Annotated in this window: 91 protein-coding genes, 2 tRNA genes and 4 pseudogenes (2 of these 97 running past the window's edge); 60 read left to right on the top strand and 37 right to left on the bottom strand. The window is 59.1% G+C overall.

From position 1 onward, the window contains the following. The 14 genes from B0B13_RS12325 to B0B13_RS12265 form a co-directional block, all read left to right on the top strand. A protein-coding gene (locus B0B13_RS12325) for a phage tail sheath family protein (protein ID WP_076796686.1) crosses the window boundary here: on the top strand, window positions 1-206 show its final stretch. It extends 1,210 nt beyond the left edge of the window; 206 of the gene's 1,416 nt are visible here — the last part of the coding sequence; its start codon lies beyond the left edge, outside the window; the stop codon is at window positions 204-206. Between the two features lie 78 nt (window positions 207-284). Beyond that, a complete protein-coding gene (locus B0B13_RS12320; protein WP_076796684.1) occupies window positions 285-1,658 on the top strand; it encodes a phage tail sheath family protein in 1,374 nt (457 codons plus the stop codon). Then, window positions 1,655-2,197 (top strand): phage tail protein, encoded by a 543-nt coding sequence (locus B0B13_RS12315; protein ID WP_083703736.1) that lies wholly within the window; start codon window positions 1,655-1,657, stop codon window positions 2,195-2,197. The genes B0B13_RS12320 and B0B13_RS12315 overlap by 4 nt, the downstream gene beginning before the upstream one ends. Next, window positions 2,194-2,406 carry a DUF5908 family protein gene (locus tag B0B13_RS19815; RefSeq protein WP_353615411.1) on the top strand — a complete coding sequence of 71 codons (213 nt, stop codon included), beginning with the start codon at window positions 2,194-2,196 and terminating at the stop codon, window positions 2,404-2,406. The genes B0B13_RS12315 and B0B13_RS19815 overlap by 4 nt, the downstream gene beginning before the upstream one ends. After that, window positions 2,403-3,164, top strand: a complete 762-nt coding sequence (locus tag B0B13_RS12310) for a CIS tube protein (protein ID WP_076796681.1) — start codon at window positions 2,403-2,405, stop codon at window positions 3,162-3,164. The genes B0B13_RS19815 and B0B13_RS12310 overlap by 4 nt, the downstream gene beginning before the upstream one ends. Continuing rightward, entirely contained in the window at window positions 3,164-4,924 is a 1,761-nt protein-coding gene (locus B0B13_RS12305) for a phage baseplate assembly protein V (RefSeq protein ID WP_076796679.1), read from the top strand. Before B0B13_RS12310 ends, B0B13_RS12305 begins: the two co-directional genes overlap by 1 nt. Before the next feature lie 20 nt (window positions 4,925-4,944). After that, window positions 4,945-5,385 (top strand): GPW/gp25 family protein, encoded by a 441-nt coding sequence (locus B0B13_RS12300; protein WP_076796677.1) that lies wholly within the window; start codon window positions 4,945-4,947, stop codon window positions 5,383-5,385. 145 nt (window positions 5,386-5,530) lie between these two features. After that, window positions 5,531-10,387: a baseplate J/gp47 family protein gene (locus B0B13_RS12295; RefSeq protein ID WP_076796676.1), complete on the top strand. Its 4,857-nt coding sequence runs from the start codon at window positions 5,531-5,533 to the stop codon at window positions 10,385-10,387. A gap of 39 nt (window positions 10,388-10,426) precedes the next feature. Further along, window positions 10,427-13,339: a baseplate wedge protein gene (locus B0B13_RS12290; RefSeq protein WP_139337413.1), complete on the top strand. Its 2,913-nt coding sequence runs from the start codon at window positions 10,427-10,429 to the stop codon at window positions 13,337-13,339. A 52-nt stretch (window positions 13,340-13,391) separates the two neighbouring features. Further along, window positions 13,392-15,077: a hypothetical protein gene (locus tag B0B13_RS12285; RefSeq protein ID WP_076796674.1), complete on the top strand. Its 1,686-nt coding sequence runs from the start codon at window positions 13,392-13,394 to the stop codon at window positions 15,075-15,077. Further along, window positions 15,074-15,943 carry a hypothetical protein gene (locus B0B13_RS12280; protein WP_076796673.1) on the top strand — a complete coding sequence of 290 codons (870 nt, stop codon included), beginning with the start codon at window positions 15,074-15,076 and terminating at the stop codon, window positions 15,941-15,943. Before B0B13_RS12285 ends, B0B13_RS12280 begins: the two co-directional genes overlap by 4 nt. Window positions 15,944-16,120: 177 nt before the next feature. Further along, window positions 16,121-17,965 (top strand): hypothetical protein, encoded by a 1,845-nt coding sequence (locus B0B13_RS18025; protein ID WP_139337412.1) that lies wholly within the window; start codon window positions 16,121-16,123, stop codon window positions 17,963-17,965. An 89-nt stretch (window positions 17,966-18,054) separates the two neighbouring features. Beyond that, the gene (locus B0B13_RS12270) at window positions 18,055-19,812 is read left to right on the top strand and encodes a methyltransferase regulatory domain-containing protein (protein WP_139337411.1); all 1,758 of its coding nucleotides are present in this window, start codon (window positions 18,055-18,057) and stop codon (window positions 19,810-19,812) included. 13 nt (window positions 19,813-19,825) lie between these two features. Beyond that, window positions 19,826-22,174, top strand: coding sequence for a contractile injection system tape measure protein (locus tag B0B13_RS12265; protein ID WP_076796661.1), 2,349 nt, complete (start codon window positions 19,826-19,828; stop codon window positions 22,172-22,174). A 57-nt stretch (window positions 22,175-22,231) separates the two neighbouring features. On the opposite strand, the gene B0B13_RS12260 is transcribed toward B0B13_RS12265, so the two are convergent. The 4 genes from B0B13_RS12260 to B0B13_RS12245 all read right to left on the bottom strand — a co-directional run bounded on the left by B0B13_RS12260 (window position 22,232) and on the right by B0B13_RS12245 (window position 26,175). Beyond that, a complete protein-coding gene (locus B0B13_RS12260) occupies window positions 22,232-22,933 on the bottom strand; it encodes a hypothetical protein (RefSeq protein ID WP_076797318.1) in 702 nt (233 codons plus the stop codon). Between the two features lie 118 nt (window positions 22,934-23,051). Further along, window positions 23,052-23,663, bottom strand: coding sequence for a hypothetical protein (locus B0B13_RS12255; RefSeq protein ID WP_286137301.1), 612 nt, complete (start codon window positions 23,661-23,663; stop codon window positions 23,052-23,054). Window positions 23,664-23,903: 240 nt separating this feature from the next. Further along, window positions 23,904-25,307: a hypothetical protein gene (locus B0B13_RS17270; protein ID WP_083703733.1), complete on the bottom strand. Its 1,404-nt coding sequence runs from the start codon at window positions 25,305-25,307 to the stop codon at window positions 23,904-23,906. 124 nt (window positions 25,308-25,431) lie between these two features. After that, window positions 25,432-26,175 (bottom strand): hypothetical protein, encoded by a 744-nt coding sequence (locus B0B13_RS12245; protein ID WP_139337410.1) that lies wholly within the window; start codon window positions 26,173-26,175, stop codon window positions 25,432-25,434. Between the two features lie 718 nt (window positions 26,176-26,893). On the opposite strand from B0B13_RS12245, the gene B0B13_RS18490 reads away from it, so the two are divergent. The 4 genes from B0B13_RS18490 to B0B13_RS12230 all read left to right on the top strand — a co-directional run bounded on the left by B0B13_RS18490 (window position 26,894) and on the right by B0B13_RS12230 (window position 31,656). Continuing rightward, a complete protein-coding gene (locus tag B0B13_RS18490) occupies window positions 26,894-27,046 on the top strand; it encodes a contractile injection system tape measure protein (protein ID WP_170872371.1) in 153 nt (50 codons plus the stop codon). Next, window positions 27,046-29,232: an ATP-binding protein gene (locus tag B0B13_RS12240; RefSeq protein ID WP_237574014.1), complete on the top strand. Its 2,187-nt coding sequence runs from the start codon at window positions 27,046-27,048 to the stop codon at window positions 29,230-29,232. Before B0B13_RS18490 ends, B0B13_RS12240 begins: the two co-directional genes overlap by 1 nt. A gap of 109 nt (window positions 29,233-29,341) precedes the next feature. After that, the gene (locus tag B0B13_RS12235; protein ID WP_237574012.1) at window positions 29,342-30,223 is read left to right on the top strand and encodes a Pvc16 family protein; all 882 of its coding nucleotides are present in this window, start codon (window positions 29,342-29,344) and stop codon (window positions 30,221-30,223) included. Between the two features lie 332 nt (window positions 30,224-30,555). After that, entirely contained in the window at window positions 30,556-31,656 is a 1,101-nt protein-coding gene (locus B0B13_RS12230) for a PI-PLC domain-containing protein (protein WP_139337409.1), read from the top strand. 236 nt (window positions 31,657-31,892) lie between these two features. On the opposite strand, the gene B0B13_RS12225 is transcribed toward B0B13_RS12230, so the two are convergent. After that, on the bottom strand, window positions 31,893-32,156 hold the full coding sequence (locus tag B0B13_RS12225; RefSeq protein ID WP_076785779.1) for a type II toxin-antitoxin system RelB/DinJ family antitoxin: 264 nt from the start codon (window positions 32,154-32,156) through the stop codon (window positions 31,893-31,895). Window positions 32,157-32,324: 168 nt separating this feature from the next. Here B0B13_RS12225 and B0B13_RS12220 point away from each other — a divergent pair, with 168 nt between their 5' ends. After that, window positions 32,325-33,251, top strand: a complete 927-nt coding sequence (locus B0B13_RS12220) for a DUF6216 family protein (protein ID WP_139337408.1) — start codon at window positions 32,325-32,327, stop codon at window positions 33,249-33,251. A 162-nt stretch (window positions 33,252-33,413) separates the two neighbouring features. Here the strand turns inward: B0B13_RS12220 and gyrB are convergent, their stop codons facing one another. The 3 genes from gyrB to dnaA all read right to left on the bottom strand — a co-directional run bounded on the left by gyrB (window position 33,414) and on the right by dnaA (window position 39,048). Beyond that, window positions 33,414-35,897: a DNA topoisomerase (ATP-hydrolyzing) subunit B gene (gene gyrB / locus B0B13_RS12215; RefSeq protein WP_076796646.1), complete on the bottom strand. Its 2,484-nt coding sequence runs from the start codon at window positions 35,895-35,897 to the stop codon at window positions 33,414-33,416. 99 nt (window positions 35,898-35,996) lie between these two features. Next, complete coding sequence (dnaN, locus tag B0B13_RS12210; RefSeq protein WP_076796644.1) at window positions 35,997-37,103, bottom strand: DNA polymerase III subunit beta; 1,107 nt, start codon at window positions 37,101-37,103, stop codon at window positions 35,997-35,999. A gap of 391 nt (window positions 37,104-37,494) precedes the next feature. Further along, window positions 37,495-39,048, bottom strand: a complete 1,554-nt coding sequence (dnaA, locus tag B0B13_RS12205) for a chromosomal replication initiator protein DnaA (protein WP_217697090.1) — start codon at window positions 39,046-39,048, stop codon at window positions 37,495-37,497. A gap of 422 nt (window positions 39,049-39,470) precedes the next feature. Here dnaA and rpmH point away from each other — a divergent pair, with 422 nt between their 5' ends. The 6 genes from rpmH (at window position 39,471) to B0B13_RS12175 (ending at window position 44,462) form a co-directional block, all read left to right on the top strand. Continuing rightward, window positions 39,471-39,605 carry a 50S ribosomal protein L34 gene (rpmH, locus tag B0B13_RS12200; protein WP_006998755.1) on the top strand — a complete coding sequence of 45 codons (135 nt, stop codon included), beginning with the start codon at window positions 39,471-39,473 and terminating at the stop codon, window positions 39,603-39,605. Between the two features lie 140 nt (window positions 39,606-39,745). After that, window positions 39,746-40,276, top strand: a complete 531-nt coding sequence (gene rnpA / locus B0B13_RS12195) for a ribonuclease P protein component (protein ID WP_076785774.1) — start codon at window positions 39,746-39,748, stop codon at window positions 40,274-40,276. 1 nt (window position 40,277) lies between these two features. After that, complete coding sequence (yidD, locus tag B0B13_RS12190; RefSeq protein WP_212667365.1) at window positions 40,278-40,508, top strand: membrane protein insertion efficiency factor YidD; 231 nt, start codon at window positions 40,278-40,280, stop codon at window positions 40,506-40,508. Between the two features lie 30 nt (window positions 40,509-40,538). Then, window positions 40,539-42,203, top strand: coding sequence for a membrane protein insertase YidC (gene yidC, locus B0B13_RS12185; RefSeq protein ID WP_076785772.1), 1,665 nt, complete (start codon window positions 40,539-40,541; stop codon window positions 42,201-42,203). Between the two features lie 150 nt (window positions 42,204-42,353). Further along, window positions 42,354-43,745, top strand: coding sequence for a tRNA uridine-5-carboxymethylaminomethyl(34) synthesis GTPase MnmE (gene mnmE, locus B0B13_RS12180; protein ID WP_076796641.1), 1,392 nt, complete (start codon window positions 42,354-42,356; stop codon window positions 43,743-43,745). A gap of 384 nt (window positions 43,746-44,129) precedes the next feature. Next, window positions 44,130-44,462, top strand: a complete 333-nt coding sequence (locus B0B13_RS12175) for a DUF4148 domain-containing protein (RefSeq protein ID WP_076796638.1) — start codon at window positions 44,130-44,132, stop codon at window positions 44,460-44,462. Window positions 44,463-44,649: 187 nt separating this feature from the next. Here B0B13_RS12175 and B0B13_RS12170 read toward each other — a convergent pair. Then, window positions 44,650-45,145 (bottom strand): annotated as a pseudogene (locus tag B0B13_RS12170) (O-methyltransferase); the annotation flags it as partial. A 118-nt stretch (window positions 45,146-45,263) separates the two neighbouring features. On the opposite strand from B0B13_RS12170, the gene B0B13_RS18485 reads away from it, so the two are divergent. From B0B13_RS18485 to B0B13_RS12150, 5 genes are all read left to right on the top strand, one after another. Continuing rightward, window positions 45,264-45,437, top strand: coding sequence for a hypothetical protein (locus tag B0B13_RS18485; RefSeq protein WP_170872433.1), 174 nt, complete (start codon window positions 45,264-45,266; stop codon window positions 45,435-45,437). 876 nt (window positions 45,438-46,313) lie between these two features. Continuing rightward, window positions 46,314-46,664, top strand: a complete 351-nt coding sequence (gene sap1, locus B0B13_RS12165) for a surface attachment protein Sap1 (RefSeq protein ID WP_076785769.1) — start codon at window positions 46,314-46,316, stop codon at window positions 46,662-46,664. A 535-nt stretch (window positions 46,665-47,199) separates the two neighbouring features. Further along, complete coding sequence (locus B0B13_RS12160) at window positions 47,200-47,880, top strand: CsgG/HfaB family protein (protein WP_076796636.1); 681 nt, start codon at window positions 47,200-47,202, stop codon at window positions 47,878-47,880. A 41-nt stretch (window positions 47,881-47,921) separates the two neighbouring features. Then, window positions 47,922-48,290 (top strand): DUF4810 domain-containing protein, encoded by a 369-nt coding sequence (locus B0B13_RS12155; RefSeq protein WP_076796634.1) that lies wholly within the window; start codon window positions 47,922-47,924, stop codon window positions 48,288-48,290. 13 nt (window positions 48,291-48,303) lie between these two features. Next, a complete protein-coding gene (locus tag B0B13_RS12150; protein ID WP_076796632.1) occupies window positions 48,304-48,987 on the top strand; it encodes a DUF799 domain-containing protein in 684 nt (227 codons plus the stop codon). 1,012 nt (window positions 48,988-49,999) lie between these two features. On the opposite strand, the gene B0B13_RS12145 is transcribed toward B0B13_RS12150, so the two are convergent. Continuing rightward, window positions 50,000-50,075 (bottom strand) — tRNA-Lys (locus B0B13_RS12145). A 567-nt stretch (window positions 50,076-50,642) separates the two neighbouring features. Beyond that, window positions 50,643-51,656, bottom strand: a complete 1,014-nt coding sequence (locus tag B0B13_RS12135; protein WP_076785765.1) for a D-2-hydroxyacid dehydrogenase family protein — start codon at window positions 51,654-51,656, stop codon at window positions 50,643-50,645. A 350-nt stretch (window positions 51,657-52,006) separates the two neighbouring features. Here B0B13_RS12135 and B0B13_RS12130 point away from each other — a divergent pair, with 350 nt between their 5' ends. Both B0B13_RS12130 and B0B13_RS12125 read left to right on the top strand, forming a co-directional pair. Beyond that, entirely contained in the window at window positions 52,007-53,863 is a 1,857-nt protein-coding gene (locus B0B13_RS12130; RefSeq protein ID WP_076796627.1) for a phosphoenolpyruvate carboxykinase (GTP), read from the top strand. A gap of 217 nt (window positions 53,864-54,080) precedes the next feature. Then, window positions 54,081-55,238 (top strand): LysR family transcriptional regulator, encoded by a 1,158-nt coding sequence (locus B0B13_RS12125; RefSeq protein ID WP_076796624.1) that lies wholly within the window; start codon window positions 54,081-54,083, stop codon window positions 55,236-55,238. Window positions 55,239-55,453: 215 nt separating this feature from the next. Here the strand turns inward: B0B13_RS12125 and B0B13_RS12120 are convergent, their stop codons facing one another. The 3 genes from B0B13_RS12120 to dprA all read right to left on the bottom strand — a co-directional run bounded on the left by B0B13_RS12120 (window position 55,454) and on the right by dprA (window position 60,620). Further along, a complete protein-coding gene (locus B0B13_RS12120; protein ID WP_076796621.1) occupies window positions 55,454-58,132 on the bottom strand; it encodes a DNA topoisomerase III in 2,679 nt (892 codons plus the stop codon). Window positions 58,133-58,349: 217 nt separating this feature from the next. Then, window positions 58,350-58,727, bottom strand: a complete 378-nt coding sequence (locus B0B13_RS12115; protein WP_076796618.1) for a thioredoxin family protein — start codon at window positions 58,725-58,727, stop codon at window positions 58,350-58,352. Between the two features lie 147 nt (window positions 58,728-58,874). Further along, on the bottom strand, window positions 58,875-60,620 hold the full coding sequence (gene dprA, locus B0B13_RS20090) for a DNA-processing protein DprA (protein WP_076796615.1): 1,746 nt from the start codon (window positions 60,618-60,620) through the stop codon (window positions 58,875-58,877). 250 nt (window positions 60,621-60,870) lie between these two features. Here dprA and def point away from each other — a divergent pair, with 250 nt between their 5' ends. From def to queD, 13 genes are all read left to right on the top strand, one after another. Continuing rightward, the gene (gene def, locus B0B13_RS12105) at window positions 60,871-61,374 is read left to right on the top strand and encodes a peptide deformylase (RefSeq protein WP_076785758.1); all 504 of its coding nucleotides are present in this window, start codon (window positions 60,871-60,873) and stop codon (window positions 61,372-61,374) included. Between the two features lie 8 nt (window positions 61,375-61,382). Continuing rightward, on the top strand, window positions 61,383-62,396 hold the full coding sequence (gene fmt, locus B0B13_RS12100; protein WP_076797316.1) for a methionyl-tRNA formyltransferase: 1,014 nt from the start codon (window positions 61,383-61,385) through the stop codon (window positions 62,394-62,396). Between the two features lie 9 nt (window positions 62,397-62,405). Continuing rightward, entirely contained in the window at window positions 62,406-63,047 is a 642-nt protein-coding gene (locus tag B0B13_RS12095) for a LysE family translocator (RefSeq protein WP_076785756.1), read from the top strand. A gap of 81 nt (window positions 63,048-63,128) precedes the next feature. Next, entirely contained in the window at window positions 63,129-63,986 is an 858-nt protein-coding gene (htpX, locus tag B0B13_RS12090; protein WP_076796613.1) for a zinc metalloprotease HtpX, read from the top strand. Beyond that, window positions 63,987-65,366 (top strand): 16S rRNA (cytosine(967)-C(5))-methyltransferase RsmB, encoded by a 1,380-nt coding sequence (rsmB, locus tag B0B13_RS12085; protein WP_076796610.1) that lies wholly within the window; start codon window positions 63,987-63,989, stop codon window positions 65,364-65,366. Next, a complete protein-coding gene (locus B0B13_RS12080) occupies window positions 65,363-65,956 on the top strand; it encodes a DUF4390 domain-containing protein (RefSeq protein ID WP_076785753.1) in 594 nt (197 codons plus the stop codon). The genes rsmB and B0B13_RS12080 overlap by 4 nt, the downstream gene beginning before the upstream one ends. A gap of 1 nt (window position 65,957) precedes the next feature. Further along, complete coding sequence (locus B0B13_RS12075) at window positions 65,958-68,390, top strand: sensor histidine kinase (protein WP_286137299.1); 2,433 nt, start codon at window positions 65,958-65,960, stop codon at window positions 68,388-68,390. Next, a complete protein-coding gene (esaR, locus tag B0B13_RS12070; protein WP_076785751.1) occupies window positions 68,391-69,077 on the top strand; it encodes a response regulator transcription factor EsaR in 687 nt (228 codons plus the stop codon). 105 nt (window positions 69,078-69,182) lie between these two features. Continuing rightward, window positions 69,183-69,258 (top strand) — tRNA-Phe (locus B0B13_RS12065). 140 nt (window positions 69,259-69,398) lie between these two features. Further along, window positions 69,399-70,667 (top strand): glycosyltransferase, encoded by a 1,269-nt coding sequence (locus B0B13_RS12060; protein ID WP_076796604.1) that lies wholly within the window; start codon window positions 69,399-69,401, stop codon window positions 70,665-70,667. Between the two features lie 116 nt (window positions 70,668-70,783). Further along, complete coding sequence (gene queC, locus B0B13_RS12055) at window positions 70,784-71,518, top strand: 7-cyano-7-deazaguanine synthase QueC (RefSeq protein ID WP_076796602.1); 735 nt, start codon at window positions 70,784-70,786, stop codon at window positions 71,516-71,518. Window positions 71,519-71,540: 22 nt separating this feature from the next. Beyond that, window positions 71,541-72,182 carry a 7-carboxy-7-deazaguanine synthase gene (gene queE / locus B0B13_RS12050; protein WP_076785889.1) on the top strand — a complete coding sequence of 214 codons (642 nt, stop codon included), beginning with the start codon at window positions 71,541-71,543 and terminating at the stop codon, window positions 72,180-72,182. Window positions 72,183-72,200: 18 nt separating this feature from the next. Beyond that, on the top strand, window positions 72,201-72,647 hold the full coding sequence (gene queD, locus B0B13_RS12045; RefSeq protein WP_076785890.1) for a 6-carboxytetrahydropterin synthase QueD: 447 nt from the start codon (window positions 72,201-72,203) through the stop codon (window positions 72,645-72,647). Between the two features lie 33 nt (window positions 72,648-72,680). Here the strand turns inward: queD and rodA are convergent, their stop codons facing one another. From rodA to B0B13_RS12020, 5 genes are read right to left on the bottom strand one after another with little or no spacing between them, the layout of a single operon-like run. Then, window positions 72,681-73,829 (bottom strand): rod shape-determining protein RodA, encoded by a 1,149-nt coding sequence (gene rodA / locus B0B13_RS12040; protein WP_076796599.1) that lies wholly within the window; start codon window positions 73,827-73,829, stop codon window positions 72,681-72,683. Between the two features lie 8 nt (window positions 73,830-73,837). Then, window positions 73,838-76,189, bottom strand: a complete 2,352-nt coding sequence (mrdA, locus tag B0B13_RS12035; protein WP_083703731.1) for a penicillin-binding protein 2 — start codon at window positions 76,187-76,189, stop codon at window positions 73,838-73,840. 17 nt (window positions 76,190-76,206) lie between these two features. After that, a complete protein-coding gene (gene mreD, locus B0B13_RS12030) occupies window positions 76,207-76,719 on the bottom strand; it encodes a rod shape-determining protein MreD (protein ID WP_076785892.1) in 513 nt (170 codons plus the stop codon). After that, the gene (mreC, locus tag B0B13_RS12025) at window positions 76,716-77,732 is read right to left on the bottom strand and encodes a rod shape-determining protein MreC (RefSeq protein ID WP_076796597.1); all 1,017 of its coding nucleotides are present in this window, start codon (window positions 77,730-77,732) and stop codon (window positions 76,716-76,718) included. The genes mreD and mreC overlap by 4 nt, the downstream gene beginning before the upstream one ends. A 35-nt stretch (window positions 77,733-77,767) precedes the next feature. Further along, window positions 77,768-78,811, bottom strand: coding sequence for a rod shape-determining protein (locus B0B13_RS12020; protein WP_076785893.1), 1,044 nt, complete (start codon window positions 78,809-78,811; stop codon window positions 77,768-77,770). A 336-nt stretch (window positions 78,812-79,147) separates the two neighbouring features. Here B0B13_RS12020 and gatC point away from each other — a divergent pair, with 336 nt between their 5' ends. The 5 genes and pseudogenes from gatC to B0B13_RS12000 all read left to right on the top strand — a co-directional run bounded on the left by gatC (window position 79,148) and on the right by B0B13_RS12000 (window position 83,433). Continuing rightward, window positions 79,148-79,447: an Asp-tRNA(Asn)/Glu-tRNA(Gln) amidotransferase subunit GatC gene (gene gatC, locus B0B13_RS12015; RefSeq protein ID WP_076785894.1), complete on the top strand. Its 300-nt coding sequence runs from the start codon at window positions 79,148-79,150 to the stop codon at window positions 79,445-79,447. Window positions 79,448-79,469: 22 nt separating this feature from the next. Continuing rightward, entirely contained in the window at window positions 79,470-80,963 is a 1,494-nt protein-coding gene (gatA, locus tag B0B13_RS12010; protein ID WP_076796594.1) for an Asp-tRNA(Asn)/Glu-tRNA(Gln) amidotransferase subunit GatA, read from the top strand. Beyond that, entirely contained in the window at window positions 80,960-82,435 is a 1,476-nt protein-coding gene (gatB, locus tag B0B13_RS12005; protein ID WP_076797315.1) for an Asp-tRNA(Asn)/Glu-tRNA(Gln) amidotransferase subunit GatB, read from the top strand. Before gatA ends, gatB begins: the two co-directional genes overlap by 4 nt. After that, window positions 82,434-82,580, top strand: a pseudogene (locus B0B13_RS19455) (polyphosphate kinase 2 family protein); the annotation flags it as partial. The gene gatB and the pseudogene B0B13_RS19455, both read left to right, overlap by 2 nt. A 64-nt stretch (window positions 82,581-82,644) precedes the next feature. Then, the gene (locus tag B0B13_RS12000; RefSeq protein WP_076785896.1) at window positions 82,645-83,433 is read left to right on the top strand and encodes an exodeoxyribonuclease III; all 789 of its coding nucleotides are present in this window, start codon (window positions 82,645-82,647) and stop codon (window positions 83,431-83,433) included. 44 nt (window positions 83,434-83,477) lie between these two features. On the opposite strand, the gene B0B13_RS11995 is transcribed toward B0B13_RS12000, so the two are convergent. From B0B13_RS11995 to argB, 7 genes and pseudogenes are all read right to left on the bottom strand, one after another. Further along, entirely contained in the window at window positions 83,478-84,359 is an 882-nt protein-coding gene (locus B0B13_RS11995) for a M48 family metallopeptidase (RefSeq protein WP_237574010.1), read from the bottom strand. Window positions 84,360-84,430: 71 nt separating this feature from the next. Further along, complete coding sequence (locus B0B13_RS11990) at window positions 84,431-85,714, bottom strand: AmpG family muropeptide MFS transporter (protein WP_076796588.1); 1,284 nt, start codon at window positions 85,712-85,714, stop codon at window positions 84,431-84,433. Window positions 85,715-85,740: 26 nt separating this feature from the next. After that, a complete protein-coding gene (gene metW / locus B0B13_RS11985) occupies window positions 85,741-86,349 on the bottom strand; it encodes a methionine biosynthesis protein MetW (RefSeq protein WP_076785899.1) in 609 nt (202 codons plus the stop codon). Continuing rightward, window positions 86,346-87,491 carry a homoserine O-succinyltransferase MetX gene (metX, locus tag B0B13_RS11980; protein ID WP_076796585.1) on the bottom strand — a complete coding sequence of 382 codons (1,146 nt, stop codon included), beginning with the start codon at window positions 87,489-87,491 and terminating at the stop codon, window positions 86,346-86,348. The genes metW and metX overlap by 4 nt, the downstream gene beginning before the upstream one ends. Before the next feature lie 244 nt (window positions 87,492-87,735). Further along, a pseudogene (locus B0B13_RS19810) lies at window positions 87,736-87,983 on the bottom strand (nucleoid occlusion factor SlmA); the annotation flags it as partial. 35 nt (window positions 87,984-88,018) lie between these two features. After that, on the bottom strand, window positions 88,019-88,819 hold the full coding sequence (locus B0B13_RS11970) for a pyrimidine 5'-nucleotidase (protein ID WP_237574008.1): 801 nt from the start codon (window positions 88,817-88,819) through the stop codon (window positions 88,019-88,021). Window positions 88,820-88,821: 2 nt separating this feature from the next. Continuing rightward, complete coding sequence (argB, locus tag B0B13_RS11965; protein WP_076785902.1) at window positions 88,822-89,721, bottom strand: acetylglutamate kinase; 900 nt, start codon at window positions 89,719-89,721, stop codon at window positions 88,822-88,824. A gap of 335 nt (window positions 89,722-90,056) precedes the next feature. Between argB and B0B13_RS11960 the strand changes: the two genes are divergently transcribed. Together B0B13_RS11960 and B0B13_RS11955 are read left to right on the top strand one after the other, a co-directional pair. After that, window positions 90,057-91,325, top strand: coding sequence for an ATP-binding protein (locus tag B0B13_RS11960; protein ID WP_076785903.1), 1,269 nt, complete (start codon window positions 90,057-90,059; stop codon window positions 91,323-91,325). Continuing rightward, window positions 91,322-91,864 (top strand): response regulator transcription factor, encoded by a 543-nt coding sequence (locus tag B0B13_RS11955; RefSeq protein WP_076785904.1) that lies wholly within the window; start codon window positions 91,322-91,324, stop codon window positions 91,862-91,864. The genes B0B13_RS11960 and B0B13_RS11955 overlap by 4 nt, the downstream gene beginning before the upstream one ends. Window positions 91,865-91,891: 27 nt before the next feature. Here the strand turns inward: B0B13_RS11955 and hslU are convergent, their stop codons facing one another. The 9 genes from hslU to B0B13_RS11910 all read right to left on the bottom strand — a co-directional run bounded on the left by hslU (window position 91,892) and on the right by B0B13_RS11910 (window position 101,192). Beyond that, window positions 91,892-93,229: an ATP-dependent protease ATPase subunit HslU gene (gene hslU, locus B0B13_RS11950; protein ID WP_076787558.1), complete on the bottom strand. Its 1,338-nt coding sequence runs from the start codon at window positions 93,227-93,229 to the stop codon at window positions 91,892-91,894. Between the two features lie 99 nt (window positions 93,230-93,328). After that, entirely contained in the window at window positions 93,329-93,865 is a 537-nt protein-coding gene (gene hslV / locus B0B13_RS11945; protein ID WP_076796583.1) for an ATP-dependent protease subunit HslV, read from the bottom strand. Window positions 93,866-94,115: 250 nt separating this feature from the next. After that, a complete protein-coding gene (gene dksA / locus B0B13_RS11940) occupies window positions 94,116-94,535 on the bottom strand; it encodes an RNA polymerase-binding protein DksA (protein ID WP_076785906.1) in 420 nt (139 codons plus the stop codon). Between the two features lie 418 nt (window positions 94,536-94,953). Continuing rightward, the gene (locus B0B13_RS11935; protein ID WP_076797314.1) at window positions 94,954-96,012 is read right to left on the bottom strand and encodes a CobW family GTP-binding protein; all 1,059 of its coding nucleotides are present in this window, start codon (window positions 96,010-96,012) and stop codon (window positions 94,954-94,956) included. Between the two features lie 200 nt (window positions 96,013-96,212). Then, complete coding sequence (locus tag B0B13_RS11930; RefSeq protein ID WP_076796580.1) at window positions 96,213-97,424, bottom strand: class I SAM-dependent rRNA methyltransferase; 1,212 nt, start codon at window positions 97,422-97,424, stop codon at window positions 96,213-96,215. A gap of 71 nt (window positions 97,425-97,495) precedes the next feature. Beyond that, window positions 97,496-98,434 (bottom strand): tyrosine recombinase XerC, encoded by a 939-nt coding sequence (gene xerC, locus B0B13_RS11925; RefSeq protein WP_076796578.1) that lies wholly within the window; start codon window positions 98,432-98,434, stop codon window positions 97,496-97,498. Window positions 98,435-98,463: 29 nt separating this feature from the next. Further along, the gene (locus B0B13_RS11920) at window positions 98,464-99,267 is read right to left on the bottom strand and encodes a DUF484 family protein (RefSeq protein WP_076797313.1); all 804 of its coding nucleotides are present in this window, start codon (window positions 99,265-99,267) and stop codon (window positions 98,464-98,466) included. A gap of 139 nt (window positions 99,268-99,406) precedes the next feature. Further along, the gene (gene dapF, locus B0B13_RS11915; protein ID WP_076796575.1) at window positions 99,407-100,285 is read right to left on the bottom strand and encodes a diaminopimelate epimerase; all 879 of its coding nucleotides are present in this window, start codon (window positions 100,283-100,285) and stop codon (window positions 99,407-99,409) included. A gap of 22 nt (window positions 100,286-100,307) precedes the next feature. Next, window positions 100,308-101,192: a lipid A biosynthesis lauroyl acyltransferase gene (locus B0B13_RS11910; protein WP_076796572.1), complete on the bottom strand. Its 885-nt coding sequence runs from the start codon at window positions 101,190-101,192 to the stop codon at window positions 100,308-100,310. Between the two features lie 253 nt (window positions 101,193-101,445). Between B0B13_RS11910 and metK the strand changes: the two genes are divergently transcribed. Then, window positions 101,446-102,633 (top strand): methionine adenosyltransferase, encoded by a 1,188-nt coding sequence (metK, locus tag B0B13_RS11905; RefSeq protein ID WP_076785911.1) that lies wholly within the window; start codon window positions 101,446-101,448, stop codon window positions 102,631-102,633. 122 nt (window positions 102,634-102,755) lie between these two features. Here metK and B0B13_RS11900 read toward each other — a convergent pair whose 3' ends face one another. Both B0B13_RS11900 and bcaP read right to left on the bottom strand, forming a co-directional pair. Beyond that, the gene (locus B0B13_RS11900; protein ID WP_076796570.1) at window positions 102,756-103,523 is read right to left on the bottom strand and encodes a BPSS1780 family membrane protein; all 768 of its coding nucleotides are present in this window, start codon (window positions 103,521-103,523) and stop codon (window positions 102,756-102,758) included. 150 nt (window positions 103,524-103,673) lie between these two features. After that, complete coding sequence (bcaP, locus tag B0B13_RS11895; RefSeq protein WP_076785913.1) at window positions 103,674-105,080, bottom strand: branched-chain amino acid transporter BcaP; 1,407 nt, start codon at window positions 105,078-105,080, stop codon at window positions 103,674-103,676. 354 nt (window positions 105,081-105,434) lie between these two features. Between bcaP and B0B13_RS11890 the strand changes: the two genes are divergently transcribed. The 7 genes and pseudogenes from B0B13_RS11890 to B0B13_RS11855 form a co-directional block, all read left to right on the top strand. Further along, window positions 105,435-105,647: a hypothetical protein gene (locus B0B13_RS11890; protein ID WP_076797312.1), complete on the top strand. Its 213-nt coding sequence runs from the start codon at window positions 105,435-105,437 to the stop codon at window positions 105,645-105,647. 222 nt (window positions 105,648-105,869) lie between these two features. Beyond that, window positions 105,870-106,910, top strand: coding sequence for a serine/threonine protein kinase (locus tag B0B13_RS11885; protein ID WP_076785914.1), 1,041 nt, complete (start codon window positions 105,870-105,872; stop codon window positions 106,908-106,910). Window positions 106,911-107,181: 271 nt separating this feature from the next. Further along, complete coding sequence (locus B0B13_RS11880; protein WP_076797311.1) at window positions 107,182-109,377, top strand: TonB-dependent receptor; 2,196 nt, start codon at window positions 107,182-107,184, stop codon at window positions 109,375-109,377. Window positions 109,378-109,405: 28 nt separating this feature from the next. Then, window positions 109,406-110,092 carry a Fe2+-dependent dioxygenase gene (locus tag B0B13_RS11875; protein ID WP_076796567.1) on the top strand — a complete coding sequence of 229 codons (687 nt, stop codon included), beginning with the start codon at window positions 109,406-109,408 and terminating at the stop codon, window positions 110,090-110,092. Next, entirely contained in the window at window positions 110,089-110,706 is a 618-nt protein-coding gene (locus B0B13_RS11870) for a PepSY-associated TM helix domain-containing protein (RefSeq protein ID WP_235091367.1), read from the top strand. The genes B0B13_RS11875 and B0B13_RS11870 overlap by 4 nt, the downstream gene beginning before the upstream one ends. 164 nt (window positions 110,707-110,870) lie before the next feature. Next, window positions 110,871-111,662, top strand: a pseudogene (locus B0B13_RS19450) (transposase); the annotation flags it as partial. A gap of 652 nt (window positions 111,663-112,314) precedes the next feature. Further along, window positions 112,315-115,343: the beginning of a non-ribosomal peptide synthetase gene (locus tag B0B13_RS11855; protein ID WP_076796559.1), read on the top strand. 10,513 nt of this gene lie beyond the right edge of the window; only the first 3,029 of its 13,542 coding nucleotides appear in the window; it begins with the start codon at window positions 112,315-112,317; the stop codon falls past the right edge of the window.

The following is a 115,343-nucleotide window of genomic DNA, read 5'->3' as shown; positions in this document are numbered from 1 at the left end:
ATACTTACCTGTATGCGATATGGCGTAAGGGCGGCTTGCAGGGCACAAAACCGGAAGAGGCGTATTTCGTGCAGGTGGGCAAGAATGTGACGATGACCGATGCCGATATTCGCGCGGGCAAGTTGATTGTTAAGGTTGGAATGGCTGCGGTGCGCCCGGCCGAATTTATTATCTTGCAGTTCTCACAGAAACAACAAGACGAGTGATCGCTTGAGTTTGGCACACCGAGTGCCGGTTGGAGGCATTGAGATGCGTTGAGATTGACGAATCTTGGAGTTCGAACAGTGCGTCATGAGCAACCTGGTGTCAGTTTTAATTTTCAAGAGGAAGCCCGTACGACGACACCGGCCGATACGACGGTGCCATTGTTTGCTGGCTATACGGAAAAAGACCCGGAATCACAGGATCCAGAATTAAAGTGTCCAAAATCCCCCGTCCTGCTGAATACGTTCGAAGATTTTACGCAGGTTTTTGGTGGTTTTCCGTCATCTAATCCGCTGGTTCCGTTGACGCAGGAAGCCGCTTTCTATTACACCGTGAGACATTATTTCGATAACGGTGGTAGTGCATGCTATGGTGTTTCATTGGGAAGCTATGCAAATTTTCCAGAAGGGGACGACTATTACGCACGGCAAGACATAGCCGATTGCATCACCAGAACTGACTGGAATGATTTTCTTGAGCAGGCGCTAGATGCAACGCTGCTGGCGGTGCCCGATATGGTGATGCTATCAGCGCCCCAGTACTATCAGGCAAACGGCAGCGATCAGTTGAGCGATCAGCAGGTACCGCAGGAAGATGCGGGGCTTTGGACGTCGGTGTGGAAGAAGTTATTAGAAACAACCGAATCCCATCGGCAGGTTTTTGTAGTGCTCGATGCGCCGGATAATCCGAAGCTTGTGCGCCAGTGTCTGGATAGCCTGGGGCTAATGGATGAAGCACTGCGCGCGCGCGGTGCCGTGTATTGGCCGCGTCTGCAAACGAACTATTACGCTGATTATGATGACGGCCGTCAGCGTATTCGACGCCAAATCGTCGTTCCACCTTCAGGCGCTGTGATTGCGGCAATCGGTAAAACTGACCGCGATCGTGGTATTTGGAAGGCCCCGGCCAATGTCGAATTAACCCAAGTGACCCGGCCTAACTATCGGAGCTGGCGCGATGTATTGCTTTCTAAGCCGCCGTTATTCGATGAAAATAAAATCAGCATTAATCTGATTCGAAGCTTCGTTGGGCGCGGAGTGCGTGTATGGGGCTGCCGCACGTTGGTTGCCCCACCGTTGCCGGATCGGTGGCGCTACATTCAGGTACGGCGCACGCTGACCTATATCGAGACCACTTTAACGAACATTGGCCGTTATACGATGTTCGAACCGAATACCGCGATTACGTGGACGACGCTCAAAAGCTTAGCGCGTGCTTGGTTACGCGATCTATGGCTCGCGGGAGGACTGGTTGGGGCACAGGAAGGTGATGCGTTCCAGGTCTTGTTAGGACTTGGCGAGAGCATGACGACAGAAGATATTCGATCGGGCCGGTTAATTCTGATCGCGAAGCTTGCGATGCAATATCCGGCGGAATTTATCGAGCTGCGCGTGTTGTTTCAAACGGGCAGCGATGCTGTGCTAACGGAATCGACGGAGAAAGCGACATCATGAGCAGTGCAATTTTATCAACCGCCGAGGCGATAGCTAAGGCGCCGATCACCGGTGATTTTTACGCGCATAGCCACCGGTTTCTAGTCCAAATCTTTGCTAAGAAAAATTGGGGATTCACGGGTAATCTGCAAGCGCTCAATGTATTGCCAACGGTCGTTGATTTTCGTTTTCAACGCATTAGTGGACTGGGCCGGACGATCCAAACACAAAAGTTTCATCAAGGTGGTGATCCTATTAACCAGATTCACTTACCGAAGGAACTCACACAGGAAAACATTGTTTTGGAGCGCGGGGTCACGACATTATCACCGTTGACAACAATGTTCATCGACACGATGCGTCAATTCAAAAGTCGGTACCTGGTGGTGGTTATCTTGTTGCTTGATTCATCGTCGTTGCCGCTATGCAGTTGGATCTGCATGGATGCGTTGCCCGTAAAGCTGCAATGGGGTGAACTTGATGCCACTAGCAACACCGTCTTGCTTAATACAATGGAACTTGCTTGCCGGGATGTGCAGTGGATGGGATTGGTGGCATGATTGAAATTCATGAATTAATCATCGAGGCGCGCATCGGTACGCCAGGGACACGGAGTGTGCCGGCGACTGCCCTGGATACAGCTGCGTCGTCCATACCCCCTCGGGAAGCAGCACAGGGTGAGGCGCGTTGGGTAGATGCGATTGTGCGGCAGGTTATTGAACGGTTGCGTGATGAATGGCGCAGTGATGTCCACGGAGGTAGCGTATGAGCGGAAGCGATCAGTCGCTGCAGAAATTGAAAATGACGCCCTATTCGCTGGACAAGGGGGGAGCGCTCAAAAATTTAGCCGGGCCCTTCGAAGTTTTGTATAACCCCGAATCATTGACGATTGGGTATGGTGCGGATTTTCGGGAAAAGTCGCTGGCCGACAGCTCTAATACCCGCGTCGAATTCGGCGCGGTGACACCTAGTACGCTGGCGGTGGAGTTGATTCTAGACAGCAGTTTGCCAGACAGCAAAACAAGCGTCGATGAACAGTTGTCTAGTCTGTACATCACGTTTTTTAGGATCAACGGTGCGGTGCGTACGCCCAACATTGTTAAGGTTGAATGGGGCCATTTTGGTTGGGCGGGGCAAATGAAGTTTACCGGTTGGATGACGAACATGACGGTGACATGTTCGCTCTTTGACCGCAGTGGCGCGCCTCAACGTGCCAACCTCTCAGTCAACTTTCTTGAAGAGTTGGAGCTAGATATGGGAGGCAAGGGGGGCAGCGGCGGTAACGTGTCGCAGGGAGGCGGCCAAGGCGGTAGCGGTGGTAGTACGCGGCAAGCCAGTATGTTGTACGAGGGCGGGCCCGTTCCAGATGGTGCCGCACTGGCTCATATTGCCGAGGGGGCGTGGCCTGTGCCGAGCCAAACGACAGCGAGCGATTATCTCTCGTACGCCCGTGAAAATGATCTGGATAGCCTGGATGCCTTGACACCTGGCCAATTTTTGCGTGTGCCTGGCTCTAGGGAGACGTGATGACGCTTCCCTTTGCGAGTAAAAAATTTGACATCCAGGTGCAAGGCCAGCCGTTGTCCAAGCTCGGTTTAACGGTGATTGAAGCGGAAGTTCAGTATGCAGCCAACCGGATTCCAATGGCCCGGTTAACGTGCCGGGTGGATATAGAAGACCCAGCTAACATCTGGGCATCGTTAAATCAAATAGATAAAGCATGGCAGCCAGCTCATCCCGTCAAAATCAGTTATACGGATGAAACAGGCACGCGCATTCCGATTTTTGATGGAATGGTCGCCAGGCCATTGAATCCAAGCTATGTGCAACGGCAACTAACGTGCCAGCTCGAGGTGGTCCATGAGCTGCAGAAAATGGCCAATAGCCACCGCAGTCAGGTGTTGACCCAAAAAGGCGAAAAACTCACCGATGCTCAGGCTCTGCAAAAGTTGTTCAAGGAGCACGGCATCAAGGTGAAAAAAATGGATGGCATGACGGTTTCTCACGCACAGCTGATCCAATGGTCTTGCTCGGACTGGGCCTGGTTGATGAGCCGGATTAGCGCGTATCCGGTCTGGTTGATCGGTGCTCCAGAACAATCGGTGTCGATTCTCAAACCGGATATTGGGCAAGCGCCCCAAGGCCTCGTCTTGAAAGCGGCGAAGCAGAATGCTGGGATCGAGTTGCGTGATATGAAGTACCGGCGTGATAGCCGAAGACTACCGAGCCAATTGAGCGTAAATTACTGGGATGTCGCGCAGCAGAAAAGCCGGTCTGTGAAGGCGAAATCTCCGGCAGTCGGATCGGGCGTGTTCAAGCCGCTCACCTATGCTGCGTCCGATGCGATGCACTGGACACTGAACTCAGGCTTGCCGCTTAGCGAGACGGAAGCGCAATCTTTCGCGGATGCCCGCTTACTAGGTTGCCAACTGGCCGGTACCCAGGCGGAGTTCACAGTGGATTGGAGTGAAGCAACGGCTAAACTGGCACCTGGGCAAACCCTAGAGTTGTCGGGCTATGGCACTTTCGATGGCAAGGGGCTGATTGCCGAAGTGCGGCACCAATGGCTCGGTGCTGGCCAAGGTAAGACGATCTTGACGACAGGCCGGCCTAACGCCGTGATCGGCCTTCAAGTACCTGAAATCGATGCGCCCTTGATGCCAAGGGTCCAAGGTATGGCACCCGGTGTGGTTGTGAAGCCTGGTCGCGAAAAGGACCCGACTGGTTGGGGGTGTATGGCGGTGCGTGTGCCGGGCCTGGGAGGCACGCCAGGACAGGAGCCGCCGATCTGGGTGCGGCCCGGCATGGCCTATGCCAGCAAAGGCAGCGGCTTATGCTTGTATCCGGAAGCCGATGACGAGGTGATGCTGGCGTTTCTGAGTGACGATCCGCGCTTTCCAGTGATCGTCAGCGCCGTGCATAACCCGAAAAACAAGGCACCGTTCGAGCCGAGCGAGAAAAACGAGCAAAAGGGCTTGGTTTTGGCGAAAGACGGCAAGGCGCAGTTCCAGTGGCTTTTTGACGTCAAGGACGGTGGCACGCTTACATTGGAAGCGCAGAAGACAGCACTGGTGCTGTCTAAGGCAAGCCTGCGCTTGCATGGCGAAGAAGCATTTGCGCTTGATGCGAAAAAAATCACGGTAGAAGCCAAAGAAGGTCTCACCCTCAAAAATGGTCAATCCGAAATGAAGATGGGAGGGACCTCCCTAAGCGCCAAATCGCAAACGCTTTCGCTGCAGGGCTCAGCCAAAGCTGACCTCAAAGGCGGCCAGGTCAACTTGGGTTAATCGTATGAATGGAGGACAGGATGGCGAACGGACCCCAGAATCAACTTGGATGCGGCTGGAAGTTTCCAGTGCAGTTCGAATGTGTCTCCGACAAGCCAAAAGCAGCGCAAGTGACGATGTCACGCGATGCGGACAATATCAGAGAGAGTCTGCAGGTACTGTTTAGTACGCAGCCGTACGAACGGGTGATGCGTGCAGGCTATGGGTGTGATTTGCAGACCTTTGTGTTTGAGAACATCAGCGATGGGTTGCGCACCGCAATTCGCCAGATGATCAGTGACGCGGTTCAAACCTACGAGCCCCGGGGCACGCTGGTCTCAATTGATTTCAGGCCGGACAGCAATTCGCCGTGGACGCTCAATATCGATATTGCTTACCGGATTCCTCTGAACAATACGGTGCAGCATGTCGGTGGCAAGCTGAATATTGGCAGTCCGCAGGGAGGATGGCTTGCACGATGAATAGCCGGATAAGGCGCCCTTGAGCCAGTGTGATACAGCAGAGCATGCGTACCACGCGGCGAGCCAATGAGAGCAGTGCTTAGGGAAGGAAGTCCAAGCCGGGTAAATAGAACGTTTTCTCACGATCAGCGTAAAAAAACCTATTATGGCAGCGAAGAAGACATTATCGCCTCAAGAGTCGTTCATACTGGATCAACGTGATTTGGCATGGCACTTAAAGGCTTGGCGAGACTATGTAGCTTTGCTGCCATTTGATGACCCGTTTGCCAAGCCAGGCAAATTTAATAAAGACGATGAGTCGTGGAAAAAGTTTTTTTTCCCGTCCGATGAAGCCGGTGATTCAGTCGACCCCGTCGCGGCACTACTTGAGTCGGTAGCTCAGCCCAATGGCTTGCTGCCTCCCCAACAAGCCTTTCTGATCGCATTTTTAGCCGCGCTCAACGTGCCGCGAGACCTGTTTAACACAATACCGGCTCGGCATCGCGCGCTTTATTATCGGGACGAGCTTGGTGTGCGGGAACGCCCTGCCGTGCCGGATCAGGTGATGCTGTCATTCACGCCAAGCCAGCCAACCTTGATGTTGCCGGCCGGTGAACGGTTCAGTGCGGGTCAGGATAGTGCAGGGACACCATTGGAATATCGGCTTGATGAGGATGTGTGGGTGAATCAGGCGATGCTCACGGACGTGTGCTGGTATCAGTCGAAAAACCATAACGATAACCCTCAAATCCAGCATCCTGCCATGAAGCGGGTGGTGCTTGATACGCTTGGTCAGTCTGCCACGGTGTGGCCAAACGAAGGGGTGCGGCTATTTAGTTACGATCCTCAAAGGGACCAGACCGTGGTGTCCGGGCGCGTGGTGGCTTCGCCGGTGCTGGCTGTTGCGCAAGGGGAGCGCGAGATCGAGGTGACGTTTGAGGGTGACGGCGGCCTGGTAAAAGAAGACCAGAACCTCAGTGCATGGATGAGCGGGGAGAAAGGTTGGGTCCCCCTAAAGAGTCTCCCCATCATCGGTATGCCGCCTGATGGCTGGAAGGCGGTGTTTGTATTACAGGCCGATCAAGGCGCCATAGCGGTGCCCGCGGGGTTGGATGGTTTTAACGATTCCGTGCCGTTGCTCAAGATAACGTGTCCATTGACTGATATTCCACGTGTTAAGCAGATTAACGTCACGGTGCGTAACTCCACCCAGGTGATGATGGCGACCGATGACAGTGTGGCAGAAATAGGTAAAAAGAGCACGCCATTCGGTGAATTTCCCGCATTGGGCAGTAGCTTGTATTTGATGTCGCCTGATTGGTGCAACAAGCCGGATTGTATGCTGACCATCACACTGAATCCGGCGTGGACGGGATTACCCACGCAGAATTTCCACGATTGGTACCAATGGGACAGCGTGGGCGGCCAGGGTGGAGAGTCTGGTTACGCCATTTATGGCGGTGGCGTACCCGCGAATAATCAGGCGTTCACGGTCAAAATGACGGTGGCAAATGGTCAATCAGACGGTGAAACGGTCCCGTTATACGACAATCAATGGTCGGGAGACGCTCCGCCGCCGATAGGCGCCTTGCTAGCCTTTAACGAGATTGAGACACTCACTGCTCCCATCATTGAAAGTACCGATCCGCACGACTGGACACAGTATCTTCGTTTCGAATTGACGGGTCAGGACTTTGGGCATGCTGCGTATCAGAATTCACTTGTCGCGCCGCAATATAAGAATACGCCTACGATTATTGAACTCCATCCCCCCTATACACCGCGGTGGACATCGTTATCGGTGTCGTACGAGTTATCGACAACAAAGCAGCTCACCCGGCATCCGCTCCCGTCGGGTTGCGCCATTGCTTCGTCGGTGCTAGCCGTTGCGGGCGGGCAGCGTGTGATCGAAGTGACATTTGATGCCTCTATCGGGGCAAGAGAGGACCTGAGTGCATGGGTGAGTGGGGAAAACCAAATTTGGATTTCCCTGCAGAAGACCGAGAAAATCGATGATGATAAAAAGGCTTCATTTGTATTACAGGCCAGTCAGGGCGCAGTAGCGGCGCCCGCTGGGTTGGATGACTTCCATGATCTTGTGCCGTTGCTCAAGATGACGCATTCATCGGCTGAGGTTCCAGGTGTTACGCAGATCAACGTAACCGTACACAATTCTCCCCACGTGATCATGGCGACCGATAGCGGTGTGGCGGGAATAGATAACGAAAACAAGCCATTTGGTGATTCCCCAGAATTGGACAACAGCAGCTTTTATTTGATGTCGCCGGACTGGTGCAACAAGCCGGATTGTAAGCTGGCCATCAGGCTGGACCCAAGTTGGGTGGGGTTGCCCGCGCAGAGTTTCCAGCGTTGGTATAAATGGGACAGCGTTGATGGCCAGGATGAGAATTTTGGCTATGCCATTTATAATGGTTGCATACCTGAAAACAATCAAGTTTTCACTGTCGAAATGACTGTGGCAAGCCGTCAAACGGCGATAGCTGGCAATTTATCAGATAACGAGAAGCTCCCGCTATTTGAAGACAAATCGCCGGGGAACGATTCGCCACCGATTGGCGCTTCGTTAGCCTTTAACGCGATTGATGCGCTGAACGCCGATATCAGCCTAGATCCCGATCCGCGCCAGTGGGACCAGTACCTTCGTTTCAAACTGACGGACCAAGACTTTGAGCATGCCGTTTATCAAAGTTCTCTGAACACACCGCTCTACAAGAATACGCCTACGATTATCCGGATTCATCCCCCGTATACGCCGCAGTGGTCATCGTTGTCCGTGTCGTACAAACTATCGACGGCTGCACTCGACACCCAATACCAGCTTACGCCATTTGGCCATTGTTTGGACGATGCGCCAATGGCCCGCGAGTTGGGGCAGCCAGCGCGTCAATTAATGCTGGGCTTTACGGGGATACAGCCGGGACAAGATTTGACGCTGTACTGGAAAGTGCGAGCAGCCAACCCCGATGTGCTGTTGTCTTGGGACTATCTTTCCCAGGACAAGGATAAGAAGAGCTGCTGGCAAGCGCTGGACATGCAGGTACATGATAAAACAGAAAAATTGTCAATGTCCGGCTTATGGCGGACAACGTTGCCGCATGATGCGAGTCAAGAAGACCCGGCCATGCCCGCAGGGCGCTATTGGGTACGCGCACAGTTCAAGCTGCCTGCCCAGCACGAGCACGATGAGGAGCAGGATGACTTTGCGGTCAGTGACGATGCGGTGCGGCCTTCCGATTTTCCGTGGCTGTTGGGCCTGAATATCAATTGCATGACGGCTACGCTTGTCAATGTTGAGCATATTGCCGCAGATCATCTGACCACGCCCCTGCCTGCTGATACGGTCACGCGCAGTGTCGAGCCCATCGAGGGCCTGCAAACTATCACACAACCCTGGCCTTCCGAGGGTGGCCAACCCGTGGAAGAGACAGGAAGATTTTATCAACGAATTGCCCAGTGCCTGCATCACCGCGGCCGTGCATTGACATGGGGTGATATCCGGCAATTGCTCACGGAGCGTTATACGGAAATTCATGACGTACGAGAGGCCGCCCCCCGAGTGCAAAACAAAGATGATCCGAACGCTCATCCTTTAATTCAGCGTCTGGTCGTCATTCCAGAGCCTGATCAATCCGATAGCGGTGACCGGTTGCGTCCTGCATTCAATGCGTCACGGCTGAAGCAGATGAAACAATTCATTCTCGACAAAGCGACGCTATGGCTTAACCTTGAAATCGGCAACCCAGCTTATCGTGATGTCCCGCTCGCTTATACGATCGACTTTACTGCGAGCACGAATCCTGACCAGGGCTATCGGCTGGTGGCCCAGGCGCTCAGCGCTCAGTATATGCCGTGGGCCAATGGCTCCAGCCCGGGTGAAGTTTATACGGGTGCAACGCTCGACTACTATGCGATGCTTGCTTTTATTGAACGCTTGCCGATCGTGATGCGCGTGAAGAGCCTATTGCTCGATGGACAAGCGCGAACCGTTTCGGCAAACGGTCTAGAAGCGTTGGTGCTCACGTTTGGCGAACGCACGTCAACGCTTTTTGGACAACCGCAGCAGGTAAAGCTCCCGGCAGGCTATACCCTTGTTGGCAATCGCGTACGCGTTAGCCATGACGGCCAGTATCTGGCGGTCGATGTGACTAAGGAGCCTGACACGCCAGCCATTGCCGTTTATGGACCAGACAGCCAATGGCGCCACATTGAACTAGAAGCCGGACAAGCGACCATATTTGAGTTGGCTGGGCCGCATGCCTGTCCTGGTATTGCCTATCTTCGCGGTACCGTCGTGCAGTTTGATCAGCTCAATAACCAGCCGTTTGGCATCGGCCCAAGCTTCAAGGTGGACGCAAAAGAAGGCGCTGTGACGGATATCAGCGTTGAGGACAACGGGCAGTTTATCGCTGTGGCTCAAAAAGGAGGATATCTTCGTTTCTGGACACTCAATAACAATACGTATCAGAAAGTATGGAAGGACCCGATAACGCTGCCCGATTGGAAAGATCGCCAGATTGACCTCAATGGCGGCGGAACACTTTCCTTAGTCGCAAGCTGCAAGGACGGTACGGGCGTTTATGTGTACCCGGACGTGGTTCATCATCCTAATAAGTTTGTCCAACTGAAAAGTGCTTCAAGTACCGCGTCCACTCTCAGTCGGAACGCGCAGGTGATCACATGCGCGTATCAAACGGATATTACTATTGATCAGCTACAAAACGGCATCTGGCAACGTGCCGGTAAGGGCATCTCATTGGCTCAGCCGGTGACTAGTGTGAGTCTGAGTGACACCGGCTATGTTCTGGCCGCCGGCGCTGCTGATGGCAAGCAGGTTGAAATTTGGATCGGTGTGAATGGTCCGGACCCCACCTTGTTGCAAACGCTTGAGGCGGAAACAGAGTTCGGCACAAGTGTGAGCTTAAGTGGCAATGGCTTAATACTTGCGATGGGCGGCGGACAAAACTCAATCCTATTGTTTCACCGGGCAGCAGAGTCAATATGAGTCCGCTGTTGATTCGACGGTACACACCGTCTACGCGCCATGGAACAGACACTTTTATCGACTGGGGCTTATCGCATGGATGACGCTGAACAGGAGTACGACGCGATTCACTTTGATAGCCTGTGGGCCACGGCGCTGGATACGTTGCGTACGCTCGCTGGCCAACAATGGACCGAGTTTGGCGAGCACGATCCAGGTGTAACGTTTTTACAGGCGCTCACCTATAACGTGGCCGATCTAGCTTATCGGCACACGCATCCGCTAAAAGATTTGCTGACGCTCAGTCCTGAGGATGTTAAACGGCGTGAAGAAAAAAATCGGAAGCGAATTTTTCCATTGACGTTTGGCCCAGATTGGGTGCTAACCTGCTCACCGGTCACGGAAGGCGACTATCGGCGCGCGGTTCTGGATCTGCGCTCAGATGAGACAATGCAGGCTGCAACCCTATCGCAGGGTTTTTACTTTATGGATGCGCAGCTGGTACGGGAGCCCTTCGATCTCGAACAGATATATAGCTATCGGTACGATGAAGACAATCGTCGTTTCTGGTTCGATTTCGGTCTGCTTTCCGGTCACCCGCAGCTTGAACCCAATCAATTCTGTTTGTTAGGCGGATACCACTTGTATGTGGCGAAGCAGCGCGATATCGATGAAGAAAAAGCGAAGGAGGCCTTGCAAAGGTGTCTGCGAAACAATCGTAATCTGTGTGAGCAGGTGCGCAGGGTCATCTGGCTCAATCCCCAAAACGTGGACGTGCAAATCGATATCGAACTCGACGATGAGTGGCAGGATCCGGTCAAGACAATGGCCGCTCTTTATCAGCAGGTGGATGCTTGCATCAGTTCACCGACGAGGCGAGCGGGGGCGCAGCAGCTCGTCGAGCAAGGCATCCCGGTGGAGGCAGTCTACGATGGTCCGCGATTACAGAACGGCTGGATTACCTCAATACCTGACCCCGTTGACTACACGCAGTCCCGTGCCGTCGATATTAGTGGACTTGCTCAATCACTACTGGCGCTTGCCGGGGTCGATAGGCTGATGAAGCTGCAAATCGGCGATATACCGTCCTGGACAACGGTGATCGGCCCGGCATGCTATCCGGTCGCCTGGGGGGACGATCCGATTGCTTCGTTAACCGGTGATTCACCTAAAGTCCGCTTATTTAAGCGAGGCAAACTACAAACTATTGATCCAGACGCTCTCAAACAAGCGATCCAAGAGGCGCAACCCTCCATCGTCACGGACACGCCTACGGGCGTGCCGATTGGCCGCTGGCGTGGCGATACCTACGCACCAGCGAGCAATCGCATTCCGCCGTGCTACGGCTTGCAGGATGATATTAAGTATCAAGAGGACGAAGAAACAAAACGTCTGCAGCGCCAATACCAATTCTTTTTTCCGTTCGAGCAGTGGATTGCGAACGGCATAGCGCAAACGGCCAATGTTGCCAAATTATTGGCATTCGACCGGTACACCTTGAAGCAAGCTGCGCCAGGGAACGTATGGGGATTTCAGTGGCCCTATTTGCCGGATTCTCACTTGAATGACTTGTTCGATCACTGGAAAAAGGACCTAACCGATTGTATGGTCGAGCGCTCGGAGGATTGGGCCAAAGAACTGGCGATTATCGGCTATCTACTGGGGTATTTTGGGGAAGGTCTAGGCGTGTTGCGTGATGAGGCGCGGCTTCATGAATTTATTCAGGTTCAGCAAGGCTACCTCGAAAATTTTTGTACGCTGACCTACAACCGTGCCAATGTCCAAATCGGTCAGATCTCCGATCTTCAGAAGCGAATTGCCGCTCGGCTGGGCATTGGCGCAGAACTCTTTGCCCTGCCTCGTGGCGGCAAGCTGAACAATCTACCGTTTTACCTGATTGAATATTGGCTATTGTTACCGCCGCAACCCAGAAAATCCATTCAGTTCGGGCCTGCGACTAAGGCAGTCATTGAATTTTTAGATAAACAGGAAACGGAAAAAGAAGCACTAGCTCTGAGCTTTGGAAAGGGAGCAGACGTTCCCGAAATCGGACAACTCTTTAAAATGACTGTGACAGGCGGTTCTCCACCGCCTGATGTTAGTGCTTATCCTTGGGCGGTTGTTTCGAATGTAAAGGAAGAAGAAAAGTCTATTACGCTATCGTTCGATCTGCAGCACAATAACCAGCTGTATGTCGATGCTGAATACATTGTGGATGGTGTACACAATAAAGCGTGGCAGCTGTCTTGCGAGACATTGAGCGAATGGATGTGGGGCGTCGACTATCCACTCGTCTATGCTGCTGATCAATCTGGCTTACTCGATAATCAGCGGAAGCGCTGCCAAATTGCCTCCAGCGCGACAGCGATCCAGATCGGGGATAAGATTGATATTCCACCTAATCGAAACATTCCGGGTGATCCGATCAACGTGGTGGTTGAACAGGTGAACATATCGCAGGGCACCTTTGTAGCGAAATGTGACACTGGCGCCCAGTGGCCAGGAACCAACGCAGACGGCAAAACACTTCGGCGCTGCTACATCGAGCGTTCGTTACCCCTGGCAGACCAGTTTTCATTTAGCATCGGCGTCGTGTTGAATCGCGAGAGCGATTGGTTCTCTCCGTCTTCTAAACCCAGCGATGTTATCGAGTGGGTTGAGCAGGTTGTACGAGATGAAATTCCATGTCATATCCAATCGACTGTCCACTGGTTGAACCGTAGCGCATTCCGTTCCTTTGGACATGCGTACAATGGTTGGCAAAATAGCGGTTGTCCGTTCGGCGATGAGGCATATCAACTGCTCGAGCTCCTGTCACTGAGTCGCTTGCCAGATCAACCGGCTGGCATTGGCACGGTCTCTCTGTATAAAACAGATGGAGATGTAAAGCTTAATCCTGATGGGACTTATCAAAACGAAGAGGCCGTTAAGGAAAATGAAGTGATGTATATCTTAACAGATAAACCGTACTAATCACCATGCGATATTTGAACGCGAGGCTGCTGATATTACCGGTGAGGAGCTTATGACGCTGCAAAAAGCCATGCACCGAATATTGGGCGCCCGTTTGGAAGTTAAGATTGCCGATTTAAAAAAGCGTTTCGGGACCGGCAGAAAACCGAGTGAAGGCGATTATGTCCTCTTATTTAACGTGCTCGAGGCATTATGTGATGCGCTGGACATGGCGCAGGATCTAACGAAAGTTGTGCCGGGTGATGGACTGCGGTTGGAACAAGACCGTCTCGCGCTGAATCTGGAGGCAAAGGGTGGGTTGAAAATCAACGCATTGGCGCCGTATCTTTTTGCTGATTTCGACGGCAGCACATGTTTAGCGGCCGATGAAAACGGTATCTATGTTAAATGCCGCCCCGTGCTTCATGATGGTAAAGGCCCCCTGTCTGTGCAGACGGGATTTGGCGTGAGAGTCGAAACGGTCGATGGTGCCGAAAAAGTGGTGCCGCAAGGCGTGAATCAACCCGTGGGCGGTATTCGGGCTACGGACGACGGCTTAAGGGTGGCGGCAGCCGGTAGCGGGCTTACTATCAAAGAGGGGCTGGCGTTGACGTGCGGCAAAGGCATGAGCGCTGAGCAGGGGCTGCAGATCGTGCTGGCTAAGGATACAGCGTTAGTGCTCGATGCTGATGGTCTGCATGTGTGTACAGGCAAAGGCAATGCGCTGCAGATTGACGAGAAGGGTCAATTGACGCTTAATCCAAAAGTCTCGGTTAGCACGTTTGAAAAGATGTCATTCGCCGAGCGTCAAGAGATATGGAAGCTTTTAGAAGCGACCACTCACCCCCCCGCGATCGGTAAACTGCGTATTTTGAGTCAGTCTGAAGATGTGCACTTGAGTGGCATCCTCAATGATCAGGAAAAAATTGAACTGGCCAGAGTTTATTTTGTGCCAGCTGCTTCAGAGCAACCGGCTCAGGCGGTCACGGGCGATTTAGCATCGGTCATTGTGCAACTCAAGGAGGCATTTCAGACAGAAAAGTTACCGTGTCCCGAGCATTACGTGTCATGGTTCAATGTACTCGAAGCGTTGTTTGACGCGCTGGGTATGACGCAGGATCTAACGAAAGTCGTACCGGGTGATGGACTGCGATTGGAACAAGACCGTCTTGCGCTGAATCTAGATAAGAAAAGTGGGTTGAGTGTCGATCAACAATCATGCCTCACGGTCCACCTTGACGACAGCACATGTTTAGTAGCTGATGACAAAGGGATCGATGTGAAGTGCCACCCCGTACTCCATGATGGCCAAGGCTGCCTGGCTGTGCAAACGGGGCGCGGCGTGATGGTCGAAAAGGTGGACGGTGTCAAAAAAGTGGTGCCAAGCAATTGGCAAAGCAACAATCAACCCGTGGGGGGTCTTCAAGCCACGGCGCAGGGTTTAAAGGTCGCGGTGGCTAGCAGCGGGCTGACGACCCGCGAGGGGCTGGCAGTGGTCTGCGGTGGCGGTGTGAGTGTCCAGGACGGGCTGCACGTCGCGCTGGCCCAAGACACAGCGTTGGCGCTCGATGCAAACGGACTCCGTGTGCATACCGTCGAAGGCAACGCGTTGCGACTGAACGGCAGCGGCCAATTGGCGCTCGATCCGAGCGCTTTGGTCTCGGTTGAAACGTTTGAAAAGATGCCGCTCGCCCAGCGTCAAGAGATATGGCGGATTTTAGTGAAAGCAGGCCAAGAAAAAGAGGATGAGTTGACATGAGTTCAGACGACGAAAACGGCAGGCCGCAGAATACGCTCGTTCGGAATAGCCCGCTGAGAGACCGGATTGCAGAGCTAAAAGAATATTTTCAAGCGGGGCAGGTCCCGACTGAAGCTGACTTTTCCGAACTATTGGACCTGTTGCAAGAGGCCTGTCAAGCAGTTGGGGCAGTGGATCTTAATCCGGGAGCTGGTTTGCAGCTGTCTCCGCCGTCGACAAAATTGGACGGTCCGTTGAAGTTGAGCGTTAAGTGTGACGGCCAGACAACTGAGCTAGGCGCGGAGCAAGAAGGGTCAAAGGCACTGAAACTGAAAACGAACCCGGACGGCGCGTTGCAGGTTTCTGATGATGGAAAGCTTCAGCTTGTTTTCAGTTCGGAGTTGGAGGGGGCGGGTTTGCTTCAAATCCAAACAGGGCCGGGGCTGGAAATTATGAGGAACGCGGGGAAAGAAACCCTTGCGGTGAAGTTGCAAGAGGATAAAGGTTTGAAGTTTGACAGCACAAACGGCGACAGCGTGCAGATCCATTGTGGGCCTGCCATCAAGATCGATAATGGGCCGCTTGAGGTTGTACTGGGTGACGGATTGCAGTGGAATACTCAAGATAAAAATCTCGAGCTCAATCTGGCAAAAGATAGTGGTTTGATATTTAACGGTGAAAATGCTGTCGATTTGCTGCTTAATCCTCAAGAGGATAACGTGATAGAGAAGGTCGGAGAGAATGGCCAAAACGCTTTGCGTGTAAAGGAAGGTACGTTGCTTTGTGATGTCGCCACATTTAGAAAGCTCGATGAAGACCCAGCGGGCCGTCTGATCCTGAAGGCTATTTATCAGCTTCTATGCGACGCTGCACAGGAGGATTCATGATAAAACAGAATAAACGAGAGCGCTGCATGTAGTGGAAAAAGCGGTAGAGTATTACTTTTAACCTTTGACGGAAAATGGGGCGATTCGACGAAAGTTGATGAAAGCGTTAAATTTAGATAGCGGAGTATATTCTTCGTATCAACGTGGAATCAGCGGGACTCGATCGAATAGTGAGTAATGGAACCAGATAAAGATCTTGGTGCAAAAAAAAATGTCGATGAAGAGGGCTCCTCTACAGAGGACCCCTGGTCGCTATCAAAGCTGAAATCGTGCTTTGAAGCCAAACATGTTCCCCGACAAGAGCACTTCGAGGCCATTCTGGATGGGTTGTCGAAATGTTTTAAGGCCATTGGTATCGATTCAGAGGGAAAGCCAGAATTGCCTGCGAATGGGTTATATTTGAATAAACTACCCAATGATAACTATCAATTATCTGTGTGCCTGGATGAAAAACGGTCAATGACCAGCGAGACAGGTAGTGTGGCTGTCAAGGTGGACAAAGATCGTGGAATCGGTTCGGATGATAAAGGTTTGAAATGTATTTTTGGCAATGAGTTGAGGGGCGAAAAGAATGAAAATGGTGTGACGATGCTTGCCCTGCAGGCGGGCTACGGGATTGAGGTAACAAAGGGCGGTGAAGGTGGTAAGGCTAAAAAAGTCAAACTGAAAATCAAGAACAAAGATGCATTAGTCTTGGATAAACAAGAGGGGTTGGGGTTGAGATGCAAGGAGAACAGTGGATTCAAGATCGATTCCACTTTGCAGCTCGATATATTTAAGGAAAAGGGGCTAGTCATCCCAGATGAGGGAAGTAATCAAAATAAATTGAGTGTTCTGCTTGATAAGACAAGGGGCGTGGAATTTAATGGTGGGTTACGTCTTAAACTCGATGCCGAAAGTCATTTTGAAGATATTTCAAAGGGGCTTTGTTTAAAGCAGGGTGATGTATTTTCGAAGGAGGTTTTTGAGAGTCTTGGAAAAGAATCATTGAAAAATATATACAATTTACTTCGTTCTGTTTTTGATGAAAATGGTGTGCCGTTTGGGCCTGAAATTAAAGATTTTTTATGGGCGGATGCCGCTTGCGGTCGTTACGATAACTATCGCTCGAATAGTGGATGGTTTTCTGTTTTGACTATTAGTGAAAATGGCGAAAATAAATCATCAATGTTTTTGGATCGGGAGGGGAGAAAAGATATTGAAGGGGAGGTTGGGGATTCAGTTGTTATTATTGGCAATAAATTGGTTGCCATTGGTGTATGCGAAGAAGAATCTGAAATTCACTGTATAGATGTAAGTACTACACGCTATAGGGATGAAATATTTCAACTTGAACCAAAATCCGGTTCTAAAATTTATTTTAGTGGGCCGCTATGCTTTAGTTCGGATGGAGATCGAATAATCTTGTTAGATGACGACAAGAAAAATGTCAATGTATATTATTTTAGTGACGAGGGCGGTGACGAGGGCGGTGACGAGGGCGGTGACGAGGGCGGTGACGAGGGCGGTGACGAGGGCGGTGACGAGGGCGGTGACGAGGGCGGTGACGAGGGCGGTGATGGAGGTGTAAAGAAAAAATACGAAAAAAGTGATGATTTTATCTTTAATGATGATCTTCCTTCCCATGTTGTTCCAACCTGTGTAACGTTGAGTGGAAACGGAAAATTTGCAGCGGTGGGGGACGAAGAAAAAATATATTTTTTCAAAGAAGGGGATGGAAAAAAATGGACTAAAGAGCACGAATATGAGTTGTCCCATTCTGCGCTGGCCATCGGTGAGAATGGAGATTATTTCGCCGCAATAGAGGGGGATGTCATTGGGGTTTATCGAATTAAACGGGAAAATACCCCCGCCCTTTCTATTGATAAAGTGCAAACGCTTGATTATTCCGCACGGTCCATCTCGATGAAAATAATTGAGAACTCTGAAGAAAAAAAAGAACAGTATCTTGTTGCAATCAAATTATCCAATAATGAGGCTTCCCCTTTAGGGATGGTATTTAAAGGCTCAGTCATCGTGTGACATCACAGTTTGATGATTGCGTCACGCGCCTGAAAGGGAGCCTGTATGAGCTGGCTGAACGGCAGGCTGTCCCAATTTTTGGAGAGTTTATGTTAGAAACTCAATTACAAGTTGATGAAGCCGTTCAAGACACCGCGGCAACAGCGCTTGCGCCTTTTGTCTCGACGTATGACCGCTTGCCGTACACTTCGTATCCGTTCGAGCAGACACACCCAGGAGCACTCGCTGCGTTGGCAGGACTATTCGGACTTACCGCGCCGCCAGTGCGTACTGCGCGGATTTTGGAGCTGGGTTGCGCGGCTGGCGGAAATCTGATTCCGCTCGCCGCTGAATTTCCTGAGTCAGTGTGCGTGGGTATCGATCTGTCGCCGGTCCAAATTGAGGATGGGCAACAACGCATTGCCTACTCGGGTTTGCGCAATGTGCGCCTCGAGTGTCGCGACTTGCTCGAGCTTCCTGGCACATTGGGTCTATTCGATTACATTATTTGTCACGGTGTCTACAGCTGGGTGCCGCCTGCGGTACGTGCGGCAATTATGCAAATCTGCCAACAGCATCTGGCCCCCGACGGAATCGCGCACGTTAGTTATAACGTGCTGCCGGGTTGGCGGCAGCGGCAGGCGATTCGGGATGCGTTGTTGTGGCACATTTCAGCGGATGCGGATCCCGTTCAGCAGCTCGAGCAGTTGCGAGCAATGCTGAGCTTTTTACGAACGCATGCATCGTCCGATTCGATGTATGGCTCGGCAGTATGTGCGATCATCGACGATTTGACGCAGCGCTCAGATCCGTATTTGATGCATGAATATCTGGCTGCAACCAACGCACCGTGCTTATTCAGCGAATTCGTACAGGCGGCCAAAGGGCTGGTGTTTCTGTGCGAAGCGCGCTTAACCACCATGCTGCCGGAGTTGAGCGCTCCCGAGCGGGCAGCCGCGATCCGTGCGTGGACGGGCGACCGGTTACTGGCGAACGAGCAGATGAATGATCTCGTCTCGGGCCGCCCGTTTCGTGAAAGCTTGCTCGTGCATGATCATCGGACGATTGATCGCACATTGCGGGCTATGCATATGGATAAGCTACACATCGTTTTGTGTGGGCCTTACCGGTTCGAGTTGGAGAATGACGCTTGGATGTTGCATGCTCCTCAAGGTCAATACCGGACGTCTGACCCCATTGTGCAGGCGGCTTTGAATACGCTTATCTTACGGTATCCGGCTTCGAGTACGTTGGATGAACTGAGTGCGGCTGCGGTGGGATCTGGCATTTCAGAGCCCATTCGAGCGGCAATACGTGATGCGCTGTTTTATCTCGTGGTGGGCGGGCTCGCGATCGCGCGCACGGAACCAGTGTGCGCACAACCCGCGAGCGCACTGGAATGCGCGGTGCTGGAGGATAAACTGGACGTGACATTTTGCTGCGCCAGTGTGCTGGCGCGCAGCGATGCTGCCGCCGGCGCGCGGGCCACGGCGAACCTGCTTCACCGGCCTGTGCAGCTTACAGCCATTGATATCCTTCTGTTACCTCGCTTGACGGGGGACATGTCGATCGCTGCGCTACTCACAGCACTGTCGGATGCAGTGACAGAAGGGCTGCTCAAGTTTGCTGAGCACGGTGATGTGTCGCTGCGCGAGCTGCTCATCGCACGTTTGCGGCATTATGCGCGGGCGGCATTGCTGGTCGCACAGGCAAAGGACGAACCAGGCGGCAACCGGCAGGATGCCGAGCACGACCAGGCGCAAGCGATGACCTTATCAGGAAAGGTGTCAAGATCAGGGGAGGTGCCAAGCACAGCCGGGCAATCGATTAATGAAGCGATTGTCTCGTTCAGTTCGCCAGAAAATTGACTGGAGAGCAGCCGTGTCCAAAATTGACCGACTGCGCTTATCGTTCAAGGCTGAGCAGTTCGATGGTCACGCGTTGCTGCGTGAATGCAGCCAGTTGTTTCACCAGCGTGTGCTGGCTGATCTCGATCAACTCATCCATCGTTTAGCGAAGCGAGCCTCTCGTCCCAGGCTCATCAAACGGCTGGTGGTTGATCTGGGTGTGTTGGATGCGTTCGGCTGGAAAGAGCAATGGCGAACGCGCTTGCTGCAGCAAGTGGAGCAGGCGCTTATCGAGGAATTGGCCCATGCTGAGCAAGACATGGCCAATGAGGGTTCGATGACACCGCATGATGAGTCCGAGGCTTGGATGCACTGGCTGCACACGGGCGTTGGGACAGCGTCAGCTGCACCGTCTCTTTCCACGATGAACGTGCAGACACATCTGGCGATGCCTGCAGCACCTGTGACGCAGTTCACCGAGAGCGCTATGCGCACTGTGCGAACCCGGCTGCAACAATGGCTGCAAGCGAACCTGGTATTGCACTCAGCAGTGCGTCACCGGTTGGCGCAGCTGTGTGCGATACCGGCGCTACAGGATATTTGGGCTGCCTATGAGGCTCAGCACTTCGGACCGGCTAAAGCGGGTAGCCTAGCCCGTGCGGCGCAAGACATTCCATCCGCCACACGTCTGCCGGACGCTATTGCAGAGTCCAATCGGCCGGCTTCGGAGGCAGTGCCCGCACAGCAAGGTACCATCTGGCCAGACGCATCTGCGCGCGCCCCGGTTATGCCTTATCGGATGAACCCCGCGATCGTGCCGAACGAACTAGCTGGCTTTAGCGCTGGTTTTGGGCTGCTCTGGCCGCTGTTGCCGGGCATGTTTCGCGCGCTGGAACGCAATAAACTGGCGGCGGATACTGATGATGCATTGCTGTGGACTGCGTTGGAGTCTTTTCAGTCACATCCGGTAATGCCGACAACCTCCGCAATGCAGGTCACCGAGAAGGCCATACATACCGCACGAACCCGTCTGCAACAATGGCTACAAGCGAACCCGGTGTTGCACTCAGCAGTGCGTCACCGGTTGGCGCAGCTGTGTGCGATACCAGCGCTAAAAGATATCTGGACTGCCTACGAGGCTCAGCACCCCGAACCGGCTAAAGCGGATAGCCTAGCCCGTGCGGCGCAAGACATTCCATCCGCCACACGTCTGCCGGACGCTATTGCAGAGTCCAATCGGCCGGCTTCGGAAGCCGTGCCCGCACAGCAAGGTACCATCTGGCCAGACGCATCTGCGCGCGCCCCGGTTATGCCTTATCGGATGAACCCCGCGATCGTGCCGAACGAACTAGCTGGCTTTAGCGCTGGTTTTGGGCTGCTCTGGCCGCTGTTGCCGGGCATGTTTCGCGCGCTGGAACGCAATAAACTGGCGGCGGATACTGATGATGCATTGCTGTGGACTGCGTTGGAGTCTTTTCAGTCACATTCGGCAATGCCGACATCCTCCGCAATGCAGATCACCGAGAAGGCCATACATACCGCACGAACCCGTCTGCAACAATGGCTACAAGCGAACCCGGTGTTGCGCCCAGCAGTGCGTCACCGGTTGGCGCAGCTGTGTGCGATACCGGCGCTACAGGATATTTGGGCTGCCTACGAGGCTCAGCGCCCCGAACCGGCTAAAGCGGATAGCCTAGTCCGTGCGGCGCAAGACATTTCATCCGCCACACGTTTACCGGATGCTATCGTAGGATCCAATCGGCCAGCTCCAGAGGCGGTGTCCGCACAACGTACCATTCGGCCAGATGCACCCGTGCTACCAGATACTCCCGATCGTATAAACAGAAGCCGTGACCGGAACGCCGCGTTCATACCGTCCGAGTTTGCCGTCTTGAACGCGGGTCTCGTGCTGCTGTGGCCGATGTTGCCAGGCTTGTTTCGCACGCTTGCGCTACTCGATGATGCCAATCACTTTATCGATGCCAGCGCACCGTTGATTGCTACGGGTTGGCTTGATGAGCTGGCTTGGGGTGACGACACGGTTGCCGAGTGGCGTACACCGGTTAATAAACTACTGTGCGGTGTGGCACTGGACGCTATGTTACCCGATTGGCAGCCTGACCCAACGGTGAGGGCGCAACTGAACGGCTGGCTCGCGGCGTTGCCATCTCGCCTGCCGGGGTTGCATCGCTGTGGTGTGACTGACGTGCGGCAATTGTTCCTGCAACGTCCTGGCATGCTGACGCGTCAGCCCAATAAGCGCTGGACGCTGCAGGTTGAACCGCATGCGGCTGACGTGCTGCTACACACGATTCCGTGGCCACTCGAGCAGGTGTGGTTCCCATGGTGTAACGATTCGTTATGCGTGGAGTGGCGAAGATGAAGAGTAAGTGCTTACCACACTCGTTTTGCTGAAGATGCGCATGGTAGGCACTACGGACTACCCGCCCCCTTCCCACTTAAAGGTGGTACTGGCGGCGAGCGTGGTTTGCAAGGGATTTTGCTCGTCATACCCGCTTTTGAAGTAGCCGAGCGTATATTCGATGCCATTCTCAACGTTTTGGCCTTCAGGGAGGGCGAACACACCGTTGCCCTTGTTGGTGTGGATTGGCACCGGCGAGAAACATCGAGGTTTTTTGTAGTAAAGCTCAGACACCGTAGAGCCCTCCCACAGTCCGACCCAATCGTTGTCGTCCTTTGGATTCATCCCTCTTGGCACGCAGAGCCAGTACGATAATGATGACGGGCCGATCTGAGTTACCGAAAACGATAGGCTATCCGTAGGGGAGGATACCGTGAATCGACCGTCGCCCACACCTTCGATAAGCAGCGTGGCGACAATAGCCCTAACGTTGTCATTTACCGCGTAGGCCATTAAGTACGGCTCTTTGCTCAATGAAAGCCCCGTGAAGTTGGTCGAGGCGTTAGGTTCGTTGCGACTGATGGACTGCGATCTGAACGGCGTGATTTTGACGAGAACATCCTCTCCCTTCGTTTGCCAGAGATAGACGGTATTTTTGTTAGTCTTCGGCTGGTTCCCTTGCAGTGTGTCATAGCGCAAGGGGATGATTCTCGGCTTGATGTCCTCCGCTTCGACAGTGAACTGAGTGATCGAAGTTGCTTGGGAGGAGGGCTCGTCCATCATTTTTCCCTCTTAGTTTGAGAAAAAGGACCGCATACTTTTGACTGGCCTGGCGCCGCTGAACTTAGGCACGGGCGTCCGCCGGGGCCCCTTCATCCGCCTGGGTGCCGCCCGGCATTTAAGGGCCAGTAAAGATGGTAACGGCGGCTAGCGTGGTTTGCAAGGGGTCTTCCTTACTTCCCTCTTCTTGATTGTTCTTCTTATCTTCTTCTTTACCTCCCACTGCTTGTTCGTTCTTCTTAACTTCTTCCTTACCGCTTCCTTCTTTATCGACTTTCTTATCTTTCTTATACCCGGTCTTGAAGTAACCGAGGATGTATTCGATGCCGCTCATGAGGTTTTGGCCTTCAGGCAGCGTTAGTCCACCGTATCCGCTGTTGATGTCGCTTAACACAGGTGAGGAGAATAGGGGTTTTTTGTAGTAGAGTTCCGATACCGTAGAACCTTCCCACAGTCCGACCCAATCGCCATCGTCCTTTGGACTCATTCCTCTCGGCACGCAAAAGTAATAACACAATGATGTCGAGCCGATCTGGGCCACCGAGAATGCCAGCTTATCTTCTGGGAGGGATACGTTAAACCGGCCGTCACCCACACCCGTGATGAGTAGCGTGGTCACAACGGCGTTCACATTATTCGCTACCGCATAGGCCATCAAATACGAATCTTTAGCCAGCGAAAGCTCGTCAAAGTTGGTGAAGTTATCGGCCCGATTAGAATCGATGAGCATTGATTTTCGCTGCGGGTCTTCATGGAAGGGGACCTCTTCCCCGTTCGTTTGCCAAAGGTAGACGATATTCTTGTTTGCCTTCGGCTGATTCCCAGGCAGCGTGTCATACCGAAACGGTATGATGGTTGACTTGATGTCTTCCGACTCGACAGTGATTGAAGTGAGCTGAGATTGGAACCTACCTGGGCTTATTATCATATTGCCTCCTAGTTTAAGGTCTACCCGGATGCTGCTTGGCGTTTAGGGGCCCTTGAAGCGGACAATGGCGGCAAGCGTGGTCCGCACGGGTTCATTTGGTTTGTTTTGATCGTATCCGCTCTTGAAGTAGCCGAGCATGTAGCTTTTGCTGCTCACGAATTGCTGGCCGTCAGGAAGGGTCAAACTATCGTCCCCGTGGCTGTCGTCTTTTGATATCGGCTGCAAGCCAATGGGCTTTTGCGTATTATCGTAGAGTTTCGACACCGTAGTACCCTCCCACACCCCAACCCAATCTCCACTGGCTTTCGCGCTCGTCCCCGCCGGTGTACGGAAGCTGTACGACACTGTTGTCGTATTAACATGGGTCACCTTCAACGAAAGTGCCTCGTCGCTGGGCGCCGGAATGATCTTGTAGTTCTTGCTGTCCTCCTGGTACTCTAGGCGCTGGGTGGTTACAATAGCATTGACTGTTGGGCCCACAGCGTAGGCGATCAAGTAATTCGCCTGTTCCAATTCAACGTTAAAGTTCTGAAAATCTTTGGCTGAGTCGGAGGTGATTGAATGCTTTTTGTCCGCCGTTGAGGGGACCGTCCAACCTTCTGTCTGCCAGAGGTAGACGGTATTTTGGTATGTCTTCGGCTGGTTCCCGTCCAGCGTTTCATAGCGAAAGCCAATTTTGGTCGCGTCGATGTTACATGGATCGACACTGAACCAGGTGAGGCTAGGCTTTGGAGGGCCCTTGAAGGAGGTAACGGCAGCGAGCGTGGTCCGCAAGGGTATTTGCGTATTGTACCCGCTCTTGAAGTAGCCGAGCATATAGTTAACGCCGATTTCGAATTGCCGGGCATGGGGAAGGGTAAAAATACAGTTGTCCTTATTGCTGTCGTCGACTTCTACCGGCAAAAAGTGAATAGGCTCGTGTATATTGTCGTAGAGGTCCGACACCTTGGGGGCCTTCCACACTCCGATCCAATCCCCATCGTCCTTTGCGTTTGTCCCACTCGGCATGCGAAAGCTGTATGACACTGTTGTCGGATTAACATCGGTTATCTTAAACGAGAGTGCCTCCTCCTCGGGCGGTGTGATGACCTTGTATTTGCCGCCGCCTAATGGCTCTAGGCGCTGCGTGGTCACAACGGCATCCTTTTCCTCGCCCACCGCGTAGGCAATTAAATAATTCGCAAGAGTCAACTCAACTTCAAAGATTTGAGAGGAGCTGTGATTGTCGTCTTTAATTAAAGGCTCTTTTATTAGATTCTGGCTCGATGGAGGAACCTCCCAACCATCTACTTGCCACAGGTGGACAGTATTTTTATATGTGTTTGGCTGGTTTCCTTCTAGAGTATCATAGCAAATGGGAATGTTTGTTGCGGTGAGATTTTCCTCATTGACATTAAACTCGGTAAGAAAAGAGGGATTGGTGAGAAGCTTAGTTGGCGACACCATCACTTTTCTCCTATTTTGATTTTTTATTTAAAAAATATATTTTTAATTTGCCCCTGGCAGCTGAGCTTAGGGGCAAAAGAGAGGGCGCCCGGGTACCTTTATCTGCCCGGGCGCTGCTCAGTGCTTAGGGACCCTTGAATTTGATAATAGCGGCGAGCGTAGTCCGCTTGGAATCTTCTGGCTTTGTTCGATTGTACCCACTCTTGAAGTAGCCGAGCATGTAGCTGGAGCCACTCACGAATTGCTGGCCATTAGAAAGGACCAACGGAACGGTCCCGGAGGGCTCATCAATTGTTACATTCTTGGAAGTAATGGGCGCTCGCGTTTCGTCGTAGAGGTACGATCCCGTAGACCCCTTCCATACTCCGACCCAATCCCCAGCACCTTCCGCGCCATACCCGGTCGGTATGCGGAAGCGGTACGTTACCGTTGTTCTAGTGATATTGGTCGTCTCAAACAAGAACGCTTCATCCGCTTCCGGCGTAATTACCTTGTATTTACCCCCGCCTTGGGTCTCTAAGCGACATGTGGTCGCAACAGCCTTCGGGTCGTTGCCTACCGCGTAGCCTAACAAGTAATTCGCGTCAGTTAGTCCAACATCAGTAAAGGTTATAGGGCCACTGGCATGGTCGGAGTCGATTGGAAACGTATTGTCAGGCGATCCGTTGACTTCCCAACCATCTGTTTGCCACACAAAAAATTTGTTGTCGTATGTGTTTGGTTGGTTTCCCTCCAAAGTATTATAGTGAATGGGAATGTTGCTTGAGTTGAGGTTTTCTTCATCGACCACAAACCTGGTGAGGACCGCTGAATCAGTGAGAAGTCTAGCTAAAAACATCATTTTTCCCCTATTTTGCGTTTTTGGCAAAGTGGTTGGCTACTTCTTATTAGGACCACGACGCTTTCTCAACTTCCTGCTTCTTCCCATCCATTGAGAATGGTGCCGCTAAAAGACCGCATACGTCTGACTTGTCCGATGCAGCTGAACTCGTCATCGATGAGGTGACTGTCCCGCCAGCTTGAGTTCCCTGGCCAACCAACAGCGAACTCACACTCACTTTAGTCTATGTTCAAAAATAGTCAATGACTAAATTGCCCCGGACGTTGTGGAGGCTCGTACTCTTGAGAGAATGGAGCCATGAACAACAGGCCAAACAAGTTCCACCGGAAGTCCGAGCGCGCGCAGTGCGCCTGGTGAGTAGGTAGTGGCTACCGGTGCCATGCCGTACAGTTTTATGATCCGTCAAAACGCTGCGCCCGCGCGAAACGCGACGAGATCCTGCAACCGGAAACAAACTGTCCCCTGATACATTCATTGTTGCAATGTTGATGCATTCAATGCAATCCACGTCTTTTGCGGTGGAATTTTATCTTTTTTATTCATAATTCCATTTCGTTCCCTTCACAATACAATGTGACAAAGCTATTTCGTTAGCCTAAATGTAAGGCCAAATAGTGTTGTGAGATTTGCAAGAAACGTGCATATTGACGTGTGAGGACTGCAAATCCTGAAAGGCGTAGACGGGTCCGAGGACACCGGTGAGCGAGGGAGATTGATTCCGCCAAGCGCTGCGCGAGCTGTTCCTATGCGCCCGGGCACGCTGCAGCAAGAAGACGGCAGGCTGCAGTTTAGCGTCGAGCGCGCGGCGATCGACATACTACTCAATGAAGTGCCGTGGCCGCTTACGCAAGTATTGCTGCCGTGGCTGCCGGCCCCAATCAGCGCGATGTGGCTTTAATGAAAACTCTCTCGACTGACGTGTTAGACGCCCTTGCATCGGGCGCTGGGCAACCCGATACGGTTGATTTGGCCAATGCGCCGCCTGCGAATGCAGGCGTGGCCCATGCGTTCGAGGCGCTGGGGCCATGGCTCGAATACGTCGACCAGGCGCTGCAGCACCTGCTGGTGTGGCAGCACCAACGCGAAGACGACCGCTTTAACATAGCGGAGTTGCTGCACACGCAGGAGGCGCTTGAAGCCACACGCACGCAACCGCGCGGCATGCCGCATTGGAGCACAGCGAGCGGCGACGCTCCCCCGTGGACAACGCTGTGCGCACCCGTACCGTGCGGCCGGCTCGCCAACGTTATCGACCGATTCGGGCTGACGCATTTTGAAACCCAGGTGCTGGTGCTGTGCTTATTGCCGCTCATCGAGCCACGCTACCGCGCACTGATTGCTTATTTGCAAGGTGATGAAGGCGCGAGCTGGCCCGGCGTGGAGCTGGCGTTGACGCTATTTAGCGCCACCCCGGTGGAGCGCATCGCACACCGCCACCAACTGTACTCGAGCGCAAGCAGCCTGTTGCCCAATGAGCTTGTGCATACGGCCGAGCGCAATGGCCGCGCATGCGCGCGCGACGATGCAGCCTACCTGCGCGTAAACGAGACCGTGTTTCGCTATCTCAGTGGGGCGGACGCGATGTCGCTGCCCATGGCACTGACGGAACTCGCGCAATGGCACCCCACCTCACACGCCGAAGAGGCGCTGCGTCACGGCGCGTGGGCCGCGTGCGCGGAGCAGATTGCGACGTTCTGTTTCGGGACCGGATCACACGCCATGCCCACCCCATTATTACTCCTGCAAGGAGGCGATGGCAGCCAGGCGCTTATCGCGCAGCTAGCCAGCGAGGCAGGCCGCCCAACCTTGAGCGTCAATCTGCGGGCGTTGCCAGACGATGCGACCGATGCCTGGCCGCTGCTACTGGCGGCGCTGCGTGAGGCGCGCTTGCACGGCGGCATACTGGTACTACAGCACGTCGCCGAAGGCCTATCTCGGCACAGGCCGCTCCTCGAGGCACTGGAGCCACGACTGGCGCGGCATGGTCAACCCATCGTGTGCCTATTACCTACGCAGGAAACAGCAGAGGCGTTCGCAAGCCTGCCGAAGCTGCGCCTGACGATGCCGCCGCGCATGCACGAGGATAACGTGCGGTTGCTGCAAGCTGGCCTGGGGACTAGCAGTGATGGGTGGGATTTGGCGGGCTTGCTTAAGCGCACACGGGTGAATCCGGACACCCTGACTGCAACGCTGCAGGAGGCGCAAGGCTATCGGGCACTGCGTGGGGCGCAAGCACCGCTTGCAGAAGCCGACCTGTGCCAAGCGCTGCGCGTGCGGGGCCAGCAACATTTTGGGCAACTCGCACAGCGCATACAGCCGCAGCGCACCCTCGACGACCTGATCGTGAACGAGAACCTACGTGAGCAGCTGCACGAGATTCTCGCAGCCATCCGGCAGCGCGACGCGGTGCTGACGCGCGGGTTTGCCCGCAAAGTAGGCTATGGCACTGGCATCAGCGCACTGTTCTATGGCGAATCGGGTACGGGCAAATCGATGGCCGCAGAGGTGCTCGCTGGGGAGTTAGGGCTAGATCTGATCCGAGTGGACCTGTCGACGGTGGTCAACAAGTATGTCGGCGAGACAGAGAAGAATTTGTCGCAGATCTTCGATCTAGCGGTGGCGGACACGGGCGTATTGTTGTTCGACGAGGCGGATGCGCTGTTTGGCAAGCGCAGTGAGGTGAAGGACGCGCAAGACCGGCATGCGAACATTGAAGTGTCTTACTTGTTGCAACGGCTGGAACAGTACCCCGGGCTGGTGGTGCTGACGACGAACAACCGTGCGCATTTGGATGATGCGTTCACACGTCGCTTAACGTTTATTACGCGTTTCGAGACACCCAATGCTGTATTGCGTGAACGCATGTGGCGGGCGATCTGGCCGGAGCAGTTGGCGGTGGATCAGGAAGTGGATTTTGCGCGGCTCTCGGCGGCCACGGAGTTAACAGGAGCGGGAATCCGGAACGTGGCGTTGCTGGCGAGCTGGCTTGCTGCCGAGGAGAACCGAGCAGTAAGTTGGGTCGATATCGCTCGCGCGGTGCGCCGCGAGCTGAGCAAGACGGGGAGGATTATGCCACAGCTTTAAGTAAAGGTCTTTGCCAATGCAAGACGGGACTGATGAAGAACGTCAATTTTAAATGACGGATGCGGTCATGGCAGACTAAATCATGGATAGGGGCGAGGAGTCAGAAAGTATGCAGCCAATCATCACTTTGAATAAAGCGATTGCGCTTTCATTGGAAAAATACTTGTTGCGGATCAGCGATGAGTCGATCGACATTCGTTTTGATATTCCGGACAAAACATTGCTACCGGATATGCCAACCGTTTGTGTGTTCCTCTATGACATTCAAGAAGACCTTGAGCTACGCCACGGGCAATCACGCCAGTATTGCGCAAAGACAGGGACATTTGATGCTAGACAAGTCAACGTGCGTTGTTGTTACCTTGTGACGTATTGGGAGCAACCGAAGAAAGAGGGGATGAAGCCAGACGGTCAACCGATGATAGTCATGAATGCGGTGCTCGATGCACTGCTCAGTGCTGAGCTGGGTACGCTGCTTCGTGACGCAGGTCTGCCGTCATTTGCGCGGGTGATCGCACCATTGGAGCATTTATCGAGTTTGGGGAATTTTTGGCAATCGTTGGGTGATCGGCCACGCCTGTGTCTGAATTTTCAAGTGACGATACCAATTAAAATAGTTCTTGACCAGCCTGTAAAAGCGCCACCCGTGCTTAGTACGGAACTTGAATCGTCAAAGTGGGAACAGTATGATAAATCGTTACCTTTCAAGCGCGCGCTGGTTAAACAAGTTCTGCAGAAGTCCGACGTCAACACAATGCCTGAGGTACGAGCACAGCTTGCACGTTTGGCCATAACATGTGAGTACAAAGAGCCCGATCAGCCTGTGGTTCACGTAAGCGGCCTACTTGACCAAGCGACAAATAATGCAGTAGAAGAAGTGATTAAAGATTATAACAACCGTTGGAATGAGATAGATGAGGATCTACCTAATTCTCTAATGGTAATCACTGATTTGACTGTAGTGAACGCTCCCGCTCACGATGCCGATTGATGAATGAAAGCTGACTTGCGTGTCTGCAGTGCCATGAATTTTAAGTATGGGAAAGAGGCTGATGGTGGATTGAGGATTGGCTTGGCTGTGACAGCAGCATAGATGTCGCAATGATATGCCAATTCAAGCTGATATTCTCGCGTAGACGATTTTGAATTTGATGTGTTAAATACGCAAACCTAGCATTGATTGGTTGCCTATAAATAATGTGGTGCCGTTAAGCTTGACGCACTGGTGCAAGCGGGCCAACGTCATCAAAAGTTCGAGTCTGAAGCGGGTGATCATTGGCACATTAAAGTTATGAATAAATACAGCTATTCATGAGGTGCACAATGCCAAAGACAAGTTCGTATGATATCCAATCCAAAAAACAAAAGAGAAATCAAGGTGAGCTTGCTACGCCAGACCAGGACGCGATGGACTTACAAGTTATGCCGCTCAGCCGGCGTAACCTGGACCCGGAAAATCCGGATCGACTACCCGAGAATCTGCCACCCTTAGATCACGCAGACCTACCGCCTCAAACACGGTTAACCCAGCTCAACATGCTGGGTTCACACGATGCAGGCACCTATTTGTTTAGTAAAGAAAAAGCGCAAGGCGGCTTTGCGTTGGGAAAAACATTTCCGGGCCCTTTTAAGTGTCAATCCCTGGATTTGGTGGGACAAGCTGAAGCGGGTATCCGCTATTTTGATTTGCGAGTAGAACGTGATAAAAGCAATATTTACCGATTTTTTCATAACTTTAGCTCGACAGGCGGGGATGCACTGGAAGAGGTCAAAAAGTTGCTTAGGTATGCGGCCGGAGATGAAAGAAATTTATATATAATGAAGTTGCATTTCAAAAAGAGAGATGCGAGGCACTTCATTCGTCAACTATCAGATTTCGAGCAACGTATTATTCAAAATAACGCATCAGGTTCAGAAAAGCCTCTTGGGAGTTTGACCATTGATAATACGATTGGCCAAAACAGAAATATTTTGCTGCTAGTCAAAAATGCGGAGGGTAGTATTATGGAGGGGTCTTTAAAGAAATATTTCTGGGACTATGATAAAAATACCAATACAAAATGGGCCGATCAGGCCAGTGGCTCAGGAACGGGATCTCATATTCTAAATTTTCATGGTGATCGCAGAGGCGACAGGGAAAATAAATTCAACATTATACAAACAAATATGCCAATGAGGGCTAATCCTATTTCAAAGGATTTTAATTATTTCCTTGGTTTAATGAAATTATTTAGCGTTAAAAATCTGGCCGCGGATCAAAAAGAGCAGGTTGCCAATTTTGTTCGTCACCTTGTTTTGCGAGGTGTCAGTCCGGGCATTATTTCGATGGATTATGCGGGAAAGGATGATAGATCTGATACGCGTTTATATAGACAATTGGTTGATGATGAAAATCGTAAATTAACTAACGCCAACAATGCATAATTAAAATTTAACTGGTGAAATATTTGTTGGGTTAGTCTACTGTATTCGCTGATCGAAACCTGAAAGGCAAATCGCGTCGAATCGTATGGCTATCTCGTCGCGCTGTTCAGGCTCCTACCACTGGCAAACACTGCCGACGATTACTAGGCCCTGTTGCCGTGACGGCTCTTCGCCTCAACGCACTGACGTATGGCAGACCACCCAGATTAAACCATGTCGTCTACTGAAAGCTTACCTTAATCCTGCGCATGCATGTCTCCCATTAGCGCCTCAACACTATTGAAGCGCTTGAGGTTACCTGCACGTGCCTCACGCATAGCCGCGATAGTCGTTTCATTCGGCACCAGCGGCTCAAATGGAAGGGTCTTTTCGTGGGCGACGCGAGTCAGCATGATGCGAAAAGCGTCGGATACCGTAAGGCCCGTCGCCGCCAGTATGATCGATGCCTCTTCTTTGATACGCTTGTCGATGCGGGCGGGAACAACCGCGTTTGCAGACATGGTGGGGTTTTCTAGCCTATGGGCTACATTATGGCCCATCTATCTGGAATGCGTACCTCGTTCATTGCCTAAACGTCATGACATCCCGCGGATTAGGCGCTTGCATGTGCAGGTTCCTGTCCTCATCGCCGTTCGCTAGACCCATCAAAGCATCCAGGAATCGACAACGTGGAATCCCTTTCAACATTTGTCCAAAGTCCAGCCCTTTCACCACTATCTATCATCTTCGGCGGGCTGATTATGGTCGGCTTATTTTGGTGGCGTGCCGGCTCAATTCACATCGTGCTGGACCGGCTCTGGCGGCTGGTTGCCGGCAAGGCCGACGTGCATGACCCAGTACTGAAAGCGCTCTTGCTTGAAAGCCGCGACATTGAAAAATTTAAATATACCTACCGGTTGAAGGTAGAGACTATGGCTGCAATCCACAGGCTCGACAAATGGAGAAGAACACATGAAATCAGCATGTCTCGGCTTCAAAAAATGCGCTTTTGGATTGATACCACTTCGCACGAGATGGTGCGCCAGCCACCCAGGCACTATGTTTTGATCCATTTAGCGTGGGCTTGCTTGGCACTGTTCCCAATATCCGGGATCAGTCAACTCGTCGGGTCGGGCGACGCTTACCTTCAAACGCGTACGTCCAAAGTGTTGTTCAAGACCGACGCTGTCACGGTCAAGGCACCGCTGGGAGGTTGGTCCTTCGATTCGGCAAAATGCGTGGCCGACAAAGCTGGCCTCGCGCAATTGACCGGCTTCAATGCCTCCGAGATCGACGCAATTTGCAATGCTCTGAAAGACGATAGTTTGAAAGCGCTGGTCAAACAAACCCTGAAAGAGCAAGCATGGGTCGCAATTGCTGTCGTCCTGGTTGCCGTCGTCGTAGCCCTGAGCAATATCTTGGCTGCGCGTGCAGCAAAAGAAGCCCTGCGTCTGAGAAAGCAGCTGTATCCATCCAGTAAAGGTGACGGCAAGGAGGAGGGCCAGGCAGTGCAGCCTGGATCACCAAAGTCCAAATCTTCGCGTTTTAAGAGCCGAATGAAGGCTGTGCCGGATGGCATGGATGTCGCTCATCCATCCGAACCGCACGGCCAGTGAAGTTCGCCTTCAAAGTTGCCGGGCCGATATCGAACTAAGCAAACGGCGGGTACTCGTTGTCGGTCGATCCGACCGCCTAGTGTCGCCCGGCGGCACGCGGTTGTTCCGGCTCATACTCTTGTCGTTGGCCGACGCGCGGCGCAAAAAGATCTACAGCAGGCCTCAAACATCAATATTCCCCGCCCGCAACGCGTTGCTCTCGATAAACGCCCGTCGCGGCTCGACCTCGTCGCCCATCAACGTTGTGAAGATCCCATCGGCGGCAATCGCATCCTCGATCTGCACTCGCAGCAAACGACGCACGGCCGGGTCCATCGTGGTTTCCCACAGCTGTTCCGGGTTCATTTCGCCGAGCCCCTTGTAGCGCTGCTTTGACACGTTGCGCTCCGCATCCGCGAGCAGCCACTTCATTGCGTTCTTGAAGTCCGCCACGGCCATTGTTCGCTCGCCACGCTTGATCATCGCGCCGGCGCCGATCAGCCCCTTGAACGTATGCGCGGTATTCGTCAATTGCTGGAAGTCCGCAGTCAGTAGGAACTCTTCGTCGATAACCGAGACTTTAATATTGCCGTGATGCCGTCGCTCGATGCGCAGCGAACGCAATTCGCGCACGGCGTCATATTGCGGCAACACCGATACGTCCGGCTTGAGCGCGTTATCACGCAGCTTGTCCTCCAGGGCTTGGGCGGATTGTCGCGTCGCGTCCTCGGATGTCAGGTCGATGGGCACGCCGTCCATGACCGCTTCGAGCGAAGCCTCGTCATAGAGCTTGCTGAGCCGGTCCACCACCGCTTGCGCAAGCAGGTACGAGCGAGCAAGCTCGCCCAGCGCGTCGCCGACGATCGGCGCTACGCCTTCCGACGGCACCAGCTCCGCGCCATGTAACGCCAGCTTCAGCATGTGCTGGTTCAACTCGTGCTGGTCCTTCAAGTAGCGCTCGTCCTTGCCGGCCTTCAGCTTGAACAGCGGCGGTTGCGCAATGTAAACATATCCGCGTTCGATCATCTCGGGCATCTGCCGATAGAAGAATGTCAGCAGCAGCGTACGGATGTGTGCGCCGTCCACGTCCGCATCGGTCATGATGATGATGCGGTGGTAGCGCAGCTTCTCAAGGTTGTAGTCGTCCTTGCCGATGCCGCAACCGAGAGCGGTAATCAATGTGACGATCTGGTCGGACGACAGCAGTTTGTCGTACCGCGCTTTCTCGACGTTCAACACCTTGCCGCGCAGCGGTAGGATCGCCTGGAACTTACGGTCGCGTCCCTGCTTCGCGGACCCCCCCGCGGAGTCGCCCTCGACGATGTAGATTTCCGATTTCGCCGGGTCTTTTTCCTGGCAATCGGCCAGTTTGCCGGGCAGCCCGACGCCATCTAACACCCCCTTACGGCGCGTCATCTCGCGCGCCTTGCGCGCTGCGTCGCGCGCCCGCGCGGCATCGACAATCTTGCCGCAGATGACCTTCGCATCGTTTGGCGTCTCGAGTAGGTATTCCTCGAGCGCCTTCGCCACGACCTCCTCGACCGGCGCGCGCACTTCCGACGACACCAGTTTGTCCTTCGTCTGCGAGCTGAACTTGGGCTCCGGCACCTTGACGCTGAGTACGCATGACAGCCCTTCGCGCATGTCGTCGCCAGTCGTCTCGATTTTCGCCTTCTTCGCGATCTCGGTGTCGATGATGTACTTGTTGATCACGCGCGTCATCGCCGCGCGCAGTCCGGTCAGGTGCGTGCCGCCGTCCCGCTGTGGAATGTTGTTCGTGAAGCACAGCACGTTTTCGTTGAAGCTGTCGTTCCACTGCATCGCGACCTCGACGCCGACGCCGTCTTTTTCGCCGACGACATGGAAGATGTTCTGGTGCAAGGTCTGCTTGGTCTTGTTGATGTATTCGACGAAACCCTTCACGCCACCCGCAAATGCGAAATCGTCTTCCTTGCCGGTGCGCTGGTCGGTCAGTCGGATCCGTACGCCATTGTTCAGGAACGACAACTCGCGCATGCGCTTGGCGAGGATGTCGTAGTGGTACTCAACCGTGCCAAAGATCGTGTCGTCGGCCAGAAAGTGCACTTCGGTGCCGCGATTCTCGGTGTACCCAATGATCACCATGGGCGAGACTTGTTCACCGTCGCGTTGCTCGAGCACGCGGTTCTGCACGACGCCGCGATGAAATTCCAGGAAGTGCTTCTTGCCGCCACGGCGCACGGTGAGCCTCAGCCACTTGGAGAGTGCATTGACGCAAGACACGCCGACACCGTGCAACCCGCCGGACACCTTGTAGCTGTTCTGGTCGAACTTGCCGCCGGCGTGTAGCTCGGTCATCACGATTTCGGCAGCGCTGCGCTTCGGTTCGTGCTTATCGTCGCGTTTGATGTCGGTCGGGATCCCTCGGCCGTTGTCGGTCACGGAGATCGAGTTGTCCGCGTGGATAACCACATGGATGTCATTGCAGTGTCCGGCGAGTGCCTCGTCAATTGAGTTGTCGAGTACTTCGAATACGAGATGGTGCAGACCGGTGCCGTCGGAGGTGTCCCCGATATACATGCCTGGACGCTTGCGTACAGCTTCGAGACCTTCGAGGATCTGGATCGACGACTCGCCATAGCTGTTATCCGCGTTCGAATTCGCTTGCAGATTGTGCTGTTCAGTCATGAATTTCTTCCGGTTCTGCGTACTGCTTAAACACCCAATAAACATCAAAGGGGCCGGGATAGTTCCCTAGGCCCCTTGGTCATCGTTCTAATCTGCGGGTCATATCCGCATTGGCATCACCACGTATTTGAATTGTTCATTCTCGGGGATCGTAACCAACGCGCTTGATGTCGCATCGCTGCCCAATGCGAGCTGGATCATGTCGACTTTCAGGTTCGCAAGCACGTCCAGCAAATACGTGACGTTGAAGCCCACGTCCAGCGTATCGCCTTGGTATGCGATTTCTAGCTCTTCCTGCGCTTCTTCCTGATCGGCATTGGTCGACATGATTTTCAGCTGGCCAGGCGCGACGATGCACCGTACGCCCTTGAACTTGTCCGACGTCAGGATCGCCGCTCGTTGCAACGAATGCTGCAATTCATCACGACCGATCATGAACGTGTTCTTGTAGCCTTTCGGGATCACGCGCTGGAAGTCCGGGAACTTGCCCTCGACGAGTTTGGACACCAATTCCACCTGGCCGAACGTGAATTTCACCTGTGTGGACGCGATGTCGATCTTCAGCGGGTCGTCGATGTCTTCCAGCAGCCGCTGTAGCTCGAGGATCGTCTTACGCGGGATGATCACTTCCTGGCGCGCGAATGCGCCGTCCGTCTTCATCGACGAGAACGCGAGGCGGTGGCCGTCGGTCGCCACGGCCATCAACTGATCACCGTCGACCACCAGCAGCATGCCGTTTAAGTAATAGCGGATGTCCTGCTGCGCCATCGCGAAGTGGACCATCCCGAGCAATTGCTTGAACGTCTTCTGTGGTACCGACAGGCTCGCGCCAAAGTCCTTTGCCTGCGCCAGCGTCGGGAACTCGTCGGCCGCCAGCGTTTGCAGTGCGAACCGGCTCTTACCGGACTGAACGGTCAGCCGTTTGTCGGACAACGTCAGCGTGACGTCGCCGATCGGCATCGCGCGCAGGATGTCGACGAGCTTGCGCGCAGCCACCGTCGTGGCCGCCTGCTCGTTGCCGATGCCGAAGTCGGCACGCGTGGTGATCTGCAATTCGAGGTCGGTGGACAGGAACGACACGTCCGAGCCGTTTTTGGAGATCAGCAGATTGGCGAGGATTGGCAGCGTATGGCGGCGTTCGACAATACCACTGACCGTCTGCAACGGACGCAGCAGGGTGTCTCGTTCGGTCTTGACCAATTGCATAGAATTCCTTCGTTGATATGACGGCTCATCCGCCCCACCTCGCCATTGCCGTGCGCAACGCCTGGTGCGGGGCGGCCCCCGTGCCCCGCACCGCAGGGCATGTAGCGGTCGATCAAACAGGCGTTTGAACAAGGCGTTGCGCCCGGCTGTCGGCCCGCCGGCCATAAACCCGTATTGTGCCTGAAAAACGCTCAGATTTGCCCGATTCATAGGGGGTGATCATGCAGTTTTCCAGGCGGTGCCTGTGGCGGTGTAGGGGTCCTGCTGTACGGCACCCCGGTAGGGCGCCGCCGGCGACACATGGCGGGTGAGACCGACGGTGGCCGGCACCGCGACGCGGCACCGTGGCGCATCGTGGGCCGCTGGCACGGATCGCCGCGGCAGTTATTCCTTATCCCTTGAGGGTTTGCTCGAGTACGTGCAACTCGTGGTTTAACTGCGCATCCTTGCCGCGCTCGTCGGAGATCTTGCGCACCGCGTGCAGCACGGTGGTATGGTCGCGACCGCCAAACAGTTCGCCGATTTCAGGCAGGCTCTTCTGCGTGAGTTCCTTGGCCAGGTACATGGCGATCTGGCGCGGCCGCGCAATGTTGGCCGGGCGCTTCTTCGAGTACATGTCGGCGACCTTGATGTTATAGAAGTCGGCGACGGTCTTCTGGATGTTCTCGACCGAGATCTGGCGGTTCTGCACCGTCAACAGATCCTTGAGCGCCTCCTTGGTCAGCTCGATCGTGATTTCGCGTCCGTGGAATTTCGAGTACGCGAGAATCTTGCGCAATGCGCCTTCAAGCTCGCGCACGTTCGAGCGCAGGTGTTTCGCGACGAAGAACGCGACATCCTCGTTCAGCACGACACCCTCGGACTGCGCCTTGCGCATTAAGATCGCGACGCGCATCTCTAGCTCGGGCGGCTCGATCGCCACCGTCAGGCCGGAGTCAAAGCGCGAGATCAATCGGTCATCGATGCCGGAGATCTCCTTCGGGTAGGTATCGCTGGTGATGATCACTTGCGCCTTGTTCGCGACCAGCGCCTCGAACGCGTAGAAGAATTCTTCCTGCGTGCGCGACTTGCCGGAGAAGAACTGGATGTCGTCGATCAACAGCAGGTCCAGCGAATGGTAGTAGCGCTTGAACTCGTCGAACGCCTTGCGCTGGTACGCCTTGACGACATCGGACACGTACTGCTCCGCATGGATGTAGCGGATGCGCGCATTGGCCTTGTCCTGCAGCAGTTGGTTGCCGATCGCGTGGATCAAGTGCGTTTTGCCCAGCCCGACGCCGCCGTACAGGAACAGCGGGTTGTACGATACGCCGGGGTTGTCGGCGACCTGGATCGCCGCGGCGCGCGCAAGTTGGTTCGCCTTGCCGGTGACGAAGTTTTCGAACGTGAGGACCGGATTGAGTTTGGAGCGCTCGTACGCGGAATCGGCCTCGGGCGACGGCGCGGGTGCCCCGGCGCGGAAGTTGCGCCGTGCCGCCGCGGCTTCGTTCGCGTCCAGGTTCGGCAAGTCCAGTTCCGCGTTGCCGTCCGCGGTCGCGGCGCTGGTCGTGCTGAGCGCTTGAGCCATCGTCGGGTGAGGCGGTGAACCATTGGCCAGCGCGGCGGCCGATGTGCCCGAGGCCGCGGCAATGACCGCGTCCACGGCGTTGGCGAGCGGACTGCCGCTGGCGCGCCGCGCCGGCGATGCCTTCATGCCGGCTTTCGGATCGAGGACGAACTGAACGTGCACCGGATGCTGCCAAAAGTCCCGCGCCAGGTCAGTGATGCGCCCGGAGAATTGGCTTTTCACCCAGTCGAGCTTGAAGCGGTTCGGTGCGGCAATGCGCACTGTGTTGGCTTCAGCGTCGAAGTCGACCAGCGAGAGCGGTTTGATCCACGTCACGTACTGCTGAGGCGTCAGTTCACGTGCCAGCAGTGTCGAGCAGTGTTGCCAGAAATCGTTCATGTGGTCTGTTGTGGTGTCGCGACGTCGTATCGGCCGCATCGCTCGACGCGAACGGCACGGTTTCCCTCAGGAGTCTTCATAGGTTTGCATTTGAAGCTGTGGGACGCACTCAGCCGCAGATGCGACAACGCATTGCGGCGGCCGAGCGGCGTACTGGATTCTTGGGATAGCCGGAATTCTACCGCCAAACGCGTCAGGCGGGGCGAGTTATCCACAGGGTCGGTTCGGCGTTGTTGCCGCGGACGCTCGGGGCGGCAGCCTGCGCTGGTGAACGTAAAGTATTGACGCCGCAAAGAAAAGCAGTTTAAATAGCGGGTTCCGCGAAAACCGAATTTTTGGCTCGGCGTCGCACTGCCGTTGTGCTGGCGCGTCAGGTCCTTGCAAAGCACGCCGCAGCCCATCCTCCAACGAGTGAGAGCAACATGAAACGTACCTATCAACCGTCCGTGACGCGCCGCAAGCGCACCCATGGCTTCCGTGTTCGCATGAAGACCGCGGGCGGTCGCAAAGTCATCAACGCTCGCCGCGCGAAGGGCCGTAAGCGCTTGGCCGTCTAAGGCCGGCGTGACGCTGGGTGGCGATGGTCGGCAGCCGAGCAGCGCGGTTTGCGCACGTCGATGCCGGGCGATGCCCGCCATGGGTGAAATGATGCCGGGCAGCGCGGTGGGCTGGCCCACTAGATGAGAGGCCTGAGCGCGTGCGCACGACACCTGCTGGTTTCCCGAAGACTGCAAGGCTGCTGAAAACGGATGAGTTCTCATCCGTTTTTCGTTTGCGCCCATGGGCGCGTTCCGCTCACTTCGTGTTGTACGGCCGCCCCACCGGGCAGGCTGCGCGGCTCGGTGTGGTGGTTGGCAAGAAGCAGGCGCCGCGCGCAGTCACGCGCAACCTGGTCAAGCGGCTGGTTCGCGAGGCGTTTCGCGTGCGACGCCTGGAGTTGACGGGCTGGGACGTGCTGATCCGGCTGTCGGGCAAGATCGATCGTGCGCAGTTTCCGAGTGCCGAGTCTGCGGCGCTCACGCAGATGCTGCAAGCGCAGATCGAGGGTTTGGTCGGGCGCGCGGTGCGCGAGGCCACCCGTCGCCCGGGCGGCGAACGGCTTATGCAGGCGCAGGCGTCGGTGCTCGCGCCGCAGCACGGGCAGCGCGCTCCGGCGGCCCCGGCCTCGTCGGGCACGGTGCCGGGCGATGGCCCGCCGGAGCGCGCGTCCACCGACACGCAGCAATGACATGCAAACGGTGTTGATCGCGCTCCTGCGCTTCTACAAGCTTGCCGTGAGCCCTTATCTCGGCGATCGATGCCGTTTTTATCCTTCATGTTCGGACTACGCGCGCGAGGCAATCCAGTATCATGGCGCCGCGCACGGGACCTATCTGGCAGTAAAGCGATTATGCCGCTGCCATCCGTTTTCGGCGGGCGGCGTCGACCCGGTGCCGCCGGTCCGCGCCGACAGGCGCTAGTCGCTCAGCTCATTCACCACGAGACAACGCATGGACATCAAACGTACCGTCCTATGGGTCATCTTCTTCATGTCAGTCGTCATGCTTTACGACAACTGGCAGCGGGACCATGGACGTCCGTCGCTGTTCTTCCCGAACACGACACCGACCCAGACGGCCGCTTCGGCGGTGCCCGGCACGACCACGCCGGGCACGCAGCCGGCGGACCTGCCGCAGACCGCGGAGCCGAGCAGCGCGCTTGGCACGACGCCCGCCGCGCAGCTCGCGGTGAAGGGCCAGCAGATCCACTTCAAGACGGACGTGTATGACGGCGACATCAGCACGGTGGGCGGCACGTTGTCGCGGCTGTCGCTGGTCAAAGGGGGGAGCGGCAAGCAACCCGACCTGTACATCACGCTGTTCGACCAGACGGCCAACCATACGTACCTGGCGCGCACTGGTTTGATTGGCGGTGATTTCCCGAACCACAACGATGCGTTTACCGTCGTGCCGGGACCGACGTCGCTGGCGGATGGCGCGAACACGGTGTCGATCAGCCTCGAATCGCCGGTCAAAGGCGGCGTGAAGGTCGTAAAGACCTATACGTTCACGCGCGGCAGCTATGTGATCGGCGTCGATACAAAGATCGAGAACGTTGGCTCCACCCCGGTGACGCCGACGCTATACATGGAGTTGGTGCGCGACGACATGCCGGTCGAGACGCCACGTTTCTCGCATACGTTCATCGGTCCGGCTGTCTACACCGAGCAGCACAAATTCCAGAAGATGAGCTTCTCGGATCTGGACAAGGGCAAGCAGGACTACGCGTCGTCGGCCGATAATGGCTGGGTCGCGATGGTGCAGCACTATTTCGCCTCCGCTTGGATTCCGAAGGAGGGCGTGCAGCGCCAGTTCTATGCGGACAAATTCAGCCAGGCGCTGTACCGCGTTGGCATAAAGGAGCCGGTGCAGAGCATCGCCCCGGGCCAGAGTGTGAATGTGGCCGCGCGCCTGTTCGCCGGCCCGCAGGAGGAGCGTAAGCTGGAGAAGATCGCGCCGGGCCTGGAGCTGGTCAAGGACTACGGCTGGGTGACGATCATCGCGAAGCCGTTGTTCTGGCTGCTCGAGAAGATTCACGGCTTTGTCGGCAACTGGGGCTGGGCAATCGTGTTGCTGACGCTGCTGATCAAGGCGGTGTTCTTCCCGCTGTCGGCGGCTAGCTACAAATCGATGGCGCGGATGAAGGAGATCACACCGCGCATGCAGCAGATCCGCGAGCGTTTCAAGAGCGATCCGCAGAAGATGAACGCGGCGTTGATGGAGTTGTACAAATCCGAGAAGGTGAACCCGTTTGGCGGCTGCCTGCCAATCTTGATCCAGATCCCGGTGTTCATCTCGCTGTACTGGGTGCTGCTCTCGTCAGTCGAGATGCGCGGCGCGCCCTGGGTGCTGTGGATCCGTGATCTGTCGCAGCAGGATCCCTACTTTATCTTGCCGGTGTTGATGGCGGTCTCGATGTTTGCGCAGACCAAGCTGAACCCGACGCCGCCCGATCCGGTGCAAGCGAAGATGATGATGTTCATGCCGCTCGCATTCTCGGTAATGTTCTTCTTCTTCCCGGCCGGACTGGTGCTGTACTACGTCGTGAACAATGTGCTGTCGATTGCCCAGCAGTACTACATCACCCGGATGATAGGCAAGGGCAAGAAGGCCTGAGTCCGTGATGGTGAGGCGGGCAGCTTGACGAGGTGCCTGCCGCCGGCATGGGCCGTCGCGGTATCCGACGCGAATCGCCGGGCCGTCTGACTACAATGGACGCGAGCCGCTATCGACGGCGACCCGTATTGCCGCACCTATTTATTTGAGTTGATGCAAACCGATTCTGATCCGATCGTTGCGATTGCCACCGCACCGGGCCGTGGTGGCATAGGTGTGGTGCGTGTCTCGTTTGGCGCGGCCGGGGCCGACGCGGCCGCGCGGCTGATGGACGCATTGTTCCGCGATCGGCTTGCGCCCCGTCGTGCCGTCTATGTGCCGTTTTTCGATGCGACCGGCGTGCCGCTGGATCGCGGCATCGGTTTGTATTTCCCGGCACCCCATTCGTACACCGGCGAGCACGTCCTCGAACTGCAGGGGCATGGCGGGCCGGTTGTATTGCAACTCGTGCTGCAGCGATGCCTCGATGCTGGCCGCGACATCGGCCTGCGGCTCGCGCAGCCCGGCGAATTCACGCGACGCGCGTTCCTGAACGACAAGCTTGATCTCGCGCAGGCTGAAGCCGTGGCGGACCTAATCGAAGCCAGCACCGAGGCGGCCGCGCGCTCGGCCGGTCGTTCGTTGGAAGGGGCATTCTCGCGCGACATCCATCGGCTCGTCGACAAGGTCGTCGACCTGCGGATGCTGGTCGAGGCCACCCTCGATTTCCCGGAGGAGGAAATCGATTTTCTGGAGGCGGCCGACGCGCGCGGCAAGTTGGCGCATATCCGCGACGCATTGGCGGCCGTACAGCGCGATGCGAAACAAGGCGCGTTGCTGCGTGAGGGGCTGTCCGTCGTACTGGCCGGGCAACCGAACGTCGGCAAGTCCTCGCTGCTTAATGCGCTGGCGGGTGCCGAACTGGCAATCGTGACACCGATTGCCGGCACGACGCGGGATAAGGTTGCGCAGACCATTCAGATCGAAGGCATACCGCTGCACGTAATCGATACCGCCGGCCTGCGCGATACGCAAGACGAAGTGGAGCGGCTCGGTATTGCGCGGTCATGGAACGAAATCGAGCAAGCGGATGTCGTGCTGCACCTGCTGGATGCGCGTGACGGGATAAGCGTAGAGGATCATGCGATCGCCGCACGGTTTCCTGCCGGCGTGCCGGTGGTGCGGATTTTCAACAAGATCGACCTGGCAGACATCGAGCCGGAGGTGCGCGATGCCGGGGATGGCGCGGCGCGCGAGGTCAGGCTATCCGCAAAGGCGGCGCTCGGTATCGACCTGCTGCGCGCCGAACTGCTGCGCATTGCCGGCTGGCAGGCAGGCGCGGAAAGTGTCTATCTGGCGCGCGAGCGTCATTTGCGCGCATTGCGCACCGCAGGCGAGCATTTGGCGACGGCTGCGGAGCACGCGGCGCGCAATGCGCAAGCGCTCGATCTATTTGCCGAGGAGTTGCGACTGGCGCAGGAGCAATTGAACGCGATTACCGGTGAGTTCACGTCGGATGATTTGCTGGGTGTGATCTTCAGCCGGTTCTGTATTGGAAAGTAATGCAGGGTCCATAGACATCCGTTGGCAATCTTTAATGCCCTGAATATTTACCTGGACCGGCTCAAACTCGTCAATCCCGACCTGCCTCCGTTGGGCGTCACACCGCAAAACGACCTGTTTTGCTGTGGTATTGCACGCATGCCTGAATTTCATGCTAGCGGATCATTGTGCGTCGTAGCGCGCGACTGAGTCGGCTGACGACGGGGCGCAATAGCCGGAGTGCGTTGAGACGCTGCACCGCGTCTCGATTGTTCTTTTTTTGATAACAGTGAATTCGTGGATTAGATATTTACCCTTATTTGTCCGGCTCCTACACTGCATTTGTCGGCTACGGACCTTGACGTTTGTAGCTTCAATGTGAAACGAATAATCGGAGGTTGTGTCATGAATGCGCTGATCAAAGCTGTCGTCATTACCACTGTTGCCGCTGCTGCTGCGGCGCCGCTGACCTCGTTCGCACAAACGAACGCACCGCTCACGCACGCCCAAGTGCGGGCCGAGTTGATTGAACTCGAGCGAGTCGGCTACAACCCCGCCACGGCCAACGACTACGATTATCCGAACAACATCCAAGCGGCTGAGGCCCGCGTGGCGGCCAAGCATGCCGCTGAGCAACACGTCGCCGCACAAGCAGTGGGCGGCGTGGCCAGCGGTTCGATGCAGGCGGGCGGCCCGACCATTGCCCATGTGTCTCAATCCGTCTATATGGGGCACTGAGCCCGCCACTGGGAGGAGCCTGCCGGCGCCAACGGTATTCGCGGGTGCATCCGACGTTCAAGGTGGGTGAGGATAGCCTCGTGAGTGCTGCGTCGGCCGGCGATGACGGTGCAGCGCAAATCAAGCCGTGGTGTGCCGCACCGAGTGCCAGCGGGGCGCTGCAGCGGATGTATAGCTGAATGCCCATTCAACAGACTCGGATAGACAACTCCACATCGTCGTCTAACGGCGTGGACAGGTAGCCCTCCCCAGGCGAGCGTACGCGCGCCAGATAGTCGGGACTGTGGTTGGCGTTGTCGGCGACGATGAAGGCACCTGGCCTAAGGTGGCTTTCCACTTGGCTTAAAATTTCCGGATATAACCCCTTCGTGCCATCGAGTAGGAGCAGATCGATTGTTTCTGGCAAGTCGACGCTCAACGTCTGCAGCGCGTCGCCCTCCCGGATCTCGACCAGGTCGCTTAGTCCGCCGGCTGCGAGGTGATTGCGGGCCCGCGCCACCTTGGACGGCTCAAATTCACTCGTAATCAGCCTACCGCCGCCGTTGTCCCGCAACGCCGCCGCCAAATGCAGCGTCGAGATGCCGAACGAGGTGCCGAACTCGACGATCTCTGTGCGCCACAGCCGCGAGCCAGCATGTACAGCAGCATGCCTGTTGTCGCGAAACGGGCAGCGGTAGATCCCTGCACGCGCTCAATGGCGGCTGAGTCAACTAGCCGCGCGCAGGCGCATGTCTTTGCCCCTTTTCGTCGCTATCCGATTGCCTACAATAAAGTGATGAGTGTTCCCAATGGAGGGCAATCATGGAAGGCGAAACGGTTGCAGGCCTGATCGGTGGTGGATTAGGCTTCCTGATTCTATTGGCACTGTGGGGGTTTGAACTTTTATCACGTTGGCGCGAGCATCCGGAACGCAGCCGTGTACTTCATTGGATGGAGACTCGCCATCTGGCGGGATGGCTGCGCCGCCGTCATTGATTCGACGCCGCGTGCGTGGTGCGCCGGTGCGCAGGTGCGGCGTCATTCGTAAGCGGCCCCCTGAAACCGGCGGGTGATCGTGACGAATCGCGTCCCGCATCCGTCGATGATTAAGGCCGCGCGCGCTCGGCGCGGCCTTAATGCGTAACCGGTGCTCCTGCCATAGCCCGTCAATGAAAAGAAACACAACGATCACAATGGCAGTAAGAGAAATGCGTCCAGGATAATCTGCTCGGCCATGATCGGATCCCTACGCTAGTCCTTGTTCATTTGAGGACGCTGTACATTACCCGCCAGCATTTCCGCTTGCCCACTAGCATTCCAGCTAGCCAGTCAGCACCTGTATTTCCATCCTGCGCCCACATCGACACCCAGTCGGCGCGCCGCGACGGGCATGCTGGCCGGCGAGCGGAACTAGCGTGGAGGCTGTCAATGGGGCGTATGCCTACCCGGGCCAATCCGCGCGATCCATCGTGCGATGTGATTCGGATTGCCGCGCTTTGCTTATCCCGGCTCGGGGCACGTATGTGTCTTTCCCCCGGCGCTCTTTTATTCAGCAAGCGTTCCAGCGCCTCATTGATTTTTGGCGAAATGGCGCCGAGGGCTTACTCGTTGGGGGCTAGGTATTTTTATGCAGTCTTTAATGCGACAAACCACGCGCCATTTCGGCGACATACTGCAGCACGATATGTGCAATGCGTCAAAACGCTGCAATGCGCGTGGTAGGCATGTTACCGATGGGTGCGGCATTTTGGCCTATTGCGGTTGCACACAAATTCTGCTTGTGCTTCGCGTGCATTGGTCTACGATGGAACTGCTGCGTTTAACTTCAAATATAACATACCAAGGTATGCGCAGCTCACAGGAGAGAGATTCATGATGAAACGTACTGGGATGGTTTTTGCTCTCGTCACGCTTGCCGTCGCATTTTCCGCGGCGCAAGCCCAGGACAAAGTCGTCAAGTTGGCGCCGGACCAGACGTTCCGGTTCAAGGCAAATGCCTATGGATGCTTGTCGCGCGATAAGCTGGACGCGGCTGATCAGCATGCGTTGGCCGGTGAACAAGGAAAAATGCAAGAGTTGTTCAATGCGTATCAATGCCTGTCGACGCCGGAGAATGACGAATTCAGAATTATCCGAGTAGTCGGGCATGCAATTGAATTTCAGAACGCGGGCAATCGCGATCCGAACGGCTTATGGACTTCGTACCGCTTTATCAAGCAATAGTGAAGAATGCCTGCATGGCGATGAATTGCTGTGTTCTGATACGAGCGCCGTACTGGTTTGAGGCACTGCGGTAGCCGGAATCCGCCCATACAAATGGGCTGGATCTCATCTTCTTTGCAGCGGTCGCGCAATGTCAATTCGGCGTTGACATTGTGCGACTCAGACGTGAAAATCTCGCTGTTTAGTACCACATCGTAAAATCCTTTCTCGTTGCCATCGATGAAGCGAAATGATGGCTGCAAAATGCAGGTGTAGCGGGATTTCGAACAAAAAACGACGAAGGGGCTATCGATTTTGTCGGAATAGATAAGACTGGCGCAGTAGTAGCGGCTGTTGTTTTACACACGCCGTTTCATCGAAAAACCTTAGCATGGCGAGCGCCAAGCTAAGCGCGTCTTTTTTTATTTCACTGGTTCGACAAGTTGGGCAATGACTGACGTTGCCGCCGATTTGGCAACGGCATGGCCGCGTTCGGGCGTTTGCCACGAGCCGCGCCCAATTAGGCAGTGTTTTTTTAAGTTGATAAGGAGGTTGCGTGAAAAAGCATAAAAATGTTGGCGTTATCTGGTTGACGGCGGCGCTTGCCCTGGGACTAAGCGCGTGCGCGACGGAATCGTCGCGAACGCTGCCGGTGCCCGTGGTCAGCAGCGCCCAAACACCGTTCGCTGGCAAGCCGATGGGGATCGCCGTCGGCAAGTTCGATAACCGGTCTAGCTATATGCGCGGCATCTTTTCCGACGGAATCGACCGTCTCGGTGGACAGGCCAAGACGATTCTGGTTACGCGACTGCAACAGAGCCGCCGTTTTAACGTGCTCGATCGGGACAATCTAGACGAGATTAAGCAGGAAGCTGGCTTCATGAAAAAGGCTCAGGCGATCAAGGGGGCCAATTTCGTCGTGACGGGCGACGTCACCGAGTTCGGTCGCAAGGAGGTCGGCGACCATCAACTGTTCGGCATCCTCGGGCGTGGCAAAGAGCAGGTCGCGTACGCAAAGGTCAATCTCAATGTCGTCAATACCGCGACGTCTGAAGTCGTGCTGTCGAGTCAGGGCGCGGGCGAGTACAGCGTGTCCAATCGGGAGGTCATCGGCTTTGGCGGCACGGCCGGCTATGACTCCACGCTGAATGGCAAGGTGCTAGATCTGGCCATTCAGGAAGCGGTCAACCACTTGGTTGAACAGGTCGATGCCGGCGCACTTGGCTCGGTGAAATGAAGCGGTCGCCCCGCGCTATGCCAATCGTTAAAAAAAGCAGTATGAATTTCCCTATCTTATTCAGAAAAAACGGATTGTCGCTGGTCGCGGCTGCGGCTTGGTTGACCGGCTGCGCCAGTCACCCGGCCGTGCCGTTGTATCAATGGGACGCTTATCAGCCGCAGGTCTACGAGTACTTCAAAGGACAAGCGGCGCCGGAGCAGCAGATCGACGCCCTGGAAAAAGCGCTGCAACAAATTCGTGCGGCGGGAAATCGCCCGCCACCTGGTTTTCATGCGCATCTCGGAATGCTGTATGCGAGCGTCGGCAAGGACCAGCAAGCCGCACAAGCATTCGAGGCCGAGAGACAGTCGTTTCCCGAATCATCGCCGTACATGGACTTCCTAATGAAGAAGTCCAAGCAACCCTGAGCTGAGCGTCACTATGTTCAAGATCAGCAAGATCTCTTTACTGAAATCGCTATGCGTCGGTGCGATGCTCGCATTGCTGGCCGCGTGTGCGGGCCCCGCCCAACGTCCTGACTACACGGCATTCAAGAGAAGCCAGCCGCGTTCAATCCTCGTGCTGCCGCCGGTGAATGAAACGTCGGACGTGAAGGCGACATACGGTTTGCTTTCGCAGATGACGCTTCCGTTGGCCGAGGCTGGATACTACGTGGTACCGGTGGCGCCCATGGAGGAGACGTTCAAGTACAACGGGCTGACCACTCCGACGGATATTCAAGGCGTCACGCCCGCGAAGCTTCGCGACATCTTCGGCGCCGACGCCGCACTCTATACGAAGGTCAAGCAATATGGCTCCGTCTACACCGTGCTCGACAGTAAGACGGTCGTGGCAGCATCGGCCAAGCTTGTCGATCTGAAAACCGGCGATGTGCTGTGGCAGGGCGAGGGGCGTGCGACCGGCGACGAGGTGGGCACCAACGTCAACGTCGGTGCATTTGGATTGATCGGCATGTTGGCCCAGGCCGCGATCAAGCAGATTGCGCATACGCTGTCCGACGACAGCGTTGACGTTGCGAATCTAGCGAGCCGGCGCCTGTTGTCGGCCGGGCCGCCGACTGGCTTGCTTTACGGACCGCGCTCGCCGAAGTACGGAACCGATTGACGGCTGCATTGCTGCGTTTGCCCACGGGACGCGGTGTCGTGGTTGAGATGCGCAGCGGGCCATTTTCGGGCGCCCAGCCATCGATGCGGCGGTATCGCGGCTTGATCTTCGTGTGGTGACTATATTGCTCCTTCGATCCACTTTGGGAGTCGTTTCGATGGGGCAATTCATCAGCAGCCTGACACGGAGCAATAGGACGTCGCTTGAAAACCAGCAAGCAAGGACTGCGGAATCGACGCAACAGCAGAACACGCCGGCTCCGGCTCCACGCTACGCCAATACAACAGATCCTCTGCGAGGACTGCCAGGCCAAGCGGAACAGCAGCGCAGTTTGGCGAGTCGGCGTGGCCGGCCTCTTGCGTCAATCGATGTCGGGAGAGCCAATGGGTTATGGCGGAATGCCCCGGATCGACATCATGCCAACAGCCCTCCAGAGACCGTGGAAACGCCGGACGACGGCGTTTCCCTTACGCTATGGGGGCAGCGCAGGAACGACGACTACGGTGCGCCCGGCCTATCGTCGCCGGACATGCCGCCACTAACTCACGCCTCCACCCCCGAGTTTCCGGTCAATGCTGCGTTCCAGCACCCGCCGGCAGCTCAGCCCGTGAGCATGCCATCGGGGCTGCCGTCCCCAATCCCTGGCACGTCCTTGTTTACCGAGCAAGAGCGTCGGGGACTGGAGGATTTCTTCCGGAGTATGGAATAGCGACAGCGCCCATCCCGGAAGCGGCGGCTTGCCTCGACATCATCCGTCTAAACCGTGGCTATCGCCACCTCTTTTCGGCCTCAGAAGGGAGTGTGGTACTGACCGTGACCGACGATGAAACCAAAGCCTGAGTCGGTCGTTCGCCTGGTCAATGGCGACAACCATTTGGGCGCTTGATTCAATGCCGACGTAGCGGCAGATTTCCGGCAAAGGCTAGTTTTTGAGGCTCCGCGTCCGACCGATGAACGAAAAAAAAGCACTGGCGATCACTCGCAAATGCTTGATTTTAATTACAGAATTCTTTGGTGGGGCGTGAGTGACTCGAACACTCGACCTACGGATTAAGAGTCCGCTGCTCTACCAACTGAGCTAACGCCCCAACAGAAGGGGAATTATAGCAGGCTTTTTGCGGCGCGCACACATTTTTTGGACCGGACATCCTCGTGCTGTGCCGCTCCCTATTCACGGCCGTCGCCTGCCTCTCACAGACGCCCCGATCGCTCCCCATCTCGAATCAAGCTCTAGACACTCCTCGAGCAAGCCCGTCTCAGCCCCAATATGATGTCGCCGGCACGTGCTCGACGGTACATTGTCCGTGCCATCTAGCCCCGCCACCCGAACTGAAAAGAAGCATTGCTCAATGAGTCTCGCCGCGATCGACTCGATGCTCGACAGCTTGTTTGCACCTGGGTCAAAGCATTTTAACTCCGGGCCGAGGCGCTCCACGACAATATGCTCACGCTGCGTCTGCCTTTTTCGGCCGCGCTCTGGCACGCTAGTGGCGTCATTCGCGGGCAAGTTTCCATGGCGGGCGGCGGATACCGCGATGGTTATTGGCCGCGCCCCGCAGCGCTGGCTCCGGCCGATGACCACCGTATCGCTGAACATAAGCTTTATGCGCGCGATGCGCACCGGCGATCCCGTGCAGCCCCGACGCACCTGCGCATCAACGCCGCATCCGCGCCGTGAGTGATTCCGGGTTCACGACGTTTTGCGTATCGCCGCCCAAATACGCGAGGATGTTGTTGAATGCCGCGCCGAAATACAGTTCATAGCTCTCGCGTTCCACATAGCCAATGTGCGGCGTGCAAATCGCATTTTCCATGCGCAGTAACGGATAGCCCTGCAGGATCGGCTCGCTTTCGAATACGTCCACCGCGACCATGCCCGGCCGCCCTTGATGAAGGGCTGATACGAGCGCGTTCTCCTCGAGCAGCTCGGCGCGACTCGTGTTGACGAACAGTGCCGTCGGTTTCATCTGCACCAGGTCATTGACGGTCACGATGCCGCGGGTCTCGTCGTGTAGCCGCAGATGTAGGCTCAGCACGTCGCTTTCGGCAAAGAGTTGCTCGCGCGTCTGCGTCACTTCAAAACCATCGCCTTTCGCCGCCTGCAACGAATGTTCGCGTCCGTAGATCAACACGGTCATGCCGAACGCGCGCCCGTAGTGGGCGACAATCTTGCCGATTTTCCCGTAGCCCCAGATGCCCAGCGTCTGCCCGCGCAGTACCTGGCCGAGTCCGAAGTTCGGTGGCAGCGCGGTGGTGCGCAAGCCTGATTGCTGCCAGGCACCTTGCTTGAGGTTCGCGACGTATTGAGGAATGCGACGCTGCGCCGCCATGATCAGCGCCCACGTCAGTTCGGCGGGCGCAACGGGCGAGCCGGTGCCTTCGAGCACCGGAATACTGCGCTCGGTGCACGCCTGCAGGTCCAGGTGGCTGGATACGCGGCCGGTCTGGCTGATGACTTTCAGTCGCGGTAGTTTGTCCAGCAATTGCGGCGTGATGCGCGTACGCTCGCGGATCAATACGAGCGCTTCGACTTCCGCGAGTCGGCTGACGAGTTGCCCGAGCCCGCGCACCGTGTTGTTGAACACCTTGACGTCATGCCCGGCGAGCAGTTGAAAACAGTTGAGCTTGCGGACGGCGTCTTGGTAGTCATCGAGGATGGCAATCTTCATGGGGACTTAGAACAGGGCGGTCTTTTGCGGTGCACCACTTGCACCGCGGACAGGGTGCTATGCTTGACGCTCTACCAGCAATGCAGTGATCGGCGGCACCGATGCGCCGAGACCGGAGAACTGCTTTCGTGCGCGTCAGCGCACCTATGCCGTGCCGAGAATCAAGCAGCCTTTTCAATTTCTAACAGCTTGTCGAGCGCCGATGCAAGCCACGTTACAAGATGGTACAAGCCGGCAAACTGCAATGTCCGCGACGTCTGTTGCGCACGCGCGCCCATTGGCGCGCGCCTCTCGCAGCCAGCATCGTCGGGCTCATACCGTTTCTTTCTTGTCAAAACGGAGACAGCTCCATGAATCAACCAGGAGGCACCCCCACCATTGATCCCGACATTCCGGCATACGTCAGGCACCGCAAGCTGATCGAGTGGGTCGAGCACGTCGCAGCGTTGACGCGGCCGGACCGCGTCGTCTGGTGCGATGGCTCTCAACAGGAATATGACTGGCTGTGCGACCAGATGGTTCGGCACGGAACGTTCAAAAAACTCAACGAAGCGAAGCGTCCGAACAGTTATCTCGCCTGCTCGGATCCGTCCGATGTCGCGCGGGTTGAGGACCGCACGTTCATCTGTTCGCAGCGCAAAGAGGACGCGGGTCCGACGAACAACTGGATCGATCCCAACCAGATGCGCACGACGCTTGGACAGCTTTTCGATGGCTCGATGGCCGGGCGCACGATGTACGTCGTGCCGTTCTCGATGGGACCGCTCGGCTCGCCGATTGCGCACATCGGCGTCGAGCTGACTGATAGCCCGTATGTGGTCGTGAACATGCGGATTATGACCCGGATGGGGCGGCCGGTCTACGACATACTCGGTGAGCACGGCCAGTTCGTGCCGTGCGTGCACTCGGTCGGCGCGCCGCTCGCCCAAGGTCAGTCCGATGTGCGCTGGCCGTGCAACGATACAAAATACATCATGCACTTCCCGGAAACCCGCGAGATATGGAGCTACGGCTCAGGCTATGGCGGCAATGCATTGCTCGGCAAAAAGTGCTTCGCGCTGCGTATCGCGTCGACGATGGGTCGTGACGAAGGGTGGCTCGCCGAACACATGCTGATCCTGGGCGTGACTTCGCCGCAGGGGCGCAAGTACCATGTCGCTGCCGCGTTCCCGTCAGCCTGCGGCAAGACGAATTTCGCGATGCTGATTCCTCCGCAGGCGATGAACGGCTGGCGTGTGTCGACGATCGGCGATGACATCGCATGGATTAAGCCGGGCCAGGACGGCAGGCTGTACGCGATCAATCCGGAGGCCGGCTATTTTGGCGTCGCGCCGGGTACCAGTGAAAAGACCAATTTCAATGCGATGGCCACGTTGCGCCAGAACGTGATATTCACGAATGTCGCGCTGACCGATGATGGCGATGTCTGGTGGGAGGGCATGACGGACACGCCGCCTGCGCACCTGATCGATTGGCAAGGTCAGGACTGGACACCGCAGATTGCGCAAGAAGCCGGTCGCAAGGCCGCTCATCCGAACGCGCGCTTCACCGCGCCTGCATCGCAGTGCCCGTCGATCGATCCTGATTGGGAAAACCCGCAGGGTGTGGCGATCGACGCATTCATCTTCGGCGGCCGCCGCTCCAGTACCGTGCCTCTGGTGACCGAGGCACGTAATTGGGTGGAAGGCGTCTATATGGCCGCGACGATGGGTTCCGAGACGACGGCCGCCGCGGCGGGCCAACAAGGCGTCGTGCGTCGCGACCCATTCGCGATGCTGCCGTTTTGCGGCTACAACATGAGTGACTACTTCGCGCATTGGCTCGACATCGGCGCCCGGCTGCAAGCGCAAGGCGCGACGTTGCCTAGGATCTATTGCGTGAACTGGTTTCGCAAGGGCGCCGACGGCAAGTTTGTCTGGCCGGGTTTTGGCGACAACATGCGCGTTCTGCAGTGGATGCTCGGGCGCATCGACGGACAGGCGCGTGGTGTCGAGCATGTGTTTGGCGTTTCACCGCGCTATGAGGATATCGATTGGACCGGCCTGGCGTTTTCACGTCAACAGTTCGAGCAGGTCATGTCGGTTGACGCTGGCGTGTGGCGCGAGGAGCTGGCGTTGCACGGAGAACTGTTCGCCAAGCTGGAGCGCCGGCTGCCCGAGGCGTTGAGCCGAATCAAAGACCGGATCGAGCAACAACTCGCGGTCTAGTCCTTTTGCACAAAATCGGTGCGTGGTTGAGAGTTTTTGCGCTGAATAGTCCGTTAGTACCACATTGCGCCGATTCCCCTACGAGGTTTCGGCGTTTTTTCGGAAAATGCTGTGCCGCAGTGCCGCAACTTATGCAGACTTTCGCAAGTCATAGGAAAATCCCGCATTGCAATTGTGCAACAACGCCATTTCGGTTGCACGCTGTAGGAGTTTCCTAATGGATCATTTGCAGTCGATGCGCGTTTTCGTCAAGGTGGCGGACCTAGGCAGCTTTGCCAAGGCGGCCTCCATGATGGACATGTCCAATGCTGTTGTCACCCGGCACGTCGCCGACCTGGAAAGCCGGTTGGGCACCCGTTTGCTGAACCGAACCACGCGCTCACTTTCGTTGACCGAGTCTGGCCAAGTCTATCTTGAGCGCGCCCGCCAGATCCTGGACGAGTTGGAAGAGGTTGAGCAGATGGTGGTGGCGCGCAATCACGAGCCGGTCGGCACGTTGCGCATCGTCGCGCCAGTGGTGTTCGGGCTACACAATTTGGCGCCCGTGCTGCACTCGTACGCGCAGCGGTTTCCGCAGGTCGTCCCGAACGTCACGCTGGTGGACCGGGAGGTCGATATGGTGGAGGAGGGTTTCGACGTCGGCGTCGTAATTGCGCGCAACGTGCGCAGCGCCAGTGTCGTGATGCGTCGGCTGACTACCGGCTGCATCACCGTCTGCGCAACGCCTGAGTACATCGCCAAGCATGGTGCGCCGCAGCGACCCGAGGACTTGCTCGAGCATCACTGCCTGTCATTGCCCCCGGACTATTGGGGCGACGAGCGTGTATTCACTGGTCCAGATGGCCAAGAGGTCCGGGTGCGGCCCGCCAATGTGATGATTGCGAACAATACCGAGATGTTGCGTCAGCTTGCGTTGCTCGGCAATGGCATTGCGTTGTTGCCGAGCTACCTGATCGGCCGCGACATGGCCGAGGGGCGCTTGATGCGCTTGTTGCCACAATATCATCTGCCGCGGGTCGATATCAACATCGCTTATCCCAGTCGGCACTATCTGCCGGCCAAGGTGCGCACGTTCATCGATCACCTCGTCGAACACTTCAGCCAGACGCCGAACAGCATGCTCGGTGAACAATGGTCTGGCATTGATGGCGCGCACACTAAGGCAGCTGACGGCTCGATGGGGTTGGCCGACGCGGCGGTGCATCCGGCCCCGGCACCCCGACGCCCGGAACAAGGGCGCGGCGAGGATGAGCTGGACCAGCTTGATGAACAATTGCGCGCTAACGGTATCGAACGCAAAGGGACGCGCCGTGCGCCGGCGGCGCCACGGCGATATCCGGGCAACGCTGAACGTCACACGTACGAACCGGCATAGGCAGCGGATATGTCCGGGCGGCGCGACCTGCCGCCGCTGGCACGCCGGGCCTCCGGCGCCGTGCACCACACCACCTCGTGGCCACGGCAGTGCACGCGCGGGTACCTGTAACGCCGCATCACCGGTGCGTGAAGTGACATATCGTGCGATGTATTGATCGTCCGGTGTCTTACCGGCCGCTCCGCCCAATGCTTGGCCCGTGCTCGCCGGGGTGGTCAGCCCGCGGTGCGCTTGCGTGCCGGCGCCTTGCGTGCAGTGGTTTTCGCGGCAGGACCCGCTGTTGCCGTGCCGGTTCGGGCAGCCCGTTTGGTTGCGGGCTTGAGCGGCGTCGCGTGGTCGCTGTCGCCGTGTTGCGTCGTATCGGGCACGGCGCCCCCGGCTTCGCTGTTTGCCTTCGCGCCACGCGCTGAAGACTTCGCTGCGGTCTTTGCCGCCGGCTCCTTCTTCTCGAACTCGAAGCCAATCGAGCCGTCTTTCTGCTTGACGAGAAATGCCTTGAAGTTGCGCCCGGTGCGGGACGACTTGAAATTCGTCAGCAGGTCGGTGCGCCCCTGATCGAGCAACTTTGCCATTTGCTCCCGCGTGATTTCCTGTTGCAGGATCACCTTTCCGGAACGGAAGTCACAGGTCTTCGGATGGGCGGTCTGGTTTTCGCAAACGTAGCTCATGCCGTGCTCGAACACACGCGCATGGCACTTCGGGCATTGGCCGACGGGTTCCTGTGAGGAGAAGTCGGGGGCTTCGCCATCGTCTCCCGCCGTATCTTGCCCGAAGTCGAACTCCAGCTTGTAATTGTTTGCCTCTTCGTCGCGCGCGAGCTTGAGGATGGCGGAGAATGGTCGGCCCATCTTCGAGCGGAAGCCCGACAGCGGGCCGATTGATTTTTCCGACAGCAACTGCTCGACCTCGTCGATCTCGAACTGGCGGCCACCCGGAATCTTCGAGATCGAGAAATCGCATTTCGTGCACGCGAAGCGACGGTAGTTCTCTTTGACTTCGCCGTCGCAGTTCGGGCAAGGCGTCTTCAACGTCGCATAATCGCCCGGGATCGTGTCCGAATCGTATTCCTTCGCACGTTTAACGATTGTTTGGGTCATACGCGCGATCTCGCGCATGAACGCTTCGCGCTCCAGACGGCCTCGCTCCATTTGCGACAGCTTGTGTTCCCACTCGCCGGTCAGCTCGGGGGCGGTCAACTCTTCGACGCCCAGGCCACGCAGCAGCGTCATCAGCTGGAATGCCTTAGCCGTCGGGAGCAACTCGCGGCCCTCGCGGAGCAGATACTTTTCACCAAGTAGCCCCTCGATGATCGCTGCGCGCGTGGCGGGCGTGCCCAGGCCCTTGGCCGCCATGGCTTCGCGCAATTCGTCGTCCTCGACCAGCTTGCCCGCTCCTTCCATCGCTGAGAGCAGCGTCGCTTCGTTGTAGCGGGCGGGCGGCTTGGTGGTTAATTGCTGGGCTGCGATCTTGTCCGTCTGGACCTTCTCGTCCTTGGCGACCGGCGCGAGGTTCGCATCTTCGCTCAATGTCTCGCGGCCGTACACCTGCAACCAGCCTGGCGCGACCAATACCTTGCCTTCGGTTTTAAAATGATGGCCCACCACTTCCGTGATCCGGGTCGTCACTTTGTACTCGGCGGCTGGGAAAAACACGGCCAGGAAACGCTTGACTACCAAGTCGTACAGCTTCTGCTCCGGCTCGGACAGGTTCTTGGGCGCTTGCAGCGTCGGAATGATTGCAAAGTGATCGCTGATCTTAGTGTTATCGAAGATCCGCTTGTTTGGCCTGACCCAGCCCTTGTCCAGCACCTGCTTGGCAAACGGCAGGTAGTTGTTGCTTTCCTTGAGCACCTCCAGCGTATCGCGGGCCGCGGCCATGTAGTCTTCGGGCAGCGCGCGCGCATCGGTACGCGGATAGGTCAGCACCTTGTGCCGCTCGTATAGCGCCTGGGCCAGCGCGAGCGTGTTCTTGGCCGAGAAACCGAAGCGTCCGTTCGCCTCGCGTTGCAGGCTGGTCAGGTCAAACAGCAGCGGTGAGAGCTGCGTTGACGGTTTCGATTCCTCGCTGACCGTGCCCATCTGCCCACGGCATGCCGCAACGATCGTTTCGGCCGCGGCCGCGCTCCAGAGTCGGGAGTCGCGTTGTTCGGGATCAAACTCGTTTTTCTTGAATTTCGGGTCAAACCAACGCCCTTCGTAGAAGCCGGTCGCGCAAACAAACTCAGCCTTGACTTCCCAATAGTCGCGCGGCACAAAGCGACGGATCTTTTCTTCGCGCTCCACGACGATCGACAGCGTTGGCGTCTGCACGCGTCCGACCGTGGTCAGGAAAAAGCCACCGCCCTTGCTGTTGAACGCCGTCATCGCCCGCGTGCCGTTGATGCCCACGAGCCAATCGGCCTCGGAGCGGCAGCGTGCCGCGTCGGCCAGCGGTTGCATCTCCTGGTCGCTGCGCAATTGCGCGAAGCCGTCTCGGATTGCCGCCGGCGTCATCGACTGGAGCCACAAACGCTGCACCGGTTGCTTGGCTTTGGCGTGCTGCACGATCAGCCGGAAGATCAACTCGCCTTCGCGGCCCGCGTCACATGCGTTGATCAGTCGGTCGACGTCCTTGCGCTTGATCAGTCGGGTCAGCAGCTTTAGCCGAGATTCACTTTTGGCGATCGGCTGAAGGTCGAAATGGGGCGGAATAACGGGCAGATTCACAAAGCTCCATTTGCCGCGCTTGACTTCATACTCCTGCGGCGCCGCGATCTCCACTAAGTGACCAACAGCCGACGACAGCACATAGTCATCGCTCTCATAGTAATCGTCATGCTTTGTGAAGCCGCCCAGCGCGCGCGCGATATCGTTCGCGACAGACGGCTTTTCGGCGATGATCAGGGCTTTTGACATGACTATTGGTAAGTACGAATGCGCGGAATCGAACGCTTTATAGCATATCGGCCGCAAACACATCGCGGCTCGAGCGCGGCAAGCGGCTTGCGGCAACAGTTCAGCCGCGCATGATAAGCGCGTGTTAAGGCCGACCGCAAGCGCTCAGCGCAATTGCGTGCAAGCGTGGCGCGAGGTGGCAATAGCCGGAGAATGGGCAATTTGCGTGCCGCGTCGCTCACGCGTCAACGAGCGCCGGACGTAGTTTTGGCGCGCGCTCCACGCCAGGCAGCGAGGATAAGTCGACTAGCATCCGCGCAACGATCTGCGGATGGGGCAGTACGGTGCCGAAAAAGCGCGTGGCATGAGTATCTTCGATCAGGATGGTCGGAAAGTTCTCCACATCGAGGTCATCGAGCCGGTCGGCATGCGTCTCGATGTCGATCCAAACAAAACATGCTTCCGGATGCGCGTCCGCGAGCGCGTCGAAACCGGTCCGGTATTCGCGGCACGAGCCGCACCATTCGGCGCACAGGCAGGCGACAAACAGCGTGTCAGCGGATGACAGACGTGTGGTGATGACGTCGGCGTCGTGGTCAAGGTCGAGGGCAGGCATGATTGAGAGATCCTGGCAACGCATCGTGGCGGCGTGGGCGTGCCGGCGTGGCTCGCCTGGCGGGTGCCGCCGTGGTGACACGCCGCTACCGATGCAATCTAACTTTGGACTGTAGCATGGTCGCCGTGCGATCGGCATGCAATCTGCTCACGCGCGCTGAAAGCGCCCGCCTGGTAGCGCAACGATCGTACCAGCCAATTCCAGTTCCAGCAGTACCGCTTGCAGTGTCGCGCAGTCCAAATGGGTACGCTGTACTAGGGTTTCAAGCGTGACGGGATCGTGTCCGATTGCGTCCAGGGCTGCGCGCCGCGCTGCGTCTGCGGGATGGCTGGCTTGAGTATTCCGTGCAGCAGCGAGGTACGCTGGGCGGCGTCGGGCGCTCGACCAGGGTCCGATTGCGCGATGTCGGGTGGAGGCGCGCACCGCAGCGGTGCCGCGCCGTGCGTCACCGGGCGTGACGGTGCGGTACCGCCGTGGACGCGCGTGGTGGTCAGTCACCAACGGATCGGCCGGTACGGCGGCCGTGGCGTCGCCCCAATCGGCTGCCGGCGCGTCAGCCAATTGGGACGTTTCAGCGCGCACTGGCCGGATGGTGGCGCGCTCGGCCGGGCGGGTTGTCGACGCACCGGCTGTATCGGTTGTGAAAGCATCTGGTACGTGGGCTGCCGAAATATCCGATGTGTGAGCTACCGAAGTATTCGATGTGTGGGCTACCGAAGTATCCAGCGTATGGGCCACCGAAGTACTCGGCGTATGGACTGCCGAAGCATTCGGTGTATGGGTCATCGAAGTATCATGCCTATGAGCCGTTAAAGCCTCTGGCATGCGGGTCGCCAAAGCATCCGAAGCACAGATTGCCGCCTCGGGCCTGTGGATTGCCGACAGCTCAGGCGTGTGGGCTGCCAGCGCATGGGTCGCGTAGACGGTCGGTGGGGCGGCTTGCACGCTGGCCGGGGCGGTGCCGGGGGCCGCTTCGACGCCGGGCTCCGGCAATCGAAGCTCGGTCAGCACGTCGTGCGGTGTTTCGACTAGCTTGGCGCCGTCTTTGATCAGCCGGTGACAGCCACGGGACATCGGCGAATGGATGGAGCCGGGAATGGCGAAGATGTCGCGGCCAATGTCGTTGGCCAGTCGCGCGGTGATTAACGAACCGGAATAGGGGGCGGCCTCCACGACGAGCACGCCCCGTACCATCGCGGCGATGAGTCGATTGCGTTGCGGGAAGTGCTGGCGCAGCGGCGCGGCGCCCAATGGCCATTCGCTCAGGATGGCACCGCCACGCTCGACGATTTCAGCCGCCAGGCTGACGTGACGTTGCGGGTAAATCACATCCGCGCCAGAGCCGGTGATCGCCACTGTTACGCCGCCGCTATCCAGCGCGCCGCGATGCGCGGCACCGTCGATGCCCAACGCCAGTCCCGATACGATGCACACACCCTGTGCCGCAAGCGCCTGCGCGAACAAGCGCGCATTGTCATTGCCTTGCGGCGTTGGATTGCGGCTGCCGACGATCGCCAGCGCTGGTCGGTGCAGCGCGCCGATCGTGCCATGCACGTAAAGTAGCGGCGGCGGATCGTACAGTGTCAGCAGCGCGGGCGGATACGCCGGGTGGCCGAACGGCACGATCAGCCGTGCATCTCCGGCGGTCCACGCAAGCGCGGCCTCCACGCGTGGTGCCACCGCGTCGCGGCTTTGCAGCAACGCCTGCGCGGCGACGGCGCCGACTACACGCTCCAGGCCCGCGGCCGTCTCGGTCATGATGGGTCGCGGCGAGCCGAATGCCGCGAGCAGCGCGAGCGCCGCCGATGCCGGCACGCGCGGCGTATGCGCGAGCGTCAACCAGGCAGCGAGTTCATCTGCCGCAAGCATCGGCGGCTGAATCGTGGTATTCATCGCGTGATAAAATTTTGTCAGTCCAGTAGGTTGGTTTCCAGCGTTCCCGGTTCGCGTCTCAGGACCCGCGCGCCGTGTCCGCCAGTGCAAGCGCCAAGCGGCCTTTGCGCGCCCGCGATGCCGCCCGCGGCTTGATTCGGGGGCGCTGCGCCCTGACTTAACTATTACCGAAGATGAAGAGGTGGGCGATTCGGCCGATTGGCCGACGCTTGTGCGCGAATACGAGTCCACTCGAGAGGACTGATTGATCATGGCTTTGCTCAATATCCTGCATTACCCCGACAAGCGCCTGTACAAGGTCGCCAAGCCCGTCGAACGTGTCGATGAGCGCATCCGCAAACTGGCGGCCGATATGGCCGAGACGATGTATGCGGCGCCCGGCGTCGGGCTAGCGGCCACGCAGGTGGATGTTCACGAGCGCGTCGTGGTCATCGACGTGTCGGATACTCGCGACGCGCTGCGCGTGTTCATCAACCCGGAGATCGTCTGGTCGAGCAATGAGCGCAAGGTCAATGAAGAGGGGTGCCTGTCGGTGCCGGGCATCTATGACAGCGTCGAACGCGCCGAGCGGGTTCGCGTGCGCGCATTGAACGAGAACGGCGAGCCTTTCGAGCTGGAGTGCGAAGGATTGCTCGCGATCTGCATCCAGCACGAGATGGATCACCTGCTCGGCAAGGTATTCGTTGAGTATCTGTCGCCGCTCAAGCAGATGCGGATCAAGACGAAGATGAAGAAACTCGAGCACGCGATGTGACGGCCGCGATGACGTCTACCCTTCGCGTAATCTTTGCCGGTACGCCACAGTTCGCAGCGACCGCGCTGCAGGCGATCCACGACGCGGGCTTTGCGGTGCCGCTTGTGTTGACGCAACCTGATCGTGCGGCGGGACGCGGAATGAAGTCCTCGTCGAGTCCGGTCAAACAGCTCGCGCTGGCGCGGGAGTTGGCGCTCGCGCAGCCGCCCTCGTTGCGATGCGACGGCAAGTATCCTACTGAAGCGACCGACGCGTTGGCGCTATTGCGCGCCACGCCGCACGACGTGATGGTAGTGGCTGCATACGGGCTGCTGTTGCCGCAAGCGGTGCTCGATATCGCACCGCATGGCTGTATCAATATTCATGCGTCGTTGTTGCCGCGCTGGCGCGGTGCGGCGCCGATCCACCGCGCGATCGAGGCCGGCGACCGAATCACGGGCGTCACGTTGATGCAGATGGACGTGGGTCTAGACACGGGCCCGATGCTCATGCGTGAAGCCGTGGCGATCGAGCCGACGGACACGACGGGTACGCTGCATGACAAGCTGGCCGCGACCGGCGCGCGGCTTATCGTTGCCGGGCTGCGCGAGCTGGAGCGTACCGGTTCGTTACCGGTGACGCCGCAGCCAAGCGAAGGCGTCACGTACGCGCACAAGCTATCGAAGCAGGAGGCGGCGCTGGATTGGCGCTTGCCAGCCGAAGTGCTCGCATGCAAGGTGCGCGCTTTTGACCCGTTTCCGGCCGCGCATGGGATACTGGGGGGCACGCCCCTGAAGATCTGGGCCGCCGAGCCGGTATGCGCCAGCGGGCCTGAGCTGGCTCCGGGCACTATTCGGGCTGTGGACAGTGCTGGCGTGACGATCGCCTGTGGCGAGCATGCATTGCGCGTTACCCAGTTGCAAAAGCCGGGAGGCAAGCGGCTTGCCGCCCGAGAATTCGTGGCGGGATTTCCGCTGCGCGTGGGGCAGCGCTTCGAGACCGGGCCGAACGATCGGCCCCAGGCTGCGCTACCGTCGCAATAGAGAGTGGCCATGCTGGGAATCACGCATTTTCCGCTTTTCATCGCCGCGGTGTTTCTGCTCAACCTTACGCCGGGCCCCGACACCGCGTACATCGTGGGGCGCAGTCTCGCGCAGGGGCGGAAGGCCGGTGTATTGTCCGCGCTCGGCGTGTCCACCGGCGCCTGTGTGCACACGCTGGCGAGCGCGTTCGGCCTGACCGCGCTGCTTGCTGCGTCGGCGACGGCGTTTTCGGTGTTCAAGATCGCGGGTGCGGTGTATCTCATTTATTTAGGGACCCGGTTGCTGCTGACTAAGCCACGGCCCGGCGGTGTGGCGACGGCGGGCGCCGCCGCGGGCATGCCCAGGCCGTTGCGCGCGGTGTATCTGCAGGGTTTCTGGACGAACGTGCTAAACCCCAAGGTTATGCTGTTCTTCGTGTCATTCTTTCCGCAATTTGTATCGGCGCAAAGTGACTACAAGCCGCTGGCGTTCCTGGTACTCGGCGGGATATTTGTCGCGATGAGCCTGGTCTGGTCCTGTTTCGTGGCTTGGATCGCCGGCACCGCGACGCAGCGGCTGTCGGGGCGTGCGCGGGTTAGGCAGTGGCTGGAGCGCGGTGTGGGCAGCGCTTTCATTGGGCTCGGTATCAAGCTGGCGATGACGACACGCTGACGGGTGGGGCATTGAATTTTTGATGCACACCCCTATCTAACATAATCCTTACGACGGGTCGTTTGGTTCGGAGTGGCTAACATGTTCAACTGGTTCAAGACTGCGTTGCTGATGGCCGCGATCACCGCGCTGTTCATTGTGATCGGTGGCATGATCGGCGGCACGCGCGGCATGACGATCGCGCTGGTGTTCGCGCTGGCCATAAATTTTTTCTCATACTGGTTTTCGGACCAGATGGTGCTGAAGATGTACAACGCGCAGGAGGTCGACGAAACCAGCGCACCACACTTCTATCGGATGGTCCGCGAACTGGCTACGCGCGCTGGGCTGCCGATGCCGCGCGTGTACCTGATCGACGAAGACCAACCGAATGCGTTTGCAACCGGCCGCAACCCGGAGCACGCGGCGGTCGCGGCGACCACCGGTATCCTGCGCGTGTTGTCCGAGCGTGAGATGCGCGGCGTGATGGCGCATGAGCTTGCGCACGTCAAGCACCGCGACATCCTGATCTCGACGATTTCGGCGACGATGGCGGGAGCCATCTCCGCGCTGGCCAACTTCGCGATGTTCTTTGGCGGCCGGGACGAGCAAGGTCGGCCGACTAACCCGATTGCTGGTATCGTGGTTGCGCTGTTGGCGCCGTTAGCCGCCGGTCTGATCCAGATGGCGATTTCGCGTTCGCGGGAGTTCGAGGCGGACCGCGGCGGCGCGCAGATCAGCGGTGATCCGCAAGCGTTGGCGGCAGCGCTCGATAAAATCCATCGGTATGCGGCGGGCATTCCGTTCGCTGCTGCGCAGGAGCACCCGGCGACCGCGCAGATGATGATCATGAACCCGCTGTCCGGTGGCGCGGTCCAAAACCTGTTCTCCACTCACCCGGCGACTGAGGAACGGATCGCGCGGCTGATGGCGATGGCGCGCACGGGGCGTTATAGCTGAGTGAGCCACGTGCCCTGGAAACGGCCTACCTCCGGCGCCGCCACGCTGCGGCCGGATTCTCTCGCGTTTGCGTTGGACGGTGCGGCACGCGCCCTTGCGCGGCTGCGGGCCGGGACCGCGCTGCCGGACGCGCTGGCCATCGTCCATGCGGGCATCGCGTCGGCGCAGGCTCGCGGCGCAATCCAAGACCTTGCCTATCGCGCGACGCGGCAATTGGCACGAGCTGACGCGTGGCTGGACGCGCTGGTTCGCAGAGCGCCTGCTGAACACGTGGCGAATGTGTTGCGCTGCGCATTCGCGTTGCTTGCTGAGCCTGATGCGACGCGCGCATACCCTGACTTCACGGTGGTCAACCAGGCGGTCGCTGCGATCGCGGCCCGCGCGGATGTCGCGCATACGAAGGGGCTGGTCAATGCCGTGCTGCGCAATATGGTCCGTTCACGGCCCGCTTTGCTTGCCGAAGCGATGCTTGATCCGGTTACGCGCTGGAACTATCCTCGATGGTGGATCGACACACTGCAGCGCACGTGGCCCGACGACGCGCAGCGTTTGCTTGAAGTGGGCAACGCGCATGCGCCGATGACGCTGCGGGTGAACCGTCGTCAGACGGATGTGGCGACCTATCTCGAGAGGCTGCGGGCAAGCGGCATCGACGCGTTGCGCAACCCGGCTTGCCCAGATACCGCGCTCACGCTGCGCGAGCCGATGCCGGTCGAACGATTGCCCGGTTTCGCGCAAGGCGCGATTTCAGTGCAGGATGCGGGCGCGCAGCGTGCCGCCGCGCTGCTCGACGTGCGCGACCGAATGCGTGTGTTGGACGCGTGTGCGGCGCCCGGCGGCAAGACCGGGCATCTTCTCGAATGCGCCGATATCGAACTGGTGGCGCTCGACAGGGATGCGGCACGGGCTGCGCGCATCAACGAAAACCTCGCGCGGTTGAAGCTGCGCGCCAGCATTCAGATCGGTGATGCAGGTGAGCCGGGTCAGTGGCACGATGGCCGGCGATTCGATCGTATACTGGCCGACGTGCCGTGCTCCGCGTCAGGCATCGTCCGGCGCCATCCGGATATCCGCTGGCTGCGACGTTCCACCGACATCATCGCATTGGTTGCCGAGCAGCGCCGCATCGTGCAGGCGCTCTGGCCGCTGCTGGAGCGCGGCGGGCAATTGCTGTATGTGACATGCTCGATCTTCCCGGAAGAAGGCGAGCAACAAGCCGCATGGTTTGAACACGCGCTCGAAGATGCGGTACGATTGGACGCGCCGGGCCAAATCCTGCCCACGGCGGCGTGCCCGGGTGAGCATTGCGATGCTCACCGTGACGCCCGATCGGACCTCGACCAAGACGGATTCTTCTACGCGCGCTTTCAGAAACGGTGACCCAATCACGCTTTTTCTCGTCACGGCTCGTTGCCGTTTTCGGTCTGGTGCTGGCGGTCTGGTTCGCGACATTCGCATCGGGCTCGCGCGCGGACACATGCTCGGTGCAGCGGGCGTCGTTACAGGCCGACGGCAACGGTTGGAGCCTGGACGCGCGGTTCGACTTCCAACTCAACAGCAGTCTGGAAGACGCTGTCAACCGGGGCATCCCACTGTATTTCACGACGGAGTTCCAGTTGAGTCGCGCGCGCTGGTATTGGTTCGATGAGCAGCCGGTCAGCGTGTCGCAAAGTCTGAGGCTGTCGTTCCAGCCGCTCACGCGCGAGTATCGCGTGTCCACCGGCGGGTTGCAACTGGGCTTTCCGACATTGGAGGACGCGTTGGCGGTGATTCGCCATGTCACATCGTGGCATGTAATCGACCGCTCGCAGGTCAAGCCCGACGAGACCTATACGGCGTCGGTACGCATGCAGCTCGATACCGCGCTGATGCCCAAGCCGTTCCAGATCGACGCGGTCAACAATCGCGACTGGAACCTGGCCTCGGACTGGAAGCGGTTTACGTTCACGGCGGGCGAGCATGGCAAATAGCATGAGGTTCAAGAGTCTGCTGGTTAGGCTGCTGATCGGGACGTTCGTGCTGACCGCGCTGCTGCTGTTGGGGTTGCTGGCGCTCGCCAGCGCGAACACCGAGTTCTTCGACCGCTATTATTCGTGGCTGTACACGGCGAACTTCGTCGTCGCGCTGATCTTTATGCTGATCGTCGGTGGATTGGTGTGGATCATCGTCAGCCGGCTCAGGCAGGGGCGTTTCGGCACGCGGCTGCTCGCCAAGCTGGCAGTATTCTTCGCGCTCGTCGGTGTGCTGCCGGGCGGTATCATCTACCTGGTGTCGCTGCAGTTTGTGTCGCGCAGCATCGAATCGTGGTTCGACGTCAATATCGAGACGGCGCTGACCTCCGGATTGAACCTCGGGCGCGGCATGCTCGATGCGTCATTGTCGGACCTACAGAATAAAGGCCGGCTGATGGCAGACCAGCTTGCCAATACCGATCCGTCCAATATGACGCTGACGTTGCTGCGGCTGCGCGACCAGTTCGGCGTGCATGATGCGACGATTGTCGAGCCGGCGCGTAGCGTGTCCGGTGCGACCGGCGAGATGCGCGTCATCGCGCAGGCGTCGTCCAATTTTGCGGCGATTTTGCCAGATGACCTGCCCACGCCGCTGGTACTCGGCCAGGCGCGCGAGCGTGGCTATGCGGCCGTGGAGGGCGAGATCGACAACAGCGGCGCGGGTGCGCATACCGCCGCCAAGGACGTGCTGCGGCTGCGCGTGGTAGTCCGTATCCCGAGCACGGACACGAGCGCGCTGCAACCGAGCGAGCGCTTTTTGCAGCTCGCGCAGCCGGTGCCGTCGTCGCTGGCGCACAATGCCGACGCAGTGCAGCGTGCGTACCGCGAATACCAGGAGAAGGCGCTCGGCAGGACCGGCCTGCGCAAGATGTATATCGGTACGCTGACGCTTGCTTTGTTTCTCGCGACATTTACCGCGATGATGCTGGCGCTGGCGTTGGGCAACCAGTTGGCGCGTCCGCTGTTTCTGCTGGCTCAGGGCACCAAGGAGGTAGCGCGCGGGGATTACACGCCCAAGCGCGAAATCAAGACGAACGACGAACTGGGCTTCCTGACCCAATCGTTCAACGCAATGACGCGCCAGCTCTCCGATGCGCGCGCCGCGGTCGAGCGCAACCAGATCGAGCTCGAGCATTCGAAGGCTTATCTGGAAAGTATCCTCGCGAACCTGACGGCGGGGGTGTTCGTATTCGATCATCAGTTTCGACTAACCACGGCGAATCGCGGCGCGGAGCGGATTTTCCGGCAACCTTTTGACGCCTTGCTTGGCGTGCCCCTGGAGCAGATCACCGTGTTGGCCGCGTTCGGCGCGATGATCCGCAAGGCGTTTGCCGAACGTGATGCGGCGCGCTCCCCTGAGCAAGGCCTGCCGCCCGACACCGGACATTGGCAACAGCAGATCGCGATCGAGGTATCCGGTGAAAGCGACCCGCTGACACTGCTCGTGCGCGGCAGCCGCCTTGCGCAGCCTGGCCTGGCTCATGCGCCGCAGATGGGCGCCGCGGGCTATGTGGTGGTGTTTGACGATATTTCTGACTTGATCTCGGCGCAGCGCTCGATTGCGTGGGGCGAAGTCGCCCGGCGGCTCGCGCACGAGATCAAGAATCCGCTCACGCCGATCCAGTTGTCGGCCGAGCGGCTGCAAATGAAGCTCGGCGACAAGCTCGCGCCGGAAGATGCGGGCTTTTTGAAGCGCAGTGCGACGACGATCGTCAACCAGGTTGCCGCCATGAAGCGCATGGTCGACGATTTCCGCGAATACGCGCGCACGCCTCCGGCGGTGCTCGTGAACTTACAATTGAACGAGTTGGTCACCGAAGTGTTGACGCTGTATGGGATCGAGGACGGCAAGGGCCCGTTGAAGGTGGCGCTGTCGGCATTACCGGTGATCAAGGGCGATCCGACGCAGCTGCGGCAGGTCGTGCACAACCTGTTGCAGAACGCGCTGGATGCGGTCGCGGACGTTCCGAGCCCGCATATCCTGCTCGAGACTAGGACAGTAGAATACGGCGAGCCCGATGCGCAAGGGCAATCGCGCGTCGCGGTCCGGCTTGCAGTATCGGACAATGGTCCGGGCTTTCCCGCGCGCATCCTGGCACGCGCGTTCGAGCCCTATGTCACGACCAAATCTAAAGGGACAGGTCTCGGGCTTGCTACGGTGAAGAAAATCATCGACGAGCATGGTGCGCGTATCGACATCCGCAACCGCACGAAGCCGGGAGAACGGGGCGTGGCTGGCGCGCAGATATCGATTTTGTTCCTGCAGTTGGCCGACGGCGTCGATGCACCGGACCCTTTAGGCGACACGCGCACGCCGCAATCCGCTGCAGCGGCGAAGGACACGGCGCATACAAAAGCAATAGCGGCAACAGCGCAGACAAAGGTAGCGTAAATGGCAACCATTCTGGTGGTAGACGACGAAATGGGTATCCGAGAATTGCTCTCGGAGATCCTGAGCGACGAAGGACATGCTGTCGACGTCGCCGAAAACGCACAACAGGCACGGGAGTATCGGCAGCAATCGACGCCGGACCTCGTACTGCTCGACATCTGGATGCCGGATACCGATGGTGTGACGCTGCTCAAGGAATGGACGGCACAGGGCCAACTAACGATGCCGGTCATCATGATGTCAGGGCATGCGACGATCGACACCGCGGTCGAGGCGACGAAGATTGGTGCGTTGAATTTCCTCGAAAAGCCGATTGCGCTGCAGAAGCTGTTGAGTGCGGTTGAACAAGGGCTGGCGCGCGGAGAGGCCGCACCGTCGGCGACGGCGGCCAGCAAGCCGCCCGTGCCGGCGACGCAAACGATCGCCGGGGCGGCAGCGTTGCCGGTCGCGGACGCATTGGATGCCGCGTCCAATGGTGTGGCAGGCGTGCCGACCACGGCCATCTCGTTCGACATTCCACTGCGCGATGCGCGCGACGCGTTCGAGCGTGCGTATTTTGAATATCACCTCGCGCGTGAGAATGGCAGCATGACGCGCGTTGCGGAAAAGACCGGGTTGGAGCGTACCCATCTGTATCGTAAGCTTAAGCAGCTTGGCGTTGAACTGGGCAAGAACAAGTCGGAATAACGGCGCCGCGCGCTGCCTGCCTCGCTGCACCGCCCGTGCCACGTGTGCCACGCCGAAAAAAACTTGAGGTCTGCAGCAGGCCTTGATATAATTTTTGCTTCGCGTGGCCCGGTAGCTCAGTTGGTAGAGCAGCGGATTGAAAATCCGCGTGTCGGTGGTTCGATTCCGCCCCAGGCCACCACCGATTGATTGACAAAAACCCAAGAGCCGAAAAGTTCTTGGGTTTTTGTTTATTGATTGCCTGTTCATGGAGGCGAGGCTTGCACTGTCGGTGCGTGCGACGCTCCAGGTAACGCGGACAGGCGAGGAATCCTACGAATCATGCAACACGACAAGTATGCGGCGCGCGAGGCCGAGGTCACGCGCACCCGCATCGCATTCCATATCCACCATTTTGGACTTGGCGGGACCGAGACCGCACTGATGGGATGGTTGCATGCGCTGGATCGTGGCGCGTTCGACGTCGACTTGATCGTCGGGTTTCCGACTGAGGAGTTCGAACAGCATTTCCGGGCGCAGCTGCCTGGCGACGTGCGCGTGCACTTTCTCGCCGACCGGCCGTGGCAGTATCGGCTCGAGACGCTGCGGCTGCAACGCCGGCTCAGCCGAATTGGCCGTATCGTGCAACAACTGTTATTGCGACCGTACTTGCGACAGGTGTTCGCGCGCCGGATTCGCGCCCTTGCGGCTCACTACGACTTGATCTGCGACTTCGATCTGTCGCTGCGCCAGCACGCGGGCGCCGGCGGCAAGCTATGGATCGGCATCAGCCACTTCAGCCTCGCGGCCCGGCTCGGCAATCGGCCGGCCAAGGTCAAGCGGCTCGCACGTCAATACGCGCGCTACGCAGCAGTCGCGGCACTCAATACGGGCATGGCGCGCGAGGCGCGGCAGATGTTTGGTGCGCGATTGCGCGACGTCATCGAATTGCCGAACGTCATCGACCCTGCAGTGATCCGGGCACAGTCTGAAGCATTGGTCGAGTTGCCGACACGTCCGTATATCGTATCGGTTGCGCGGCTCGACGGTGATCAAAAGGATCATGAAACGTTATTGGACGCGTACGCGCGGATGCGCGAGCGTGGCCATGGCGACGCGATGCTCGTGCTGGTTGGCGATGGTCCTTACCGCCCGGTATTGGAGCAGCGGGTCAGCCGTCTCGGGCTGGCTGATAGCGTCGTGTTTGCCGGCTTCCATGCGAATCCGTTCCCCTTCATGCGACATGCACGCGTGTTGGTCTTAAGTAGCCGCTCCGAGGGATTCGGGATGGTGTTGCTCGAGGCGATGGCGCTTGGTACGCCGGTCGTGTCAAGCGATTGCCCGAACGGTCCTCGGGAGGTGCTCGCTGATGGTGAGGCGGGACTGCTGGTGCCGGTGGGTGACTCGGTCGCGATGGCAGAGGTGTTGCAGCGAGTACTGACGGACGACGTATTACGCGGGCGTTTGGTGGCGTGTGGGCTCGCGCGCGTACAAGAATACGGCCCTCACGCAGCGAATCGCCGCCTGGTGGAGTTGGCCTCGCGCTTGTGCAAGCGCGATGCTGGGTTGGCCGACGTGGCTGCGTCCGTGAGGTCCGCTGGGTCCGCATGATAAAATCCATTGTTTTGCGCCGCCCTCCGGCAGGCCGATGACCGGTAAACACTCGCGCGCAGTGGCCCGCGCGGCGCCGGCCTATACTGCCTGCATCTGATCGAAGGAGTGCCACGGTGACTCGGACAGACGCCCAACGCGGCGCGCTCGTATTGTTTTCCGGTGGACAGGATTCGGCCACCTGCGTGGCATGGGCGCTTTCACGCTACGATCGCGTCGAAACCATCGGCTTCGACTACGGGCAGCGGCACCGCGTCGAGCTGGAATGCCGCGAGGGGTTCCGCGATGCGTTGATCCGCGCGTTCCCTCAATGGAAGCCGGCGCTTGGCGACGACCATCGCGTTGACCTGTCGGTGCTGGGGGCGATCAGCGACACAGCAATGACGCGCGAGATCCAGATCGAGACCCAGGCTAACGGGTTGCCGAACACATTTGTGCCAGGCCGCAACTTGATGTTCATGACGATCGCGGCAGCGGTTGCGTACCGGCGCGGGCTCGATGTGCTGGTGGGCGGCATGTGCGAAACTGATTTTTCCGGATATCCAGATTGTCGCGATGACACGATGAAGGCGCTGCAAGTGGCGCTGAATCTGGGCATGGACCAGCGTTTCGTGCTCGAAACCCCACTGATGTGGCTGGACAAGGCGGACACTTGGCGGCTTGCAGAATCGACTGGCGGCGAAGCGCTGGTCGAGCTGATCCGCGTCGAGACGCATACATGCTATGTCGGCGAGCGGGCTCAATTGCACGATTGGGGCTTCGGTTGCGGCGAGTGTCCGGCATGCAGGTTGCGCGCACGCGGCTACCACGCATTCCGGCATGGCGGGCGCGTTGATCCCGCGTCGCTTTGACGCTTCAGGGGTAGGCAGTGAGATGACGTACGCGGTCAAAGAAATCTTCTACACGTTGCAGGGAGAGGGCGCCAATGCCGGTCGACCGGCGGTGTTTTGCCGCTTTGCGGGCTGCAACCTGTGGTCGGGCCGCGAACAGGACCGCGCGGATGCGGTGTGCCGCTTTTGCGACACCGATTTTGTCGGCACCGACGGCGAGAACGGCGGCAAATATCGCGATGCCGATGCGCTGGCGGCGAAGATCGCGTCGCTGTGGCCGCCTGGCGAGGTTGCGGCACAATACCGTTTTGTCGTTTGTACCGGCGGCGAGCCGATGTTGCAGCTCGATGCGGCGTTGATCGACGCGCTGCACCGTGAACGATTTGTCATCGCGATCGAGACCAACGGCACCCTGCCGGTGCTTCCCGGCATCGATTGGGTCTGCGTAAGCCCGAAGGCTGGTTCGTCCCTCGTGGTGACGCGCGGCAACGAACTGAAGGTTGTGATCCCGCAGGACAACCAGCAGTTGTCGGAATACGCGCGGCTGGATTTCGAGCACTTTCTCGTGCAACCGATGGATGGTCCATCGCGCGAACTGAACACGAAGCTGGCCGTGGATTGGTGCAAGCGGCATCCCCAATGGCGCCTGTCGATGCAGACGCATAAGTACTTGAATATTCCCTGAACCAGGCGCTGGACCACCGTGCTGACTATCACGCGCAAACTCGCATTCGACGCAGGCCACCGTATCCCGGATCACCGCAGCCAGTGCAGGAACCTGCACGGCCATCGGTATGTGCTGGAAATCACCTTGCAAGGCGAACTCGTCGATACGGAAGGCGCGCCGGATCGCGGCATGGTGATGGACTTTGCCGACGTGAAGCGGCTGGCGATGGAGCACTTGGTGAACGTGTGGGATCACGCGTTCATCGTCTATGAGCAGGATGTGATGGTCCGTTCTTTCCTCGATACGCTGCCCGAGCACAAGACGGTCGTGCTGGACCGGATCCCGACTGTCGAGAATTTGGCTGCTAAGGCGTTCGAGATCCTGGCCCACGTCTATGATGCGCATTACGGCATCAACCTGCGGCTGGCCAACGTACGCCTGTACGAGACGCCCAACTGCTGGGCCGATATCAGCCGCGACTGAACGCCGCCAGGGCCGGGCACCGACGCGCCGTCGTCAGCTTTGCATCAGGCGTTTTTGTCGCGCCACGCTCATGATCATCCCGGTCGCGATGCCCAATGTGATCAGCGCGGTGCCGCCGTAGCTCATGAATGGCAGCGGTACGCCTACTACGGGCAGAATACCGCTGACCATGCCGATATTAACGAATGCGTACATGAAGAAGGACAGCGCCAGCGCCCCGGCCAGCAATCGGCCGAACAGCGTGGCGCCGTTGGCCGCGATGTACAGGCCACGCGCGACGAGCAGCAGGTACAGGAACAGCAGCATGAGCCCGCCGGCTAGACCGAACTCTTCGGAGAACACGGCGAAAATGAAGTCCGTATGTTTTTCCGGAATGAACTCCAGGTGCGCCTGCGTTCCCTTGAGCCAGCCTTTGCCGAAGGCCCCGCCGGAGCCGATCGCGATGACCGCCTGAATCGTATGAAATCCTTTGCCAAGCGGGTCTGAACTCGGATCGAGCAGCGTGCAGACGCGGTGCTTCTGGTAGTCGTGCAGCAGAACCCATTGCACGTCCGGCTGACAAATCCGGTCCTCGGTTGCGATCAATGAGCCGACGCCGATCACCAGCGCCAGCAACAGCGGCACGATTAGCTTGAAACTCAAGCCCGCGAAGTAGATCACGAACAGTCCCGTGGACAGCACCAGGATCGCAGTACCCAAGTCGGGCTGTTTGGCGATCAGCCCGACCGGCACTGCCAGGATGATCAGGCCGATCAGGTAGTCGTACCACCGTATCACGCCCTCGCGTCGCTGGTAGTACCACGCGAGCATCAGCGGCATGGCGATTTTCAGGATTTCAGATGGCTGAATCACGACGCCGACATTGATCCAACGTTTGGCGCCTTTCTTAGTCAAGCCGAACAGCGCCACGGCGATGAGCAGTGCCACACCGAACGAGTAGGCGGGCACGGCAAAACGCATCAGCGTCTGCGGCGGTACGTTCGCGATCGCCCACATCAGCACGAACGTGAGCAAGATATTGCGGACCTGGTCCTCGACGCGTCTGGGTACGTCCATGCTGGCGCTGTACAGCGTAAGCAGACCCACGCATAGCAACAAGAAGACGATCAACGCAAGTGGCTTGTCGAAGCCGGCGAACATCCGTTTTGCGCGTCCAATCAGCACGCGAGGCTCGATGGGCATGGCGACTCCTAGTGCGCCGGGGTAGCGCCATGCGCGCCCCCGGATCGATTCAACGTGGCTGGCGTGTCGGCCGGCGCACGCGGCCCCTGTTCCGACGGGGGCTCGTATGGACCGGGTATCGGTTGTTGGGCGGGGGGCATATCGTCGCCGCTGCCGGTGTCCGGGGTGGCGGTACCACCGCCCGCGGCGCCTGCCGCTGACGCGCCCACAGCGCCCACAGCGCCGCGTGGCGGATCGCTGCGAGTACTCTTGCGCGCCGCATCCGCGAGCACCGACGCAGACGTCACCGCCGCTGCGACGGCCGGGTTCGATGCCGCCTGTGGCGCGAAGGCGGCGCTGCTGCTGACCACCGACGCCGGCAGCGCGGCTTGTATTGGGGTTTGCGCGCCGCCGATCACCGGCGTGCCGCCGAGGTCGGTCGCCGACGCTGCCATCGCGACGGAGGCGGCTTCGGCACCGGGCTTGACGCGGTCGATCAGGTAATAGTCAAGCACTTTGCGGGCAATTGGGCCGGCCGCCCGGGCTCCCCAGCCGCCATTCTCGACGATCAATGCGAGCGCGATCTGCGGGCGCTCGACCGGCGCGAAAGCGATGAACAGCGCGTGGTCACGCAGGTGCTCGGCCAGCGCATGCGCACGGTATTTCTGGCCCTGCAGCGAAAACACCTGCGCCGTACCAGTCTTGCCGGCCGACGTATAGGGTGCGTTACCAAAGATTTTGTACGCGGTGCCTGACGGGCTGTCCATCACGTTTTTCATCGCGTGCTTGACGACGTCGAGGTCCGCCTGCGTGATGCCTTGGATGCGGCCACTGGATTTGGGCACCGTCAGCCGGAATTCGCGCGTGATCGGGTTCTCGACATCCTTGACCAAGTGAGGTTTCATGACCACACCGTTGTTCGCCAGCGTCGCGACAGCGTGCGCGAGTTGCAGGATCGTATACGAATTGTAACCTTGGCCGATGCCGAGACTGATCGTCTCGCCTTCGTACCAGCGCTGCTGCTCGGGCTTGCGATAGGCGCGTTTCTTCCAGTCGGTGGACGGCAGCACACCGCGTGCTTCGCCCTCGACGTCGATGCCGGTCTGCTGGCCGAACCCCCACTGCTTCATAAAACTCGCAATCGTGTTGACGCCCAGATCGTGTGCGAGCATGTAGTAATACGTGTCGTTGGACACGACGATCGAACGGTACATGTCGACCCAGCCCTGTCCCTGTGGCACGTCGTTGCGGAATGTGTGGCCGCCGAACGTGTACGAGCCAGGATCCTGGAAGCTCCAATTCGGCGTACGCTTGTGCGTGGCGAGCGCGGCCAGCGCCATGAACGGCTTGTATGTCGAGCCAGGCGGATAGGTGCCGCGTAGCGGCCGGTTCAGCAGCGGCCGGTCGGGTGACGTATTCAACTCATCCCAGGTTGGCTGATCGATGCCATCGACGAACAGGTTTGGATCGAAGCTGGGCGACGACACGAACGCAAGCACGTCGCCCGTCGACGGTTCGATGGCGACCAACGCGCCGCGCTTGCCTGCAAATGCCTGCTCCGCGCTTTGCTGCAGGCCGATATCGAGTGACAGCCGCAGATTGTTGCCGGGCTTGGCCTGGGTGCGCGACAGCGTGCGCACCGGGCGGCCACCCGCGGTCACCTCGACTTCTTCGAAGCCCGTCACGCCGTGCAACTCGGTCTCGTAGCTCTGCTCGACGCCGATCTTGCCGATATAGTCGGTGCCGTTGTAGTTGTTCGCATCGAGTCGCGGATCGTAGTGCTCCGGGTCACTGTCGTTTTTTTCGCTGGCCGCGTCGATGCGCTCCTGGTCGCGCTGTGAAATACGGCCGATGTAGCCGATCACGTGCGCCGCGGTCGTACCGAGCGGGTATTGCCGGAACAGCCGCGCGCGCACTTCCACACCCGGAAACCGATAGCGCTGCGCGGTGAAGCGGGCCACTTCGTCGTCGGTCAATCGCGTGCGAATCGGTAGACTCTCAAAGTTTTTCGAGTCCTCCTGCAGTTTCTTGAAGCGGCGGCGGTCGCGCGCATCGATATTGACCACGTCCGACAGCTGCTCGATGACCTCATCCAGTGTGCCGTCGATCTTCGATGGCGTGATCTCCAACGTGTAGGCCGAGTAGTTCTTCGCAAGCACCACGCCGTTGCGGTCGATGATGATGCCGCGATTCGGCACGATCGGCGCGACCGAGATGCGATTTTCGTTAGCCTGAAGCGAGTATTTGTTGTAGTTCCAGACTTGCAGATACAGAAAGCGACAGCCGATCAGCGCGAAGCACGCGAGCACGAACACGCCCGCGGCGGCCACACGAAGCTTGAAGCGCGCCAGTGCCTGCCGGGGATGGTTGAACTGCGTCATCTGCGAGCGGGCCCCGGTCAAATCGGTCGCGTGTCGTCGTGGTCGGCCGCGCGTTTCTGCGGCAACAGCAGTAGCACGCTGGCAACCGGCCACAGCAGCGCGCCGACGAAGCCGTCCAGCAAGTAGCCCCAGCCCGGGAATGCACCGCCGGCAATCAGCCGAATCGCGAACGGCACGGCCTGCGCGAGCATCAGCAGCGGCATCACGACGAAGACCTGCGCACCCAGCGATAGCCACAGCACGCGCCGGTGCACCATGATTGCCCCGTACGACAGCAGTGTGTAGGCGAGCGCGTGCTCGCCGAATAGGCTCGCATCGTGCACGTCGATTAGCAGCCCAAGCAGGAACGCGATGCCCATGCCGACCTTGCGCGGTTGATGCACGTTCCAAAACAGCAGCACGATCGCGACGAAATCGGGCACGCCGATCCACTTGCCCCATGGCAGCAGATTCAAAAAAAACGCCGCGGCCAGGCTGAACGCAATGAAGTACGGATTGACCGGCAGCAAGATGTGATGAGGTCGATTCATTGCCGTGCTCTGGTTACCGTGGCCGACGCGGCTCGGGCAGATAATGCCGGCGAGCCGGTGCCCGTCGCAGCCGGTGCCGCGGCGTTCTTGCCGGCGGCTGCCTTCGCGCCCTTCCTGGCCTTTGCCTTACCGGCATCCTTGGCCGCGCCGGTGTCCGTGTCGGTGGGGTGCGGCGGCGTGCGCGCATCGTAGCGCAGTACCAACAACTGGCGGGCGCCCCGCACCGGCGCGAGCGGCTCGCAGACCACCCGGGCGAATGTGGTGTCCGCTTGGCGGTCGACGCAAATAACCTTGGCCACCGGCAGTCCCGGCGGGTAGACGCCGTCCAGCCCATTTGTCACCAGTTCGTCGCCGGTCTTCACATCAGCGCTGGTCGGCACGAACCTCAGATCCAGTACGTCGCCCTTAGGGGTGCCGTAGATGACGCTGCGAATGCCGGTGCGTACCACCTGCACTGGCACCGCCTGGTCCTTGTCGGTCAGCAGCGTGACCTCAGATTGCAACGGGAAGACGCGTGTGACTTGCCCGATTACGCCTTTTTCGTTCACCACCGGTGCGCCTGCCTGCACATCCTGCTGGCTGCCGCCGGCGATGATGACCTTCTGCGTGAATGGGTCGCGCGTGTCGTACTGAATCTCGGTGGGTGTTGTCTGTATCGTTGAATGCTGCTGTAACTGCAGCAGCCGGCGCAGATGTTCATTCTCGGCCAGCAGTTGGGCCGCTTGCGACGCATGTACCGACAACTGCAGATTCTTGTCGCGCAGCGTCTGGTTCTCGCTGCGCAACGAATGGATCGTGACGAATAGGTCGGTGCCGCCGACGATCAGATCGCGTGGCACCAGCGCCGCGCGTTGTAAAGGATAGAGCCCCGTGCCGATCACTTCGCGCACGACTTCGAGCGTTTGAAAACGCGCGTCGGTAATCAACAGTACGAGCGCGAGACCGACAAACGTGAACAGACGCGCGAGCGCCGAAGGACCTTGCTTGAACAGGGGCGGCGGACTGTATTCCATGGTCGACGCCCGAAACCGCATTTACTTCAGCCGGATCATTCGTACGAGAAGATGCTGCCGAGCTTGTCCATCCGCTCGAGCGCCATGCCGGAGCCGCGCACCACGCACGTGAGCGGATCCTCGGCTACCAGCACCGGCAGCCCCGTTTCCTCCGCGAGCAGCCGGTCCAGGTCGCGCAGCAGTGCGCCGCCGCCGGTCAGCATCATGCCGCGTTCGGCGATATCGGCGCCCAGTTCCGGCGGTGTCTGCTCCAGGGCGATCTTGACCGACGAGACGATCTGGTTCAACGGGTCCGTCAGCGCTTCCAAGATCTCGTTGCTCGAGATCGTGAAGCTGCGCGGGATCCCTTCGGACAGGTTACGGCCCTTGACCTCCATTTCTTTCACTTCGGAGCCGGGGAACGCCGAGCCAATCTCCTTCTTGATCGCCTCGGCGGTCTGCTCGCCGATCAACATGCCGTAGTTGCGGCGGATGTAATTGACGATCGCTTCATCGAATTTGTCGCCGCCAACCCGTACCGAGCCCTTATATACGATGCCGCCGAGCGAAATCACGCCCACTTCGGTGGTGCCGCCGCCGATGTCCACGACCATCGAGCCGGTCGCCTCCGACACTGGCAGGCCGGCGCCAATCGCCGCGGCCATCGGTTCCTCGATCAGGTAGACTTGCGATGCGCCGGCGCCGAGCGCGGCTTCACGGATTGCCCGGCGCTCGACCTGTGTCGAGCCGCACGGCACGCAGATGATGATTCGCGGCGATGGCGAGAACATCCTCGATTCGTGCGCGGTCTTGATGAACTGCTTGATCATCTGCTCGGTGACGCGGAAGTCGGCGATCACGCCATCCTTCATCGGGCGGATCGCCTCAATGTTGCCCGGCACCTTGCCGAGCATCTGCTTAGCTTCTCTGCCCACGGCCTGGATCGTCTTTTTTCCGTTGGGCCCGCCTTCTTGGCGGATTGATACAACCGACGGCTCGTCGAGCACGATACCCTTGCCGCGCATGTAGATCAGTGTGTTGGCGGTGCCTAGATCAATCGCCAGATCGTTCGAGAAATAGCTGCGGAGAAAACCGAACATTAAAAATCCTGTCTCGCGGATGCCGGTCGCGGGAAATGTGCGTATGCGCCGGCGGCGGGTAAAACAACAGCTTCGGCAGAGGTCCGGAAGGCGGCCGCCGCGCAGTCACGAAGCTGCGGGAACAAAAATTTTACCGGCGCAGGCGGTGCACGCATCTGGGCAACGCGAATGCCGCAGCCACGGAAGTACGCGCGTGCGGAGGACATTGCTGAAAGATGACGGTAAGGCCGGCCGGGTTTAGGGCGAACGCGTAATGATACCTTATAATTTCAGCTCATTCGAAGAAAAGCGGGGGACGTTTTTGCCCGCTTTTTCCCCTCCATCCTTGGTGACCGCATGGCCTTGACCCCCACTGACGTAAACCGCATTGCGCACCTGGCGCGCATCGAGCTCGGGCAACGCGAGGCCGAGCCCATACTCGAGCAATTGAACCAGTTTTTTGGCCTGGTCGAGCAGATGCAGGCCGTGGACACGACTAGCATCGCGCCACTCGCGCATCCGATCGAGCAGATCGAGGACGTCGCGCTGAGGCTGCGCGAGGACGCCGTGACCGAGCACGTGCGGCGCGAGGACAACCAGCGCTGCGCGCCGGCGGTGCAGGACGGCCTGTATCTGGTACCGCAAGTGATCGAATAACGCGACGCAGGAAAACCGCACGATGCATCAGAAAAGCCTTACTGAATTGCGCGCCGCGCTCGATACAAAGCAGGTATCGGCGCTCGAGCTTGCGCAGCACTTCCTGCAGCGTATCGAGGCCGCACGCGAGCTGAACGCGTTCATCGACGTGAATCCGCCACTGACGCTGGACGCGGCGCGCGCGGCCGACCAGCGGCTCGCGCGCGGCGAGCGTGGGCCGCTGCTTGGCCTGCCGGTGGCGCACAAGGATGTATTCGTGACCCGCGGCTGGAAGTCCAGCGCCGGCTCCCGGATGCTGGCCGACTACGTGAGTCCGTTCGACGCGACGGTCGTCGAGCGGCTGGCGGCGGCGGGCATGGTCACGCTGGGCAAGACCAACATGGACGAGTTCGCGATGGGCTCGTCCAACGAGAATTCGTTCTTCGGCCCGGTACGCAACCCGTGGGACCGGAATGCGGTGCCGGGCGGCTCGTCGGGCGGCTCGGCCGCGGCGGTGGCCGCTGCACTGGCGCCGGTGGCCACCGGCACCGACACCGGCGGCTCGATTCGCCAGCCGGCGTCGCTGACTGGGATTACCGGCATCAAGCCGACCTACGGCCGCGTCTCCCGCTACGGGATGATCGCGTTCGCGTCGTCGCTCGACCAGGGAGGGCCGATGGCGCGCTCGGCCGCCGATTGCGCGCTCGTGCTAGGTGCAATGAGCGGTTTTGACCCGCGCGATTCGACGAGCTTGCCACGCGACGCGGAAGACTACACGCGCTGGCTTGGCAAGCCGTGGCAGGATGCCGGCGCGCTCGCCGGCCGCCCGCTCGCCGGGCTGCGCATCGGGTTGCCGCGTGAGTACTTCGGCGCGGGGCTGTCGGGCGACGTGCGCGCGGCGATCGATGCGGCACTGCGGCAATACGAGGAACTTGGCGCGACACTGGTGGACGTATCGCTGCCTAAGACGGAGCTGTCGATCCCAGTCTACTATGTGATCGCGCCGGCCGAGGCGTCGTCGAATTTGTCACGTTTTGACGGCGTGCGCTACGGCCATCGCGCGGCCGAGTACCGCGACCTGCTCGACATGTATAAGAAGACACGCTCGGAGGGCTTTGGCGCCGAGGTCAAGCGCCGCATCCTAGTCGGCACGTACGTACTGTCACACGGCTACTACGACGCGTACTACCTGCAGGCCCAAAAGATTCGTCGGATCATCGCGCAGGACTTCCAGAACGCGTTCGAGCAATGCGACATGATCATGGGCCCGGTGTCGCCGAGCGTCGCGTGGAACCTGGGCGAGAAGGCCGACGATCCGCTGCAGATGTATCTGGCGGACATCTATACGCTGTCCACGAGCCTAGCCGGATTGCCGGGCATGAGCGTGCCATGCGGCTTTGGCACTGGCGCCCATGCGGCGCGGCCGGTCGGCCTACAGATCATCGGCAACTATTTCAACGAAGCGCGGATGCTGCAAGTCGCCGATGCGTTCCAACGCGTCACCGATTGGCATCGGCAAGTGCCCGCGGGAGTCTGACTATGCAGTGGGAAGTGGTAATCGGGCTGGAGACACACGCGCAGCTGTCGACCCAGTCGAAGATTTTTTCCGGGGCCTCGACGCGGTTCGGTGCCGAGCCGAACACGCAGGCCTGCGCAGTTGATTTGGCCTTGCCCGGGGCGCTGCCCATCGCAAACCGGGGCGCCGTCGAGCGGGCTATACGCTTCGGGTTGGCGATCGGCGCGACGATCGCGCCGCGCAGCGTGTTTGCGCGCAAGAATTACTTCTATCCGGATTTGCCCAAGGGCTACCAGATCAGTCAGTACGAGTTGCCGGTTGTGCAAGGCGGCTCGATCACGATCCAGGTGGAGGCGAACGAAAAGGCTGGCCGCGATGCGTACGAGAAGACGATCAGATTGACTCGAGCGCACTTGGAGGAGGACGCCGGCAAGTCGTTGCACGAGGATTTCGCCGGGATGACCGGCATCGACCTGAACCGCGCTGGCACACCGCTGCTAGAGATTGTGACCGAGCCGGACATGCGCAGCGCCGCCGAGGCGGTGGCTTATGCAAAGGCGTTGCATTCGCTGGTCGTCTGGCTAGGTATTTGCGACGGGAACATGCAGGAAGGCTCGTTTCGCTGCGACGCGAACGTGTCGGTGCGCCGGCTCGGCGAGCAGGCATTGGGCACACGCGCCGAAATCAAGAACTTAAACTCGTTCCGCTTTCTGGAAGAGGCGATCCAATACGAGGTGCGCCGCCAGATCGAGCTGATCGAGGACGGTGGCACCGTTGTGCAGGAAACCCGGCTGTACGACCCGGACCGTGGCGAGACGCGCTCGATGCGCAGCAAGGAAGACGCGCATGACTATCGCTACTTCCCTGACCCGGACCTGATGCCGCTCGTGATCGACAGCGAGTGGATCACCGAGGTCCGCCGCGCGCTGCCGGAATTGCCGGACGCGATGAAGCGTCGCTTTGCCGAACAGTACGGCTTGCCCGGCTATGACGCGGGTGTGCTCACAACGTCACAGGCGCTTGCCGCGTACTACGAGGCAGTGGTGTCCAAGGTGGGCGTTGCGAATGCGAAGATGGCGGCGAACTGGGTAATGGGCGAGCTTGCGTCGCAGCTGAACCGCGATGGGCTGGACATCGGGCAGTCGCCGGTATCGGCCGCGCAATTGGCGCTAGTTCTCGTGCGGATCGCTGACGGTACGATCTCGAACAAGATCGGCAAGGAGATTTTTGGCGCGATCTGGGACGAGAAGGCCACCGACGACGCGGCGGCAGACCGCATCATCGACGCCAAGGGACTCAAGCAGATCTCCGACAGCGGCGCGCTCGAGGCGATTCTGGACGAGGTGCTTGCCGCCAATCCGAAGTCCGTCGACGAATACCGCGCGGGCAAGGACAAGGCATTCAACGCGCTGGTCGGTCAGGCGATGAAGGCCACGAAGGGGCGGGCCAACCCGCAGCAGGTCAACGAGCTGTTAAAGAAAAAGCTGTCCTGATCGTGCGCGCTGGTACATCGTGCCAGCGGACTCGAAGACTCATCGCAACCTGATGGTCGCCGAGCTATTGTTGCGGCGGCTGGCGGGGTTGGACCTGCGTTATCCACCGGCCAAGGCCTCGCTCAACGGTATCGTTGTCAAGTAATCCGTAGAGGCTGGCGCGTGCCGCCAGCTTCCACGATCATCCGTCAACAAGGAAACAACACACCATGCTGCGAGTCATCACCGCCAATCTGAACGGCATACGTTCCGCCGCGAAGAAAGGCTTTTTCGACTGGTTCGGCAAACAGAACGCCGACATCGTCTGCGTGCAGGAAATCAAGTGCTCGCAGGATGACATGACGCCCGAATTCCTCGCGCCGCACGGCTTCACCGGCTATTTCCAGCATGCGCAGAAGAAGGGGTACAGCGGCGCCGGGCTCTATACGAGGCATGAACCGGACGAGTTCATCGCCGGCTTCGGCAGCAAGGCGTTCGACCACGAGGGACGCTATGTCGAGCTGCGCTACGGCGACCTGTCGCTGGTGTCGGTCTATGTGCCGTCGGGTTCGAGCGGCGAGGAGCGGCAGGCGGTCAAGTACCGCTTCATGGATGATTTCTATGTGCACCTGGACGAGCTTCGGCGCGAGCGCGAAGTGATTTTCTGCGGCGACGTCAACATCGTGCACAAGGAAATCGACATCAAGAATTGGAAAGGCAACCAGAAAAACTCCGGGTGCTTGCCCGAAGAGCGCGCATGGTTAAGCAAGGTATTCGACGAGCTTGGCTATGTGGACGTCTTTCGCACGCTGGATCCGCGGCCCGAGCAGTACACGTGGTGGAGCAACCGCGGCCAAGCCTATGCGAAAAACGTCGGGTGGCGAATCGACTACCAGATCGCGACAGCCGGTATTGCCTCGACGGCCAGGCGCACGTCGATCTTCCGCGATATTAAGTTCAGTGATCACGCGCCGCTAACAATCGACTATGACTACACGCTGCGCCGCCGCGCGGCGTGACATGGCCGGCGCTCGTCGCGTCCGCTGCGGCGTCGCCACGTGGCTTAACGGTTGTGTCGGTAGCGCGGCAACGCGTCGGTAGTCGTGCCGAGCGCCTTTGCATACAGTGGCAGCATGTCGGACAATCGCTTGCGCAGGTCAGCGGCGCGCTGCGGCGTCATCGGATGGGCCGCGATGAAACTCGTCTTGCTGGCGCCCGGCAGGGCGGTGGCCCGGCTCCATACTGTCAGCGCGGCTCTTGGGTCAAAACCGGCGCGCGATGCGATCTCATCGCCGATCACGTCAGCCTCAGTCTCGTCGGCTGCATCGTAGCGTAAGTGCGCGAGGTGCGTGCCGATGTCCAGCGGCGTGGACCCGAGATCGGCCAGCCCAAACAACTGCGGGATCGTGCCGGCGCCCAATTGCGTGGCCTGTTGCCGGCCCAGGCGTTCGCGCGCGTGTTCGCGCAACGCGTGAGCCACCATGTGGCCCATCAGCATCGCCAGTTCATTGTCGTTCGGGCGCAGACGCGTGAGTAGCGCGCTGTTGATCAGCAGTTTGCCGCCGGGCAGGCAGCGGATCATCATGTGCGGCGAGCGCACCACATAGGCTTCCCATTGCCACCGTTTCGCGCGTTCATTCCATTTCAGCGCATACGGGATGAGCCTTTGCAGAATCGCGCGAACCCGTTTGACCTGCGGGTCGCCATCGGGCAGCAATTGTCCTCGCTGCTGGGCGCTGTGCACCCATTGCCGGTATTCGCCGCTGGCCTGTTGTTCAAGCATCGACGGCGAAATCAGGTGGCGGAACGCCGCCGCGTTGCCGAAGCGCACCGCCTGAGCCGGATCATATGACTCGGCGTTGCCGGTCCTCGGCTGCGCGCCGGACGGCGGCGCGACGGCACCGCCGATCAGCAGCGCCACGCCAGCCAGTCGTCTGGCGAGCACGAGGACGCCTGCCCGAGGCGGCCGCGGGCACCGAGCGCGTCCAGGACGCCAACCGACATACGGGCGCCGCATCAGCGTGCTCTCCATGGTGCAACCCGCGGCAGCAGCAGCATGCCCGGGATCGCCAGCACGGCGCACAGCAGAAAGAACTCAAACCAGCCGGTCTGCGCGACGATATAGCCGGCGCCGGCATTGGCGAATGTGCGAGGCATCGACGCGAGACTGGTGAACAACGCAAACTGCGTTGCGGTATAGCGTGGGTCAGTAGTGCTGGCGATGTATGTGGTGAACGCGGCCGTACCCAGGCCTGTGGCGAACGCCTCGAGGCTGATGACCACGGCCAGTCCAGGCAGCGTATGGCCCGTGCGGGCAAGCGCTGCGAAGCCAAGCACTGCGACCATCTGCGCGACGCCGAAAATCCACAAGCTGCGCGCCGTGCCGATGCGCATTAGCCATATGCCGCCGAGAATGCCGCCGGCAATACTCGCCCAAAAGTTGCTGGTCTTGGCCACCAGTCCGATCTCAGTTTTCGTAAAGCCGATGTCCAGGTAGAACGACGTTGCCAGCGACGTCGCCATGTTGTCGCCGAGCTTGTACAGGAAAACGAACGCCAACACGATCAGCGCCTGCTTCGCACCGTCGCGCGCGACGAATTCGCGAAACGGCATCACCACGGCTTCCTCCAGCGTGCGTGGCAGTGTGCCCTGCACCTGCGGCTCGCGCACCACGAGCGCCGTCACCACGCCAGGCAGCATGAACGCCGCGGTGACCGCAAAGACCGTCGACCACGCGAAGTGGTCTGCGAGGATCAGCGACAGCGAACCGGGCACGAGGGCGGCTAGCTTGTACGCGTTCACGTGGATTGCCGTGCCGAGGCCCTGCTCGGTGTCTTTCAGCAACTCGCGTCGGTACGCGTCGAGCACGATGTCCAGGCTTGCGCTGGCGAATGCAAGGGCGGCTGCGAGCACGGCCACCGTGCGGATTGAGTTGCTCGGCGACACGAAGCCCATGGTGGCGACCAGCGACAGCACGCCGAGTTGAGTCAGCAACATCCAGCCACGCCGTCGCCCAGGGCGCCAGCGGCCGAACCCGGGCACGAAGCGGTCCATTAACGGCGCCCACACGAATTTCCACGTATAGGGAAACTGCAACAATGCAAACAGGCCAATGGTTTTGATATCGACGCCGCCGCTGCGCAGCCACGCCTGCACCAGAACCAGCAGCGTAAACAGCGGCAGTCCCGAGGTGAATCCAAGGAACACGCAGATCAACATGCGTGTATTGAAGTAGGCGCGCCAGCCCGAGTGGGGATCGCGTGCGGCCAGTGTGCGGGCTTCGTGAGGTGGAGTGGACATGGATCTGCGGTCAACGAAAGGGACGGTCAAATTTTCTTGACGCGATAGACCGCAAGACTACCACGCCAGTTCGTTCCCCACCGGATCGCGCGGCCGCCGTGCAGTACGGCTCGCTCCAGAATCCGGATGCCGACCTCCGGAGCGAGTGTTTCGAAGTCGCGGATCGTCAGCACGCGCACGTTCGGCGTGTTGTGCCATTGGTAGGGCAGTGATTGGGAGACCGGCATGCGGCCGTGGAGCACCGCGAGCCGATGCCGCCAGTAGCCAAAATTGGGAAACGACACGATGCATTCCTTGCCGACCCGCACGGTCTCGCGCAGGATCGCCGCGGTCTGGTGGAGGGTCTGCAGCGTCTGAGACAGGATCACGAAATCGAAGCTCTGATCCTCAAACAGCCGCAGGCCGTCCTCCAGATTTTGCTGGATGACGTTGACGCCCTTTTGTGCGCAGCCAAGCACGCCCGCATCGTTGATCTCGATCCCGTAGCCGTGCACGTCCAATTCCTCAGCGAGGATGGCCAGCAGCGAGCCATCCGCGCAGCCGGCATCGAGTACGCTTGCGCGCGGCTCGACCCAGCGCGCAATCATGCGGAAATCGGCGCGGGTGGACAGGGTATCGAAGGCTTGCTGGTTCATGCGCCGATCTCCGTGGCGATGCGTTCGTAGTAGGCGCGCACCAGATTGTGATAGCGCGCGTCGTCGAGCAAGAATGCGTCGTGGCCGTGCGGCGCATCGATTTCGCCATAGGTCACGTTGCGCTTGTGGTCGAGCAGCGCCTTGACGATTTCTCGCGAGCGCGCCGGCGCAAAACGCCAATCTGTTGAAAAGCTGACTACGAGGTAGTTGGCCTGTGTCTGCGCGAGCGCCGCGGTCAGGTCGCCGTCGTACGCCTTGGCGGGGTCGAAGTAGTCCAATGCGCGCGTGATTAGCAGGTAGGTATTGGCGTCGAAATAGTCGGCGAACTTGTTGCCCTGGTACCGCAGGTACGACTCGACTTCGAATTCGACGTCAAAATTGAAATTGTAGGTATCCATCGCTCCGTCTGCGCGGCGCAGCGCGCGGCCGAACTTCGCGGCCATATCGTCGTCGGACAGGTACGTGATGTGCCCGATCATACGCGCGACCCTGAGGCCGCGGCGCGGTTTGACGCCGTGCGCATAGTAGTCACCGCCATGGAAATCCGGATCGGACAGGATCGCTGAGCGGGCGACCTCGTTGAACGCGATGTTTTGCGCCGACAGCTTGGGCGTCGAGGCGATAACCACACAATGTGCGACGCGTTGCGGATACAGGATGCTCCAGGCGAGCGCCTGCATGCCACCGAGCGAGCCGCCCATCACCGCGGCAAAACGCTCGATGCCGAAATGATCGGCGACGCGCGCCTGCGCATTGACCCAGTCCTCTACGGTGACCACTGGAAAGCGCGCGCCATAGGGCAGGCCGGTGGCCGGATCGATGCTCATCGGACCGGTGGAGCCGAAGCACGAGCCGAGATTGTTCACGCCGATCACGAAGAAGCGGTCCGTGTCGAGTGGCTTGCCTGGGCCCACCATGTTGTCCCACCAGCCGAGGTTCTTGGGCTCATGTTCATACACTCCGGCCACGTGGTGTGACGCGTTCAGCGCGTGACAGACGAGCACCGCGTTGGAGCGCGCAGCGTTGAGCGTGCCATAGGCTTCAATCGTCAGATCGTAGCCGGCGAGTGACAAGCCGCTTTGCAGGTGCAGCGGTGTGGTGAAGTGGAGCGTTTGTGGAACGACGATGCCGATCGAACTCATACCCTTGCCTGTGTTGTTGTCCGCTTGCGCGGGCGTGCGGATAACAAGTCGGCAAAGGGTCAAAGGTGCTGCGTGTATGGGCGCACGCATGGACCGCTGACGACCGCTTTAGCCGGATTTGTACTGAACCGCTTGGGTTCGCGCGCCCGCAATCGAGTCAGCAAATCGGCGCGCAGAGGAAAGCTTGTGACCGACAAGTATAAACGAAATTGTTCCGCTGACGTAGGCGGCGCAGGTATGGCCGCTATTGCAGCAACAGCCGCAGCTGTGCAGCGGCGTGCTCAAACGGCTTTTGTGAAAGCCGCTGCGCGCATAGTGGTGCCAGCGCCCCAGCACGTAGCGGATGATAAGGTCCGCGCGCAACGCCGGATCGTAGCCGCACGGCAACGTATCGGCATGCTCGGCGCACGCCAGCCTCAGGCGCTGGCGCAGCGAAGCTTGCAGGCGCTCGGTGAGTTGGCTCATGCGTGCGGTCAGCCGCGCGTGCGGCCCGGCGCCGTTCGTGGACGATGGCGTGGCGCTGTCGGTCAGTGCGCACGGCGATTCGGGCGCCGTGCCGGGGCGTCTGGACGGTTGCCGCATGGTGCCCTCCGCGATGCGTTTAGAGGCTTGAGTCGTAACGATTTTATCGAACGTATGCGGCAGTCGATATAGTGCGCACGTCCAGTGCCCGCCAGCGCTGGCGGGCCGCTCGAAGCCTTGGGCACGGGGGGTAAGTGCCCAACCATCCATACAGTGCGCAGTCCCAGGCGCTTGTAGCGTTTCAAGTGCGAGCGGGTGTCCTCGACCAGCGTTGCGTCGCGCGCCCGCACTCGCGCGCGGCGCAATGTGCGGCGCAGCATGCCGGCATCGGGTTTGGCGTGCCAGCGGCCGCGGTACCGCATCTGCTCGATGGCGATCACTTGTTCGAACAGCTCAGTGATGCCCAGCGCGTCGAGCACGGCCTGCGCGTAGCGGCGCGGGCCGTTGGTCAGCAGGATCCGGCGCCCCGGCAGCGCGCGCAACAGCCGGGCGAGCCCGCGCTCGGCGCGCAGCATCGAATGCAGATCGTGGAATCGGTGGACCTGCGCGAGGAAATCGTCAGGATCGAGTGGATGGTGCCGCGCGAGTCCCAGCAGTGTCGCACCGTAGCGCCGCGTGTAGTGCACGCGTAGCCGATCCGCTTCGTCCCGGCTGACCTGCAGCGCACGCTCGATGTAGTCGGTCATCGCCCGATTGATTTGCGGGAACACCGCATGCGACGCGTGGTGCAGCGTATCGTCCAGGTCGAACAACCAGACCGGGCCGCGCGGGTGGGCAATGCGCCGCCGGCGCGCGCGCGTGGCCATGGTCAGTGCGACCGGATCATCGTGCCAAACGGCTGCTCGGTCAGGATCTCGAGCAGTACCGAGTGCTCGATGCGTCCATCGATGATGTGCACGGAGCGCACACCGCTCCTGGCCGCGTCTAGGGCTGACGAGATTTTCGGCAGCATGCCACCGGAGATCGTGCCGTCGGCGAATAGTGCATCGATCTCGCGCGCCGACAGATCCGTGAGCAATGTGCCGCTCTTGTCCATCACGCCCGGGATGTTTGTCATCATCACCAGCTTTTCCGCGTTCAGCACGACCGCCAGCTTGCCCGCGACCAGGTCCGCGTTGATGTTGTACGCGAGCCCATCCTCGCCGAAGCCGATCGGCGAAATGACTGGGATGAACGCATCGTCTTGCAGCGCCCGCACGACCGCGGGATTGATCGAGTCGACCTCGCCGACCTGGCCGATGTCGAGAAATTCACCCGGCTTTTCCCGGTCCGGCATCAGCAGCTTGCGTGCATGGATCAGTCCGCCGTCCTTGCCCGTTAAGCCGACCGCGTGGCCACCAACATGGTTGATTAGCGTGACGATGTCTTGTTGCACCTCGCCGCCGAGCACCCACTCGACAACCTCCATCGTTTCCTCGTCCGTCACGCGCATGCCTTGTATGAACGTGCCCTGCTTGCCGATTTTCTTTAGCGCCTGGTCGATCTGCGGGCCGCCACCATGGACGATGACCGGATTGATGCCTACCAGCTTCAGCAGTACAACGTCGCGTGCGAAGCCTTGCTTCAGGCGCTCCTGCGTCATCGCGTTGCCACCGTACTTGATCACGACCGTCTTGCCGTGGTACTGGCGGATGTAAGGCAGCGCTTCCGCGAGGATTTCGGCCTTCAGCGCGGGTGAGATGGCAGGCAAATCGTTGGTGTCGGACATGGTGCGAGCGGACTGAGCAGGCAAACAACCGCGAATTGTACAGGACTGAAGTGTCGGCACGATGCCGCTCGCCGGGCTTTTTTGACGTGTCTTGTCGTCCTGGCGTGCTGCCGATAAAAGACGCGCAGACATTGGGAACCCCATCATCGAGCGTGCCGATAGTGTGGTGCTGTGACGCGGCCGGCACGAAGTGTCGCCCGCCTGTCGTAGCGCGTACGCCACGCTGCTGCAGTGCCCGACTGCAGCGCGCTGGCACTTGCGTCATAGTGTCGCGAGCGTGATCGAGCTTGAGTTGACTGCGGGGTCGTGCCACGTCAAACCGGTAAACTTGTCGCATGACACCGTATGCAAATCCCGGCCGGGTCAATCTCGGCCATATGTTCTGGCTCCGTTGCCTGGCGATCATTGGCCAACTGGTCACTATCGCCGTCGTGCAGATCGCCTATGGCGTGCATTTGCCGCTCACCGCGATGCTCATCGTCATCGCGTTGGAAGTGATCTTTAACATTCTGACGTGGATCCGCGTGGCCCAAGCCAAGCCGGAAACGCACATCGAGCTGATGGGGCAGCTGTGGGTCGACCTCGGTGCGCTGTCCGCGCTGCTGTTTCTATCGGGTGGCACGACCAATCCGTTCGTGTCGCTGTACTTGCCTTCGCTGGCGATTGCGGCGGCGGTGTTGCCGTGGCGTCTGGCCGCATGGCTCGCGGCGTTCGCAGTCGCCTGCTATTGGTTGCTCGGCTTCGATTCAGTGCCGTTGAACATGGACAACCCGGCCAACCTGTTCGATTACTACCGGGCCGGCATGTGGGTAAACTTCATGGTCAGCGTCGGGCTGATCTCGTGGTTTGTCTCGCGCATGTCGTCCGCGTTGCGCAAGGGGGATGCGGCATTGGGCGAGGCGCAGGAGCGGCTGTTGCGCGACGAGCGGGTGGTGGCGTTGGGCGCGCAGGCCGCCAGCGTCGCGCACGAGATCGGCACGCCACTGTCGACGATCGCGATGGTGGCCGAAGAGTTGCGCGACCTGTCCCATACCGACCAGGCGCTTGCGCCCTATCAGGCCGATTTCGACCTGCTCGAGCAACAGCTGGCGTTGTGCCGTTCAGCGCTCGCCCGGCTGCGCACACGGGCAGCGCTGCCCACCGGCCAACAACCGGTGGGCAGTTGGCTCGACGCATTCATCGAACAGTGGCGGCTGCGTCACCCGCATGTGAATTTCTCGCGGATCGGCACGGCGCCCGCCGACGTGTTGGTCGCCGATACCGTGGCGGTCGGGCAGATCTTGACCATCTTGCTGGACAATGCGGCCCGGGCCTGCCGCGAATCGGTGACGTTGGAGGCGGCGTGTGACGGCGACATGCTGGTCTTCGACATTCGCGACCGCGGTCCTGGCATTGCGCCTGAACGGCGCGCCAAACTCGGGCAGGCACCGGTCGAAAGCACACAAGGGGGCCACGGCGTTGGCTTGTATCTCGCGTTTACGACGGCGGCGCGGCTGGGCGGCTCGATCGAGCTGACCGAGTTGCCGCAGCCGGCCACCACGGGCACCCGTGCGATGCTGCGCCTGCCCGCGATCCAAGCGCATTCAAATGGAGAAGTACAATGAGCGAAATGAATTTTCTGGTGATTGACGATGACGAGGTATTTGCTGGCATCCTCGCGCGCGGCCTGACCCGGCGCGGCTATACCGTTCACCAGGCGCACGAGCGCGACAGCGCACTGAAGCTCGCTGATGCGCTGCCGTTCGGCCAAATCACGGTCGACCTGAATCTGGGCAATGATTCGGGGCTGCATTTGATCGCACCACTGCGTAAGCTACAGCCCGAGGCGCGAATCCTCGTGCTGACCGGCTATGCGAGCATTGCGACGGCGGTGCAGGCCGTCAAGGACGGTGCGGACAATTATCTGGCCAAGCCGGCCAACGTGGAGACGATCCTGGCGGCGTTGCGCGTGGACGCAAGCGAGTCACAAGCCGACGAGGCGCTCGAGAATCCGATACCGCTGTCGGTGGCACGGCTCGAATGGGAGCACATCCAGCGCGTGCTGTCCGACAACGGCGGCAATATTTCGGCGACCGCGCGTGCGCTGAACATGCACCGCCGCACGCTGCAACGCAAGCTGGCGAAACGGCCCGTGAAGCAATGAGCGGTGCACGCACGGCGGCGAGCCGCGTTACAACACGTAGCGTGACAGGTCTTCGTTTTGCGACACGTCGTTCAGTGCACTGTCCACGTACGCAGCGTCGATCTTGACCGATTGGCCCGAATGGTTGCCGGCCGAGAACGAAATTTCTTCGAGCAGCTTTTCGATCACCGTGTACAGCCGCCTCGCGCCGATGTTTTCAGTCTTTTCATTAACCGAAAAGGCGATTTCTGCCAGGCGCTTGATGCCGTCATCGGCAAACTCCAGGTGTACGTCTTCGGTTGCGAGCAGTGCCTGGTATTGCTTGACCAGGCTCGCGTCGGTGCGTACCAGGATCGATTCGAAGTCACCGACCGACAGCGAATCGAGTTCGACGCGGATTGGAAACCGTCCTTGCAGTTCGGGAATCAGATCGCTCGGTTTGGCCAGGTGAAACGCCCCGCTGGCAATGAACAGGATGTGGTCGGTCTTCACCATGCCGTACTTGGTGTTGATCGTCGTGCCTTCCACAAGCGGCAGTAGGTCGCGCTGTACGCCCTGGCGTGACACCTCGCCACCGCCGGCTTCCTGACGCGACGCAATCTTGTCGATCTCGTCGAGAAAGACGATGCCGTTCTGTTCGGCGTTCTGTACCGCGCGGGTCTTGATATCTTCTTCGTTGACCATTTTGGCGGCTTCCTCATCGGTCAACAGCTTCAAGGCTTCTTTGATCTTGACCTTGCGGTGCTGCTTCTTGCCGCCGCCGAGATTGGCGAACATCGAACGGATCTGCTCCGTCATTTCCTCCATGCCGGGCGGACCCATGATGTCCATGCCGACCTGTGGCGCCACGATGTCGAGCTCGATTTCCTTGTCGTCGAGCTGGCCTTCGCGCAGTCGCTTGCGCAATGTCTGGCGCGTCGCGCTCTCGCGCTCGCTCTCCTCGCTGGTCGGGCTGAAGCCGACGGGCCGTGCCTGCGGCAACAGGATGTCCAGGATGCGGTCCTCCGCCAGGTCCTGTGCCTTCGTGCGGACCTTGTGCATTTCCGATTCGCGTGTCTGCTTGACCGAGATATCGATTAGGTCGCGCACGATGCTATCGACATCGCGTCCAACGTAGCCGACTTCTGTGAACTTCGTGGCCTCGATTTTGATGAACGGCGCGTCGGCGAGCTTGGCCAGGCGTCGCGCGATTTCGGTCTTGCCCACGCCAGTCGGTCCGATCATCAAAATGTTCTTCGGGGTGATTTCCTGGCGCAACGGCTCTGGCACCTGCAGACGGCGCCAGCGGTTGCGCAGCGCGACCGCGACGGCGCGCTTGGCGCGGCCCTGGCCGATGATGTGCTTGTCTAGTTCGGAGACGATTTCAGCGGGAGTCATGGTAGTCATGTTCGACATCCTTCAGGTGGCGCCGGGCCTGAATCGGCCCGCAAGCCGCGATGCGTGGGCACAATGGGCCGCGCAAGCTCGCCCGGCACCCGGCTTCATTTATTCGATGGTTTCGATGACGCGGTTGTGATTCGTGTAGATACACATGTCGCCGGCAATCGCGAGCGCCTTTTCGACAATGTCGCGCGCGCTCAACTCAGTGTTCTGCGCGAGTGCGCGGGCCGCAGCCTGCGCGTATGCGCCGCCCGAGCCGATGGCGCAAATGCCGCCTTCCGGATCCAGCACGTCGCCGTTGCCGGTAATCACTAGCGTCGTTTCCGCGTCCGCGGCGATTAGCATCGCTTCCAGGCGGCGCAGCATGCGGTCGGTGCGCCAGTCCTTGGCCAGTTCGACGGCGGCGCGGGTCAGGTTGCCCTGGTGCTTTTCCAGCTTGCCTTCAAAGCGGTCCAGCAGCGAGAATGCGTCCGCGGTGCCGCCGGCGAAACCCACCAGCACCTTGCCACCGTAGATGCGCCGCACTTTCTTGGCGCCGCCCTTCATGACGATGTTGCCCAGCGTCACCTGACCGTCGCCGCCTAATGCAACGCTGTTGCCTCGCCGTACCGAGACGATGGTTGTGCCGTGATATTGCTCCATGTGGAATTCCTTTAAAGCGGGGTCGCGCACCAGCGGCGCGGGACAGGACTGAAGTCGCGCGTTCTCGCCTATTTTAGGGCGGCTGGCGCAATATCAAGGCGTGCGCACGCGGGGCAGTGCTGATATGACGCAACGCGCGCGTACAATGCTCGCGCAAGAAGCGCGCCACAAATAAAAAAGGCACGCCTATCGCGTGCCTTCCGACAGGAGCCGGCCGGACCATACCGTGCGCCATGCGGCGCACCACGCTTTAGTCGCCGAACAACTTCTGGCGCAGTTCGCGGCGCTCCTGCGCCTCGAGCGATAGCGTCGCGGTCGGCCGCGCGAGCAGGCGCGGAATGCCGATCGGTTCACCCGTTTCTTCGCACCAGCCATATTCACCGGTTTCGATCCGCGCGAGCGATTGCTGCACCTTCTTCAGCAGCTTGCGTTCGCGGTCGCGTGTGCGAAGCTCAAGCGCGTGCTCTTCTTCGATCGTCGCGCGATCGGCCGGATCGGGCACGATCACGGTTTCCCGGAGATTTTCCGTCGTCTGCCCGGCATTGCGCAGGATTTCCGCCTGCAACTGTTCGAGCCTGTGCTTGAAGAAAGCGAGCTGATCCTCGTTCATGTAATCCTTGTCGCTCATCTTCAGGATTTCGGCTTCGGTCAAAAGTCGTGTCGTCGTCATCTGGCTTACTGTCTTCATTGTGAGGCGATGCATCGAGCATTACCCGCACTTACCATTGCCCGCGATTGCGGCGGCCGAGTGCCTTGCGGCGGCCACGCCGGATTCGTCGTGGCAGGTGCGGCGGCCGTTGCGGGGCCGAACTCCTTCTGGCGCCGCGTCGTTATCATTCTCCAGTGGGCACGTATTGTAACTGAACCACAATCGGTGCCAATAGCGGCGGAAAACCCTGTCCGAAACGGTATTTCTCGGTCCGACAGAGAACTTTCGGCGTCGTTGCGCATGCCTCAATATACGCCAAAGGAAATGAACTCTCGACTAAGCCGACCCTTATTTACCAACGCGAGATACCGCCGCCACACCGAGGTAGAGAGGTCGGCGCGCTATCTTGTGTGCTGCAGTGACCTGGCGCACGACGTCGTCACGCCAGGCATGCGTCCAGGCCGTCGGTAATCAGGTCCCGGGGCAGCTCCACGCCAATGAACACCATCTTACTGGTCTTCTTCTCAGCCGGTAGCCAGCGCACGGCCAAGTCGCTGCCCATCATCTGGTGCACGCCCTGGAATACCACCTTGCGGTCGATTCCCTTCATGAACAGCACGCCTTTGTAGCGTAATAAGCGCTCACCGTAGATTTGTAGGATCCCGCCGAGAAAGTCCTCCAATTTTTGGGGATCGAACGCCCGGTCGCTACGGTACACGAACGATTTAATCTTGTCATCGTGATGCGTATGGTGGTGACCGTGCGCGCAATGTCCATGATCATGGTCACAATGCTCGTGCTCGTGCTCGTGCTCGTGCTCGTGCTCGTGCTCGTGATCGTGTCCGTCTTCGGCGAGGAAGTCCGGATCAATTTCAAGCTTCGCGTTCAGGTTGAACCCGCGCAGGTCAAAAATCTCCTTGATATCGGCGTTGCCGAAATTGACCACTTGAATCGGCGCCTTCGGGTTCATCTGCAGCAGTCGATGGCGTAGATCGGCGAGCGTCGCCTTGTCCACCAGATCGGCCTTCGTGATGAACAAGCGGTCGGCAAAGCCCACTTGCCGTTGCACGACCTCGTGCTCGTCAAGCTGCTGGTTGGCGTGCTTCGCGTCGATCAGCGTGATCACCGCGTCGAGCAGGAATTCGTCAGCGATCGACTCATCGATAAAGAACGTCTGCGCGACCGGTCCCGGATTGGCCAAGCCCGTGGTCTCGATCACTACCCGGTCGAACTTGAGCTTACCTTCGCGCTTTTGCTCGGATAGGTCCGACAACGCACGGGATAGGTCCCCGCGGATCGTGCAGCAGATGCAGCCGTTGCTCATCTGCACGATTTGTTCCGCCGACTCCTGCACGAGGATGTCATTGTCGATGTTCTCTTCGCCGAATTCGTTTTCGATCACGGCGATTTTCATGCCATGCGGCTCGTTTAGGATACGCTTGAGCAGCGTGGTCTTACCGCTGCCGAGAAAGCCGGTCAGGATGGTGACGGGAATCATGTTCATCGCCTGCCTTTACTTAAGTTCCGTGGAAGTTGCGAGACGGTCCGCGCGAGCGCAGCGCGAAATATTCTATTGAAGCACAAATGCGGCGGCAGGGTTGTGACCATTATCCGGGCGCCGACGATGCGGTGCGTCAACGGGTGCATTAAAAGGTACATTGACGGGCGCGGTATCTGGCCCGCCCGACGTGGGGCGCACTAGGGTTTTTGCAACCACAGTCCCTTCAAGTATTCACCTTCCGGGAAGCTGGTCAGCATCGGATGATCGACGCCGGCCGACAGTCGGCGCAGAATCCGTGCATCGACGCCGGCGTCGGCCGCGGCGCTCGCGACGATCTTTTGAAATAGGTCCATGTCGATCGCGCCCGAGCACGAGTAGGTCGCGAGTAGCCCGCCCGGGCGCAGCAGCTTGAAGCCGCTCAGGTTGATATCCTTGTACGCGCGCGCTGCCCGATCGACGTGCTCGCGCGACGGGGCGAATTTCGGCGGATCGAGCACGATCAGGTCAAAGCGCTCGCCCGCATCGTACAACTGCCGCAGTGTCTTGAATGCGTCGGCGTCGTGCCACTGGGCCCGCGCCGGATCGAAGTCGTTGGCGGCCAAGTTCGCGCGCGCGACCTGCAGCGCTTCGCCGGATGAATCGATCGACACGACCCGCGCGGCGGCGCCCCGTAGCGCAGCCAGCGAAAAGCCGCCGGTATAGCAGAAGCAATTCAATACGTCGCGCCCAGCCGCATGTTGTTGCACAAGCAACCGATTGTCCCGCTGGTCGATGTAAAAGCCGGTCTTGTGGCCGCGCTGCACATCGACCCGATATCGTACGCCATTTTCCTCAACCATCAGGGCCTGCGGCGCTGCTTGGCCGGCGAGCACGCCCGTGGTCTGCTCAAGTCCCTCTTTCTCGCGGATCGACACGTCCGAGCGTTCGTAGACATTGGCGCAGCCGGTCACGCCGAGCAGGGCCTGCACGATCGCCGGCTTCCATGCGTCGACGCCGGCCGCCATGAACTGACAGACGAGTTGCTCGTGCGGCGTGCCGCCGTCGCCATTCCATCCGCTGTAGTGATCGACGATCAGTCCGGGCAGGCCGTCGGCCTCGCCGAATACGAGCCGTACCGCGCCGGTACCGGACACGAACGCGCGACGATACGCGAGCGCGTTCTGGATGCGCCGCTTGAAGAACGCGTGGTCGATCGGTTCGGTTTCGTCGAAACTCCACATCCGCAGACGAATCGCCGAGTGCGGACTGTAGGCGGCACGCGCGAGAAACCGCCCGTCGGCTGCACGCACCACGACCGTCGCGCCGGATGCGGGCCGACCGTCAACGCGCTCGATCGCGTTCGCATAGATCCACGGGTGGCGTCGCAGTAGCAGTTTTTCCTTGCCTGGTTTCAGCGTGACAGTGTTCATTGCAATAGTCAGTATAGGGGCGGTCGCGTCCGCGCAGCACGGCGATTTGCCGATGTCGGCGTGCCAGACGGCTATTGCCGTCCTGGATCGCGCTTTTTCGCGCGCGGATGGGCTTGGTCGTAGATGCGCGCAAGATGCTGGAAGTCCAACGACGTATAGACCTGCGTGGCCGCGACGCTCGCGTGGCCAAGCAATTCCTGGACCGCACGCAAGTCGCCGCTCGATTGCAGCAGATGCGTCGCGAACGAATGCCGAAGCACGTGCGGATGCACGTGGGATGGCACGCCCGCGGCGAGCGCGGCCCGCCTGACCCGCTCGCGCACGACGCCGGCAGACATGCGCATGCCGCGCGCCGACAAGAACAGCGGATGCGGATCGTGCTTGAGCAGTTGATCGCGCACGGCAAGCCAGCGATGCAACGCGTCAAGCGCCTTGCTGCCGATCGGCACCGTGCGCCGCTTGCCCCCTTTGCCGAGCACGGTAACGTCGGCCGTGCCTAGTTCGATCCAGCCCGCCGAGCGATATTGCGCGGTGTTGACAAAGGCGATGTCCAAGCCGATCAACTCGGCCAAGCGCAACCCGCACGAGTAAAGCAGCTCCAGCATCGCCCGGTCGCGCAACGCGTCAGGTGTTTCGATGCTCGAGGCTTCCATCAGCGTGACAGCGTCGTCGACCGACAGCGCCTTGGGCAGCGTTTTCGCCCGCTTCGGCGCGCGCACGCCAGCGACCGGATTCATGGTCAGAGGTTGATGTAGCGCGAGCCAGCGATAGAAGCTGCGCCACACTGACAGACGATGCGCGATCGAGCGGGGCGAGAGTCCACCCGAATGCGCTCGCGATACCGCGCCTCGCACGTCGACGGGCGTCAGTTGCGCCAGCTCGCGGGTGCCGGCTAACTGGCGCAACATGTCCAACTCGTGCGCGTAGCCGCGCAGCGTGTGCGCCGAGAGTCGGCGCTCGTGGGCGAGGCTGTCTAGGTAGCGCGCGATCGGGTCGGTGGAGGGTGGCATCGGGCAGGCTGCGGTGACAACATGCCGCACTAGTGCGCACGCAGCCGGCTCAGCGCAGCGCTGGTGAGCGCGCCGATCTGCGATAGGAAGTCGGTGGCCATGCCGTCGTGGAAGCGGCGCGGGTCTGGCGAGCCAAGCACCAGCAAGCCGAATACGTTTTCCGCATCGGCCTGCTGCGCATCGCGCAGCGGGACTAGCGCGATCGACGCGGTCTGCTGCGACGCGCTGATGTCGTTTTCCGCCGCGCTGCCCGGCTGCGCATCGGCACACGGTGCGTCCGCGTCACCGTTCGCCCTGCCCGGCGACGTGACGGCGAGCGACAGGCCCGTTGCCGCGCCCCCTTGCGGGGCGGGGGCGGCGCTGAGCCACTGCGCGGCTTCGAATCCGGCGTTCGCGCCGCAGTAAGGCGCGACGAGACTGCTGGCAAAAATGCGGACCTCCTCGCCGACGCTGCGGGCAAACTGCGCTTGCGCATAGGCGCTTGCGACATCCCAGACGCGCAGCGCCGCCTGCGGCACGTCGAAGATCTCGCGCAAGCCCGAGGTGATGGTGGCGGGTAGCGCATGCGGATCGCGTTCGGCGATCACGCGCAGTGTCCAGCGCTGGAACTTCGCGGCCAGGCTGTCGTTCTCGTGACCATGGCGCAGCAGTTCCGCCAGCTTGCGCTCGAGTTGCTTGTACTTGTCGCGCAGTAGCTCCATTTGTCGTTCCTGCAGCGACACCGCCGCTTTGCCGTGCGGATTGGACAGCCGGATTGTGGCAAGCAACTCGGCGTGACGGCCGAAGAACTGCGGGTTGGCCAGTAGGTAATCGGCGACTTCGCGATCATTCATGATTGTTTTCAGCTTCAGCTCAAAAGGGCGGCGTGCGTCGAGTAGGCGGGCCGGGAGGGGCGGCGCCGCGGATACCACACAGTAAAGGTTGCGCCGCATCGGGGTCAATCGGCCGGACGGCCTAGGGCGGTGATCGCGCTCACGCGAGCAACTCGTCGGGTACGTCGATTTCGCCCTCGAACACAGTGGTTGCCGGACCGGCCATCATGACCGGGGCGTCGCTGTCGCGCTGGCCGTCCCACGAGATGGTCAGCGTGCCGCCGCGCGCACGTACGCGCACTGGCGAGTCCAGTACCCCCCGGCGGATGCCGGCCACGACCGCCGCGCAAGCGCCGGAGCCGCATGCGAGCGTCTCGCCCGCGCCGCGCTCATAGACCCGCAGTTTGATTTCATGCCGCGAGACGATTTGCATGAATCCCGCGTTCACGCGGTTTGGGAAGCGCGCGTGCGACTCGATTACCGGCCCGTCCCTGAGCACCGGCGCGACGTCGGCGTCATCGACAATCTGCACCGCGTGGGGATTGCCCATCGAGACCACCGAGATCCATTGCGTCGAGCCATTCACGTCCAGCGGCCACAGTAGGTCGTCACCATCGCGCGCTGGTGTCAGTGCCGACGTGTCGAACGGCACTTGTGGCGTGGCCAGTGCTGGTGCACCCATGTCAACGAGCACTTCACCGTTGTCCTGCACGCTCAATGTGATCACGCCGTGCTGCACCTGCACGCGAATCGTGCGCGCCTGGCTCAGGCCGGTGTCGCGCACGAACTTCACGAAGCAGCGCGCGCCATTGCCGCAGTGCTCGACTTCTTTGCCGTCACAGTTGAAGATCCGGTACTTAAAATCGACGCCATCGAGCGTGGGCCGCTCGACCAGCAGCAACTGGTCCGCGCCGACGCCGAAGTGGCGGTCGGCGAGGTAGCGCACTAACGCGAGCGTGGGCGAGATCACGTTGCGCACGCCGTCAAGGACCACGAAGTCATTGCCGGCGCCATGCATCTTGGTGAATTTGAGCTTCATGGCACCGTATTGTAGTCGAGCGTCAGTAAAAGCCCGCTTCGCCCAGTGGGCGCGTTTTGAAGCGCTTGTGTATCCAGTAGTATTGCTCTGGGACGCGCGGAATTTCCTGCTCCAGCCACGCATTCATGCGGCGCGCGTCCGCCATGTCGTCGTCGCTCGGATAGTCCTGCCACGGCGCGAAAATTTTGAGTCGATAACCCTTGTAATTGGGCAGCACCTCGCAGATGAACGGCGCCAATTGGGCACGTCCTGCCTTCGCGAGCCGGCCCACCGCGGTCAGCGTGCACGCCGGTACGCCGAAGAACGGCACGAACGCCGAGTTGCGCATGCCGTAGTCCATGTCTGCGCCGAGCATGACCGGCTTGCGCTCGCGCAGCCAACGCAACACGATACGCGCACTGTCGGCGCGACTGGCCATGTCCGCGCCGAAGCGCGCGCGCGCGGCGACCGCGACCTTGTCCAGCAGCGGGTTGGATATCGGTTGGTACAGCGCGCCGCATTGCCGGCGCAACTGATAGTTTAGGAAAATCGAGCCGGCTTCAATACCGACAAAATGCGCTCCGAGGAACAAGGTCGGCGGCAAGTTCGGGTCGCGCAGGTCGATCGCGCTGTCGAGTTGGATCAGCTTCTCCAACTTGCGTGCCGAGCCGAACCACTGCACGCTGCGCTCGACGTAGCTGCGAATGGCATGGCGGAAATGCTGCTCGGCGACCTGCTCGCGCCGCGCTTCGCACCACTGTGGAAAGCAGAGCCTGAGGTTGGTGTGGACCACGCGACGGCGACTGTTCGGAATCCGATACAGTAACCAGCCCATCGCATCGCCGAAGCGGGCGATCCAACCATAGGGTAATAGTGCAAACAGCCTTAGCAGCAGGATGGCGAGCTGGGTTCCGGCGCGGCCTAGCATCGTGGATCTCGCGATGTTCTCAGCGGCTGGCAGGGTGAAGCAAACGGCAATTCGGCCTCTACTCTATGAAAAATGACAGAAATCGATATAATACGGGCATCGCCGAGTTAATGGGACAACTTGCGGGGCGATATTGGGCGCGGCATCTAGTGAAGCGGCGCCCGAACCATGTAATCCGCTAAAGCGTCGCCGCTTCGATCCGAAGCCGGCAACGTGAAAACGCGACCGACTTCACTTACTGGGAGCTAACGAAGTGGCGAACAACTATCTCTTTACGTCCGAATCCGTATCTGAAGGCCATCCGGACAAGGTGGCTGACCAAATCTCCGACGCGATTCTCGACGCAATCCTGACGCAGGACCGGTATTCGCGTGTAGCGGCCGAGACGTTATGCAACACCGGCCTGGTGGTGTTGGCCGGCGAAATCACGACGCATGCAAACGTCGACTATATCCAGATTGCGCGCGACACGATCCGGCGCATCGGCTACGACAATACCGATTTCGGCATTGACTACCGCGGCTGTGCGGTGCTGGTCGCTTACGACAAGCAGTCGCCGGATATCGCGCAGGGAGTGGACAATGCGCACGACGACAATCTGGATCAGGGCGCGGGTGACCAGGGTCTGATGTTCGGCTATGCGTGCGACGAAACGCCCGAATTGATGCCGTTGCCGATTTATTTGTCGCACCGGCTCGTCGAGCGGCAAGCCGATCTGCGGCGTGATGGTCGTCTTCCGTGGCTGCGTCCGGACGCGAAGTCGCAAGTGACGGTGCGCTATGTTGACGGGCGTCCGGATTCGATCGACACGGTCGTGCTCTCCACGCAGCATGCGCCGGATATTGATCTGTCCACGTTGCGCGAGGCGGTGATTGAGGACGTCATCAAGCCGGTGCTGCCGAACGAGCTGATCAAGGGCGACTTGAAGTTCCTCGTCAATCCGACCGGGCGGTTCGTGATCGGCGGTCCTCAAGGCGATTGTGGACTCACTGGCCGCAAAATCATCGTCGATACGTACGGCGGGGCCGCGCCGCACGGCGGCGGTGCGTTCTCGGGCAAAGATCCGACCAAGGTGGATCGTTCCGCCGCGTATGCCGGCCGCTACGTCGCGAAAAACATTGTCGCCGCGGGCCTTGCGTCGCGCTGCCTGGTCCAGGTCTCCTATGCAATCGGTGTCGCGCGTCCGACGTCGGTGATGGTTAACACCTTCGGGACCGGCCGGGTGCCGGATTCGATGATTACCGAGCTTGTCCAGCAGCACTTCGACCTGCGCCCGAAGGGCATCATTCAGATGTTGGACCTGCTGCGGCCGATCTACGAAAAGACCGCTGCATATGGCCACTTTGGTCGCGAGGAACCTGAATTCTCGTGGGAAGCAACCGACAAGGCCATTGTGCTGGCCGACGCGGCTGGCATCAAGCCGATTGCCGCCGTCGCCTGACAGCACAGGCATGGCTGCGCTGACGTGCCGGAGCTGCCGGCACACCACAAAACCCTCGGCCTAGTCGGGGGTTTTGTGGCTGGGCTTGCTCATCCCCGCTTAGCGCGGGGCGCAGGCAGCGCTCAACGTATGATAAACACGTCCCGATAGCCGACGTAGACTGACAAGAATAACAAAGGTAGTACGATCAGCCAGCCGAGCAGAAACGGGAGTGCACCGACCACCAGCATCACGAGCAGCAACAGCGCATAGACAATGCCCGCCAGCCAGTTTCGCATCACGCCCTTGAAGCTTGCCCGCATCGCACGAATGGGCGCCACGTCATGCAGTATCACTAGCGCGGGCGCGAACCATGCAGCGGCTACCGCCACCGTGACGATCGCGATATAGATCAGCAGCCCGACGAGGCTCGATGCCCCCAATTGGGGTGGGTTGCCTGGCTGGTGCGAGACCAACTGAGCAAATGTGTCGAAGCCGATGATCGACGCGAGCACCACGACACCGATAATCACGATCGCGAACGTGAGCGCGCCGACCAACGCTAGCGGGCCCAGCTTGCGCGTGAACCCGGTGAATAGGCCGCCGATGCGCACGTCGCCGTCGGCACGGAACTGCTCGCACGTGAACATCAACCCGCCCAACAGTATCGGCGTGACCAACATCGACAGCAGGTTGAACACCGGCGCGAATGACAGCGCGCACTCGATCACCATGTACAACAGGGCCAGGCCGATCCACTGCAGCGGACGGCGCTTGAACAGCGTCCATGCGTCTGTGATCCAGCGCAAGCCTTCTGCCGCAGTGACCGTGCGTCCGTCTAGATTCAACGTTTCGACGGATGGCGCCGAGCCGTCTGGAGCGAGCGGAGGGTTCAGCGTGTCGTCGTTCATGAGGCCCTCTTCACAAAATTCTGTAGAGCATCCGTCGCAGGCGGCCTGTGCGCCGCCGTATCGCCGGATGCGGTCGGCATCATAACTGGACACCCGGCTGGCGCACACGAAACAGGGCGTATGCAGGCACAATCCGGTCCGCCGCGAGCGCTATCCGTGCTCGGGGTTCAAAGCGAGCTTCGCATATCGCCGTGAATAACCGAAGTACACGGCCAGTCCCAGTGCCAGCCATGCCACGAATGCGACCCACGTCATTGCCTGCAAATGGGCCATCAGAAACACGCAGGATGCGACCGCGAGCATCGGCACGAGCGGCACGCCTGGGCACCGGAATGCGCGCGGCAGCGTCGGATGCGTGCGGCGTAGAATCAGCACGGCGACAGAGACCATCGAAAATGCGGCGAGCGTGCCAATATTGATCAACTCCGCCAATACGTCCAGTGGCACCAGCGCGCCGATTAACGCGAAAAAAATGCCGACCAACCAGGTGGTGATGAGTGGCGTCTGGAAGCGCGGGTGGATGCGCGAGAGCGCGGCGGGCAGCAAGCCGTCCCGGGACATCGCAAAGATGATGCGTGTCTGGCCGTACATCATCACTAAGATCACCGTCAGCATGCCGAGCACCGCACCTAGATCGACGAAGCCGGCAACCCAGTCCGCACCGATCCTCTGCAGCACGTAGGACACCGGATGCGACACGTTCGCGAACTCACCGTACGGCACGATGCCGGTGACTACGGCGGCGACCGTCACATAGAGCGCCGCGCAGACGGCGAGCGACGCAATGATGCCGATCGGCAAGTCGCGTTTCGGGTTCTTGACCTCTTCTGCCGCGGATGACACCGAGTCGAACCCGATGAAGGCGAAAAACATCACCGCGGCGGCCCCGAACATGCCGGACCAGCCCATCGGCATGAACGGGTGCCAGTTCGTGGGCCGGACATGGAACGCGCCGACCGCGATCACCAGCAGCACGACGGCTACCTTAATTGCGACCATCACATTGTTGACCCGGGTGGATTCACGCACACCGATCGATAACAGGAATGTGATGGCCATCATCACGAGGAACGCTGGCAGGTTGAACCACGTTGTGTGGCCGGGTACGGTGCCAGGCGCCGCAGTGAGTACTTGCGGCAGCGTGATGCCGAAGCCGGACAGTAACGATTGCAGGTAGCCGGACCATCCAACCGACACCGCCGACGTCGCGAGCCCGTATTCAAGCATTAAATCCCAGCCGATGATCCAAGCAGCAAGCTCGCCGAGCGTCGCATACGAATAAGTATAGATTGAGCCGGCGACCGGAATCGTCGATGAGAATTCGGCGTAGGCAAGCGCCGCGAAGCAGCACGCGATCGCCGCAATGACGAAGGACAGCGTCAGGGCGGGGCCGGCGATCACCGCGCCGGTTCCTGTCAGCACGAAGATGCCTGTACCGATGATCGCTCCGATGCCCAAAAGCGTGAGATCCAGTGGGCCCAGTGCCCTGTGCAAGCTGTTGTCAGCATTGCGGCGGGCCAGCATATGACCAATATCTTTCTTTCGAAACAATGACATAAGGGGTATTCGGCAGCCGTGGAGCGGCGCAACCGACTTCGGTAAAACCGGTTATTCTAGCTGACTGGTGCAAACGGTCCGCCCTGGGTTGCGCTGATTGGTCGTACGCTGCGGGCACGATGAGGCAATCGGTGCGTGCCAGCGGGCGGCGAGCACCGGCGTGTCAAATTCGGCACAATGGCAGCAGGCGTCGGCGGGACCGGGACGGTGGCTGGTCGCTGCGACGCGTGTCGTTGTATAGAGGTGATGGATCAGTCGCAATTGGGCTGTTCCATATTTCCATTTCGGGCTTCGCAGGATGCGCATCGCCGACACAATGCCTGTCGGACGGGCCAACATCAAAAGGGGGAAATCATGAAGGTAGGTTCAATCGTGCGTTCCAGCCATATCGCAGTGCCGCGCGACGCGCGCGGCGTCGTATTGCGCATCCTGGGCGACATGGCGATGGTGACATGGTTCGAGGGCGAGCCGGGGCAATCCAAGCCGCTCAACACCGAGCCGTTCTTCTTGGTGGATTTGATCGAGACCGGCGAGGTGGTACGCCCGGCGGACGCACCGTTGCACTAATGTAGCCTGGATGCGGCTGGCGGGGGCTGCCTCTCGCGCTGGTGCGGGTGCTGGCGGGGCTGCCGCGGGTGTTGGCACGGGCGCTGGCGAGGGTCTGCCTCGCGCACTGGCGCGGGTGCTGGCGGAGAACTGCTGCGGATAATGCCACGAACAGGACTGCGTCTCGTCTCCGTCCGCGTGCGGCGATGCTCGGGCCGTGCGACGCTCAGGCACAATGGCGGAATGGAACCTAATGACCGCAGCTTCAACAATCCGCCGCGCGCCGATGCCGGCGCCCTGGCTCCCTACGCGGGCCTGACGCCCGAGCGCGTGCTCGACGCGCTTGATGCCGTGCTAGCGCGCGGCGGTCGCCGTACCGACGGACGGTTGCTTGCACTGAACAGTTATGAAAACCGCGTTTATCAGGTCGGCATCGAAGACGCCGCGCCGCTGGTAGCGAAGTTCTACCGGCCCGGGCGTTGGAGCGATGAGGCAATCTTAGAGGAGCATGCGTTCGTCGCGCAGCTGGCCGAGCATGAGATCCCGGCCGTGCCGGCGATCATGCTCGACGACCATACGCTGCATGAGATCGACGGTTTCCGCTTCGCGTTGTTTGAGCGGCGTGGCGGCCGAGCACCGGAGTTGGAGGACAGCGCTACGCTGCAATGGCTGGGACGCTTCATCGGCCGCATCCACTCGATCGGTCGGCAGCGCGACTACGTCGCTCGCGGGCCGCTGGATATCGACACGTTCGGCCGTGAGCCGCTTGCGTACCTGCTCGCCAGCGGCTTCGTGCCGCTCGAGTTGCGTCAGGCCTACGAGACGATCAGCCAACTGGCGCTGGACGCGGTGCAAGCCTCGTTCGAACGCGCCGGCGATGTACGCGCGTTACGCGTGCACGGTGACTGCCATCAAGGCAACGTGCTGTGGACCGATGCCGGCCCCCATTTCGTCGACTTCGACGACAGCCGGATGGCACCGGCGATTCAGGATCTATGGCTGCTGCTACCGGGCGAGCGCGCGCAGGCGAGCCGTGCGCTGGGTCACGTGTTGGCGGGCTACGAGGACTTTTGCGAGTTCGATTCACGCGAGCTTCACTTAATCGAAGCGTTCCGCACGTTGCGCTTGATCCACTATGCGGCATGGCTTGCGCGTCGGTGGGACGATCCGGCGTTTCCTGTCGCATTTCCGTGGTTCAACACGCACCGGTACTGGGAGGATCGTATCTTGGAATTGCGTGAGCAGGTCGGGGCGTTACAGGAGCCGCCGCTGTGGCCTGTGTGAGGTGGGCTGCCGATATTGACTGTCCGCCATGCGTCAGTTGAAAAAAGACGTCATACATGTAATGATAACGATTCGCATTTCAGTGTGATGCGGGATATGCGAACACGAGCCGCCAGCCCACCACGCTCACCCGTGCCGTGACAACGGTAAGGGAGCGGCGTGAGCCAGCCGACAATCAAGACATGCCGCAGGGCGCTTTGCCGTGCGGGCGACGTCATGCGAGCGCGAGCGCGAGGGCGTGAGCGTCGCCATTTCGCAGGACATACCGACAATGACGAAGATGACGCCGCTCGCCACGACGCTGGTGGCCGCTTTTACCGTGCCGATGCCGGCGCTTGCGCAGTCCGCTCAACCCGATTCCAATTCACAAGACACGCAACATGGCGCCGTGGCTCGTGCCGCGCTGCCCGCCGTACGGGTCACCGGCGATGCGGATCGGGCCGATTTCCAGGTAACGCGCGCCTCCGTCGGTGCAAAACGCCCCACCACGCTGCGGGACATCCCGCAGGAGGTAGTGGTGATCAACAAGGCCTTGATGCAATCGCAAGGCGTCGCGTCGTTTGCCGACGCGCTGCGCAACGTTCCGGGCATCACGATTGGCGGGGCCGAGGGTGGGCAGATCGGCAATAACATCAATCTGCGCGGCTTCACGGCCCGCACCGATATCTATCTGGATGGCTTCCGCGATCGCGGGCAATACTATCGCGACACCTTCAACCTCGAATCGATCGACGTGCTGTATGGGCCGTCGTCGATGTTGTTCGGACGCGGCTCCACCGGCGGCGTGATCAACCAGGCCAGCAAGAAGGCGAATCTGACGCGTTCGGCCGAGGTAAGCGGTACTGTCGGCACGGGCGACGACTACCGGACCACGGTCGACGTGAACCAGCCGATCTCCGATACTGCGGCGGTGCGGGTCAACGCATTTGGCCAGAGCGTGGGCACCACGCGCGATGCGATGCGCAACAAGGATTTCGGTATTGCGCCGCAGGTGCGCTTGGGTATTGGAACACCTACCGAGATTACCCTCTCGGCGCTGATCCAGCATAACCGCGACATGCCGGACTATGGTGTGCCGGCGGTCAATGGGCACCCGGTGCCGGTGGGCCGCGAGCGCTTTTACGGCTACACGGGCGATCGCACGGTGCAAGACGTGCAGACGTTGTCGGCGCGCATCGAGCATCGGTTCAGTGATGAACTGAAGCTGCGCAACCAAACGCAGTTTAGCCACTACGCGACCGATGCGCGCGCAACCAACGCTGCCAGTGTGGTGACTGGGCCGCTCGCCGGTTCGCGTGCGCTGTCCAACGGCAGCTACACGTCGCTGCCGCTATCGAACTTGTACGTGAAGCTGATGGGCAAGGATAGAGTGATCAACGATCACTCGCTTTATAACGCGACGGACGTCGAATGGAAGGTCGCGACCGGGGCACTGAAGCACGACTTGATCGCCGGTATCGAGCTTGGGCACGAGACATACAATAACCAGTCCTATACCGCAACCGGCGCCGGCATGCCGAGCAACGTGATCGGCGTGGTACCTCTGACCGGTGCAGCTTACGTGCCACGGCCAGCCGATGTGGTGCGGGGCATCGGCAACCTGGCTAGGTCCAGCGCGAACTCAATTGGTGTATATGTGAATGACACGGTGTCGCTGACGCGGCAGTGGAAGGTGGTTGGCGGCGTGCGCTGGGACCACTATCAGGCCCATATCGCAAACTCGATGAATGCGCCGTCCTATGCCGCGCAGACGAACAGCTACACGAGCGTGCGCGGTGGCGTGATCTACCAGCCGGACGATGCACAGTCGTACTACTTATCATATGGTACGTCGTTCAATCCGTCACTCGAGGCGCTGACGCTGACCAATGGCACGCAAAATCTGAAGCCCGAAACGAACCGCTCATACGAGGTGGGCAACAAATGGGACTTGCTGGGCGGCACATTGTCGATTTCGCAATCGCTGTTCAACATCGACAAATCCAACGCACGCACGCAGGATGCGACCGGCGCGTATTCGATCGACGGTGACATGCGGGTGCGAGGTTACCAGTTTGGTGCGTCGGGCCGGATCACGGACAAGTGGCAGCTATACGGCGGCTATACGTACTTGAACAGCCGCATCACGGGCGCGAAGGATGGCACGCAGGGCAACACGCCGGCGAATACGCCGCGCAACATGTTGACGCTGTGGATGACATATGAATTCATGCCGCACTGGCAGGCGGGCGGTGGCCTGAATTACATGAGCACGCGCTATGCGGCGAACAACAACCGAATGTCTGTTGGCGGCTATACGCGCTGGGATGCCATGCTCGCGTATCACGCCAAGCAGTACGACGTGCAGCTGAACTTGCTGAACGTGACGGACAAGCGCTACTACGATGCACTGATTCCGTCCGACGGCGGGCGCGCGGTGCCGGGGCTGGGCCGCACGTTGCTGGCGACGTTCAATTACCGGGTCTAACCATGCAGCTGACAGCAGGCGCCGTGAGATGATCGTGTCCATACCGAACGTATTGTCGCCGCAGCAATTGCAGGCGATACGCGCCGCCCTGGACGCGGCCGGCCACGCGTGGGTCGATGGTCGCGCCACGGCCGGTTACCAGGGCGCGCCGCTCAAGCACAATCAGCAAATCGACGAGCGCGCGCCGGTTGCGCGCGAGCTGGGGGACGTGATCCTGGCCGAGCTGGAGCGGCATCCGCTGTTCATTAGCGCGGTGTTGCCCAACCGCGTGTATCCGCCGCTGTTCAATCGCTATGGCGCCGGGATGGCGTTCGGCGACCACGTCGACGGTTCGATCCGGATCGTGCCTGGACATGACGCGAAGCTGCGCACCGACGTGTCGGCGACGCTGTTTTTGGCCGGGCCCGACGAATATGATGGCGGTGAACTGGTGATCGAGGACACCTATGGCGCGCACGAGGTCAAGTTGGCCGCCGGCGACATGGTTGTTTATCCGACGACCAGCGTTCACCGGGTCGCGCCGGTCACCCGCGGCGTGCGGCTCGCCAGCTTTTTCTGGATCGAGAGCCTGGTGCGCGACGACGCCAGGCGCGCGCTATTGTTCGACCTGGATACGGCGATCCAGCGCCTGAACCGCGATCATGCCGATGACGTCGCGCGGCGGCAGCTAATCGGGTGTTATCACAATCTTCTGCGCATGTGGGGCGAGACATGACGCGCCGCTCGACGTTCCTCAAATGGCTGCGCAACGTGCACGGCTGGATTGGCCTGTGGGGCGCGGTGCTGGGATTGATGTTCGGCGTGACCGGCTTCCTGCTGAATCACCGCGGCGGGCCGATGAAAATCTCGCCGGGTGAGCCGCAAGTGTCGCAAATGCGGCTGCCGCTGCCCAATTCCGCTCCGGATTCCCCGCAAGCACTCGCCGAGTGGGTCGGCCGTGAACTGCGCTTTGATGGCCGTATTGGACGCATGCAGCGCGAGCCGGCGCACAAGGTCGCGTGGGGCAATCGCAGCGTGATGCAGCCGGAGCGCTGGAGCGCAATGCTGGCCGGCCCGAAGACGTCGATTCTAATCGAATACTGGCAAGGCAATCCGACCGTATCGGTCAAGCGCACCGAAGGGACGTTGCTCGCCATGTTGAACAATATGCACCGTGGTGGCGGCATGGGTATTGGTTGGACCTTGCTCGTCGATACGATCGCCGGCAGTCTGGTGCTGCTGTCGTTGACCGGCGTATTGCTGTGGACCGAACTGAACCGGCGCAAGACAATCGGCGTCGCGATTTTCGTCGTGTCGCTCGTCGCGATGGTCGTGTGCGGCATCGTGTGATGTGCGCCCGTTCGCCGCATCACCGTTGAGCATCATCGTCGCGAACGGCAGGCTGGCCGGTTATAGGGGCGCAGCGAGCCGGTGAGGCTAACCCAAAAAAACTGGGCCATTCAAAAGTAGAAAACTTCGGCATGATGCAACCCTGACAAGCAAAAGGTCATGTCGTGAAGATGAGCCAATACACTGAAGTACAGATTGCATTCGCGTTGAAGCAGGCAGGGCTGGGCACGCCAGTGGCTGAGGTGGGCTGCAAGAAGAGCATCAGCAATGCGACGTTTTACAACTGGCGGCACAAGTATGGGGGGCTGGGCTCGTCGGAGCTGCGTCGCCTGAAGCAACTCGAAGAAGAAAACGCGAAGCTTAATTGGCGGGTGGCAGACTTGTCGCTGGACAAAGCCATGTTGCGGGATGAGCTGTCAAAAAAGCTCTGACGCCTTCCCGGCTGTGTGGACTTACCGCGGATCGCAACGCTTTGGCGCAAGCCAGTGCCAAGCCTGTAGGGTACTGAAGCTGTCGCGTTCGGTGTACAGCTATCAGTCAATCGCACGGGATTCGAGTGCGATCGTGCTGCGCATCAAGCAGATCACGCAAACACGCGTGCACTCCGGTTATCGCTGGGTGCATATGATGCTGCGTCGGCAAGGCTGGGGCGACAACAAACGAGTTTATTGGCTCTATCGCGAGCAGGAGCTGTCATTGCGGCATAAGAAGCCGCGGCGGAACAAGGCGGCGCGCCTGAAGCAGCTAAAGCAGATAATGACCGTGATCAACGAGATCTGGAGCGTGGATTTGTCGCTGACGCACTGTATGACGGCCGGCGTTTGCGCACGCTGACAATTGTCGATCATGATACGCGCGAATGTTTGGTCATCAAGGTGGGCGCCACGCTACGTGGTGAAGACGTCGTGGCGGCGCTGGATCGCATCGCTGCGGGCCGGCCGTTACCTCGCTTTATCTAGGCGGACAATGAGGGGGGGCGTGAAGCTGAGCTAGCCGTCATGCGTGCGTCATTTTAAGCAAACCTTGCCATCTCTCAATCCAAAAATGCGGCTTTGAGCGCGAGAAACGGCTCCTGTTATTATTTCGTACGTAGAAATAGAATGAGAAAGCTAAGGAGCTGGTGCGCATTATGGCAAACAGCGCGATACAGCTGTTTGAGTTTGGGAATAAGGTAAGCGATAAAGCGTAACCGGCGTGTATATCGTCCGTAGGCTGCTGTGTCAAGTTCAATCGAGCTAGTGGGGTATTGTTTCACGTTTATCTCCTCTGCTCGACGTGAGCGTGTAGTTGTTTAATTTAATTTTGACCAATTTGTGTGGTAGACGTGCTGAGCCCGTTCTACAGAACAACGCCATATAGGCAAGTTATTCAGCCACTATCATAAGCGGCACAGAAATTGCTCATTCTTCAAGCGAAATTTATTTAAAGACCTTGGCATGGCATAGGTGACGTGCATCCGTGATGTGCCATGGACGTCACATCCAAACCAATGAGGTTCAACATGGCTTTTTGCGAGCGATGTTAACCGCCCTATATTTAATTTTTAATTGGTATGTAATTAACTTGTGTATTTAAACCTGGGCTGCTGTGGCCTGGATTGGAGCTAACATGTTGTTGAACGCTACGTCCGTTACCTATCCGTTATCCGTTGCCCAAACAGAAATTTGGCTCGCACAGCAGCTCCATCTAGACAGCCCGGTCTACAACATTGCGCAGTACACCGTCATCGAGGGCGCTATTAATGTGGCCGTTTTTGAAGCGGCATTGCGTCAAGTCATCGATGAGGCCGACACCCTACGCCTGCAATTTGTTGACAGCGACGATGGGCTCCGGCAGAAGATCGGTTCACCCGCATGGTCAATGCCGGTGTTGGACCTTACGGCACAAGCTGATCCTCAGGCCGCGGCCCAGGCGTGGATGCAGGCCGATTATCAGCAACCGGTCAATTTGACGCAGGGACCGCTTTTTGGCTATGCGTTGCTGAAAGTGGCGCCTGCGCAATGGATTTGGTATCAGCGCTATCACCATATCATGATGGATGGATATGGCCAGTACCTGATCAACCAGCGCGTCGCACATGTGTATAGCGTGCTGTGCGCGGGCGTAACGCCAGAGCCGTGCACTTTCGGCTCCGTCCTGGAGCTATTAGAGAGCGATGCGCAATACCAGGCATCCGACCAACGGGTGCAAGACGAAGCGTATTGGCTTCAGCACTGCGCCCATTGGCCTGAGCCTGCGACGCTAGCAAGCCGCGCCGCCCCCGCCTTACAGCAGCGGCTGCGTCAGACGACTTATCTGGCCGCCCAGGTGCTGGGCGACACTGCGTCGGATGCTCGCCGGCTAGCACAGTTTATGACGGCGGCGATGGCCGCGTATCTTTATCGATTCACGGGTGAACAAGACGTCGTATTGGGTCTTCCGGTCAAGGCCCGCTTCGGTGCCGACCGGCATATTCCTGGTATGAAATCCAACATACTGCCCCTGCGGCTCACTATACGACCAGGAATGAACCTGTCGTCATTCATGCCGCAGGCCGCGCAGGCGATGCAAAGCGGACTGCAGCACCAACGCTACCCGAGCGAAGCGCTGCGGCGTCAACTTGGGCTATCGTCCGGACAACGGTTGTTTGGTACGACAGTCAACATGATGCCGTTTTACCATGATCTGTCGTTTGGTGAGTATTCGTCGACAAGACATAGTTTGCTTAGTGGTCCGGTCGAGGATTTGATGCTATGTGTCTATTGGATTCCAGGCAGCCATCAATTACGGATCGACCTTAACGCCAATCCTGCCTGCTACACCGCAGAGGCGCTCGGCGCACATCAGCGCCGGTTTATCCGGTTCGTGCAAGTGTTAGCTGCCGATGCCACGCAACCGATTGATAGCATCGATCTGCTCGACACTGAAGAGCGGCATCGGCTGCTGGTCGAGTGGAATGCAACGCAGCGTGATTATCCAGCGCATCTGTGTGTCCACCAATTGTTTGAAGCGCAAGTTGAGCGCACGCCCAAGGCCACGGCATTGGTCTATGAAGATCAAACACTGAACTATACGCAACTGAATGCCCAGGCCAACCGTTTGGCACACCAGCTCATCGAGTTGGGCGTTAAGCCCGATGCGCGCGTGGCGATCTGTGCCGAGCGTTCACCGGCGCTGGTCGTCGGCCTGCTGGCGATTTTGAAGGCCGGCGGCGCGTATGTGCCGCTCGACCCGAGCTATCCGGGCGAGCGGCTCGCGCATATTTTACAGGATGCCGCGCCGATGATTGTGCTGGTCCAGGCTTCGACACGGGAATTGATTGGCAAGCAACTAATGCCGGTCATCGATTTGGACGCCGGCGCTGAACAGAACTACCCGGAGCATAATTTACGAGTGCCGTCTTTGACACCGCACCATCTAGCTTATGTGATTTATACCTCTGGCTCTACGGGCCAGCCCAAAGGGGTTGGAGCAACCATTGGTGGACTGACTAACCGCCTGCTGTGGTTCACTCAAAATGTGCTAGAGGAACCTCCGGTCACTGCATTGAAGACGAGTATCGGCTTTGTGGATTCGATCACCGAGACGCTCGGGGCGTTGCTCGCAGGTGGCATGCTAGTCGTATTTGACAACACCACCGTTAAAGATGTGTCTTTGTTCGCGCAACGCTTGCGGCAGACTGGCGTTTCCCACCTAGTTATCGTGCCGTCATTGCTTAAATGCTTTTTGGAAGGAGAAAAGAACCAACTTGACAGACTGCGAGTGCTCATATGCAGCGGTGAGCGGTTAGCACCCGAGTTAGCGCGACAGGTTATTGCCACATGGCCGAGTATTCAGCTGTTCAATTTTTATGGGTCGTCGGAAGTTAATGGTGACGTCACGAGTTATCAATACGGCAGCGTAGACCAAATATTGCCACAAGAAGTTATCGGCCGCCCAATTGCAAACACACGCATTTATCTGCTCGATGCGCAGGGTCAGCCGGTGCCGCTGGGCGCGGTGGGCGAATTGTATATTGGCGGCGTGGGCGTGGCGCGTGGTTACCTAAACCGCCCGGAGCTGAGCGCTGAGCGCTTCGTGCGCGATCCATTTTCTCAAGAGCCCTATGCGCGGATGTACAAGACGGGCGATCTAGCCCGTTACTTACCGGACGGCAACCTGGAGTTCCTGGGCCGCAACGATGATCAGGTTAAGATCCGCGGCTTTCGCATTGAGCCGGGCGAGATCGAAGCATGCCTCACCCAGCATTCGCAAGTGCGTGACGCGGTGGTGCTCGTGCGAGGCGAAGGCAACGACAGGCGTCTGGTTGCGTATGTGGTCGCTGAGGCCGACGAGCACTTGGCCAGCACGCTGCGCGCGCATGTGGCGGCAAGCTTGCCTGAATACATGGTGCCCAGTGCTTTTGTGCGGCTTGACGCGCTCCCTTTGACGCCCAATGGCAAGCTAGACCGGCGTGCGTTGCCCACCCCAAGCGCTGACGCGTTCGCGCATCACGCGTACGAGGCACCGCAAGGCGAGTTCGAGACCACGCTGGCTCAAATCTGGGCCGAGCTGCTAGGCGTCGAGCGTGTCAGCCGGCATGATAGCTTCTTTGCGCTCGGTGGCCATTCGCTGCTCGCGGTGCGATTGATTGAGCGCTTGCGCCTACTAGGCTTGGA

It is taken from the genome of Burkholderia sp. b14 (assembly GCF_900156195.1).
In the GTDB taxonomy this organism is placed as follows: domain Bacteria; phylum Pseudomonadota; class Gammaproteobacteria; order Burkholderiales; family Burkholderiaceae; genus Mycetohabitans.
Note: the sequence above shows the minus strand (reverse complement) of the source record. Positions and strands in the feature narration are given on the sequence as shown.

Coding starts and splice junctions, on each gene's coding strand:
- B0B13_RS11930 (WP_076796580.1), bottom strand. CDS start 97,424: ATGAACACTGTCACGCTGAAACCAGGCAAGGAAAAACTGCTACTGCGA.
- B0B13_RS12150 (WP_076796632.1), top strand. CDS start 48,304: ATGTTCAAGATCAGCAAGATCTCTTTACTGAAATCGCTATGCGTCGGT.
- rodA (WP_076796599.1), bottom strand. CDS start 73,829: ATGCCCATCGAGCCTCGCGTGCTGATTGGACGCGCAAAACGGATGTTC.
- metX (WP_076796585.1), bottom strand. CDS start 87,491: ATGAGTTCGATCGGCATCGTCGTTCCACAAACGCTCCACTTCACCACA.
- gatC (WP_076785894.1), top strand. CDS start 79,148: ATGGCCTTGACCCCCACTGACGTAAACCGCATTGCGCACCTGGCGCGC.
- B0B13_RS12130 (WP_076796627.1), top strand. CDS start 52,007: ATGAATCAACCAGGAGGCACCCCCACCATTGATCCCGACATTCCGGCA.
- B0B13_RS11960 (WP_076785903.1), top strand. CDS start 90,057: ATGACACCGTATGCAAATCCCGGCCGGGTCAATCTCGGCCATATGTTC.
- B0B13_RS12230 (WP_139337409.1), top strand. CDS start 30,556: ATGCCAAAGACAAGTTCGTATGATATCCAATCCAAAAAACAAAAGAGA.
- B0B13_RS11920 (WP_076797313.1), bottom strand. CDS start 99,267: ATGAATGATCGCGAAGTCGCCGATTACCTACTGGCCAACCCGCAGTTC.
- B0B13_RS18025 (WP_139337412.1), top strand. CDS start 16,121: ATGGAACCAGATAAAGATCTTGGTGCAAAAAAAAATGTCGATGAAGAG.
- gatA (WP_076796594.1), top strand. CDS start 79,470: ATGCATCAGAAAAGCCTTACTGAATTGCGCGCCGCGCTCGATACAAAG.
- dksA (WP_076785906.1), bottom strand. CDS start 94,535: ATGACGACGACACGACTTTTGACCGAAGCCGAAATCCTGAAGATGAGC.
- B0B13_RS12260 (WP_076797318.1), bottom strand. CDS start 22,933: ATGGACGAGCCCTCCTCCCAAGCAACTTCGATCACTCAGTTCACTGTC.
- argB (WP_076785902.1), bottom strand. CDS start 89,721: ATGTCCGACACCAACGATTTGCCTGCCATCTCACCCGCGCTGAAGGCC.
- B0B13_RS12120 (WP_076796621.1), bottom strand. CDS start 58,132: ATGTCAAAAGCCCTGATCATCGCCGAAAAGCCGTCTGTCGCGAACGAT.
- dprA (WP_076796615.1), bottom strand. CDS start 60,620: ATGAATACCACGATTCAGCCGCCGATGCTTGCGGCAGATGAACTCGCT.
- B0B13_RS11970 (WP_237574008.1), bottom strand. CDS start 88,819: ATGGCCACGCGCGCGCGCCGGCGGCGCATTGCCCACCCGCGCGGCCCG.
- B0B13_RS12305 (WP_076796679.1), top strand. CDS start 3,164: ATGACGCTTCCCTTTGCGAGTAAAAAATTTGACATCCAGGTGCAAGGC.
- B0B13_RS12060 (WP_076796604.1), top strand. CDS start 69,399: ATGCAACACGACAAGTATGCGGCGCGCGAGGCCGAGGTCACGCGCACC.
- B0B13_RS11890 (WP_076797312.1), top strand. CDS start 105,435: ATGAAGGTAGGTTCAATCGTGCGTTCCAGCCATATCGCAGTGCCGCGC.
- B0B13_RS12295 (WP_076796676.1), top strand. CDS start 5,531: ATGGCAGCGAAGAAGACATTATCGCCTCAAGAGTCGTTCATACTGGAT.
- B0B13_RS12280 (WP_076796673.1), top strand. CDS start 15,074: ATGAGTTCAGACGACGAAAACGGCAGGCCGCAGAATACGCTCGTTCGG.
- hslU (WP_076787558.1), bottom strand. CDS start 93,229: ATGACTACCATGACTCCCGCTGAAATCGTCTCCGAACTAGACAAGCAC.
- yidC (WP_076785772.1), top strand. CDS start 40,539: ATGGACATCAAACGTACCGTCCTATGGGTCATCTTCTTCATGTCAGTC.
- B0B13_RS12125 (WP_076796624.1), top strand. CDS start 54,081: ATGGATCATTTGCAGTCGATGCGCGTTTTCGTCAAGGTGGCGGACCTA.
- B0B13_RS17270 (WP_083703733.1), bottom strand. CDS start 25,307: ATGGTGTCGCCAACTAAGCTTCTCACCAATCCCTCTTTTCTTACCGAG.
- B0B13_RS12175 (WP_076796638.1), top strand. CDS start 44,130: ATGAATGCGCTGATCAAAGCTGTCGTCATTACCACTGTTGCCGCTGCT.
- def (WP_076785758.1), top strand. CDS start 60,871: ATGGCTTTGCTCAATATCCTGCATTACCCCGACAAGCGCCTGTACAAG.
- mrdA (WP_083703731.1), bottom strand. CDS start 76,189: ATGACGCAGTTCAACCATCCCCGGCAGGCACTGGCGCGCTTCAAGCTT.
- B0B13_RS12240 (WP_237574014.1), top strand. CDS start 27,046: ATGAAAACTCTCTCGACTGACGTGTTAGACGCCCTTGCATCGGGCGCT.
- B0B13_RS12315 (WP_083703736.1), top strand. CDS start 1,655: ATGAGCAGTGCAATTTTATCAACCGCCGAGGCGATAGCTAAGGCGCCG.
- B0B13_RS11955 (WP_076785904.1), top strand. CDS start 91,322: ATGAGCGAAATGAATTTTCTGGTGATTGACGATGACGAGGTATTTGCT.
- queE (WP_076785889.1), top strand. CDS start 71,541: ATGACGTACGCGGTCAAAGAAATCTTCTACACGTTGCAGGGAGAGGGC.
- B0B13_RS11935 (WP_076797314.1), bottom strand. CDS start 96,012: ATGATTCCCGTCACCATCCTGACCGGCTTTCTCGGCAGCGGTAAGACC.
- dnaA (WP_217697090.1), bottom strand. CDS start 39,048: ATGAACGATTTCTGGCAACACTGCTCGACACTGCTGGCACGTGAACTG.
- B0B13_RS12285 (WP_076796674.1), top strand. CDS start 13,392: ATGACGCTGCAAAAAGCCATGCACCGAATATTGGGCGCCCGTTTGGAA.
- B0B13_RS12235 (WP_237574012.1), top strand. CDS start 29,342: ATGCAGCCAATCATCACTTTGAATAAAGCGATTGCGCTTTCATTGGAA.
- B0B13_RS11990 (WP_076796588.1), bottom strand. CDS start 85,714: ATGTCCACTCCACCTCACGAAGCCCGCACACTGGCCGCACGCGATCCC.
- B0B13_RS11880 (WP_076797311.1), top strand. CDS start 107,182: ATGACGAAGATGACGCCGCTCGCCACGACGCTGGTGGCCGCTTTTACC.
- xerC (WP_076796578.1), bottom strand. CDS start 98,434: ATGCCACCCTCCACCGACCCGATCGCGCGCTACCTAGACAGCCTCGCC.
- dapF (WP_076796575.1), bottom strand. CDS start 100,285: ATGAAGCTCAAATTCACCAAGATGCATGGCGCCGGCAATGACTTCGTG.
- yidD (WP_212667365.1), top strand. CDS start 40,278: ATGCAAACGGTGTTGATCGCGCTCCTGCGCTTCTACAAGCTTGCCGTG.
- B0B13_RS12290 (WP_139337413.1), top strand. CDS start 10,427: ATGGAACAGACACTTTTATCGACTGGGGCTTATCGCATGGATGACGCT.
- B0B13_RS18485 (WP_170872433.1), top strand. CDS start 45,264: ATGGAAGGCGAAACGGTTGCAGGCCTGATCGGTGGTGGATTAGGCTTC.
- B0B13_RS12225 (WP_076785779.1), bottom strand. CDS start 32,156: ATGTCTGCAAACGCGGTTGTTCCCGCCCGCATCGACAAGCGTATCAAA.
- B0B13_RS12310 (WP_076796681.1), top strand. CDS start 2,403: ATGAGCGGAAGCGATCAGTCGCTGCAGAAATTGAAAATGACGCCCTAT.
- sap1 (WP_076785769.1), top strand. CDS start 46,314: ATGATGAAACGTACTGGGATGGTTTTTGCTCTCGTCACGCTTGCCGTC.
- htpX (WP_076796613.1), top strand. CDS start 63,129: ATGTTCAACTGGTTCAAGACTGCGTTGCTGATGGCCGCGATCACCGCG.
- gyrB (WP_076796646.1), bottom strand. CDS start 35,897: ATGACTGAACAGCACAATCTGCAAGCGAATTCGAACGCGGATAACAGC.
- B0B13_RS12270 (WP_139337411.1), top strand. CDS start 18,055: ATGTTAGAAACTCAATTACAAGTTGATGAAGCCGTTCAAGACACCGCG.
- B0B13_RS12115 (WP_076796618.1), bottom strand. CDS start 58,727: ATGCCTGCCCTCGACCTTGACCACGACGCCGACGTCATCACCACACGT.
- rpmH (WP_006998755.1), top strand. CDS start 39,471: ATGAAACGTACCTATCAACCGTCCGTGACGCGCCGCAAGCGCACCCAT.
- B0B13_RS19815 (WP_353615411.1), top strand. CDS start 2,194: ATGATTGAAATTCATGAATTAATCATCGAGGCGCGCATCGGTACGCCA.
- B0B13_RS12000 (WP_076785896.1), top strand. CDS start 82,645: ATGCTGCGAGTCATCACCGCCAATCTGAACGGCATACGTTCCGCCGCG.
- dnaN (WP_076796644.1), bottom strand. CDS start 37,103: ATGCAATTGGTCAAGACCGAACGAGACACCCTGCTGCGTCCGTTGCAG.
- B0B13_RS12135 (WP_076785765.1), bottom strand. CDS start 51,656: ATGAAGATTGCCATCCTCGATGACTACCAAGACGCCGTCCGCAAGCTC.
- B0B13_RS11910 (WP_076796572.1), bottom strand. CDS start 101,192: ATGCTAGGCCGCGCCGGAACCCAGCTCGCCATCCTGCTGCTAAGGCTG.
- B0B13_RS12075 (WP_286137299.1), top strand. CDS start 65,958: ATGAGGTTCAAGAGTCTGCTGGTTAGGCTGCTGATCGGGACGTTCGTG.
- B0B13_RS12255 (WP_286137301.1), bottom strand. CDS start 23,663: ATGCTCATCGATTCTAATCGGGCCGATAACTTCACCAACTTTGACGAG.
- B0B13_RS12155 (WP_076796634.1), top strand. CDS start 47,922: ATGAATTTCCCTATCTTATTCAGAAAAAACGGATTGTCGCTGGTCGCG.
- fmt (WP_076797316.1), top strand. CDS start 61,383: ATGACGTCTACCCTTCGCGTAATCTTTGCCGGTACGCCACAGTTCGCA.
- metW (WP_076785899.1), bottom strand. CDS start 86,349: ATGAACCAGCAAGCCTTCGATACCCTGTCCACCCGCGCCGATTTCCGC.
- esaR (WP_076785751.1), top strand. CDS start 68,391: ATGGCAACCATTCTGGTGGTAGACGACGAAATGGGTATCCGAGAATTG.
- mreD (WP_076785892.1), bottom strand. CDS start 76,719: ATGAATCGACCTCATCACATCTTGCTGCCGGTCAATCCGTACTTCATT.
- B0B13_RS11885 (WP_076785914.1), top strand. CDS start 105,870: ATGGAACCTAATGACCGCAGCTTCAACAATCCGCCGCGCGCCGATGCC.
- hslV (WP_076796583.1), bottom strand. CDS start 93,865: ATGGAGCAATATCACGGCACAACCATCGTCTCGGTACGGCGAGGCAAC.
- B0B13_RS12095 (WP_076785756.1), top strand. CDS start 62,406: ATGCTGGGAATCACGCATTTTCCGCTTTTCATCGCCGCGGTGTTTCTG.
- B0B13_RS11870 (WP_235091367.1), top strand. CDS start 110,089: ATGACGCGCCGCTCGACGTTCCTCAAATGGCTGCGCAACGTGCACGGC.
- bcaP (WP_076785913.1), bottom strand. CDS start 105,080: ATGTCATTGTTTCGAAAGAAAGATATTGGTCATATGCTGGCCCGCCGC.
- B0B13_RS12300 (WP_076796677.1), top strand. CDS start 4,945: ATGGCGAACGGACCCCAGAATCAACTTGGATGCGGCTGGAAGTTTCCA.
- B0B13_RS12020 (WP_076785893.1), bottom strand. CDS start 78,811: ATGTTCGGTTTTCTCCGCAGCTATTTCTCGAACGATCTGGCGATTGAT.
- mreC (WP_076796597.1), bottom strand. CDS start 77,732: ATGGAATACAGTCCGCCGCCCCTGTTCAAGCAAGGTCCTTCGGCGCTC.
- B0B13_RS11900 (WP_076796570.1), bottom strand. CDS start 103,523: ATGAACGACGACACGCTGAACCCTCCGCTCGCTCCAGACGGCTCGGCG.
- B0B13_RS18490 (WP_170872371.1), top strand. CDS start 26,894: ATGCGCCCGGGCACGCTGCAGCAAGAAGACGGCAGGCTGCAGTTTAGC.
- B0B13_RS11875 (WP_076796567.1), top strand. CDS start 109,406: ATGATCGTGTCCATACCGAACGTATTGTCGCCGCAGCAATTGCAGGCG.